This window comes from Pseudorhizobium flavum, assembly GCF_044142885.1.
GTDB classification, from domain to species: Bacteria; Pseudomonadota; Alphaproteobacteria; order Rhizobiales; family Rhizobiaceae; genus Neorhizobium; species Neorhizobium flavum.
Genome location: NZ_JBIOKZ010000008.1, coordinates 1 through 112,149 on the forward strand (window position 1 = coordinate 1; position 112,149 = coordinate 112,149).

111 protein-coding genes (1 of these 111 only partly in view) are annotated in these 112,149 nt (G+C 63.4%); 44 read left to right on the top strand and 67 right to left on the bottom strand.

All coding sequences use genetic code 11. From position 1 onward, the window contains the following. From ACEPP2_RS15345 to sugE, 5 genes are all read left to right on the top strand, one after another. Positions 1–1,085: S-(hydroxymethyl)glutathione dehydrogenase/class III alcohol dehydrogenase (locus ACEPP2_RS15345; RefSeq protein WP_395517087.1), on the top strand; the 1,085-nt coding region annotated here is incomplete at its 5' end. After that, positions 1,085–1,540 carry a GNAT family N-acetyltransferase gene (locus ACEPP2_RS15350; protein WP_395517088.1) on the top strand — a complete coding sequence of 152 codons (456 nt, stop codon included), beginning with the start codon at positions 1,085–1,087 and terminating at the stop codon, positions 1,538–1,540. The genes ACEPP2_RS15345 and ACEPP2_RS15350, both read left to right, overlap by 1 nt. Next, positions 1,537–2,001 carry a YaiI/YqxD family protein gene (locus ACEPP2_RS15355; RefSeq protein ID WP_395517089.1) on the top strand — a complete coding sequence of 155 codons (465 nt, stop codon included), beginning with the start codon at positions 1,537–1,539 and terminating at the stop codon, positions 1,999–2,001. Before ACEPP2_RS15350 ends, ACEPP2_RS15355 begins: the two co-directional genes overlap by 4 nt. After that, entirely contained in the window at positions 1,998–2,837 is an 840-nt protein-coding gene (gene fghA, locus ACEPP2_RS15360; RefSeq protein WP_395517090.1) for an S-formylglutathione hydrolase, read from the top strand. Before ACEPP2_RS15355 ends, fghA begins: the two co-directional genes overlap by 4 nt. A gap of 135 nt (positions 2,838–2,972) precedes the next feature. Further along, complete coding sequence (gene sugE, locus ACEPP2_RS15365) at positions 2,973–3,290, top strand: quaternary ammonium compound efflux SMR transporter SugE (RefSeq protein ID WP_152337379.1); 318 nt, start codon at positions 2,973–2,975, stop codon at positions 3,288–3,290. Here sugE and ACEPP2_RS15370 read toward each other — a convergent pair. The 5 genes from ACEPP2_RS15370 to crcB are packed head-to-tail and all read right to left on the bottom strand — an operon-like array spanning position 3,287 to position 6,684. Then, the gene (locus tag ACEPP2_RS15370) at positions 3,287–3,781 is read right to left on the bottom strand and encodes a hypothetical protein (RefSeq protein WP_395517091.1); all 495 of its coding nucleotides are present in this window, start codon (positions 3,779–3,781) and stop codon (positions 3,287–3,289) included. The genes sugE and ACEPP2_RS15370 overlap by 4 nt on opposite strands. A 53-nt stretch (positions 3,782–3,834) precedes the next feature. Further along, complete coding sequence (locus ACEPP2_RS15375; protein ID WP_395517092.1) at positions 3,835–4,623, bottom strand: ATP12 family chaperone protein; 789 nt, start codon at positions 4,621–4,623, stop codon at positions 3,835–3,837. Between the two features lie 8 nt (positions 4,624–4,631). After that, positions 4,632–5,285, bottom strand: a complete 654-nt coding sequence (locus ACEPP2_RS15380) for an HAD family hydrolase (RefSeq protein WP_281977397.1) — start codon at positions 5,283–5,285, stop codon at positions 4,632–4,634. After that, complete coding sequence (locus ACEPP2_RS15385) at positions 5,282–6,271, bottom strand: RluA family pseudouridine synthase (RefSeq protein ID WP_281977396.1); 990 nt, start codon at positions 6,269–6,271, stop codon at positions 5,282–5,284. The genes ACEPP2_RS15380 and ACEPP2_RS15385 overlap by 4 nt, the downstream gene beginning before the upstream one ends. A 35-nt stretch (positions 6,272–6,306) precedes the next feature. Continuing rightward, entirely contained in the window at positions 6,307–6,684 is a 378-nt protein-coding gene (gene crcB / locus ACEPP2_RS15390) for a fluoride efflux transporter CrcB (RefSeq protein WP_395517093.1), read from the bottom strand. A 113-nt stretch (positions 6,685–6,797) separates the two neighbouring features. Here crcB and ACEPP2_RS15395 point away from each other — a divergent pair, with 113 nt between their 5' ends. Further along, positions 6,798–7,070 (top strand): hypothetical protein, encoded by a 273-nt coding sequence (locus ACEPP2_RS15395; protein ID WP_395517094.1) that lies wholly within the window; start codon positions 6,798–6,800, stop codon positions 7,068–7,070. Positions 7,071–7,194: 124 nt separating this feature from the next. Here the strand turns inward: ACEPP2_RS15395 and ACEPP2_RS15400 are convergent, their stop codons facing one another. Genes ACEPP2_RS15400 through ACEPP2_RS15415 form a run of 4 tightly spaced genes read right to left on the bottom strand, consistent with a single transcriptional unit; the run spans position 7,195 to position 11,117 of the window. Further along, the gene (locus tag ACEPP2_RS15400) at positions 7,195–7,776 is read right to left on the bottom strand and encodes an ABC-type transport auxiliary lipoprotein family protein (protein WP_281977393.1); all 582 of its coding nucleotides are present in this window, start codon (positions 7,774–7,776) and stop codon (positions 7,195–7,197) included. Positions 7,777–7,789: 13 nt separating this feature from the next. After that, positions 7,790–9,160: an MlaD family protein gene (locus ACEPP2_RS15405; RefSeq protein WP_395517095.1), complete on the bottom strand. Its 1,371-nt coding sequence runs from the start codon at positions 9,158–9,160 to the stop codon at positions 7,790–7,792. 9 nt (positions 9,161–9,169) lie between these two features. Next, positions 9,170–9,997 (bottom strand): ABC transporter ATP-binding protein, encoded by an 828-nt coding sequence (locus ACEPP2_RS15410; protein ID WP_395517096.1) that lies wholly within the window; start codon positions 9,995–9,997, stop codon positions 9,170–9,172. 10 nt (positions 9,998–10,007) lie between these two features. After that, positions 10,008–11,117 carry an ABC transporter permease gene (locus ACEPP2_RS15415; protein ID WP_395517196.1) on the bottom strand — a complete coding sequence of 370 codons (1,110 nt, stop codon included), beginning with the start codon at positions 11,115–11,117 and terminating at the stop codon, positions 10,008–10,010. Between the two features lie 162 nt (positions 11,118–11,279). On the opposite strand from ACEPP2_RS15415, the gene dgcA reads away from it, so the two are divergent. Continuing rightward, the gene (gene dgcA, locus ACEPP2_RS15420) at positions 11,280–12,260 is read left to right on the top strand and encodes an N-acetyl-D-Glu racemase DgcA (protein ID WP_395517097.1); all 981 of its coding nucleotides are present in this window, start codon (positions 11,280–11,282) and stop codon (positions 12,258–12,260) included. On the opposite strand, the gene ACEPP2_RS15425 is transcribed toward dgcA, so the two are convergent. Both ACEPP2_RS15425 and ACEPP2_RS15430 read right to left on the bottom strand, forming a co-directional pair. Next, positions 12,212–13,414: an MFS transporter gene (locus ACEPP2_RS15425; RefSeq protein ID WP_395517098.1), complete on the bottom strand. Its 1,203-nt coding sequence runs from the start codon at positions 13,412–13,414 to the stop codon at positions 12,212–12,214. The two genes, dgcA and ACEPP2_RS15425, sit on opposite strands and share 49 nt — an antisense overlap. Before the next feature lie 99 nt (positions 13,415–13,513). Next, complete coding sequence (locus ACEPP2_RS15430; RefSeq protein WP_395517099.1) at positions 13,514–14,317, bottom strand: UDP-2,3-diacylglucosamine diphosphatase; 804 nt, start codon at positions 14,315–14,317, stop codon at positions 13,514–13,516. Positions 14,318–14,514: 197 nt separating this feature from the next. Between ACEPP2_RS15430 and ACEPP2_RS15435 the strand changes: the two genes are divergently transcribed. Both ACEPP2_RS15435 and ACEPP2_RS15440 read left to right on the top strand, forming a co-directional pair. Further along, entirely contained in the window at positions 14,515–16,818 is a 2,304-nt protein-coding gene (locus ACEPP2_RS15435; protein ID WP_395517100.1) for an NADP-dependent malic enzyme, read from the top strand. A 74-nt stretch (positions 16,819–16,892) separates the two neighbouring features. Next, positions 16,893–17,570: a hypothetical protein gene (locus ACEPP2_RS15440; RefSeq protein ID WP_395517101.1), complete on the top strand. Its 678-nt coding sequence runs from the start codon at positions 16,893–16,895 to the stop codon at positions 17,568–17,570. A 10-nt stretch (positions 17,571–17,580) separates the two neighbouring features. On the opposite strand, the gene ACEPP2_RS15445 is transcribed toward ACEPP2_RS15440, so the two are convergent. After that, entirely contained in the window at positions 17,581–18,423 is an 843-nt protein-coding gene (locus ACEPP2_RS15445; protein ID WP_395517102.1) for a TolB family protein, read from the bottom strand. Further along, positions 18,424–20,103 (bottom strand): NAD+ synthase, encoded by a 1,680-nt coding sequence (locus ACEPP2_RS15450; protein WP_395517103.1) that lies wholly within the window; start codon positions 20,101–20,103, stop codon positions 18,424–18,426. 155 nt (positions 20,104–20,258) lie between these two features. Between ACEPP2_RS15450 and ACEPP2_RS15455 the strand changes: the two genes are divergently transcribed. Further along, complete coding sequence (locus ACEPP2_RS15455; protein ID WP_395517104.1) at positions 20,259–22,211, top strand: LTA synthase family protein; 1,953 nt, start codon at positions 20,259–20,261, stop codon at positions 22,209–22,211. On the opposite strand, the gene ACEPP2_RS15460 is transcribed toward ACEPP2_RS15455, so the two are convergent. Continuing rightward, complete coding sequence (locus ACEPP2_RS15460) at positions 22,187–22,591, bottom strand: GFA family protein (RefSeq protein ID WP_077546103.1); 405 nt, start codon at positions 22,589–22,591, stop codon at positions 22,187–22,189. The two genes, ACEPP2_RS15455 and ACEPP2_RS15460, sit on opposite strands and share 25 nt — an antisense overlap. Before the next feature lie 137 nt (positions 22,592–22,728). Further along, the gene (locus ACEPP2_RS15465) at positions 22,729–24,795 is read right to left on the bottom strand and encodes an OmpA family protein (protein WP_395517105.1); all 2,067 of its coding nucleotides are present in this window, start codon (positions 24,793–24,795) and stop codon (positions 22,729–22,731) included. Between the two features lie 324 nt (positions 24,796–25,119). Here ACEPP2_RS15465 and ACEPP2_RS15470 point away from each other — a divergent pair, with 324 nt between their 5' ends. The 4 genes from ACEPP2_RS15470 (at position 25,120) to ACEPP2_RS15485 (ending at position 27,992) form a co-directional block, all read left to right on the top strand. Further along, entirely contained in the window at positions 25,120–25,890 is a 771-nt protein-coding gene (locus ACEPP2_RS15470; protein ID WP_395517106.1) for an ABC transporter substrate-binding protein, read from the top strand. Positions 25,891–25,997: 107 nt separating this feature from the next. Further along, positions 25,998–26,780, top strand: coding sequence for an ABC transporter permease (locus ACEPP2_RS15475; protein WP_395517107.1), 783 nt, complete (start codon positions 25,998–26,000; stop codon positions 26,778–26,780). After that, a complete protein-coding gene (locus ACEPP2_RS15480; RefSeq protein ID WP_077546050.1) occupies positions 26,777–27,607 on the top strand; it encodes an ABC transporter permease in 831 nt (276 codons plus the stop codon). Before ACEPP2_RS15475 ends, ACEPP2_RS15480 begins: the two co-directional genes overlap by 4 nt. 118 nt (positions 27,608–27,725) lie before the next feature. Continuing rightward, positions 27,726–27,992: an usg protein gene (locus tag ACEPP2_RS15485; RefSeq protein WP_395517108.1), complete on the top strand. Its 267-nt coding sequence runs from the start codon at positions 27,726–27,728 to the stop codon at positions 27,990–27,992. A gap of 10 nt (positions 27,993–28,002) precedes the next feature. On the opposite strand, the gene ACEPP2_RS15490 is transcribed toward ACEPP2_RS15485, so the two are convergent. Then, complete coding sequence (locus ACEPP2_RS15490; protein WP_395517109.1) at positions 28,003–28,725, bottom strand: DUF2270 domain-containing protein; 723 nt, start codon at positions 28,723–28,725, stop codon at positions 28,003–28,005. 132 nt (positions 28,726–28,857) lie between these two features. Between ACEPP2_RS15490 and ACEPP2_RS15495 the strand changes: the two genes are divergently transcribed. The 5 genes from ACEPP2_RS15495 (at position 28,858) to ACEPP2_RS15515 (ending at position 32,279) form a co-directional block, all read left to right on the top strand. Next, on the top strand, positions 28,858–29,667 hold the full coding sequence (locus ACEPP2_RS15495) for a methyltransferase (protein WP_395517110.1): 810 nt from the start codon (positions 28,858–28,860) through the stop codon (positions 29,665–29,667). A gap of 21 nt (positions 29,668–29,688) precedes the next feature. Continuing rightward, complete coding sequence (locus ACEPP2_RS15500; RefSeq protein WP_395517111.1) at positions 29,689–30,249, top strand: DinB family protein; 561 nt, start codon at positions 29,689–29,691, stop codon at positions 30,247–30,249. 2 nt (positions 30,250–30,251) lie between these two features. After that, positions 30,252–30,662 (top strand): CopD family protein, encoded by a 411-nt coding sequence (locus ACEPP2_RS15505; protein ID WP_395517112.1) that lies wholly within the window; start codon positions 30,252–30,254, stop codon positions 30,660–30,662. Between the two features lie 61 nt (positions 30,663–30,723). Then, on the top strand, positions 30,724–31,593 hold the full coding sequence (locus ACEPP2_RS15510; RefSeq protein ID WP_395517113.1) for an NAD(P)-dependent oxidoreductase: 870 nt from the start codon (positions 30,724–30,726) through the stop codon (positions 31,591–31,593). Then, a complete protein-coding gene (locus tag ACEPP2_RS15515) occupies positions 31,590–32,279 on the top strand; it encodes a DNA alkylation repair protein (RefSeq protein ID WP_395517114.1) in 690 nt (229 codons plus the stop codon). The genes ACEPP2_RS15510 and ACEPP2_RS15515 overlap by 4 nt, the downstream gene beginning before the upstream one ends. A 2-nt stretch (positions 32,280–32,281) precedes the next feature. Here ACEPP2_RS15515 and ACEPP2_RS15520 read toward each other — a convergent pair whose 3' ends face one another. The 3 genes from ACEPP2_RS15520 to ACEPP2_RS15530 all read right to left on the bottom strand — a co-directional run bounded on the left by ACEPP2_RS15520 (position 32,282) and on the right by ACEPP2_RS15530 (position 34,050). Then, a complete protein-coding gene (locus ACEPP2_RS15520; RefSeq protein ID WP_052638297.1) occupies positions 32,282–32,767 on the bottom strand; it encodes an Lrp/AsnC family transcriptional regulator in 486 nt (161 codons plus the stop codon). A 66-nt stretch (positions 32,768–32,833) separates the two neighbouring features. After that, a complete protein-coding gene (locus ACEPP2_RS15525; RefSeq protein WP_395517197.1) occupies positions 32,834–33,502 on the bottom strand; it encodes a uracil-DNA glycosylase family protein in 669 nt (222 codons plus the stop codon). Next, positions 33,484–34,050 carry a thermonuclease family protein gene (locus ACEPP2_RS15530; protein WP_395517115.1) on the bottom strand — a complete coding sequence of 189 codons (567 nt, stop codon included), beginning with the start codon at positions 34,048–34,050 and terminating at the stop codon, positions 33,484–33,486. The genes ACEPP2_RS15525 and ACEPP2_RS15530 overlap by 19 nt, the downstream gene beginning before the upstream one ends. 121 nt (positions 34,051–34,171) lie before the next feature. On the opposite strand from ACEPP2_RS15530, the gene ACEPP2_RS15535 reads away from it, so the two are divergent. After that, positions 34,172–35,707, top strand: a complete 1,536-nt coding sequence (locus ACEPP2_RS15535) for a sensor histidine kinase (protein WP_281977373.1) — start codon at positions 34,172–34,174, stop codon at positions 35,705–35,707. Here ACEPP2_RS15535 and ACEPP2_RS15540 read toward each other — a convergent pair. The 4 genes from ACEPP2_RS15540 to cobT form a co-directional block, all read right to left on the bottom strand. Further along, positions 35,704–36,735: a hypothetical protein gene (locus ACEPP2_RS15540; protein ID WP_395517116.1), complete on the bottom strand. Its 1,032-nt coding sequence runs from the start codon at positions 36,733–36,735 to the stop codon at positions 35,704–35,706. The two genes, ACEPP2_RS15535 and ACEPP2_RS15540, sit on opposite strands and share 4 nt — an antisense overlap. 180 nt (positions 36,736–36,915) lie before the next feature. Next, a complete protein-coding gene (locus ACEPP2_RS15545) occupies positions 36,916–37,419 on the bottom strand; it encodes a DUF3280 domain-containing protein (RefSeq protein WP_395517117.1) in 504 nt (167 codons plus the stop codon). 114 nt (positions 37,420–37,533) lie between these two features. Continuing rightward, complete coding sequence (locus tag ACEPP2_RS15550; protein WP_142587526.1) at positions 37,534–37,926, bottom strand: diacylglycerol kinase; 393 nt, start codon at positions 37,924–37,926, stop codon at positions 37,534–37,536. Between the two features lie 2 nt (positions 37,927–37,928). Continuing rightward, the gene (gene cobT / locus ACEPP2_RS15555) at positions 37,929–38,945 is read right to left on the bottom strand and encodes a nicotinate-nucleotide--dimethylbenzimidazole phosphoribosyltransferase (protein ID WP_077546062.1); all 1,017 of its coding nucleotides are present in this window, start codon (positions 38,943–38,945) and stop codon (positions 37,929–37,931) included. Positions 38,946–39,039: 94 nt separating this feature from the next. Here cobT and ACEPP2_RS15560 point away from each other — a divergent pair, with 94 nt between their 5' ends. The 4 genes from ACEPP2_RS15560 (at position 39,040) to ACEPP2_RS15575 (ending at position 41,019) form a co-directional block, all read left to right on the top strand. Beyond that, positions 39,040–39,822 carry an adenosylcobinamide-GDP ribazoletransferase gene (locus ACEPP2_RS15560; RefSeq protein ID WP_318290362.1) on the top strand — a complete coding sequence of 261 codons (783 nt, stop codon included), beginning with the start codon at positions 39,040–39,042 and terminating at the stop codon, positions 39,820–39,822. 18 nt (positions 39,823–39,840) lie between these two features. Beyond that, positions 39,841–40,059 (top strand): DUF1289 domain-containing protein, encoded by a 219-nt coding sequence (locus ACEPP2_RS15565; protein ID WP_395517198.1) that lies wholly within the window; start codon positions 39,841–39,843, stop codon positions 40,057–40,059. Next, positions 40,056–40,760 (top strand): TIGR02281 family clan AA aspartic protease, encoded by a 705-nt coding sequence (locus tag ACEPP2_RS15570; RefSeq protein ID WP_281977369.1) that lies wholly within the window; start codon positions 40,056–40,058, stop codon positions 40,758–40,760. The genes ACEPP2_RS15565 and ACEPP2_RS15570 overlap by 4 nt, the downstream gene beginning before the upstream one ends. 100 nt (positions 40,761–40,860) lie before the next feature. Next, positions 40,861–41,019, top strand: coding sequence for a hypothetical protein (locus ACEPP2_RS15575; RefSeq protein WP_156157138.1), 159 nt, complete (start codon positions 40,861–40,863; stop codon positions 41,017–41,019). Between the two features lie 5 nt (positions 41,020–41,024). Here the strand turns inward: ACEPP2_RS15575 and ACEPP2_RS15580 are convergent, their stop codons facing one another. Beyond that, positions 41,025–41,999, bottom strand: a complete 975-nt coding sequence (locus ACEPP2_RS15580) for an AraC family transcriptional regulator (RefSeq protein ID WP_281977368.1) — start codon at positions 41,997–41,999, stop codon at positions 41,025–41,027. Positions 42,000–42,073: 74 nt separating this feature from the next. Here ACEPP2_RS15580 and ACEPP2_RS15585 point away from each other — a divergent pair, with 74 nt between their 5' ends. Beyond that, positions 42,074–43,282 carry an MFS transporter gene (locus ACEPP2_RS15585; RefSeq protein ID WP_152340235.1) on the top strand — a complete coding sequence of 403 codons (1,209 nt, stop codon included), beginning with the start codon at positions 42,074–42,076 and terminating at the stop codon, positions 43,280–43,282. Positions 43,283–43,304: 22 nt separating this feature from the next. Here ACEPP2_RS15585 and ACEPP2_RS15590 read toward each other — a convergent pair whose 3' ends face one another. The 7 genes from ACEPP2_RS15590 to ACEPP2_RS15620 all read right to left on the bottom strand — a co-directional run bounded on the left by ACEPP2_RS15590 (position 43,305) and on the right by ACEPP2_RS15620 (position 50,309). Then, positions 43,305–44,066 (bottom strand): ABC transporter permease, encoded by a 762-nt coding sequence (locus ACEPP2_RS15590; RefSeq protein ID WP_142587521.1) that lies wholly within the window; start codon positions 44,064–44,066, stop codon positions 43,305–43,307. Then, on the bottom strand, positions 44,063–44,989 hold the full coding sequence (locus ACEPP2_RS15595; RefSeq protein ID WP_395517118.1) for an ABC transporter ATP-binding protein: 927 nt from the start codon (positions 44,987–44,989) through the stop codon (positions 44,063–44,065). The genes ACEPP2_RS15590 and ACEPP2_RS15595 overlap by 4 nt, the downstream gene beginning before the upstream one ends. A 129-nt stretch (positions 44,990–45,118) precedes the next feature. Further along, positions 45,119–45,940 carry a sulfite exporter TauE/SafE family protein gene (locus ACEPP2_RS15600; protein WP_395517119.1) on the bottom strand — a complete coding sequence of 274 codons (822 nt, stop codon included), beginning with the start codon at positions 45,938–45,940 and terminating at the stop codon, positions 45,119–45,121. A 110-nt stretch (positions 45,941–46,050) separates the two neighbouring features. Further along, entirely contained in the window at positions 46,051–46,374 is a 324-nt protein-coding gene (locus tag ACEPP2_RS15605) for an MmcQ/YjbR family DNA-binding protein (protein ID WP_077546070.1), read from the bottom strand. Positions 46,375–46,385: 11 nt separating this feature from the next. Next, positions 46,386–47,681, bottom strand: a complete 1,296-nt coding sequence (locus ACEPP2_RS15610; protein ID WP_077546071.1) for an extensin-like domain-containing protein — start codon at positions 47,679–47,681, stop codon at positions 46,386–46,388. A 104-nt stretch (positions 47,682–47,785) separates the two neighbouring features. Beyond that, on the bottom strand, positions 47,786–48,364 hold the full coding sequence (locus ACEPP2_RS15615) for an NAD(P)H-dependent oxidoreductase (RefSeq protein ID WP_395517120.1): 579 nt from the start codon (positions 48,362–48,364) through the stop codon (positions 47,786–47,788). Between the two features lie 118 nt (positions 48,365–48,482). Further along, positions 48,483–50,309, bottom strand: a complete 1,827-nt coding sequence (locus ACEPP2_RS15620; RefSeq protein ID WP_395517121.1) for a methyl-accepting chemotaxis protein — start codon at positions 50,307–50,309, stop codon at positions 48,483–48,485. 190 nt (positions 50,310–50,499) lie between these two features. Here ACEPP2_RS15620 and ACEPP2_RS15625 point away from each other — a divergent pair, with 190 nt between their 5' ends. Further along, on the top strand, positions 50,500–50,907 hold the full coding sequence (locus ACEPP2_RS15625) for an acyl-CoA thioesterase (protein WP_052638281.1): 408 nt from the start codon (positions 50,500–50,502) through the stop codon (positions 50,905–50,907). Positions 50,908–50,911: 4 nt separating this feature from the next. Here the strand turns inward: ACEPP2_RS15625 and ACEPP2_RS15630 are convergent, their stop codons facing one another. Then, positions 50,912–52,486: a GMC family oxidoreductase gene (locus ACEPP2_RS15630; RefSeq protein WP_395517122.1), complete on the bottom strand. Its 1,575-nt coding sequence runs from the start codon at positions 52,484–52,486 to the stop codon at positions 50,912–50,914. A 209-nt stretch (positions 52,487–52,695) separates the two neighbouring features. Between ACEPP2_RS15630 and ACEPP2_RS15635 the strand changes: the two genes are divergently transcribed. Beyond that, positions 52,696–54,693, top strand: a complete 1,998-nt coding sequence (locus tag ACEPP2_RS15635) for a putative bifunctional diguanylate cyclase/phosphodiesterase (protein WP_395517123.1) — start codon at positions 52,696–52,698, stop codon at positions 54,691–54,693. On the opposite strand, the gene ACEPP2_RS15640 is transcribed toward ACEPP2_RS15635, so the two are convergent. Then, positions 54,694–56,118 (bottom strand): aminotransferase-like domain-containing protein, encoded by a 1,425-nt coding sequence (locus ACEPP2_RS15640; RefSeq protein WP_198467648.1) that lies wholly within the window; start codon positions 56,116–56,118, stop codon positions 54,694–54,696. It lies immediately after the preceding gene. A gap of 92 nt (positions 56,119–56,210) precedes the next feature. Between ACEPP2_RS15640 and ACEPP2_RS15645 the strand changes: the two genes are divergently transcribed. Further along, positions 56,211–57,074 carry a DMT family transporter gene (locus ACEPP2_RS15645; RefSeq protein WP_077546078.1) on the top strand — a complete coding sequence of 288 codons (864 nt, stop codon included), beginning with the start codon at positions 56,211–56,213 and terminating at the stop codon, positions 57,072–57,074. Between the two features lie 8 nt (positions 57,075–57,082). On the opposite strand, the gene ACEPP2_RS15650 is transcribed toward ACEPP2_RS15645, so the two are convergent. Further along, a complete protein-coding gene (locus ACEPP2_RS15650) occupies positions 57,083–58,480 on the bottom strand; it encodes an aldehyde dehydrogenase family protein (RefSeq protein ID WP_395517124.1) in 1,398 nt (465 codons plus the stop codon). 171 nt (positions 58,481–58,651) lie between these two features. On the opposite strand from ACEPP2_RS15650, the gene ACEPP2_RS15655 reads away from it, so the two are divergent. From ACEPP2_RS15655 to ACEPP2_RS15665, 3 genes are all read left to right on the top strand, one after another. Next, complete coding sequence (locus ACEPP2_RS15655; RefSeq protein ID WP_395517125.1) at positions 58,652–59,284, top strand: hypothetical protein; 633 nt, start codon at positions 58,652–58,654, stop codon at positions 59,282–59,284. 75 nt (positions 59,285–59,359) lie between these two features. Further along, a complete protein-coding gene (locus ACEPP2_RS15660; protein WP_281977352.1) occupies positions 59,360–59,593 on the top strand; it encodes a hypothetical protein in 234 nt (77 codons plus the stop codon). A 259-nt stretch (positions 59,594–59,852) separates the two neighbouring features. Continuing rightward, complete coding sequence (locus ACEPP2_RS15665) at positions 59,853–61,235, top strand: PRC-barrel domain-containing protein (protein ID WP_395517126.1); 1,383 nt, start codon at positions 59,853–59,855, stop codon at positions 61,233–61,235. 102 nt (positions 61,236–61,337) lie between these two features. On the opposite strand, the gene ACEPP2_RS15670 is transcribed toward ACEPP2_RS15665, so the two are convergent. The 3 genes from ACEPP2_RS15670 to greA all read right to left on the bottom strand — a co-directional run bounded on the left by ACEPP2_RS15670 (position 61,338) and on the right by greA (position 64,220). After that, positions 61,338–62,639, bottom strand: a complete 1,302-nt coding sequence (locus tag ACEPP2_RS15670) for a PQQ-dependent sugar dehydrogenase (protein WP_395517127.1) — start codon at positions 62,637–62,639, stop codon at positions 61,338–61,340. Between the two features lie 135 nt (positions 62,640–62,774). Then, on the bottom strand, positions 62,775–63,539 hold the full coding sequence (locus tag ACEPP2_RS15675; protein ID WP_395517128.1) for an AAA family ATPase: 765 nt from the start codon (positions 63,537–63,539) through the stop codon (positions 62,775–62,777). Between the two features lie 189 nt (positions 63,540–63,728). Next, positions 63,729–64,220 (bottom strand): transcription elongation factor GreA, encoded by a 492-nt coding sequence (gene greA, locus ACEPP2_RS15680; protein ID WP_395517129.1) that lies wholly within the window; start codon positions 64,218–64,220, stop codon positions 63,729–63,731. 232 nt (positions 64,221–64,452) lie between these two features. Between greA and ACEPP2_RS15685 the strand changes: the two genes are divergently transcribed. The 7 genes from ACEPP2_RS15685 (at position 64,453) to ACEPP2_RS15715 (ending at position 75,999) form a co-directional block, all read left to right on the top strand. Next, positions 64,453–65,343, top strand: coding sequence for an HNH endonuclease (locus tag ACEPP2_RS15685; RefSeq protein ID WP_395517130.1), 891 nt, complete (start codon positions 64,453–64,455; stop codon positions 65,341–65,343). A 180-nt stretch (positions 65,344–65,523) separates the two neighbouring features. Beyond that, entirely contained in the window at positions 65,524–67,347 is a 1,824-nt protein-coding gene (locus ACEPP2_RS15690; protein WP_077546088.1) for an SLC13 family permease, read from the top strand. Positions 67,348–67,479: 132 nt separating this feature from the next. Continuing rightward, a complete protein-coding gene (locus ACEPP2_RS15695; protein ID WP_395517131.1) occupies positions 67,480–68,688 on the top strand; it encodes an MFS transporter in 1,209 nt (402 codons plus the stop codon). Positions 68,689–68,749: 61 nt separating this feature from the next. After that, the gene (locus ACEPP2_RS15700) at positions 68,750–69,142 is read left to right on the top strand and encodes a GFA family protein (RefSeq protein WP_395517132.1); all 393 of its coding nucleotides are present in this window, start codon (positions 68,750–68,752) and stop codon (positions 69,140–69,142) included. Between the two features lie 98 nt (positions 69,143–69,240). Further along, positions 69,241–72,525 (top strand): excinuclease ABC subunit UvrB, encoded by a 3,285-nt coding sequence (uvrB, locus tag ACEPP2_RS15705; protein WP_395517133.1) that lies wholly within the window; start codon positions 69,241–69,243, stop codon positions 72,523–72,525. Between the two features lie 540 nt (positions 72,526–73,065). Continuing rightward, on the top strand, positions 73,066–74,454 hold the full coding sequence (locus tag ACEPP2_RS15710; protein WP_395517199.1) for a P-loop ATPase, Sll1717 family: 1,389 nt from the start codon (positions 73,066–73,068) through the stop codon (positions 74,452–74,454). A gap of 1,110 nt (positions 74,455–75,564) precedes the next feature. Next, positions 75,565–75,999: a hypothetical protein gene (locus tag ACEPP2_RS15715; RefSeq protein ID WP_395517134.1), complete on the top strand. Its 435-nt coding sequence runs from the start codon at positions 75,565–75,567 to the stop codon at positions 75,997–75,999. Between the two features lie 156 nt (positions 76,000–76,155). On the opposite strand, the gene ACEPP2_RS15720 is transcribed toward ACEPP2_RS15715, so the two are convergent. The 5 genes from ACEPP2_RS15720 to cysG form a co-directional block, all read right to left on the bottom strand. Further along, on the bottom strand, positions 76,156–76,995 hold the full coding sequence (locus ACEPP2_RS15720) for a ferredoxin--NADP reductase (protein ID WP_395517135.1): 840 nt from the start codon (positions 76,993–76,995) through the stop codon (positions 76,156–76,158). 135 nt (positions 76,996–77,130) lie between these two features. After that, positions 77,131–77,637, bottom strand: a complete 507-nt coding sequence (locus ACEPP2_RS15725; protein WP_395517200.1) for a DUF934 domain-containing protein — start codon at positions 77,635–77,637, stop codon at positions 77,131–77,133. An 11-nt stretch (positions 77,638–77,648) separates the two neighbouring features. Then, positions 77,649–79,319 carry a nitrite/sulfite reductase gene (locus tag ACEPP2_RS15730; RefSeq protein ID WP_395517136.1) on the bottom strand — a complete coding sequence of 557 codons (1,671 nt, stop codon included), beginning with the start codon at positions 79,317–79,319 and terminating at the stop codon, positions 77,649–77,651. A 7-nt stretch (positions 79,320–79,326) separates the two neighbouring features. Continuing rightward, positions 79,327–79,641, bottom strand: a complete 315-nt coding sequence (locus ACEPP2_RS15735; protein WP_142587499.1) for a DUF2849 domain-containing protein — start codon at positions 79,639–79,641, stop codon at positions 79,327–79,329. Further along, entirely contained in the window at positions 79,638–81,074 is a 1,437-nt protein-coding gene (cysG, locus tag ACEPP2_RS15740; RefSeq protein WP_077547354.1) for a siroheme synthase CysG, read from the bottom strand. Before cysG ends, ACEPP2_RS15735 begins: the two co-directional genes overlap by 4 nt. 194 nt (positions 81,075–81,268) lie before the next feature. Here cysG and ACEPP2_RS15745 point away from each other — a divergent pair, with 194 nt between their 5' ends. Further along, complete coding sequence (locus tag ACEPP2_RS15745; protein ID WP_077547353.1) at positions 81,269–81,847, top strand: deaminase; 579 nt, start codon at positions 81,269–81,271, stop codon at positions 81,845–81,847. A 24-nt stretch (positions 81,848–81,871) separates the two neighbouring features. Continuing rightward, complete coding sequence (mazG, locus tag ACEPP2_RS15750) at positions 81,872–82,696, top strand: nucleoside triphosphate pyrophosphohydrolase (protein WP_077547352.1); 825 nt, start codon at positions 81,872–81,874, stop codon at positions 82,694–82,696. A gap of 4 nt (positions 82,697–82,700) precedes the next feature. Here the strand turns inward: mazG and ACEPP2_RS15755 are convergent, their stop codons facing one another. Continuing rightward, positions 82,701–83,627, bottom strand: a complete 927-nt coding sequence (locus ACEPP2_RS15755; protein ID WP_395517137.1) for an AraC family transcriptional regulator — start codon at positions 83,625–83,627, stop codon at positions 82,701–82,703. Positions 83,628–83,721: 94 nt separating this feature from the next. On the opposite strand from ACEPP2_RS15755, the gene ACEPP2_RS15760 reads away from it, so the two are divergent. Beyond that, entirely contained in the window at positions 83,722–84,471 is a 750-nt protein-coding gene (locus tag ACEPP2_RS15760) for an SDR family oxidoreductase (RefSeq protein WP_142587496.1), read from the top strand. 32 nt (positions 84,472–84,503) lie between these two features. On the opposite strand, the gene ACEPP2_RS15765 is transcribed toward ACEPP2_RS15760, so the two are convergent. From ACEPP2_RS15765 to dusB, 10 genes are all read right to left on the bottom strand, one after another. Beyond that, positions 84,504–85,091, bottom strand: a complete 588-nt coding sequence (locus ACEPP2_RS15765; RefSeq protein WP_395517138.1) for a YdeI/OmpD-associated family protein — start codon at positions 85,089–85,091, stop codon at positions 84,504–84,506. Positions 85,092–85,160: 69 nt separating this feature from the next. Further along, positions 85,161–86,531 (bottom strand): GTPase HflX, encoded by a 1,371-nt coding sequence (gene hflX / locus ACEPP2_RS15770; RefSeq protein ID WP_395517139.1) that lies wholly within the window; start codon positions 86,529–86,531, stop codon positions 85,161–85,163. Positions 86,532–86,575: 44 nt separating this feature from the next. Next, a complete protein-coding gene (gene hfq / locus ACEPP2_RS15775) occupies positions 86,576–86,818 on the bottom strand; it encodes an RNA chaperone Hfq (RefSeq protein ID WP_037155370.1) in 243 nt (80 codons plus the stop codon). Positions 86,819–86,928: 110 nt separating this feature from the next. Beyond that, positions 86,929–87,792 carry a D-amino-acid transaminase gene (locus tag ACEPP2_RS15780; protein WP_395517140.1) on the bottom strand — a complete coding sequence of 288 codons (864 nt, stop codon included), beginning with the start codon at positions 87,790–87,792 and terminating at the stop codon, positions 86,929–86,931. 23 nt (positions 87,793–87,815) lie between these two features. Beyond that, positions 87,816–89,192 carry a Trk system potassium transporter TrkA gene (trkA, locus tag ACEPP2_RS15785; protein ID WP_142587493.1) on the bottom strand — a complete coding sequence of 459 codons (1,377 nt, stop codon included), beginning with the start codon at positions 89,190–89,192 and terminating at the stop codon, positions 87,816–87,818. Positions 89,193–89,227: 35 nt separating this feature from the next. After that, positions 89,228–90,592: a nitrogen assimilation response regulator NtrX gene (gene ntrX, locus ACEPP2_RS15790; protein WP_395517141.1), complete on the bottom strand. Its 1,365-nt coding sequence runs from the start codon at positions 90,590–90,592 to the stop codon at positions 89,228–89,230. Further along, positions 90,582–92,852 carry a sensor histidine kinase NtrY-like gene (locus ACEPP2_RS15795; RefSeq protein WP_281977334.1) on the bottom strand — a complete coding sequence of 757 codons (2,271 nt, stop codon included), beginning with the start codon at positions 92,850–92,852 and terminating at the stop codon, positions 90,582–90,584. The genes ntrX and ACEPP2_RS15795 overlap by 11 nt, the downstream gene beginning before the upstream one ends. Positions 92,853–93,015: 163 nt before the next feature. Continuing rightward, positions 93,016–94,467 carry a nitrogen regulation protein NR(I) gene (gene ntrC / locus ACEPP2_RS15800; protein ID WP_077547344.1) on the bottom strand — a complete coding sequence of 484 codons (1,452 nt, stop codon included), beginning with the start codon at positions 94,465–94,467 and terminating at the stop codon, positions 93,016–93,018. Next, positions 94,464–95,612: a two-component system sensor histidine kinase NtrB gene (locus ACEPP2_RS15805; protein WP_077547343.1), complete on the bottom strand. Its 1,149-nt coding sequence runs from the start codon at positions 95,610–95,612 to the stop codon at positions 94,464–94,466. The genes ntrC and ACEPP2_RS15805 overlap by 4 nt, the downstream gene beginning before the upstream one ends. After that, positions 95,609–96,607: a tRNA dihydrouridine synthase DusB gene (gene dusB, locus ACEPP2_RS15810; protein ID WP_281977332.1), complete on the bottom strand. Its 999-nt coding sequence runs from the start codon at positions 96,605–96,607 to the stop codon at positions 95,609–95,611. The genes ACEPP2_RS15805 and dusB overlap by 4 nt, the downstream gene beginning before the upstream one ends. Before the next feature lie 176 nt (positions 96,608–96,783). On the opposite strand from dusB, the gene ACEPP2_RS15815 reads away from it, so the two are divergent. Continuing rightward, positions 96,784–97,968: a bifunctional 2-C-methyl-D-erythritol 4-phosphate cytidylyltransferase/2-C-methyl-D-erythritol 2,4-cyclodiphosphate synthase gene (locus ACEPP2_RS15815; RefSeq protein WP_395517142.1), complete on the top strand. Its 1,185-nt coding sequence runs from the start codon at positions 96,784–96,786 to the stop codon at positions 97,966–97,968. After that, positions 97,965–98,468 carry a CinA family protein gene (locus ACEPP2_RS15820; protein ID WP_142587490.1) on the top strand — a complete coding sequence of 168 codons (504 nt, stop codon included), beginning with the start codon at positions 97,965–97,967 and terminating at the stop codon, positions 98,466–98,468. The genes ACEPP2_RS15815 and ACEPP2_RS15820 overlap by 4 nt, the downstream gene beginning before the upstream one ends. Positions 98,469–98,684: 216 nt before the next feature. Here ACEPP2_RS15820 and ACEPP2_RS15825 read toward each other — a convergent pair whose 3' ends face one another. From ACEPP2_RS15825 to kdsA, 13 genes are all read right to left on the bottom strand, one after another. Continuing rightward, positions 98,685–99,851 (bottom strand): cation:proton antiporter, encoded by a 1,167-nt coding sequence (locus tag ACEPP2_RS15825; RefSeq protein ID WP_395517143.1) that lies wholly within the window; start codon positions 99,849–99,851, stop codon positions 98,685–98,687. An 84-nt stretch (positions 99,852–99,935) separates the two neighbouring features. Then, the gene (locus ACEPP2_RS15830) at positions 99,936–100,379 is read right to left on the bottom strand and encodes a type II toxin-antitoxin system RatA family toxin (protein ID WP_395517144.1); all 444 of its coding nucleotides are present in this window, start codon (positions 100,377–100,379) and stop codon (positions 99,936–99,938) included. Between the two features lie 76 nt (positions 100,380–100,455). Next, entirely contained in the window at positions 100,456–101,430 is a 975-nt protein-coding gene (gene lipA / locus ACEPP2_RS15835; protein WP_052638242.1) for a lipoyl synthase, read from the bottom strand. 34 nt (positions 101,431–101,464) lie between these two features. Continuing rightward, a complete protein-coding gene (locus tag ACEPP2_RS15840) occupies positions 101,465–101,713 on the bottom strand; it encodes a GlsB/YeaQ/YmgE family stress response membrane protein (RefSeq protein ID WP_395517145.1) in 249 nt (82 codons plus the stop codon). Between the two features lie 73 nt (positions 101,714–101,786). After that, on the bottom strand, positions 101,787–103,232 hold the full coding sequence (lpdA, locus tag ACEPP2_RS15845; RefSeq protein WP_395517146.1) for a dihydrolipoyl dehydrogenase: 1,446 nt from the start codon (positions 103,230–103,232) through the stop codon (positions 101,787–101,789). Between the two features lie 73 nt (positions 103,233–103,305). Next, a complete protein-coding gene (locus ACEPP2_RS15850) occupies positions 103,306–103,545 on the bottom strand; it encodes a YdcH family protein (RefSeq protein WP_052638239.1) in 240 nt (79 codons plus the stop codon). Positions 103,546–103,642: 97 nt separating this feature from the next. Next, positions 103,643–104,284: an SGNH/GDSL hydrolase family protein gene (locus tag ACEPP2_RS15855; RefSeq protein ID WP_142587485.1), complete on the bottom strand. Its 642-nt coding sequence runs from the start codon at positions 104,282–104,284 to the stop codon at positions 103,643–103,645. A 13-nt stretch (positions 104,285–104,297) separates the two neighbouring features. Then, positions 104,298–105,674 carry a pyruvate dehydrogenase complex dihydrolipoamide acetyltransferase gene (locus ACEPP2_RS15860; RefSeq protein WP_395517147.1) on the bottom strand — a complete coding sequence of 459 codons (1,377 nt, stop codon included), beginning with the start codon at positions 105,672–105,674 and terminating at the stop codon, positions 104,298–104,300. 13 nt (positions 105,675–105,687) lie between these two features. Then, complete coding sequence (locus ACEPP2_RS15865; protein WP_395517148.1) at positions 105,688–107,118, bottom strand: pyruvate dehydrogenase complex E1 component subunit beta; 1,431 nt, start codon at positions 107,116–107,118, stop codon at positions 105,688–105,690. A gap of 19 nt (positions 107,119–107,137) precedes the next feature. Beyond that, complete coding sequence (gene pdhA, locus ACEPP2_RS15870) at positions 107,138–108,184, bottom strand: pyruvate dehydrogenase (acetyl-transferring) E1 component subunit alpha (protein ID WP_077547332.1); 1,047 nt, start codon at positions 108,182–108,184, stop codon at positions 107,138–107,140. A 150-nt stretch (positions 108,185–108,334) separates the two neighbouring features. Beyond that, entirely contained in the window at positions 108,335–108,652 is a 318-nt protein-coding gene (locus tag ACEPP2_RS15875; protein ID WP_077547331.1) for an FtsB family cell division protein, read from the bottom strand. Positions 108,653–108,786: 134 nt separating this feature from the next. After that, complete coding sequence (eno, locus tag ACEPP2_RS15880; RefSeq protein ID WP_142587481.1) at positions 108,787–110,061, bottom strand: phosphopyruvate hydratase; 1,275 nt, start codon at positions 110,059–110,061, stop codon at positions 108,787–108,789. Between the two features lie 95 nt (positions 110,062–110,156). Continuing rightward, positions 110,157–111,005, bottom strand: a complete 849-nt coding sequence (gene kdsA / locus ACEPP2_RS15885) for a 3-deoxy-8-phosphooctulonate synthase (RefSeq protein ID WP_077547329.1) — start codon at positions 111,003–111,005, stop codon at positions 110,157–110,159. A gap of 199 nt (positions 111,006–111,204) precedes the next feature. On the opposite strand from kdsA, the gene lexA reads away from it, so the two are divergent. Beyond that, positions 111,205–111,921, top strand: a complete 717-nt coding sequence (gene lexA / locus ACEPP2_RS15890) for a transcriptional repressor LexA (protein WP_077547328.1) — start codon at positions 111,205–111,207, stop codon at positions 111,919–111,921. Here lexA and ACEPP2_RS15895 read toward each other — a convergent pair. After that, positions 111,902–112,149, bottom strand: the final stretch of a protein-coding gene (locus tag ACEPP2_RS15895; RefSeq protein WP_395517149.1) for a ComEC/Rec2 family competence protein. Its footprint extends 2,245 nt past the window's final position; 248 of the gene's 2,493 nt are visible here — the last part of the coding sequence; the start codon falls outside the window, past its right edge; the stop codon is at positions 111,902–111,904. The genes lexA and ACEPP2_RS15895 overlap by 20 nt on opposite strands.

The window sequence follows — 112,149 nt, forward strand, 5'->3', positions numbered from 1 at the left end:
TGGAGATCATGACGGTTCAGCTCGAGGGGCCTCGGGCGGGCGAGGTGCTGGTGGAGGTGAAGGCGACCGGCATCTGCCATACCGACGACTTCACGCTGTCGGGCGCCGACCCCGAGGGTCTGTTCCCGGCGATCCTCGGTCATGAAGGTGCAGGCATCGTGGTCGATGTCGGCCCGGGCGTCACCTCGGTCAAGAAGGGCGACCACGTCATTCCGCTCTACACCCCCGAATGCCGCGAATGCCCCTCCTGCCTCTCGCGCAAGACGAACCTGTGCACCGCCATCCGCTCCACCCAGGGCCAGGGCGTCATGCCGGACGGCACATCGCGCTTTTCCATCAACGGCGAGAAGCTGCACCACTACATGGGCTGCTCGACCTTCGCCAACTATACGGTCCTGCCGGAGATCGCCGTCGCCAAGGTCAATCCCGACGCTCCCTTCGACAAGATCTGCTATATCGGCTGCGGCGTGACGACCGGCATCGGCGCCGTCATCAACACCGCCAAGGTGGAGATCGGTTCGACCGCGATCGTCTTCGGGCTTGGTGGCATAGGCCTGAACGTCATCCAGGGCCTGCGCCTTGCCGGCGCCGACATGATCATCGGCGTCGACCTCAACAACGACAAGAAGGAGTGGGGCGAGCGCTTCGGCATGACCCATTTCGTCAACCCGAAGGAGGTGGGCGAGGACATCGTCCCTTACCTCGTCAACATGACGAAGCGCGGCGCCGACCAGATCGGCGGTGCCGACTACACCTTTGACTGCACCGGCAATACGAAGGTCATGCGCCAGGCGCTGGAGGCCTCGCATCGCGGCTGGGGCAAGTCGGTCATCATCGGGGTGGCCGGTGCCGGCCAGGAGATCTCCACCCGACCCTTCCAGCTCGTCACCGGCCGTACCTGGATGGGCACGGCCTTCGGTGGCGCGCGCGGGCGCACCGACGTGCCGAAGATCGTCGACTGGTACATGGAGGGCAAGATCGAGATCGACCCGATGATCACCCACACCATGGGACTGGAGGACATCAACAAGGGCTTCGAGCTCATGCATGGCGGACAGAGCATCAGGAGCGTCGTCGTCTATTGATGGAGGGTGCGCCATACCGGGCGGACGTGCGGCGGCTTGAGGAGTTCCCTGCCCTCGAGCTCTACGAGATGCTCAAGCTCCGCGTCGACGTCTTCGTTGTCGAACAGGACTGCGCCTATCCCGAACTCGACGGCAAGGACCGGGAGGCGCTGCATCTTCGGCTGCTCGATGGTCAGCAGCTTCTTGCCTGCGCAAGGCTTTGGCAGCCGCATGGCGCACCGCCGAGGATTGGCCGCGTCGCTGTCTCACCCGCCCATCGGGGAAAGCGTCTCGGCGAAGCCCTGATGCGAGAGGCGATCGCCGAATGCGAGACACGGTTCGCGGACCAGCCGATCGCGATTTCGGCCCAGAGCCACCTGCAGGAATTCTACCGGGGGCTTGGCTTCCTCGTCACCTCCGAGGAATATGTGGAGGACGGCATCCCGCACATCGACATGGAAAGAGCCGCCTCGTGATCTACGTAGATGCCGATGCCTGTCCCGTGAAGCCGGAGATCCTCAAGGTCGCCGAACGCCACGGGCTGAAGGTAACGCTTGTTGCGAATTCCGGTCTTCGCCCTTCGCGCGATCCGATGGTGACTAATGTCATCGTATCGGGCGCCTTCGACGCTGCTGACGACTGGATAGCCGAGCGGGCGGGAAGCGGCGACATCGTGGTTACGGCCGACGTGCCGCTCGCCGGACGCTGCGTCGGCAACGGCGCCCTTGTCACCGGTCCGACGGGCCGCATCTTTGACCAGACGAACATCGGCATGGCGACGGCCATGCGCGATCTCGGCCAGCATCTGAGAGAGACCGGCGAGAGCAAGGGCTACAATGCCGCCTTCAGCCCACGGGATCGATCGCAGTTCCTGGAAACCCTCGACCGGCTCTGCCGCCGTGCCAAGACCCACGCGCCACCTGGAGATCAACCATGAAAGTCATTTCCCAGAACACGGCCTTCGACGGCATGCAGGGCGTCTACGCCCATGAGTCCAACGCGTGCAAATGCGAGATGACCTTCGCGGTCTTCGTGCCACCGCAGGCGATCAGTGAGCCTCGCCCCGTCCTTTGGTACCTGTCCGGCCTCACCTGCACCCATGCCAATGTCATGGAAAAGGGCGAATACCGCCGCCTCGCCTCCGAACTCGGCCTCATCATCGTCTGCCCCGACACCAGCCCGCGCGGCAATGACGTGCCGGACGAACTGACCAACTGGCAGATGGGAAAGGGCGCTGGCTTCTATCTCGACGCCACCGAGAAGCCTTGGGCCGAGCACTACCAGATGTACAGCTACATCACGGAGGAACTGCCCTCTCTGATCAGCCAGCACTTCCGCGCCGACATGAGCCGGCAGGGGATCTTCGGACACTCAATGGGTGGGCACGGAGCGATGACGATCGCGCTCAAGAACCCTGATCGCTTCAAGAGCTGCTCCGCCTTCGCCCCAATCGTGCAACCTTCGACGGCCGACTGGTCCGCCCCGGCGTTCGAAAAATACCTCGGAGCCGACCAGAACGCATGGCGCCGATATGATGCCTGCGCCCTCGTGGAGGATGGTGCCCGCTTTCCGGAGTTCCTGATCGACCAGGGCAAGGCGGACAGTTTCCTGGAGGACGGGCTGCGTCCCTGGCTGTTCGAAGAGGCCATCAAGGGAACGGACATCGTCTTGACGCTGCGCATGCATGAACGCTACGACCACTCCTATTACTTCATTTCGACGTTCATGGAGGATCACCTCACGTGGCACGCAAAGAGGCTGGGCTGTCTCTAGGCATGGCTCCCATGCCGGACGGGCGGTTGCCGCCAGCTGCGAAGGTCACCATATATCGAGCAGGCAGACGACTGCCGCCGGGCCAGCCCGGTCACCTCCGCGGGGACGGCCTCGCTCCTGAAACGGAGTAAGGCAATGGCCTGGACACTTCTGACGCTTGCTGGACTTTTCGAGATCGGCTGGGCGATCGGCCTCAAATATACCGAAGGCTTCACCCGGCCACTCCCCACGCTGCTCACCCTCGCTGCCATGGTGGTGTCGGTGGTGCTCCTTGGACTTGCCATCCGCTCCCTTCCCGTCGGCACCGCCTATGCCGTCTGGACCGGCATCGGGACCGTCGGCACCGTCATCCTCGGCATCGTCCTGTTTGCGGAACCTGCCTCGGCGCTTCGCCTAGGCTGCATCGCCATGATCATTGCAGGAATCGTCGGGCTGAAGGTCGCGTCCGGCTAGGGGGCGGCAAAGAGCGCCGTTGCAAGTGTGACCGGCCCTTCACGGGTCAGGCGAAACTCGCTCGCGATGCGAGCGGCAATCTTCTCCGCCAGCAGCAGTTCAAGGGGTTCACGCCGGAGCGAGAAGACGGACGTGGTGAATGTCCCCTCGGCAATCGTCTCTCCGTTCGCAACCGCGACTGCTTCGACCGTGACTGTCGCCTCGCGCTTTCCGCCAAGCAAGGCCGGGACCGCTTTGTGGTGTTCGACGCGAATCGCTAGGATGGCGCGGGGGAGAACGCGACCGCGCATCGTTGTCAGGATCGCATCGTTCACCAGCCTGTCCGTCTCCGTGACCAGCAACGCCGGCACGTCTTCTCTCGCCGTCACGAAGGCCGCACGCACGTCGTAGAGCAGCGCCTCGCGCTCGGCCGCCGCCGGCTGCAGCCGGAACGACATCAGCAGCGGCAGGGTCACCAGAAGAATGCAGAGCGCAAGTGGGCGGACAGACATGGATCATCCCGGAAAAACTCCGGGGATCATCCGTGGCCGCAGTTAGCGAAGGCTTAAGCCGGCTGCCGAAGGTTCTTGAAGGCTGCTACAGACGCCCTGAATTCTTCGTGGCGCCGCTCGCGGCGCAGACGCGCCTCCGCATCCACGCCCCAGTGCTCTTCCGTCCAGTCCTCGTCGAGATGGGCGAGCGACCAAGCCTCGTCTGCGGAAAGACGACCTTCCGCGAATGCCAATGCAAGGATCGCAGAGCCGGTCAGGGTGGTCACCGTATGGAGACAGGCGAGCTCGATCGGCGAGTCGTACTTTCGCAGCGTGACCGCGAACGCACTGGTCGCTTCGCGTGGCTGCTCCTGCGGCATGACACCCTCGATCAGGATGAAGCGTGCGCCAAGTTGGCTGGCCGCCCAGTCGATCAGCGGATCCCAGCGCTCGCATTGCCGCGCCACCAGCTCCTCCGGAGCATCGGCGCGGTAGCACAGCAGGTCGCTGGCCGAAAAACGCAGGATATCCTCAAAAACCGCCTGCGGATCGAGTGCCACACCGTCAATCGCGGTATTCACCAGTTTCGTGACCGGCATGGTCTGCGGATCGACCGACTCGCCCTGCGCGTCCCATTCGGCCCGCATCAGTTCGGCAAGCCCTGCAGTGGGTGCAGTCAGCGGGTTCTTCGCCGGCGTCCGCACCGGCCGGCCGTCGAGCAGAATCACATAGCCACCCTCCTCCCGGCCGACGGACACCTGCTTGTAGAAGCGCTTCGGCAAGGGCCGCTTCATCTGGATCTGCGCCCGCCGGGTCGGATCCGGATGGCTCGTCCCCTCAAGATCTTTGAACTCGTCTCGCATCAGAAACCTCAGCCGATATGGGCCAGCAACTCGCTCGGGTGGTCAACGACCGCATCCGCTCCGGCGTTCCAGAGATCCTGGACGGACGCATAGCCCCAGGAGACTCCGATTGCCGTGGCACCGGCCGCTTTCGCCATCTGCATGTCGTAGACGGCATCACCGATTACCTTCGTCACGCCCGGCACCATCCCCGTCTCGTCGCAGCATTCCGTCACCATTGCGGGATGCGGCTTCGAGGGGCAGTCGTCTGCCGTTCGAGACACCACGAAGTACTTGCCGAACCCGTGCGTCTCCATGATGAGATCCAGTCCGCGGCGAGACTTGCCCGTGACTGCCCCGATGAGCAGATCGTCTCGCGGCCCGATCTTATCGATCAACTCCCGGATGCCCGGGAACAACGGTTCGCGGAAATCAAGGTCCCGTCGCACCTCGGAAAACAGCGACTTGTAGTAGGCCATCATCGCCACTTCCTCGTCGCCCGCATGCGGGCGCCCCAGCATGCGTGCAATGGCAATATCGAGAGTCAGGCCGATGATCGCCTTCGTCGCCTCCACCTTCGGCTCCGGCTTGTCGAAATGCAGGAAGGTCCGGCGCATCGTCTCGTGGATCAGCGACACGCTGTCGACCAGAGTGCCGTCGCAATCAAAGAGGATGAGTTTCATTCGTCGGCACTCCCGCCGCTCTCCAGGTCGAAGCCGAGCAGGTTCCAGCTCTGGACCATGTGCGGCGGCAGCGGCGCCGTCACCTTCAGGCGGCCACCCGAGGGATGCGGGATGTCGATATGACGGGCATGCAGATGCAGCCGCTTTTGGATACCGCCGGGGAACGGCCAGTTGATGTCGTCATCGAAATATTTCGGATCGCCGATGATCGGGTGCCCGATATGCAGGGCATGGACGCGCAGCTGATGCGTTCTGCCGGTATAGGGCTCCATCTCCAGCCAGGCCATGGTCTGTGCGGCTGTCTCAAGCACGCGATAGAAGGAAACCGCATGGTCGGCGCCGGTCTCCCCGTGCTTGGCAATGCGCATGCGATCGCCGTCCGGCGTCTGCTCCTTGACGAGCCAGGTCGAGATTTTGTCCTCGTGCTTGCGCGGCACGCCCTTCACCAGGGCCCAATACGTCTTCTTGGTGTCGCGTTCGCGAAAGGCCGCCGTCAGCTTCTGTGCCGCCCCGCGCGTGCGGGCAATGACCAGCACGCCGGAGGTGTCACGGTCCAGGCGATGGACGAGCCGCGGCTTCTCACCCTTCGGACTGGTCCAGGCATCCAGCATCTGGTCGATGTGACGCGTGACGCCGGAGCCACCCTGGACCGCCAACCCCGCCGGCTTGTTGAGGACGATCACCTTGTCATCCTCGTGCAACACCATGCGCTGCAACAGCTCGTAGTCGCTGGAATGCTTGAGATCCTTGCCGGCGATGGGGCCGGCCTTCTTCGTATCGACATCCAGCGGCGGGACGCGCACCGTCTGCCCGGGCTGGACACGGGCGTCGGATTTCACCCGCCCCCCATCGACACGCACCTGGCCCGAGCGCAGCAGTTTCTGCAGCGCGCCAAAGCCGAGACCGGGATAATGGACCTTGAACCAACGGTCCAGGCGCATGCCCGCTTCGTCCGCCTCAACGCGGATGTGCTCGATGCCCGCCATGATGTTCTTTCGTTCTTCTTTGGTTTGACCGGTCTTTAGAACATCGACCGACCAAGCGCCAGCCCGCCCATCACCGCCGCCAGCGAGATCCCGACGCTACCGAGGATATAGGCGGCGGCCGCTCCAGTCGCACCGCGCTCGAAAAGTACGAGGGCATCAAGCGAGAAGGCGGAAAAGGTGGTGAAGCCGCCAAGGAAGCCCGTCACGAGCAACAGCCGCATCTCCAAGGAGGCGTCCAGCTTTCGGGCGATCAGTTCGGCCAGAACACCGATGGCAAAGGAGCCCAGCACGTTCACGATCATGGTGCCCCACGGAAACGACGGGCCCAGCAGGCGAATGCTCCAGTGTCCGACCAGGTAGCGGAGAACGGAGCCGGTGGCGCCGCCGGCGGCGACGAGAAGCAGATGCAGCATCAACAGGCGATCCGACAGAAAAACGAACAATGATTAAAACCCTAACGAATTCCTTAACAGGGAACCAAGCCGCCCCCCATTAGATTCTAGGCTGGAGTAGTGGATAAACTCACATGACCCTGGTTGTTTCAGTCTCGGCGAACACGGCGGCTTACGCAGCAGATGCGTTGAAGCCTGCGCGCCGTCTGTCGGCCAAGGACGAGGCCCAGGACGCCAGGGTGATCGCGGATCGGGGAAATTTGCGTGCTAAAACGGGCGATGCAACCATCGACCAACTCATCCCGGCATCCACTGTCGATTTCGATCTGCTTGCTCCCAATTATCGCATGGGTCAGCAGGCAACACTTGCGCAGGTCCAGGCCGCTTATCGCAACCTGGAGGATTGAAACTCCACCTTCAGCACCCGATCGCTCAGTTCAGATACTGGCGCCGCCCCGCAGAACGCCGAGGCGTTGACAGTCGCTGCTTACAGTTGATGCGCCTTGGGCGGTCCACCCGAACGCTCGCCGGTCACATGACGCGTAGCGACCACTCAACGATCTCCGCGCCGACCTTGGCGAAAGCCCGGTCAAGAGCCGCGATGAAGTCGCGGTTTTCCGATCCCGACACCGGCACGCTTCCCGTAAATACCTGTTGAGCCCGTACGGTGCCGTTGCGATCGTTGAGTATCTTCACCGAGATCTCGACCTTCGCCATGTCGGGGCCGCTGGTATCGACTTCGAAGGTGCGGATATCGGTGACGACCTGGTAATCGATGGCAAGGCCCTGCCCCGGCTTGCCGACGCCGCCCAGCCGGCCGCTGTTCTCGAAGGCCTCCACCAGCTTGGACTGGACCATGCGTGGCAGACGATCGCCCCATTGCGACTTCGCAAGATACTGGATTTCTGCCTGGGAGACACGAACCACCACCTGCTCGCTGTCCAGCGATTTCAGCGCCGTCGGCTCCGGAACGAGGATCTGGCGCCCGCGCGCCGCCGGGCCCGTGCTTGCCGGGGTTATCGACAGGTCGAAGGTGTCATTGCTGGCCTTCGATCCACAGCCGGTGGCGAGAAGCGCCACCAGTGGCAGGACCGCCCAATGCTTCCAGGTCATGCGAACTTCGCTCCTATCGACGCGTCCTGCCGTCATATTGCTTCACCGTTTCCCCGCCGAAGATGATCCGCTGCGGGTTCTCGTCGAAATTGCTGATGGTATCGTTCAGGCTGCGGACTGTCCGTCTGGTGTCGTCCACCAGCGTTTGGATATCCCGGAGGCCCGAGGCCGAGAAGCGCTGGAGGTTGTCGGCAATCGGCCCCACCCGCGCATTGATGTTGTCCGCAACGGTGCGGAACGACTCAAGCGTGCGCCGCGCTTCGGTGAACAGCGATTCGGAGTCGTCGCTCGTCAGGAGGCCATCCACCTTGGCGAGGATTCCATCGACGCGGTTCGACGCATTGTTGAGCTTTTGGGCCAGATCGGTGAAATCACCGATCGCCCGATCGATATCCTCCCGGCGGGCGGCGACATCATCGACGATGCCGCGGGCGGACGAGATCGCCGTTCTAGCATCCTCGCTGGCGGCGGTGATGTTGTTGACGGCGGTGCCGATGTTTTGCGTGTCGATCGCCGCCATGAGCTGGTCCGCGCGTTTCAGAACCGATTGGGCATCCTCGGTGGCGCGCTGGAAACCGGACGCGGCTTCCCGGACGCTCCGGGCGATCTCATCCAGATTGTCCGATGCGTCGGCGATATTCCGCGTGGTCCGCTCGGCGTTCGAGACGACCTGATTGACCTTCTCCGCATCGACGGCCCGGACCAGTTCTTCAGCCGCCTCAAGTGTCGAATCCAGCCGCTCGGAAACGCGGTTGAATGTGCCCGAAAGCGTCGACATGCTGCCCAGGAACTCGTCGATTGCACCGGAATTGTTGCTGAGCGAGGCCGTGAATGTCTCGGCGTTTCGGATCGTCTGGGTGAGCGGCCCGCGAGAATCGGCGACGAAGCCCTGGATGTCGCCGATTGCCTGGTTCGCCCGGTCCAGGATCTTATCGGCAGTAGCCAGGAGATTGGTCACGCTCGACTGGTCGGCGATGAGGACGGCCGGACGCTCGGTCTCGATCGCCTTCTGCAGGATGTTCTCCTCGCCCTTGTTGCCGCCTGATAGCTCGATATAGGCAGCCCCCGTGAGGCCCTGCACTTCGAGAACCGCGCGTGTCGAGGGGTAGACCGGCGCGTCGGCGCGGACTTCCGTGAAGGCGATAGAATACTGGGGATCGTCCGGATCGATCGAAAGGTTGCGCACCGAGCCGACCGGGATGCCGTTGAAGCGCACCGGGGAGCCGACCGACAAACCGTTTGCGGATCCGGGAATGCGGATGGCCAATTCGGCCATCGGTCCGCCGCGACCCGACTGCGCCATCCAGTAGACAAATCCGAAGGCGGCGGCGATCACCAGGAGGGTGAAGAACCCGACGATCGCGTAGTTGGCTTTGGTTTCCATGGCCTCAGATCACTTCTTTTCAGGATGCGCGGAAGGCGCGTCCGGTCTCACGACCGAACGGGCACGCTTGCCGCGGAAGTAGGATTGAACCCACGGATCATCGAATGCGAACATGTCCTCCAGCGTCCCTTCCACCAATACCCGCTTCTGTCCGAGGACTGCAATACGGTCGCACACGGAAAAAAGGCTGTCGAGGTCATGGGTTACCATGTAGACGGTGAGGCCGAGCGTATCGCGCAGCCGGGCAATCAGCATATCGAAATCCGCGGCCCCGATCGGGTCGAGGCCCGATGTCGGCTCGTCCAGGAAAACGAGATCAGGATCGAGCGCCAGCGCCCGCGCCAATGCTGCTCTCTTGATCATGCCACCGGAGAGTTCGGACGGATATTTGTCGGCGGCGTCCGGAGCAAGCCCCACCATCTCGATCTTCAGGTAGGCGAGCTCATCCATCAGCGACTGCGGCAGGTCGAGGTACTCGCGCATCGGCAACTGGATGTTTTCCTTGACCGTCAGCGAGGAGAACAGGGCGCCATGCTGGAAAAGCACGCCAAGCCTCGTGTCGAGGGCCATCCGCTGCTGCTCGTCGGCCTTGTCGTAGTCCGTTCCGAGGATTTCTATGCTGCCCGAGCGGCGCGGCAGAAGCCGCAGGACGGTGCGCATCAGTACGGATTTGCCCGTCCCGGAGGCCCCGACAAACCCCAGGATCTCGCCGCGATAGATGTCGAGGTTCAGCTTGTCGAGCACGATGTTGGAGCCGAAGCCGACGGTGACATCGCGGACGGACAGTACCACCTGCCTGCCCTGTAGATCCTGTTGCTGCAAATCCGTTTCCCTCACTCCGCCGCTCCTAGAAGTCGATCGCGGAGTAGAAGATCGCGAAGAAGGCATCCATGACGATCACCGCGAAGATCGACTTCACCACCGACGCGGTGACGTGGCGGCCGAGCGACTCTGCGCTGCCCCCTACCTTCATGCCTTCGACGGCGGCGACGATGCCGATCGCCAGCGCCATGAACGGCGCCTTGATCATGCCGGACGCCACCGAGGTATGGTCGATCGCCTCGTGCAGGCGCGACAGGAAGGTATCGAACGTGATGCCGGAATAGGTGAGCGCGACAACCGCAGCGCCGTACAAAGCAGAGAAATTCGCGATGATCGTCAGCAGCGGCAGCACGATCGTCAGCGCGACCAGGCGGGGGAAGATCAGGACGCCGACCGGGTTGAGCCCGATGACCGTCAGCGCATCGATCTCTTCGCGCATCTTCATCGAGCCGATCTCGGCGGTGATCGCGCTGCCGGAGCGGCCCGCGATCATGATCGCCGTGAGAAGCACGCCGATCTCGCGCAGTTGCAGGATGCCCACAAGGTCGACGACAAAGATCTCGGCACCGAAATAACGCAGCTGGAAGGCGCCCTGCTGCGCGATGATGGCACCGATCAGGAAGGACATCAGCATGATGATCGGCACCGCGCGGACGCCCATGTGGTCGATCTGGTTGACGACAGATGCAGGGGAAACGCCGCCACCGCGGCCAAGCTTCATCTGAGCACCCCGGACCGCTGATCCGAGGATGTGCATGGCGGCTACTGCGTCGCCGGCCAGTTCGCTCACGAGCTTGCCTATCGGCGCGAAGATGCGTTCGAAGAGAGAGGCGCGCGGACCGGGTGATGCAGTTGGCGCCGGAGCCTTTTCAGGCAGGACTGCAATCAGCTCGTCGATCGCACCGTGCGCCCCCGACAGCGAGACCTCGCGTCCCTGCTCCTGCTTGGCACTGATGAGGCGACGGATCAGCCAGGCGCCGGCAGTATCAATCGCCTGTACCTCGGAAACGTCGATATCCACCCTGCCGCGCCCGGAGGACTTCTCGAGCCGCTCGAGCGTGCCGAGCACGTCGGAAATGCTGTGGTTGCGCCAGTCACCCCGCGCGACGAATCGCTCGCCATCAGCCCCGGGCATCGCTTCGGCTGCCATCTCGGCGATGCTGATTTCGAGGGACTGGGGCGGCACTGGCTTCTTTCGTCAATTGGCGCGGCAATGCCGATGACAGGTTGATCAGGTGAGACGAGCGGCAATATAACGTGGCCGTCTGGAAATACCACTTATGGGACGTTCAAAAGCATGCGCCGTAACCTTGAGGCCACAATAGAAGCCTTCCCGATTGCCGGCCTCTTCACGATCTCCCGCGGATCCAAGACCGAAGCCGAGGTCATCACCTGCTCGATCTCAGCCGACGGCTTCTCCGGCCGGGGAGAATGCGTCCCTTACCGGCGCTACGGCGAGACGGTGGAACAGGTCCTCGCTGACGTCCTTGCGGTCAGGCCCGCGATCGCTGCGGGCGCGAACCGGATCGAGATCCAGTCGCTGATGAAGCCTGGCGCGGCGCGCAACGCCGTCGACTGCGCACTTTGGGACCTGGAGGCCAAGCTGACTGGAACCCTGGTCGCCGAAAGGCTCGGCGTCGTGCCGCATCCGATCACGACGGCCTTCACGCTGTCGCTCGCCGAACCGGATGCCATGGCCGCGGCGGCTGCGCAACATGCTCATCGGCCGCTGCTCAAGGTCAAGCTGGGGACGACTGACGACACGTCCAGGATGCGGGCGGTGCGGGAGGCAGCACCAGCAAGCCGCATCATCGTCGATGCCAACGAGGGATGGACGGAGCAGAACCTCGAGGAGCATCTCCACGTCGCCCAGGAGATGCGAATCGACCTGATCGAACAACCCCTGCCGGCGGGGGAAGATGCGTTGCTGGCACGGATCGAAAGGCTGGTACCCATCTGTGCCGACGAGAGCGTCCACGCCACGGCGGACCTTGCCGGTCTTCGCGACCGATACGATGCGGTGAACATCAAGCTCGACAAGACCGGGGGACTGACCGAGGCGCTGCACATGAAGGCGGAAGCCAGGCGGCTCGGTTTTGGGATCATGGTCGGCTGCATGGTCGGCACCTCGCTCGCCATGGCGCCGGCGGCACTCCTGGCGCAGGACGTCGACTATGCCGATCTCGACGGTCCGCTTCTGCTGGCCCGCGACCGGCAACCCGGTCTCGTCTACGAGGGGTCGACGCTCTTTCCGCCGCCCTCGGCACTCTGGGGCTGAAGGCGCGCCGCCAATGCCAGCAGCAACAGGCCGAGCGCGGCGGTCAGGGCCATCGCCGGGTAACTCGCCACTCCGTAACTCCGGTAAAGGGCGCCGGAGAGAAATGTAGCCAATGCGAGGAAGGCGCCATTGTAGAAGAAATAGGTCCCTTGCATCGACGATTCCTGCTCCTCGCGGACGATCTCGACCAGCTTCTGCTGAACACCGATATGCAGGAAGGTGAAGGTGAAGGCGTGCGCCGACTGCAAAAGCAAATACCCCCAGAAACCGAGGGGCATGGGGAAGATCGCCCACCTTGCGACAGCGACAGCACAGCCCAGGCGCATCATGGTCCAGGGCGACAGGTGCCTGGCGATGAAGGCAGACGCAAAGAAGACTCCGATCTCGGCAATCACTGCCGTGCTCCAGAGGATGCCGATCTCCATGCCATCGAAGCCGACCTGCTGCCAGTGGATGGCGCCGAAGGCATAGAACATGGCGTGGCTTGCCTGCGCCACTGAGGCACCGATCATCAGCATGTGCAGGTCGAGCCTTCCCATCGCTCCCAGGCGCCAATTGCGCAGGCCCGCAGAAGGGCGCCGCTTGCGGCCGATCCGGGGAGCAGCAAAGGCGGCCGCGATTGTCATCGCAAAGGCAAGGCAGGCGACGGTCGGAAGGACACCCCCGCCCCAGATGCCGATGAGTTGCCCCATCAGCAGGCTCATGGCGACAAACCCGACCGATCCCCACACCCGCAGAGTCCCATACTGGAATCCCCAGCGCCGCACGCCGCTCACCGCGATCGAATCGACCACCGGGACATAGGCGGCGAAGAAGGCTGCCTGGAGCGCGTAGACGATGAGGACGGGCCAGAACCCGGTGACGGCAAACAGGGCAAGCGCCGTCGTGAAGGAGAGCATGCCTGACCACATCAGTACCTTCGACCGTTCCTGGAGGCGGTCGGCGATGGCCCCGACGATCGGAGCCGTGACAATGCGGACGATCATCGGGATCGCGAGGATCATGCCGATCTCGAACTCGCTGAACTTCAGCGTGTCGAGCCAGACCGGAAAATACGGGAGGATGATGCCGTTGACGCCGATCGGCGCCGCGAATGCTAGCGCGCAGCGCAGTTGGAAGTGCCGAGGCGGCTCGGTCGCAGTGCCAGTGATCACGGGAGCAACAAGGAATCAGGTCCGGGATCACGACCGTAGCACGCGGCCGCGCGCGATCCTGTGGCAGAAAGGCAATGCCCGTTCAGAATGTCGCAAGCGTCAGGCGGCCTTCATGTCGTTGAGGATTTCCGCCGGTACGGGCGAAGGCGCCGGGACGGTATCGAGGCCGTGCCACTGGATCATCTCCATCGTCCCGTCCTGGTGCTCGGCGACGGCCGTACAGCTCTCCACCCAGTCGCCGGTGTTGATGTAATGAATGCCGTCAATGTCCTCCATCACCGCATGATGGATGTGGCCGCAGATCACGCCGTCGACACTGTTACGCCGCGCCTCGTCCGCCACCACCCGCTGGAACTCGCCGATGAAGTTCACGGCCTGCTTGACCTGCAGCTTTGCCCAGGCAGAGAAGGACCAGTAAGGCATGCCGAGCCGCCGGCGGATCGCGGACAGACCGATGTTGATGACGATCGCCGCATCATAGGCCCAGTCACCGAGATGGGCGAGAAGCCGCGCATTGCGGACCACCACGTCGAACTCGTCGCCATGCAGCACCAGGTAGCGCTTTCCATCGCCCGCCTCGTGGATCAAACGCTCGGCAACCTCGATGCCGCCGAAATGGCTGCCGGGGAAGTCGCGCAGGAACTCGTCGTGATTGCCGGGGATATAGACGATGCGCGTTCCCTTGCGGGCCTTGCGGAGCAGCTTCTGCACCACATCGTTGCACCCCTGCGGCCAGTGCCAGCTCCGCTTCAGGCGCCAGCCATCGACAATGTCACCGACCAGGATGATCGTGTCGGCCTCATGGTGGCGAAGGAAGTCGAGGAGCAGATCCGTCCGAGCCGCCTTGGAGCCGAGGTGGACGTCCGAGAGAAAGATGGTGCGGAAATGCCTTGCATTCGCCATCGCGGTCGATGTCCCCTGTCGTTGCGATCCGTGGCTCGCCCCTCAAAACCAGACTCGTGTTTCAGGAACATGACACCTCCCCGCGCCATCCCGCCCTCCTCCCTGCCTGCGGAAATTACTGCTGTTCCGCCGCAATGATTGTTGTAAGGAATGCCTCACAAAGCATTGGACTAAAGACGAATCCGGAGGCGCCAGAGATGCAGGACGACGTAAAGGTGAACGGTACGAGCAAATCAGGCGACCTCGACGAGCAGGCCCTCTTCTTCCACCGTTACCCGCGCCCTGGCAAACTTGAGATCCAGCCGACCAAGCCGCTCGGCAACCAGCGCGACCTGGCGCTCGCCTATTCGCCCGGCGTCGCCGCCCCCTGCCTTGCCATCCGTGACGACCCGAACACCGCAGCCGACTATACGGCCCGAGCCAACCTCGTCGCCGTCATCTCGAACGGAACGGCGGTTCTCGGCCTCGGCAATATCGGCCCACTGGCGTCCAAGCCGGTGATGGAGGGCAAGGCCGTCCTCTTCAAGAAGTTCGCCGGCATCGACGTCTTCGACATCGAGATCGATGCCAACGAGATCGACCGCATGGTCTCGACCATCTCGGCGCTCGAGCCGACCTTCGGCGGCATCAACCTCGAGGACATCAAGTCGCCGGAGTGTTTCGAGGTCGAACGCCAGCTTCGCGAGAAGATGAACATCCCGGTCTTCCACGATGACCAGCATGGCACGGCGATCATCGTCGCCGCGGCCATCCTGAACGGCCTGGAACTTGCCGGCAAGAACATCGCTGAGGTGAAGATCGTCGCCTCCGGTGCCGGCGCGGCCGCCCTCGCCTGCCTCAACCTGCTCGTCTCGCTCGGCGCCCGCAAGGAAAACATCTGGGTCCACGACATCGAAGGCCTCGTCTATCTCGGCCGCGAGACGCTGATGGACCAGTGGAAGGCGATCTATTGCCAGGAGAGCGATAAGCGTAGTCTTCACGAAAGCATCGAAGGTGCCGACGTGTTCCTCGGCCTCTCCGCCGCCGGCGTCCTGAAGCCGGAGCTCTTGGCCAAGATGGCCGACAAGCCGCTCATCATGGCACTCGCCAACCCGACCCCGGAGATCATGCCGCAGCTCGCACGGGAAGCACGTCCTGATGCGATGATCTGCACAGGGCGCTCGGATTTCCCGAACCAGGTGAACAACGTCATCTGCTTCCCCTATATTTTCAGGGGAGCGCTCGACTGCGGCGCCCGCACCATCAACGAGGAGATGAAGATGGCCGCCGTGCAGGCCATTGCCGCGCTGGCGCGCGAGGAAGTCTCGGACGTCGCGGCCCGCGCCTATAGCGGCGAGACCCCCGTCTTCGGCCCCGACTATCTCATCCCCTCGCCCTTCGACCCGCGTCTCATCCTGCGCATCGCGCCGGCCGTCGCGAAGGCCGCGGCGGAAACGGGCGTGGCCTCGCGGCCGATCCAGGACTTCGACGCCTATCTCGACCAGCTGAACCGCTTCGTGTGGCGCTCCGGTTTCGTCATGAAGCCGATCTTCAGCGCCGCAAAGAGCGCCGAGAAGAACCGCGTCATCTTCGCCGAGGGCGAGGACGAGCGCGTGCTGCGGGCCGCGCAGGTTCTGCTGGAGGATCGGACGGCGCGGCCGATCCTGATCGGTCGCCCGAGCGTCATCGAGGCGCGCCTGAAACGCTTCGGCATCCGCATCCGTCCGAACGTCGATTTCGAGGTCGTTAATCCGGAAGACGATCCGCGCTACCGCGACTATGTCGACGACTACTTCTCTCTCGTGGGCCGCGCGGGGGTCAATCCGGAAGCTGCCCGTACCGTCGTCCGCACCAACACGACCGTGATCGGTGCCCTTGCCGTTCGTCGTGGCGAGGCTGACGCGCTCATCTGCGGTGTCGAAGGTCGCTTCGACAAGCACCTGCGTGACGTCAACCAGATCATCGGCAAACGCACGGGCGTTCATGCCTTCTCGGGCATGAGCCTGCTGATCTCCCAGCGCGGCGCGATCTTCTTCACCGACACCTTCGTCACCTACAATCCGTCCGCCGCGGAGATCGCCGAAATGACGATCCTGGCTGCGCAGGAAATCCGCCGCTTCGGGATTACGCCGAAAGCGGCGCTGATCAGCCATTCCAATTTCGGCTCACGCCATTCCGAAAGTGCGGCGAAGATGCGAGAGGCCCTGGCTCTCCTTCGTGAGCAGGCGCCGGAACTGGAAGTGGATGGCGAGATGCAGGGAGGATCGGCGCTGTCGGAGCCGCTGCGCAAGCGCGCCATGCCGGACAGCACCCTCACCGGTGAAGCCAATCTCCTCGTTTTCCCGAATCTCGATGCGGCCAACATCTCGCTCGGGATCGTCAGGACCATGATGGATGCGCTGCATGTCGGCCCCATCCTCCTCGGCGCCGCCCTGCCCGCGCATATCCTTTCGACATCCGTCACCTCGCGCGGCGTCGTCAACATGGCTGCGCTGGCGGTGGTCGAAGCGTCGCAGGGCTGACGGGCCCCTGTTATGACAATCTCAACCGGCGACGTGGATGATTGCCGGGAGAGATCGCTTCGACAGGAGGAGGCATGTTCCTTCGCCTTACCATCACAGCCGCACTGCTGTTCGTTCCGCTGACGGCGACGGCCGAGACGCCGGATATCTGCCGGACGCTGCAGAGGCGGCTTGCGACGCTGCCGCAAGTGATCGGAAGCACGGCGGAGGTTCGTCGGCACGCTGAGGCGCTGCGCTATCATGATGACGAAATCCGTCACTTGCGGACGGAAATGCGGCGCGCGCGCTGCGGTGGCAGCATCGTTACGTTCGGCCGGCAGAACGACCTCTGCGTCGACCTGGCAGGCGCTCTGCGGGAGATGGAAACGGCGCGGGACGCCATCGCCGCACAGCGCGCGGCGGCTCAACGCATCCTGCGCCCAAGCGGAGAGCGTAACGCCATCCTCGCAGCGCTGCAGGAAAACCGCTGTCAGGCTGACGCAGTCCCGGAGCCGGTCCCCGTTGCCGTTGACCCTGCCCCTTCCATCCGGGACGAGGGAGAAGTCAGACCCTATTCCAGCATCACGACCCTGTCCCCCGACGCCGGACGCACTCCCTCGCCGGCCGCCGAGGCGATCGCGGCGCCCCCGCCCCCCGAGCGGCCCTATGACGCGTCGAAGCCGGTGCGAACGGTAGGCCCGGTGTTTCTTCCCGACGACGATCGGATCGACCTCGCCAATCCCGCAAAGGACGGGGCCCAGCCGAGGCAATGACGCGGGCCACTCAGGCTGACGTGTTGACGGGAAAATAGCGGACATAGGCGAAGGCACTGCCATCCGGCGACCAGTTGGGGGAGTTCATCGTCCCCTGTCCGCCAAAGAGCTCGAACAGGGTTTCGACATTGCCGCCATCGGCATCCATCATCCGGATCCGTACCGGCTTGTCCCGCGGATGGTCGAAAACCTCCGGATCGTAGGAGAGGAAAATGATCCTGTCACCGTCCGGTGACGGATGCGGAAACCAGTCGCCATAGGCGCTCTCGGTGATCCTCTCGGCCGCGCCTCCCTCAGCCGGCACCCGCCAGATTTGCATCAGGCCGCTGCGGCTGGAGTTGAAGTAGATCCAGCGACCATCCAGCGAATAGTCTGGCCCGTCATTGCGCCCTTCGCCGAAGGTCAGCCGGCACTCTTCCCCGCCTTCCATGTCGATCGTGTAGATGTCGAAGAGGTCGTCCCTGATCCCGCAATAGGCGAATCTCCGTCCGTCAGGCGACCAGCCATGCCAGTAGGAGGGAAGGTTTCGTGTCACCAGCCGCGGCTCGCCCCCGGCAGCCGGGAGCACGTAGATAGCCGACTGTCCGAACTCGGCCTTGTCAGAGATTGCGATCAACGAACCGTCCGGGGAGATGCCGTGATCGTTGTTGCACTGTCGGGCGAAGCCCGTGTCGATCAGTTCCGGGCGCAGGTTGCCATCGATCGGCAGCCTGTAGATCAGTCCCTCGCTGTTGAACAGCAGGTAGCGCCCGCAGGGCGACCAGTTCGGCGCTTCGAACAGCGCCTCCGTCTGCCAGACCACACGGCTCTGGCCGGCAGCGAGGTCAAACGTCTCGATGGAGCTGCGAAGCATCTACCGGTCCCGGAAACGGTTGGTGATCGGGTAGCGCCGGTCACGGCCGAAGTTCTTCTTCGTGATCTTCACGCCGGGCGCCGATTGCCGCCGCTTGTATTCCGCCAGGTAGAGCAGGTGCTCCACCCGGTGCACGGTCGCCAGATCATGGCCGCGCCCGACGATCTCCTCCACCGACATTTCCTGCTCCACCAGGCATTCCAGGATATCGTCGAGCACCGGATAGGGTGGCAGGGAATCCTGGTCGGTCTGATTGGGCCGCAATTCCGCTGACGGTGCCTTGGCGATCATGTTCTGCGGGATGACGATACCCGTTGGCCCGAGCACGTTCGGCGGCATGTGCTTGTTGCGCCAGTCGGCGATCGCATAGACCTGCATCTTGTAGAGGTCCTTGATCGGGTTGAAGCCACCGTTCATGTCGCCGTAAAGCGTCGCATAACCGACCGACATTTCCGATTTGTTGCCGGTCGTCACCACCATGGAGCCGAACTTGTTGGAGATTGCCATGAGGATCGTGCCGCGGGTCCGGCTCTGGAGGTTCTCCTCGGTGATCCCCTCGTCCGTTCCCTCGAAGAGTTCCGCGAGCGACGACAGGAAGCCCTCGACCGGCTCGGCGATCGGCACGATGTCATAGCGCGTCCCGAGCGCCTTGGCGCAGTCGGCGGCATCCTTCAGCGACTCGTCGGATGTGTAGCGATAGGGCAGCATGACGCAGCGCACCCGCTCCTCGCCCAGCGCATCGACGGCAATCGCCGCGCAGACGGCAGAATCGATGCCGCCAGAAAGGCCGAGTACCACGGACTTGAAACCGTTCTTGTTGACATAGTCCCGGAAGCCGAGGACGCAGGCGCGATAGTCCGCTTCCTCCTTTTCCGGCAGGCGTGCCATCGGACCGTTCGTACAGCGCCAGCCATCCGGCCCGCCGCGCCAGTCGGTGACGGTGATCGCAGCTTCGAACTGGCTCATCTGGAATGCCAGCGTCCGGTCGGCATTGAACCCGAAGCTCGCACCGTCGAAGACGAGTTCGTCCTGGCCGCCCAGCTGGTTGGCGTAGATCATCGGCAGCCCGGTCTCGATCACCTGCTTCAGCACCACCTGGTGGCGAACGTCCACCTTGCCGCGATAGTAGGGCGAACCGTTCGGTGACAGCAGGATCTCGGCCCCGCTCTCGGCAAGCGTCTCGCAGACACCGAGATCGCCCCAGATATCCTCGCAGATCGGAATGCCGAGGCGGATGCCGCGGAAGTTCACCGGACCCGGCATCTCTCCGGCCACGAATACCCGCTTCTCGTCGAACTCGCCATAGTTCGGCAGGTCGACCTTGTCGCGAACGGCGAGAACCCTGCCCTCGTCCAGCACCGCGATAGAATTATGTCGCCCGCGCTCTCCCTGCCGCGGGAAACCCATGACAACGCCGGGTCCGCCATCGGCCGTGTCCGCAGCCAGCGCCTCGACCGCCTGAAGGCAGGCTTTGAGGAAGGCGGGCTTCAACACCAGGTCTTCCGGCGGGTAGCCGGAGATGAAGAGCTCGGTGAAAATCACGAGGTCGGCGCCCTCGCGCGCGGCTTCGGCCCTTGCCTCGCGTGCCTTTGCAAGGTTCTGGGCCACGTCTCCCACGGTCGGGTTGATCTGGGCGATGGCGATACGCAGGGCGCGAGCTTGGGGATTTTTCTGGGTCATGTGCGAGATCTACCGCAGCCTTGGAAAGCGAGCAACGGCGACGCCCGCCGATCGTTGGCAGACCCCATGCAACCTTGTCGTCTTCAACGGGTTCACCTCCCGTTCATGACAGTTATGTGACGGCTTCATGACAAGACGAAGCATGGAGTACGACTGTGGCCGAAGCCGCCGAGCATGGAGATCTGCCGAAGAAAGATATTGGCCGCGTCTCGCCCGCGGTTCATCATGGCGCGATCATTCTCCTTCTCCTGATGCTGTCTGTCGCGCTTGTGGCAGGAGTCGAATCGCTGGCCGGGCGACCCCTTCACAGGATTCCGCAGTTCCTTTCTTCGATGCCTGGGCTGACGACAGTTTCCGGCATCTTCATGATCGCGCTGGGCCTCGACGTGCTGATGGGTCGCGCCTTTCGTTCCATGCTTCTCATTGCTCCCGCCGCACTCGCGCTCGCCTTCCTCTCCGGCGAAAAGCAGCAATATCTTTCCGATCCGCTCTATCCGTCCGACCTCCTTTTTGCCCGCCAGATCAAGGAACTCCTGCCGGTCATGGCGAGTGCCCAGCCGTTGATGGCAGTTACGCTAGGCCTCGTGACAGTGCTGGTGCTGGCACTCGTTGTTTACTGCGGCTTCTTCGCCTGGAACCGCTTTCCGAAGCTCTCCTCCCGCGCGCGCCTGTTTCGCCTGGTCTTCTCTCTGCCGTTCCTCGTCGGCTTTACGCCCATGATGGAATATACCGACCATTCCTGGCTGCGCGACCGGCTGAAGATCCGGCCGATGATGTGGGACCAGGCTGCAAACTACAGGCATAACGGCTTCCTCGTGGCATTTGCCTTCAATGCGCCCATGTCGAAGGTTTCGGCTCCGAAAGGATATGACGCAGCGGCGATCGCACAGGTGGAGGTTGACCGGGACGTCATTCCCGCCTCCCCGGTGGCAGGCCGGAGCCAGCCTGCGGACGTCATCGTGGTCATGAGCGAATCGCTCTGGGATCCGACGAGGATGCCGGGGGTAGAGTTCATGGCCGATCCGATGCCGACCATTCGCCAAAATCAGGCCGGCAATGTCTTCTCCCCGGAATTTGGCGGGATGACTGCCAATGTCGAGTTCGAGGCACTGACGGGCTTCTCGAACGCCTTCCTCCCCTATGGCAGCATCCCCTACCAGCAATATATCCGCCGCCCGCTTCCGTCGCTTGCGAGGTTCTTCCGCGACAAGGGCTACGAAGCGGTCGCCCTTCACCCCTTCGAGGGCTGGTTCTGGAATCGTGAGAATGTCTACCGGCATCTCGGCTTCGATCGTTTCCTGGCGCAGGACGCGCTTCCGGAGCTGGAAAAGCGCGGCCGCTTCGCGTCCGACGAAGCCCTGATCGACCAGATCATGCGTATCGGTGACGAAAGCGTCGGGCCGCTCTTCCTGTTTGCCGTCACCCTTCAGGGACACGGCCCCTATGAAGCGACACGCTATCCTTCCGAAAATGTCGAACTTGCCAGCACCCTCTCGGCCGCAGCGACGCAGCAGGTGGGCACTTTTGCCGAGGGTGTCCGGGAAGCGGATTCAAGCCTGACACGGCTGATGGAGTGGGCGAAGACGCGGCCACGCGAGACCATCATCGTCCTTTTCGGCGATCATCTTCCGCCGCTCGGGAAAGCCTTCGTCGAAAGCGGCTATATGCAGGATGCCGTCGCCGCCCGACGCGCGCCTCTGCCGGTCATGCTCAAGGAACACGAGACGCCGCTGATCGTCTGGTCGTCGAAGACGGGGCCGAGAAAAGACCTCGGGACGATCAGTCCCGCGCTTCTCCCCCACCAGATCGTAACGTCCGCCGGTCTGAGCGATCCCTTCTACACCGGCTTCCTCGGAAAGATCGCCGCGCACTACTCGGTGATCGACCGCTACATGCTGGTGGATGCCGAGGGTTCGGCTCACCCCGGCTGGCAGGATGGACGGAAGGCAGCACCGCCTCCCCTCCAGGAATACCGGCTGCTGCAACACGACATGATCTTCGGCGACCAATTCTCGCGCGAACGCTTCTTCCCCGGCCTTCAAGGCGAAGAAGCGGAGACGGGCGAGCCCGTGGCCGCCCTGCCTCAGTCGCCCCGGCTGCCGGGATAGCGCGGAAGGCTGTCATCCGGCAGGTCATAGAAATCGGCCTTGTCATCACAGAAGATGTGGCAGCCCATGGTCAGGCTGCTCGGCTGGTCGAAGGCGCCGGCGAGAACAGAGATATCGTCAGCATCATCCTCTTGCCAGAACAATGCCGAGCCGCAGGTCGCGCAAAACCCACGCCGAGCCTGGTTGCTTGCGCGATACCACCGCACGCCGTCTTCTCCGTCGATCCTGATGTTGGTAACCCTCAGCCTGGTGGCCGCGTAGTAGAGGCCGGTCTGGCGTCTACATTGCGAGCAGTGACATGCGGTCACGTCCTCCAGCGGTCCTGTTGTCACGAATGACACCGTCCCGCACAGGCAGCGTCCACTGTTCTTCACCATCATATTCTTCCTCCCTGCGTTGAAGGAGTAGATGACGGCCATCCCGTTCTCAAACGCATTCCGTTGACGGTAAGCATCAGCGAGACGCGAAAATGCCGCCGGATCGCTCCGGCGGCTTTTCAATTCGAGTCACTGTACGCTTACTGGTTGGACGCGACCGGCTTCACCAGCGGCGTGATCCGGCGGATCGTGACGCGGCGGTTCTCCTGCTCGGCAGCCTCGGTCCTGATCTTCAGGTAGCGTTCGCCATAGCCCTGCGTGGTCAGGTTCTCCGGCGGGATGCCGAATGCATCCGTAAGGACCACGGCGACCGAGTCGGCACGCTCATCGGACAGGATGAGATTGCTTTCATCCGACCCGACTGCATCCGTGTGTCCCTCGATGAGGAAGGTCTCGGCCGGGTTGTCGTCGAGGATCTTCTTCATCGCATCGGCGACCTTGCGGAGCGACGTCGCCTGGTTCATCGGGATTTCGGCGCTACCCGTAGCAAACTTGATCGTGTCGAGGTCGATCCGGCGGGCCTTGTCGCGGATACGGGCGGAGTAGCGAACCTCGTCGATCGAATAGACGCGCTCGACGCGCTCTACCGGTGGCAGCTCCAGGAACTCGTAATAGTCCCGGTCCGGATCGCTGGAGGTGTCGATGATGTATTCGCTGACCGGCACAGTCAGGCGCATCGGCGGCAGTTCCCGGCCGGGATCGCGCCACACATACTCCTCTTCCTCATAGAGTTCGGGAGCGTAGTAGAGCACGTATTCCTCGCCATCGATGATGCGCGAACGCTGGACGACGACGCCATAGCTGTTGCGGATCGTCACCACCTGTACGCCGCCGGGACGTTCTACCACTTCACGATAGCGCTCGCCGGGCAGGCGCTCGTAGTAGACTTCGCCTCCGTCCCGATAGAAGCGGCGGGAGTCATCGCTGCGAACGATGGTGCGGTTGTCGATCGAGATGATTACGCGCAGATCGTCGTCGTCACGGTCGCGGCGATCGCGACGGTCCCGGTCGCGCCGACCGTCTCCATCGCGATAGGTCCAGCCATCAATCCGACGATATTCCGGTGCGCTCTCGATCCGTTCGCCCTCAACGGAGGTGATCGCACGCATCTCCACCGTGCCGCGCTGCTGCAGCGGTGCCTGCGCCTCAGCGTCGGAAGTCGGAGCGGCAACCGGCTCCGTCGACTGCGCCTGTACCGGGGCCTGCGCGTCGGCAGCCGGAGCCTCCGTCGTCGTGGTCGTCGTCGTGGTGGTGGTTGTGGTTTCCTTCTGGCTGTCGAGGATGGCAGCACCATTCTCAACCGGCAGCACTACGGTCTCGCCCTCTTCAGCCGCGGACGGATCCTCGGCCAGTTGCTGGGCGCGCTCGACCTGCTCAGGCGTCGTTGCGACCGCAGGCTCGGTAGTCTGGGCAGCCGGGTCAGCGGTCGGAGCTGCTGCCGCATCGGCATCGGTCGTACCCTCCTCGGCTGACGCAGGCGCTTCGCCGGTCGCAGGTGTCTCAGCGCTCGGTGCGGTGGCGTCGGCTGGCTGTTCTTCGGCTGGAGCCTCTTCAGCAGACGGCGCCTCCGCTGGAGCTTCTTCCGTCGGAGCGGCGTCCGTGGCAGGCGCCTCTTCCGCACTCGGAGCCGGCTCAGCAGGCGCCTCTTCCGCCGCAGGGCTTTCGCTCGTAGCCGGCGCGCTTTCTTCCGCCGGAGCTTCCTCGGCTGGCTGCTCTTCGGGCTGCGGCGCTGTCACAGCAGCCGGTGCTTCCTCAGCAGCCGGTGCCTCCGGTTCCGGTGCAGGCGTAGCTTCGGGAGCCTCGGCTTCCGGCTCTGCAGGAGCTTCGGGCTCTGGTGCCGGTTCAGGTGCTGGCTCGGGTTCCGGTTCAGGGGCTACTTCGGGCTCTGGTTCTGGTTCCGGTTCTGGTTCCGGCTGCACTTCAGCCGGTGCTTCCTGTTGTGCCTCCGGCGCAGGTTCCGGCGCGGGCTCTGCAGGTGGCTCCTCTGCTGGAGCTTCCTCGGCAGGCGCCTCCTCCTGAGGCTGTTCCTCTTCCGGTGCCGGGGTTCCGTCGGGCAGGATCAGCCTCTGTTGAACCTTGATGACGTCGCCTTCCGCCTCAGCGCTCAGAGGCGCTTTCAGCATCACGGCACCGGCCGGCTGAATCATCAGCGGCAGCGACACAAGCGGCGCTGCAACGCTGGCGAACAGTCTGGATTTGATGGACATCGAATTCTCCTCGACTTGGGATTGTCGTCCCTTCTTCACGCGTCCTTATGCCGGACGTCGTACGCAATGGTGCGGGCGCTCAACGAGACGTCACGCGTTTTGTTCCCTGAAGCTTGCCCTCACGGGGCTGAACCTCCGGTGAATGGCCATCCGGCGCGCACCAAGCTTCGCCTAACCGTCTGGACGATGGACCTGCACGTAAAATGCCGTTGCAATTCCCGTGCAGCCGGTATCTAAAAATCTGCAGCCGGAGTGAGAACTCCGCTTCTGGTGCGGATAAGAGCAATCCAACAACCGCGCCGGCCGCCAACAGAGAGGATCATCATGCGTATCGCACCACATTTTCTTGCTGCCGCGTCGATTGCAGCATTCGCCCTTGTCGCCGGTTCTGCCTCGGCCCAGGAAAAGATCGTCATCGCGTCCGAGGGAGCCTATCCGCCCTTCAACAGCCTTGAGACCGACGGAACACTGACCGGCTTCGATATCGACATCGCCAAGGCTCTGTGTGAGGAAATGAAGGCGGAGTGCGAACTCGTGACCAATGACTGGGACGGCATGATCCCGGCGCTGCAGGCCAAGAAGTTCGACGCCATCATCGCCTCGATGTCGATCACGCCGGAGAGGCTCCAGCAGGTCGACTTCTCAAAGAAGTACTACAACACCGGGCCCGCGATCGCGGTACCGAAGGACACCGACATCACCGATCTGGAAGGCCTCAAGGGCAAGACGCTCGGCGCCCAGACTTCGACCACCCATGCGAACTACGCCGAAAAGCACATGCCGGACTCCGACCTGAAGCTCTATCCGACGGCTGACGAGTACAAGCTCGACATCCAGAACGGACGGATTGATGCGGTGATCGACGACGTGGTCGTGCTCTCGGAATGGGTGAAGTCCGAGGACGGCGCCTGCTGCAAGATCCTGACGCCGCTGACCCCTGACGTCGAGATCAACGGAGAAGGCGCCGGCATCGCCGTCCGCAAGGGCGATCCGCTGGCCGACAAGTTCACCGCAGCCATCGCCGCCATCCGCGAGAACGGCAAGTACAAGGAAATCAACGACAAGTACTTCGATTTCGACGTCTACGGCGACTGAGGCATTCTCCAACCGTAAAGATCGGCGGATGGGTTGCCCTTCCGCCGATTTTCTTTTTTAACAGAGCAACGATAACAAGCGGCCAAGCCGCAAGGGGAAAGCAGTTTATGAGCGGATGGCTCTCCGCCCTCGCCACGGCGCTGGATCCGCTCTGCGGGCCGGTCGGCATCTTCACGCTCTTGGCTGGCGACGGCCTTGTCAGTTGCGGAGCAATTGGCTGGGGCGACGAGATCGCCTTCGGCGTCAAGGTGACGGTCACTCTCGCGATCGCCACGCTTCCCATTGGACTCCTGCTCGGCTTCCTGATCGCGCTCGCGGCGCAGTCCGAAGACAAGTTGCTGCGCGCCGCAGTCGGCATATACACGACGATCTTCCGCGGCCTCCCCGAACTGCTGACACTCTTCATCGTCTATTACGGCCTGCAATTGCTGATCCAGTCCATCCTCGGCTGGATGGGCATCGAGCAGCGCATCGAGATCAACGCCTTCCTTGCCGGCATGATCGCGCTGGCCGTGGTGTTTTCCTCCTACGCGTCGGAAGTGCTTCTCTCGGCATTCCGCGCCATCCCGAGGGGGCAGTATGAGGCGGGGGACGCGCTCGGCCTGCACCGGTCGAGGACGATGGTGCTGGTGATCCTTCCGCAGCTCATCCGCATCGCCCTGCCGGGCCTCGGCAATCTCTGGATGATCCTCCTGAAGGACACCGCCTATGTCTCGATCATCGGCCTGTCGGATATCGTCCGCCAGACCAGTGTTGCAGCCCGGGTCAGCAAGGAGGCCTTCTTCTTCTATTTCCTGGCTTGCCTGCTCTATCTCGCGCTGGCGATCATCTCCTCCTTTGGCCTCAGCTTCATCGAGCGCTGGTCCCGCCGCGGCGAGGTTCGCCGATGACCTACGCCCAGGAGCTCATTGCCGCGCGCCCGGCGCCGCCAGCCCCCCGCAAGCCTCTTACGGCGACGCGCATTCTTGCCCTCGTGATCCTCGCTCTCTGGGCCGCCCTCGCCCTCGCCATGCTGGCACTGGTGGTGACGGGCTGGGACGAGGCGAAGTTCCTCCGCTACGGCCCACGTTATCTTTCCGGTCTCTGGACGACGGTAACGCTGGTCGGCCAGGCGGTTATTCTCGGCGCCATCCTCTCTCTGCCGCTCGCCTTTGCGCGGATGTCGAACAATCGCGTCATCGGCGCCATCGCCTATTCCTATGTCTATGTCTTCCGCGGCACCCCGCTGCTGGCCCAACTCTTCCTCATCTACTACGGCCTCGGCAGCTTCCGGCCGCAACTGGAAGCCGTCGGCCTCTGGTGGTTCTTCCGCGAGGCCTGGTATTGCGGGCTCCTGTCGCTCACTCTCAACACCGCTGCCTACCAGGCGGAAATCCTGCGCGGCGCAATCGAGAGCGTACCCCGCGGTCAGCATGAAGGAGCGGCGGCACTCGGGCTTTCGAAGAGTGTGGCGCTCCGCAAGATCATCCTGCCGCAGGCGCTGATCGTCGCGCTTCGACCCTACGGGAACGAGATCATCCTGCTGATCAAGGGCTCGGCCGTCGTCGCCATCGTGACGGTCTACGACCTGATGGGAGAGACCCGCTACGCCTTCTCGCGGACGTTCGACTACCAGACCTATCTCTGGGCGGCGATCTTCTATCTCGCCATCGTCGAGACGCTCCGGCACATATGGGCCTGGCTGGAGGCCCGCCTCACCCGTCACCTAAAGCGATAGCTTTCCGGAACTTGCGGGGGCAAAGCTTCTAGCGACGCACCCCTAAAGACTTCGTTAACCGCACCATGTTCCCCTGTGGATGACGCTACTGCGTCGTCAACCAAGAGCGGGAACGAACATGAACGCGGAAATGGAAATGATGCTGAAGGGCTACGGCCTGACGACCGCCCAGATCTTCTATCGCATGCCCGATCATCCTACCCTCCTGCAGAGCTACGTCTGGCAGAACTACGACCTTGCGCCCGACTTCCCGGAGATGAAGGGCTTTCTGAAATTCTGGGAGGAAAAGCTGGATGGCCCGCTGCACTCGGTGCGTTACGTCCATCGGAAGATGATTTCGGCCAGCGAATGGCGCGCGCACCAGGGCGAGTTCATCCTGCATTAGGGCTGCGCGCTCAGACATGCACTTCGCCGTGGGCGAGCTCGCCGTCGTCGGAGGCATGGTGAAGCGATGCGTAGAAGACGAAGGCATAGAAGCAGCCAACGACGGCGATGACGCTCCAGCCGGGAAACGGGCCGAACGCCGCGTTCGCCACCGCATCTCGCCATGAGAAGACCACATCGGTCTCCGTCTCGTCCGGAAGCAGCTTCGGCGTGGAGATCTTCAGCATCCAGGCCAGGAGCAGGATCAGGTACATCCAGCAGTAGTTTCGCCTGATCCGACGAAAGAGCGCGTCTCGGTAGCTGACCAGAAAGCATGGTGTCCGCAGGCTTTTTGCGATCGCCTCCGCCCAATCCGGTTTGAGGTCCGCCTGCGGAAAGAGCGCCTGGGCAAAATAGTGCCGCTCCAGCTTTCTCACCCGCGCCCGGTAGACGTCGAAGAACCGGTAACGCCGCGCTTCGATCAGCAGCAGAAGCGATACCAGCAGCATGCCGAAGAGAACGACGCCATGGTGGGCGGTCGGCGTCGACAGCGATACCGACAGCAGCGCGGCCACGACGGTGATCGCCCAGTTCGTCGTCCGGTCGATACGGTCGCGCCAGCTCGTCATCCGCCCCATCTCGCCGCGATAGTAGTGGATGATCATGTTGGCCTTCTCAGCCGAGGTGATCGGCAGCGAAGGCGCTCGCCGCTCTATGTTCTCCTCCAGGGCCGTCTGGACCGGATTGACTGCCATCGTCCTTCTCCCGCTCGCGCCACCTGCGAGCCGTTCCGAAGGAATGAACGATCCTGCTGCGGTCTGCGTTCCGCAGCGATTGCCAAAGGGGCCCATCACGCCTAAAGCGGGCGGCAACGACGGAGAAAGCCGATGAAGAAGATCGACGAGGAAGCGCTGGCCGAAGCCTATAACCGGGCCCTTGCGCTGGAAAAGGCCGGCGACGTCGAAGCGGCCGTCGCCGCCTACCAGGAGGTTCTTGCCATTGATCCGGAAGACCACGGCGGGGCCGCCGTACGCATTGCCGCACTCGGCCGCGGCGAGGCTCCGCCGAAGGCTCCCGACGCCTACGTGGAGACGCTCTTCGACCAACATGCCGAAAGCTTCGAGGAGATTCTCGTTGAGCAGCTCGGCTATGCGGTCCCTGTCCTTGTTCGCCAGCGCCTCCAGGAACTCAACCTCGGCCCCTTCAAGCACATGCTCGACCTCGGCTGCGGCACTGGCCTGACCGGCGGAACGCTGCGCGACATGGTGGACGATATTACCGGCATCGACATCTCGGAGAACATGGTCGAGATCGCCCACGAGAAGGATCTCTACGAAACGCTCTATGTCGCCGAGGTGGAGGATTTTCTCGAAGACAATGACGACGAGCCCTTCGACCTGATCACCGCGACCGATGTCCTGCCCTATCTGGGCGCGCTCGAGCCGCTTTTCTTCGGCGCTGCCGAAAACATGGTGCCCGGCGGCATCTTCATCTTCTCGTCAGAAACCCTCCCGGCGTCTGACGGGCGAAGCTACATCGTCGGCCCGCACCAGCGCTTCCTGCATTCCGAGGCGTATATCCGGACACGTCTGGCCGAAACCGGATTCGATCTCGTCGAGATTACCGAGATCAATGTCCGGATGCAGGACGGACAACCCAGCCCGGGCCATCTGGTCATCGCCAGGCTCAGAGGATAGGGTCTCCGCCGGGAGGACCCCATGACGCCACAGCGCTACCTTCTCGCCCAGGCCTACAACAATGCCTGGGCCAATCACCGGCTGTTGAACGCCTGCCGGATGCTGTCACCGGAGGAACTCGCCGCACCGCGGACGGGCTTCTTTCCCTCCATCATCCACACGCTCAACCACATTCTCACGGTCGACTGGCTCTACATCAGCGCGCTGGAAGGCCAGTGTGTTGGGGCCGCCGCCTTCGATCCGGAGATTCCCTTCCCCCGCATCCTCGACCTCGAACGCGAGCAGCGGGCCGCCGATCGCAGGCTGATTGACCACTGCCGCCAGCTCGACCGCGATACGCTCGCAGCCGAGGTGCTTATTCCGCGGGAAAGCCATGTCCAGGTAGAGCGGACGGACCGCATCCTGCTGCACCTCTTCCAGCACCAGATCCATCACCGGGGCCAGGTGCATGCCATGCTGTCGGGCACTTCGGTCCGGCCGCCCCAGCTCGACGAATTCTTTCCCGCCGATCCGGCCGAACAGGCATTGCGCCGGCAGGATTTTGCCGAACTCGGCTTCACCGAAGACCTCATCTGGAATTGACCATGCTCTATTTCGTCCTCAAGTCACTCCATATCATCTCCGACATCGTCTGGGTCGGCGGGATGCTGGTCAACGCCTTCGTCATCGCCATGGTACCGCCGACGATCCGGACCGGCGTCATCGCCGCCGTCCGCCCGTTCGACCGCAGGATCACGACGGTTGCCGAGGGCGGTGCATGGCTCTTCGGCATCATCATGGCCATCTGGTACGGCTGGTACGCGACAGGCTGGTTCGGCTTCAAGTTCCTCATCGTCGTGATGCTGTCGGCACTGCACGGCATGCAGGCGGCCTGGCTGCGGCGTATGGAAGCCGATCCGCATCTCGATCCCCCTGCCTTCGTGCGGGTGGGGATGCCGATCGTGCTCGTGTCCGTCGTCGCGATCGTGCTTCTGGCCGTCGTCAAGCCGTTCTAGCCATTGAGGCTCTGCGGGGTTTCCGCTACGTCTCAAGGATCAACCAGTTGAGGAGGACGACATGGCGAAGGTGGCATTCATCGGTCTGGGCGTAATGGGTTTCCCGATGGCCGGGCATCTCAAGGAAAAGGGCGGCCACGACGTCACTGTCTACAACCGCACCGCTGCCAAGGCCGAGGAATGGGCGAAGAAACATGGTGGACGCTCGGCCGCCACCCCCGCCGAAGCCGCCAAGGATGCCGACTTCGTCTTCACCTGCGTCGGCAATGATGATGACCTTCGCTCCGTCACGCTCGGAGATACCGGCGCCATTGCCGGCATGAAGGCTGGCGCCATTCTGATCGATAACACCACTGCCAGCGCCGAAGTCGCCCGCGAGCTTGCCGATTCTGCCAAGGCCAAGGGCGTCGACTTCATCGACGCCCCCGTCTCCGGCGGCCAGGCAGGCGCGGAGAATGGCGTCCTCACGGTCATGTGTGGCGGCGACCAGGCCGTCTTCGATCGTGCCAAGCCGGTGATTGAGGCCTATGCCCGAATGGTCGGACTGATGGGGCCGGTCGGGGCCGGCCAGCTCACCAAGATGATCAACCAGATCTGCATTGCCGGGCTCGTCCAGGGTCTTGCGGAGGGGATCCACTTCGGCAAGAAGGCCGGCCTGGACATCGAGAAGGTCGTCGACGTCATCTCCAAGGGCGCGGCGGGCTCCTGGCAGATGGAGAACCGGCACAAGACAATGAATCAGGGCAAGTACGACTTCGGTTTTGCCGTCGACTGGATGCGCAAGGACCTCGGCATCGTCCTCGCGGAAGCGCGTCGCAACGGCGCCAAGCTACCGGTCACCGCCCTCGTCGACCAGTTCTACGGCGACGTCCAGTCCATGGGCGGAAACCGCTGGGACACGTCGTCGCTTCTCGCGCGTCTGGAAAAATGACCCTCACGCCATCCTCATCCGCCGAGGAGATCGTTGCGCATCTGAAATCGCTGCGCAACGAGGCCAATATTGCCGGCATGGCCCGCTACGGGATCGACACCTCGACAGCGCTCGGGATCACGACCCCGCAGATGCAGACAGTCGGCCGGCAGGTGAAACGAAACCACGAACGTGCTCTCGAGCTCTGGCGGACTGGTCTGCGCGACGCCCGAATGGCTGCAATCCTCACCGCCGACCCTGCCCGGCTGACGAAGGAAGACGCATGGGCCTGGGCAGCCGACTTCAATTCCTGGGAAATCGTCGACACTGCGGCCGACCTCTTCACGCAGACGACGTTCTGGCGGGAACTGATTCCCGAGTTCGCCGCGGACAGTCGCGAATATGTACGTCGGACCGCCTTCGCGATGATCGCTGGCGCGACCGTACATAACAAGCAGGAGCCGGACGACACTCTGCTCGCCTATCTGCCGCTGATCGAGGCATACGCGACAGACCCGCGCAACTTCGTCAAGAAGGCCGTGAACTGGGCCCTGCGCAATATCGGCAAGCGCAACCGCGCCTGTCATGCTCCGGCACTCGCCGTGGCGGAAAAGCTCTCCGCCGGCAACGACAGGACCGCTCGCTGGATCGGCAAGGATGCGGTGCGGGAGTTGACGAGCGAGAAGATCCTCGCCCGCCTGAAATAGGATCAGTCGTCGCCTGACTTCTGATCGAGGATCATGTAGTCGAGCGGCAGTTCGGTCGTGTACTTGATCTGCTCCATCGCAAAGGCGGAGGACACGTCACGGATTTCGATGCGGGCGATCAGGCGCTTGTAGAAGGCGTCATAGGCGGCGATATCCGGCACTACCACGCGCAGCAGATAGTCGACGTCGCCGCTCATGCGGTAGAACTCGACGACCTCGGGAAAATCCACGACGACTTCCGAGAAGCGCTTCAGCCACTCGATCGAATGGCTCGCCGTGCGGATCGAGACGAAGACGGTGACTTTCGTGTTGACCTTGACGGGATCGAGCAGCGCCACGCGGCGGCGGATCACGCCCTCCTCCTCCATCCGCTGGATGCGGCGCCAGCATGGCGTGGTGGACAGGCCCACCTTCTTGGCAAGATCCGCGACGGCGAGCGTCGAGTCTTCCTGAAGGATACGGAGGATTTTGCGGTCAAGGCGGTCCATTACACGGTCCTTCGAAATGCTTTTCTCCTGCATGGGTCCTTTTAGCACGAACAGGCGTAATTTGTTTTAACGTATCAGTCTATCCACATCCTGCTTCAATACCGGCAGGACATCGGCCTCAAACCATGGATTACGCCTCAGCCAGCCGGTATTGCGCCAGCTCGGATGCGGGAGCGGCAGGATGCGCGGTGCCTGGTTCACAAAGTAATATTCCCGCCAATCGCGGACCGTTTCCGTCATGTCCTTCTTCCGCCTCGCTCCCAGGTGCCAGGCCTGGGCGTACTGGCCGATCGTCAGGATCAGTTCGATCTGGGGCATTGCGTCCATTACCGGCTGCCGCCACAGCGGCGCGCATTCGCGGCGCGGCGGCAGGTCGCTTCCTTTGTCATCATATCCCGGAAAGCAGAAACCCATGGGCACGATCGCGAAGCGATCCGGGTCGTAGAACTCCTCCCTGCCGACCCCGAGCCAGGACCGCAAACGGTCCCCCGATGCATCGTTGAAGGGAAGGCCGCTTTCATGAACCCTCAGACCGGGCGCCTGACCGGCGATCAGGATGCGCGCTGTCCGAGAGAGAACCGCGACCGGTCGAGGCTCATGCGGCAGGCAATGTTGAGGGCCTCGGGCTGGCGCATCACGGCAGAGCCGGCAGATGCGGATGGCGGCCCGCAGGCTGTCAAGGCCGTCACCCTGCCCGGAAGCGGCCAACTGCTCCGTCAGTTCAGCCCCAGCCATCCCTTCAGCCATGCGAGGATACCCTCTGCCGCGCTCGGATCATCCATCACCCCATGTCGTACCCGCCAGTCGCGCGGGCGCTCGAACTCTCCGGCCCAGACGCCCTCGCCCTTTTCCTGCGCCTGCGCTTCCTCGGAAGCGTAGTTGCCGGACGCCACCGCCAGGCCCAGAGCCACCATGCGGGCGTTGATATCAAGCTCGCCGTCGCGGCAGGCCACCAGAAGCCGATCATAGCGGTCACGCTCGGACCCGCTGCACATGACGGAGGCGGCAGAAGTAAGGCGCTCGAGGGCAGCCCTTGCCTCCTCGCCGCAGCGCCAGTCTCTGCCCCGGCGATCCGTGCAGGTCTGCCGGACCTCCGGTGCATCGAGCCCGTGCAGGCGCAAGCGCTCGGCGCCAACGGCCAATGTATCGCCATCTATCGCGACGAATGGGCCTCCGATCGAGACGGCCGAGCTGTCTTCCAGCCGCGCGGCGACAAGTGCGCCCAGGAATACCAGCGCGAGCAGAAGCCCGGCATCCCTCAGCTTCCGGTAAATCCGCGTCACGATCCCGCCCCAATCAACAACAGACCCTTCAGGAAAATGGCAAACAAAACCTTGCCCGGCAGTATCTTCTTAAGGTTTCCCGCCTAGGGTCTCAACCATCGGGGACATCTATCCAGTGGTCATGAGTAACGGCGCAAGCGCCTCGGCGGACAAGAACATCGTCGACCTGTCTCGCAGCCACCGCAACAAGGCGGTGTCAAAGACCGTCCGCGCGACCCGTGAACGTTTACAGTCGACGGGGCGCAATGCGTCCGCCTTCGACCGCGACGTGCTCGCCATGCACGTCAATACGGTCCTGCAAGGCGCGCTGGTCACACCCTTCTTCGTCGCCATCGTGACCGCCGTCGGGCTCTACATCAACCCGACCGCCAACCTCTTCGGCTGGGCGCTGCTGGCGCTCAGCGTCCATGCCATCAACATCCTGATTGCGCGGCGCGCGAGCCGGATCGAGATCACCGCGGCCGATACCGCAAAATGGCATCGCCGTCTGCTGATCGGCCAGATCCTCATCGGCGTCGGCTGGGCGGTGTTCGCCTTGCAGGATTGCGCGAGCTGCTCCGGCGACGGCTACTACTTCTACCAGGGGATGGCCCTTCTCGTCGCCATCTCGATCAGCGCGATGAACAGCGTCATGCTCCGCCAGGGCGTCCTGTTCGGCTTTCTGCCGCTGGTGGGAACCCTGCTGGTCACCGCGTTCCTGTCGCGCCATCCGCTGGACATCGGCATGACGGCCATGGCGGCGATCGCCGTCGTCTTCTTCCACTACATCTCCCAGCGGCAATATCGCTCGAACCTGACCCTGATGTCCTACCAGTCGGAGAAGGACGACCTGATCGCCGAGCTGGAAGTGGCCAAGTCGATGTCGGACGAAGCCCGCCGCCGCGCCGAGGACGCCAATCTGGCCAAGTCCCGCTTCCTCGCCACCATGTCACACGAGTTGCGCACGCCGCTCAACGCGATTCTCGGCTTTTCCGAGGTGATGAATTCCGAACTTCTGGGCCCCCTCTCCAATCCGACCTACCGCGAATATGCCGCCGACATCCACCGGTCGGGCGAACATCTCCTCAACCTGATCAACGAAATCCTCGACCTCTCGCGCATCGAGGCGGGTCGCTACGAACTCAACGAGGAAGCGCTCTCGCTGCTCGACATCGCCGAGGACTGCATCGGCATGGTGCAGCTGCGGGCCAGCACGAAGAGCATCGTCATCCACGAGCAGTTCGAGCCCACGCTGCCGCAGATATGGGCGGACGAGAAGGCCATCCGCCAGGTCGTCCTCAACCTTTTGTCCAATGCGGTGAAGTTCACCACGCAGGGTGGCGAGATCACAGTGAAGGTGGGCTGGACGGCGGGCGGCGGGCAGTATGTTGCGGTCAAGGACAATGGTCCCGGCATACCCGAGGAGGAAATCCCAGTCGTCCTCTCCGCCTTCGGGCAGGGCTCCATCGCCATCAAGAGCGCCGAGCAGGGAACTGGCCTCGGCCTGCCGATCGTCCAGGCGATCCTTGCCAAGCACGACGGCCAATTCGTGTTGCGCTCGAAGCTGCGCGAGGGAACGGAGGCCATCGCCATCCTCCCGGCCACCCGTATCCTGCAGAGCCTGCCGGCGGTGGAGGACACCGCTCCGGTGGAGCGACGGCGAAAAAGCTTCGCCTAGCCCCCACTGCGGATAATCCGCAGGAACTCCTTGTCGCCAGCAAAGTCCTTGAGGTCATTGTCCTTGGCACGCTCCCGCGTAAGTTCTGCAAGATAACGCTTATATTGCGGATCCCGGGCCACAGCCCGTCTGCTTGCATCGAGGACGGCCTGGCGTATCTCGTCTTTCTCCTCCTCGGAGCCCGTCTCCTTGATGGCCGAAAACCATTGCCCATGGGCCGCCGCCATGATGAACCAGTAGCTCGCCATCTCAGAGGCATGCGTGTCCTTGAGCTTTCGACCGACCGCCACGACCTCCCGGTAGCCATTCTCTTCATAGAGGAGGGCCGACAACACCTGCATTGTCTGTTCGAAGGTTAGTCTTTCGCTATCGGCGATCGCGCGCAGATGTGAGCTTCTCCGCTTTGTGGCAAGTCGCTCGGCGATACGCTTGATCTCACCGCTGTCTTCCGAATTTTCCTCGTCGCCCACGTAACTCATCAGCTTCTCGACATGGAGGAAGAGCGGAGAAAGCTGCAGACGGGTGTACAGGTAGAGGAAGATGAACCCCGACACGAAACCGACAACGAGGATGAAGGGTCCTGCCATGGCTATGGTCGCTGACGGTCCCTGTGCTTTGAGAAAACTGGTGAACGACCGCATCCCCTCGCCGATCGAGGTCAGTTGGCTCAAGCCCACACCCACGATCATCGTCGTGAGCCATTCCGAGATGCGTTCTAGGTTGGTGTTGGAACCCATCAATCGACTGGGAACACTGGATCTGGAGCCCACTCCGGTTGTGCCTACTGAGAGTACCCTCGGCACTGAGAAGAGAAAACCCAGTCCCGCTCCGGCGGCAGCCGCCGCCATGAGAATGAGGCCACCCACCCCGATGGATGCCAACACTTGGCCAGTCAATTGAGACAGGACCAGGAACAGTCCCGTAAAAGCTGCTCCCAAAAGCCCGATCATCGCAAGGATCTGGGCACGCTGCTCGCGCTGCCGTGTTTCGCGGCTGTAGACCGATAGATCGTGAAATAGTTCCCGCATGCCGTGCCCCTCCAGTTGCGGCCACACACCACCACAACCTAAAAGAGCGCGCGTGTCAATGTGCACGCCAGAATAGGCCGCCCCTCTGCGGTCAACCTCCTGAAGAACGCGGTGATATGCAGGTCCGCTGACTTCGAAGGCTGTGACCGCCCGTGGACCGCGGGAGGTTCGGCCCTGCCGCTACTTCAGGATGCGGTTCTTCATCAGCCATTTCGCTGTGCGGGGCCAGGCATGGTTGGCACCCATTCGCAGGTCCGTGAAGCCAACAGCCACCGGCTTGCCCGTGTGGACACCGAGGACCCGGATGAACATGGTGTGCTCGGTGCGGTTGACCCGCGTCACCACACCGAGAACTGCCAGCGACGCTCCATGGCTGCGGGCAATCCCAGCCTCACAGCCTCCGCAATGTCGCAGTGGTTCGGTAGCCGGAGCAGTCGCCGAGTCCGCCGGATTGGTCACAAGCGTATAGCGCCCCGTCTCCGCGAACATGTCCCGTGCGACCTTGGCAGCTTCTGCCAGATAGCGCCTGTCATAGTCGTCCGGCGGCACGATCCCTGCACCGGCGCTCTTGTCTTCCAGTTCGAAAGGGAAGACCTCAACCGGGACAGGCTCCGCCTGCTGGGCCTGCACCGGCGCGATACCGCAGCAGAAGAGCAATGCAGCGACGAACGAATGGCGTGGCATCGGACAATCCTGCTTCGTCAGATCGAAGCGGCATGGTGAAGGCTATCGGCATTTTATCGACAGCGATTCTCGCACATTTCTCGGCGTCGTGGCGATCACGAATTCGGGAAACCGCTACCCGACCAGCCTGTCATACAGGCACCACAGCACAAACAGGCCGTTCACGCACAAGAGGCAGAAGACGGCGAACGAACCCAGGTCCTTTGCGTGCCGGCCAACCGTGGAAATCTCTGGCGAGATCCGGTCGACGAGCTCCTCGATCGCCGTATTCAACGCCTCGACGCAGAAGAGAAGCAGCATCAGGACAACGAAGATCAGGTATTGATAGGGTTCTGCGCCGATGAAGACGAACAGCAGCAGCCCGAGGGCGAAGGCCACGACCTCGGTTCGAAACGCCTCTTCGCCCCACAGCCGCACCAGTCCCTGCAGCGAGTAGCGCGTTGCCGCCAGCACGCGGCGAGGCCCGCTCGCCTTGCGGATCCCACTTTCCTGCGGCGCCTTTTCCAAGGTCAGTTCCCCGCGCTCACGCCCGCCTGGGCAAAGGTCGCCATTCCGGAATGGCAGGCGGCCGCAGACTTGACGATGCCTGCGGCAAGGGCTGCCCCGGTACCCTCGCCGAGCCGCATGCCGAGCGCCAGCAGTGGTGTCTTCCCGAGCTTCTCCACCGCCTTCAGATGGCCCGGTTCAGCCGAGACATGGCCGATCAGGCAGTGATCAAGGGCGGAGGGATTGGCCGCCTTCAGGATGGACGCCGCCGCCGTCACGACATAGCCGTCGAGCAGCACCGGTATCTTCTCGATGCGCGCCGCCAGGATCGCGCCCGCGATGGCGGCGATCTCCCGCCCGCCCAGCCGCCGCAGAACCTCGAGCGGATCCTTGAGATGATCCTTGTGGAACTCCACGGCCGTCTTCACCGCCTGGATCTTCCGCTCCATCTGGACGCCGTGCGAACCGGTCCCCGGCCCCACCCAATCCTCCGCCTCTCCACCGTAGAGGGCGAGGTTGATGGCGGCCGCGATCGTCGTGTTGCCGATCCCCATTTCGCCGATGCACAGGAGGTCGGTTCCTCCCGCGATCGCTTCCATCCCGAAGGCCATGGTGGCGGCACAGTCGCGCTCCGAAAGTGCGGCCTCGCAGGTGATGTCGCCCGTGGGATAGTCGAGCGCCAGGTCGAAGATCTTTAGTCCGAGATCATGGGTAACGCAGATCTGGTTGATCGCCGCGCCGCCCGCGGCAAAGTTTTCGACCATCTGCTGTGTCACCGAGGGCGGGAACGGCGTGATCCCATGTTTCGTGACGCCATGGTTCCCGGCGAAGATCGCCACCAGCGGACGTGTCACCGCCGGGGGACGTCCCGTCCAAGCCGCCAACCACATAGCGATTTCTTCCAGCCGGCCGAGCGAACCCGGCGGCTTCGTCAGTTGCGCATCCCGCTCGCGTGCAGCGACCAGCGCCCGCGAATCAGGGCCGGGCAGGTTCTGCAGGAGGGTGCGGAAGTCGTCGAATGGCAGGCCGCTCACGCTCATCGGGATGCTTTCTCTCGTCCTTGGCCGGTCGCTTGTGTTTTGCCGGCAAATCACGCTTTGTTGCTCTCATAGTCGCGCAGGCACGGAGGGACAACTGCCAAAGGTGACGGAATTCCTCGACGACCTCGCGCGTTCGGTCGGCTTTCTCGGACGATTGCCGGTTCCCTCGCGCTTTTTCGTAGGGCACGACGGGTCGTTAAGCCGCGCGGTGCGTGCCTTTCCCTCTGCAGGCCTGGTGATCGCCACCCCGCCCGCGCTGCTGCTCGCCTTGCTGCTGCACCTCGACGCCGACCCGCTCCTGTCGTCGCTGGTCGCACTTGCGGTGCTGACCGTCCTCACCGGCGCACTGCACGAGGACGGTCTTGCCGATGCAGCGGACGGTTTTGGCGGTGGCCGTGATCGCGAGCATATCCTCTCGATCATGAAGGATAGCCGCAACGGAAGCTATGGCGTCATCGCTCTGATCCTGTCCTTCGCGCTTCGTGCGGCAGCACTCTCCGCGCTCGCCGGTCCGGCAGCCAGCCTCCCCGCATTCGCACTGGTCGCCTCGGCGGCGCTCAGCCGGGCGCTGATGGTCGGGCACTGGCACGCTTTGCCGGCCGCCCGCAGCAATGGGGTCGCGGCAGGCGCCGGCAGGCCGGCTTCGGCTGCCCGCAACGTTGCGCTCGGAAGTGCCGCCATCGCCGGCCTCGTGCTCCTGTGGCCGGTCGCAGGCTTCCTGCCCTTCATCTTCGCTGGCGGCCTCTCGGCGCTGGCGGCAATGAGCGTCACACGATTGGCCGCCCGCAGGATCGGCGGTCATACGGGCGATACGATCGGCGCCACGCAGCAAGCTTGCGAGATCGTGTTCCTGGTCTCCCTTGCGCTCGTGGCGTGAACCGCAGATATGAAGAACATGATTTCACCCTGCATCCTCGTCTGCTCCATCGACGAAACCTCCGGCAACTGCATCGGCTGCGGGCGCACCGGCGACGAGATCGCTCGCTGGACAAGCTTCACCGACGCGGAACGCCGCGCCCTGATGGATGCCCTGCCCGCCCGGCTAAAGCGCGCAGGGCTGGACGGAGGCACCGGGCAAGTCCAGCGACCGGCACGGGAGCGGGCTGCCTCGTGAACGGCCTCACCTTCGTCCTCCTCGTCCTTGGCGCGGGTCTTGCCCTTCTCGTCTTCAACCACGACAGCGGTCAGACCTTCGGTATCGCAAACGAGGACTTTGGGCAGATGATCTATCTCCTGCCGATCGCGGGCCTTCTCTCGGTCGGCATCCTTGCGGGCAACCGCGGCGGCTTGACCCAAATTCTTCGCTATATCGCGGTGTGGCTGGTGATCATCCTCGCCCTCGTCGCAGCCTATATCTACAGGTACGATCTGCAACAGGTCGGCGCCCGGCTCTCAGCCGGGCTCATCCCGGGCAGCGCCGTCGAGGTCACAACGGCACAGGGCGTCACGGAAGTGATTATCCACCGCGGCATTCGCGGGCATTTCCACACGTCCGCGAGCGTGAACGGGCAAGCGGTGTCGATGCTTGTCGATACCGGTGCCAGTGCCGTTGTTCTTTCGTTCGAGGACGCCGAACGCATCGGCCTTGAACCTCAGCGCCTCGCCTATACCGTCACCGTCTCCACCGCAAACGGGCGCGCGACGGCAGCACCGGTCCGCCTCGAGGAAGTCGCCATCGGGCCGATCCTGCGTCGCGATGTCCGGGCCATGGTGGCCGAGGAGGGACGGTTGGACCAGAGTCTCCTCGGGATGACATTCCTGTCGACGCTCGGCTCGATCCAGATGCAGACCGACGAGCTGCGGCTGCGCGACTGATCCGGCTTACGCACGCGCTAGCACCGGCGGCGCCCAGGGACAGACCAGGTGCGTCAGAACGTCCTTTTGTCAATTTTGGCAGGTGGATTATAAGCTAAGCATGTCCAGCAAGCTTCTCATCCCCCTCCTCGCCGTCATCGCCATCGCGCTCATCGCCTTCGGCGCCGTGACCATCGGTCTAGCCCCGGCAATCACCATGGTGGCTCTTGCCTCGATGCTGATCGTCTTCGTGTTCCTGGTCCGCGTCAGCATGCTCTGAGGCGGTCACTCGGCCGCCGCCATCCGTGTGGTGGTGGTCGCCCGATAGGCGCTGGGCGGTGCGCCGATGATGCGCTTGAAGGCCCGGCTGAACGAAGCCTCGGCATCATATCCAAGACGCTGCGCCGCCACCGATACCCGCATCCCCTGGCTCAGCCACTGGCGCGCCTGATGCATCCGGACGCGAGCGACGTAGCGGGCCGGGGTCTCGCCCACGACCCGAGAAAAGCGTTCGGCAAAACCCGACCGCGACGCGCCCATGAGCCTGGCGAGATCCGCCACGCTCCAGTCCCGCTCCGGCTGCAGGTGGATCGCCGCCAGTACGCGACCGATCTCCGGATTGCGCACCGCCGCGAGCCAGCCGGTCGACTCGCCGCAGCCATGCTCGACCCAGGTACGGATGAGCGTTGCCGTCAGCACGTCGGCGAGCCGCGCAAGGATGCCGCCTGCCCCCACGCGGTCCATCTCCACTTCCCGGCCCATCGCATCCAGCAGGTGCGGGATCGCCGGTTCGCTTCCTGCCAGATCGCTCGTCATCATCACGTCCGGCATGAGTTGCAGAAGCGGATGAAGCCGGTCGACGTTGAACCGCATGGACCCGACCAGCAGCAGCGTGCCGCCCGGAGCATTCGGGCACTGCACGTCGTAGATGCCTTGGCAGACTTCCCGGCGGATGAGCTTGTCGTAGGGAGCCGGAGGAACTTCCTTGCCGCTCGCCATCACATGCGCCCCGCCCCGCGGCAGCAGAACCGCATCGCCGGCAGATAGCGTCAGCCACTCGCCAGAAGGCGTCTGTAGCAAGGCGCGCCCGGAGGCAAGGAAGTGGAAGCGCGCCTCGTCCTGTGCCGGAAAGGCAGTGGCCCAGGGCTCGCAGGGACGGCAGCGGCCGTATTCGACGCCGTCGAGGCGCAGGCCACGCAGCAGATCGCTCAGCGGATCGCCGGATGCAGCCACAGCAGATTTGGACGAACGGTCAAGCATGTCGGATTTTCTAGCATAGAAACGACAGGAGGTCACCCATATCTGTTGAGCCTCCAACAACGCAGGAACCGATCATGACCGACTGCACTCTTGATCCCTCCCATGCCTTATGCGGCACCCGCGGCGATGCCGCCTGGGCTGCCGTCGTCTCCCTGTCACTTGGCGTCTTCGGCCTTGTCACCGCCGAATTTCTCCCCGTCAGCCTGCTGACCCCGATCTCCCAGGATCTTGCCATCACGCCCGGCACGGCCGGCCAGACGATCACGGCGACGGCCGTAATCGGTGCCATCGCCGGTCCGGGCGTGGTGATCGGCACCAGAAACCTTGACCGCCGCTGGGTCCTGCTCACGCTCACCACCCTGCTCGTCGTCTCCAGCACGCTTGCGGCGCTCGCAAGCAGCCTGCCGATGCTGCTCGTCGCACGCCTCCTGCTCGGGATCGGCCTCGGTGGCTTCTGGGCCATGTCCGCCGCACTCGCCATGCGGCTCGTACCGGAGCATCTGATGCCCCGCGCCATGGCGATCGTTTTCACCGGCGTCTCCGTCGCGACCGTCTGTGCGGCACCCCTTGGCGCCTGGATCGGTGCGACCCTTGGCTGGCGCGCGGCCTTCGCGCTTTCGGCGGGCGTCGGCGTCGTAGCCCTCCTAGTCCAGGCCTTCACGGTCCCGTCGCTGCCGCCGCGGGGCAGTGCGAGCCTTGCAACGATGGTTTCGCTGCTCGGCCGCCCGCGGGTCCGGGTCGGGCTGATCGTGACGCTGATCATCGTCGCGGGGCATTTCGCCGGCTTCACCTATGTTCGTCCTTACCTGGAGCAGATCCCCCGCTTCAGCGTCGAGATGATCTCGCTGGTCCTCCTCGCCTATGGCGTTGCCGGCTTCTTCGGAAACCTCCTCGGCGGCGCGATCGCCAGCCGCAGCACGACCGGCTCCGTCGCCTTGGGTGCCGGGCTGGTGGCGCTCTCGGCATTGCTGATGCTCTGGGCGGGCGGGCTGCCGCTGGTATCATGGGCGGCAATCGTGCTGTGGGGCCTCGCCTTCGGCATCCTGCCCGTCAGCATTCAGACCCATGTCACCCGGGCGGCGTCCGATGAGGCCGAAAGCGTCGGCGCGATGCTGCTCACCACCTTCCAGGTCGCCATCTCGTCCGGAGCCGTCCTGGGTGGCCTGCTGGTCGATAGCCAAGGGCCCCTCGGCGTCGTGACCTTCGTCGGCATCGCCTGCGCCCTCGGCTCCGTCGTGATGCTGGCGCGTGGCGGACGACAGGCCGCGCTGCAGCAGAACTGACCCTGCCCCGCCGGCTGCGAGATCAGTTTCGCAGCCGGTAGCCCGTGCGGAATATCCAGGCGACCAGCGCCAGGCAAACCACCAGGAACAGGGCGATCATGCCAAGGCTGATCAACGGATTGACGTCGGCGATTTCGTAGAAGCTCCAGCGGAAACCACTGACCAGATAGAGAACCGGGTTCAAGTGGCTGACCGCCTGCCAGAACGGCGACAGCATTTCCACCGAATAAAAGGTTCCGCCCAGGAAGGTCAGCGGCGGCACAACCAGCATAGGCATGATGTTGAGCTGCTCGAAATTCTTCGCCCAGATGCCGACGATGAAGCCGGCAAGGCTGAAGGTAACCGCCGTCAGCACCAGGAAGACCAGCATCATGACGGGATGGGCGATCGAGATGTCGACGAAGAAGGAGGCCGTCGCCAGGATGATCAGGCCGATGATCAGGCCCTTGCTCGCCGCCGCCCCCACGTAGCCCAGCAGGATTTCCGTCATCGCGATCGGCGAGGACAGGATCTCGTAGATCGTACCAGTGAACTTCGGGAAGTAGATACCGATCGAGCCGTTGGAGATGCACTGGGTCAAGAGCGACAGCATGATCAGGCCCGGCGTGATGAAGGCGCCGTAGGAGACGCCGTCGATCTGCTCGATCCGGGACCCGATCGCGGCACCGAAGACAACGAAGTAGAGCGATGTCGTCAGCACGGGGGAGATGACGCTCTGCATCAACGTGCGCCGCATGCGCGCCATCTCGAATAGATAGATGGATTTGACCGCTTCGAAGTTCATGCTCTCTGCCCCACCAGTTCGACGAAGATGTCCTCGAGCGAACTCTGCCGCGTCGAGAGGTCCCGGAACTCAATCCCTTGTGCCGCCAGCGAGCCGAGCAGCGTGCCGATTCGTCCCTGCTCCGCCTCCCCCTGATATTCGTAGATCAGGGCGCCGCCGTCCTCGGCGAGCGCCAGGTTGTAGGACGCAAGCACCGGCGGCAGCGCGCCAAGCGGCGCGGCGAGTTCGAGCCGCAATTCCTTGCGTCCGAGCTTCCGCATCAGGGCCGTCTTGTCCTCCACCAGCAGGAGTTCCCCGTGGTTGATGACGCCCACCCGGTCCGCGATCTCCTCCGCCTCCTCGATGTAGTGCGTGGTGAGGATGACGGTGACACCACCTTTGCGAAGCCGCTCCACCACCTGCCACATCTCGCGCCTCAGGTTGACGTCTACGCCGGCAGTCGGCTCGTCCAGGAACAAGATTTCCGGCTCGTGCGCCAGCGCCTTGGCGATCAGCACGCGGCGCTTCATGCCGCCGGAAAGCTCCCTCAGCATGTTGTCCTTCTTGTCCCACAGGGAGAGGTCCTTCAGGATCGTCTCCATCCGGCCCGGATCCGCCTTCTTGCCGTGCAATCCCCGCGAGAACGACACGGTGTTCCAGACGGTTTCGAACATGTCCGTCGTGAGTTCCTGCGGCACGAGACCGATCATCGCCCGGGTCTGCCGAAAATCACGCACCACGTCATGTCCGCCGACGAGCACCTGGCCGCCGCTGGGATTGACGAGGCCGCAGACGATCGAGATCAGCGTCGTCTTTCCCGCGCCGTTCGGGCCGAGAAGTGCCAGGATCTCGCCCTTCTCGATCTCGAGGTCGACGCCCTTCAGCGCCTGAAACCCGTTGCCATAGGTCTTGGCAAGTTTACGAATAGAAACAATGGGAGCCATGGGAAGGTCTTTTTGAAATCTGTTTCCGGGAAGTGGCGCCAATATAGGCGTCACGCGCGCCGAGACCATCCCCAACAGAAGAACATTGCGTTCGCGCTGCCGCACCAATCCCGCAGGAGACTGGAGAGTTCAAGCAACGATCGTTGCGAAGAACTGCAGCGACACCAGGATCAGGAAAATTCCGAAGCCGATCTCGAGCTGTCGCTTCGACATGGCATGCGCCAGTTGCGCCCCGAGCGGCGCAAGCGACAGGGTGATCGGAATCAGCAGGGCGACGGCGATCCAGTTTATGTAGCCCGTCGAGAATGGCGGCAGGCCATCGAGCCCCCAGCCGCCCCAGACATAGCCGACGAGGCCCGGGATCGAAATGAGCACACCAATACCCGCCGACGTCGCGACCGCCTGGTGGATCGGCCGTCCGTAGAGCGTCATGAATGTGTTGTTGAGGACGCCGCCGCCGATACCCATCAACCCCGAAAGAATTCCGATTCCCGTACCCACGAGGAAACGGGCCGGATTTCCCGGCAGACCGTTGCCGAGCTGCCAAGTTGCCCGGTTGAAGATCATCCGGAATGCGAGCGCCAAGGCGATCAGCGCGAAGATCACGCGCAATTCCACGCTGGAGGCCTTGGCCGCGACATAGGCTGCGATGAGCGTGCCGAGCGGGACAGCGATGACCCAGCCCTTCAGCAGTTCGGTGTCGACCGCCCCGCGTTTGCGATGGGACATGAAGGAGCGCACGGAGGTGGGGACAATGATCGCAAGCGATGTCCCGAGTGCAAGCTGCATCCGGACCTCTTCCGGAACGCCCAGGAGCCCGAAGACGTGGAAGAAGATCGGTACCAGGATCGCACCGCCGCCGATCCCGAACATGCCCGCAAGCAAGCCCGCCAAAGCGCCCGCGGCGGCCAGCGCGACGGCGAAGGGAAGAAGTTCGGCAACAGGGTGCATGGGGTACCATGGATGACGGCTAGGCCGGTGGAGGTCTGGGAGGCACTTCTGGCACCAACTCGGTTGTCAGACAAGTGCCCAGGTCGTCACTGCCTGCCCCCCTGGCTCCGTCATCTGTGCCGTCGCTTCGGGAGCGCATGGCGCCAGGCCGTCTCCAGCGCATCCTTCAGGTCCACTTCCGTCATCGGCTCAAGCAGACCTTGCGTCCACCCCTGCTTTCCCCAGGCATTCGGTACCGGAGAAAACACGGTTGGCAGCAACATGCACTTGAATGCCTGTTCGTCGGGCAGGAACCTGAAGTTCGCGGATAATCCGTCTGGGGCGAGTGTCGCGTAGTTTCGAGCAACCCGGAACGCGATGCGGTCGAAATGCGGCCTCTCGGTCGTGCCATCGAGGGAGAGAGCGATCCGCCGCAGTGTCTCCCCGTTCGCCATGACGCCTCCCGTCAGTCGCAGTACTTCGATCCGGACTTGCGGGACCGGAGATCGAAGTGGAAGTGGTTCCAGTGCTCCTTGTTGCTGCCAGGCCCCAGCACCGTATGGAAGTACTTGCAGCTGTCGTCGCGGACCGTGTTGAGCAATCCCCGCTCGCGGAAGGCGAAGATGTTCTTTTTGCGCACGTCGATCTTCTTGCCGTTCTTCAGAACGAACTTGCCGAGATCGATCGCATTGCCGCGCGCGTGCTCCGACATCGGGTTGCGCTTCTGGCGGCTGTTGTTCATGCGCCGGCAGGAGTAGCCGCCCATGGACTCGATGGTCTTGACGCCGGAAAGATAGCGATAGCGCGACGACGGTGCCAACTCGAACTTCACCCATTTGGCGAGCGCCAGCGTCGTCTGGCAGTTGAGCTTCGTCGCCGGCTTCAGGGCGATATTGCCCGAAAACCCGCTGAGCAGCACGGGATGCTCGATGCCGCAGCTCGGGCCGTCACTGATGCGGGGGATGTCACGGAACTGCACCCCGAGGCGGCGCAGCTCGGCGCGGCAACTGACCTCCGATTGCGGCATAACCGCCCGCGGTCGGATCGGCTCGCGCTCTGCCATCGGATTGCCGGGCGCAAGCATGGCGACCTGCTGCGGCTCTTCGGGCGGCAGCCGGGTCGGAGCGACGACAGGCGATTGATCACCCCAGACGAGCGCCTGATTCCGCGGCTGCTGGATGCCGGCGCCCTGCCGCTTCGGCGGGACGGAGATGATCTGATCATCCGGAGGGGCCAGGAAGCCTGGAGGTGCACCGAGGCTGACGGGATTGTCGGTTCCTATCCCGTCGACCACCGGCTGCGCGGTGGCACCTTCTGCAATCATCTGGTCCTGCTCCTGTGCAAGACCCACCACCTGCGGCTCACCACCACCGACGAAACCGAACTGGGCGTCCATGTTGACGCCTTCCTCGGGAACTGCGACGGGACCGCCTGCCGACTGCAGCCCGAGCGCTTCGTCGCTGTCGATCATCGGCAGTGACGAAGACTGCGCCGCGGGTGCCTGCTGGATGGGATAGGACTGCGCCCTGGCATCGGCTGCGTAAGGCTCGCCATATCCGCCGCTCACCTGCGACACCGGCGCGACCGGCGCCTGGTAGGGCTGCCGGGCACTCGTTGGCTCCGACATCGGGCCGATCGAGCTCACCCGCGTCTCGCCATCGATACTCGCCGGCGGCATGAGCCCCTCGGCCGAGCAGCTCACCAGCATCGTCGTGATCATCAGCGAGGCAAGAACCTGCCGAGAAAGGGAAGCGTACGCCATACCAATCGCTGCTCTCGGTGCCGAAATGGCACGTTCGACAAATTTACGACGATGCGGTAAACGAAGGCTTGAGAGAAAATGACCATATCAGGGCATCACCGGGGCTACCTGGCCATTCTCCCGAGCCGTAGCATCTCGTCCAGCCAGGATCCGCCGTCGAAGCGTTTGGAGCCAACCATGCCGATCAGCGTCGAGCGTATGGGTGCGATCCCCACGAACCGGAGGATGCCGATCTTCATCGCTTTGAGGCTATGGCTGCCATAGTAGAGCCGGTAGACAAACGCCGGCATCCCCATGGTGATGACGATCCGCGCCGACTTGCCGCGAAGCAGGCCGCTCCTCAGCGGCGACCCACCGAGATCATAGGCGAAGCCCGGGCGCGCAACCTGGTCGAAGAATGCCTTGAGGAGGGCTGGCATCTCGCCGAGCCAGAGCGGGAAGACGAATACGATGTGGTCGGCGGCCCTGATCAGATCCTGCGCCTCGCTGATTGCCGGCCCGACCACGCCCTTTTCCTGCTCCTTCTGCGACGTCAGGAAGGGTATGTCCATGCGCGCGAGCTCTAGCCGCGAAACGTCATGGCCGCCGTCTTGCGCGCCTTCGGCATAGGCATCCGCCAACGCATGGCAGAGGTGGCGCTCGGCGCCATCCGGATGGGCCTGGATGATCAGGATCTTCGCCATCACCGTCTCCTTTGTCGCAGGAGAGCCTAGCAGAGACGGGACGGTCGCCATTGAGCGGCATCAAAAAAGCCCGCCGGCGTTTTCCCCGGCGGGCTCAGATGTTCTCGAATCCGAGCGGTCAGGCTGCGCGCGTCGCCTGGCCCGAGCCGTAGCCGCCGTGGCCGTTCTCCAGGCGGAAGGCGGAGAGCAGACTTTGCAGGTGCAGGCTCTGTTCGGCAAGCGTCTGGCTGGCAGCGGTCGTCTCCTCGACCATGGCGGCGTTCTGCTGCGTCATCTGGTCCATGTTGTTGACCGAGGAGTTGATTTCCTGCAACGCAGTTGCCTGCTCGCGGGACGCCGTCGCGATCGTCTCCACATGGGAATTGACCCGCTCGACCAGTTGCGCGATCTCGACCAGGGCATCGCCGGTGGAGCGAACGAGCGAGACGCCGTTTTCGACTTCGCGCGCCGAATTGCTGATCAGCGTCTTGATCTCCTTCGCCGCGTTCGCGGAACGCTGCGCTAGTTCCCGCACTTCCTGGGCGACGACGGCAAACCCACGGCCGGCCTCACCAGCGCGGGCCGCCTCGACACCGGCATTCAGCGCCAGCAGGTTCGTCTGGAACGCGATCTCGTCGATGACCGAGATGATCTGGTTGATGCGGCTGGACGAATCCTCGATCCGGCCCATTGCATCGACTGCGTTGCGGACGATCTCGCCGGAGCGGCCGGCGCTGTCCTTGGTTTCGGCGACCATGGTGCGAGCCTCGTTGGCGCGCTCCGAAGCCGTCTTGACCGTCGCGGTGATCTCGTCGAGAGCCGCTGCGGTTTCCTCCAGGGAAGCTGCCTGCTGCTCGGTGCGACGCGACAGGTTGTTCGTCGCACCGCTGATGTCGGACGCGCTGTCGCGGACGACATGGCTCGTCTCGGTGATCGCCTGAACGGTCTGGCGCAGCGAGCTCACCGCCTGATTGAAGTCCTCGCGTATCGTCGCGTAGTCGGCACCGAGGTCGGCGACGCTGACCGAAAGATCGCCCTTCGCCAGCTCCGAAAGGGCACGGCCGAGTTCGGCCATGGCGCGGGCCTGCCGCTCGGAGGCGGAGGCGAGCGCCCGCTCGTTGGTGGAGCGTTCCTCGGACAGGGCACGTTGCTGTTCGCTCTCGCGAGCCTGGAGGGCGAGCCGCTCCTCGACCGCATCGCGCAGGACGACCAGCGCACGGGCCATGCTTCCGATTTCGTTCTTCTGCTGGATGTGGGGAACGGTCACATTCGCCTCCCCGTCAGCGATATGCTGAAGCACGCCCTGAACCTGACCCAGCGGGCCGGTGACGCTGCGAATGACGTAGAAGGCGCCGGCGATCAGAACTACGGCGCAGACCGAGAAGATCATGGCGTAGGTGATGAGGTTCTCCTGGAACATCGCGTGCAGGTCGTCGACGTAGACCCCGGTGCCGACGATCCAGCCCCAGGGTTCAAACCCGATGACGTGCGAATACTTCTCGACCGGCTCCTCGAGGCCAGGCTTCGGCCAGTAGTAGTCGACGAAGCCATGGCCGCTCGCCTTGACCGTGTTGACGAACTCGACGAACAGGTGCTTACCGTTCGGGTCCTTGTTCTGCGACAGGTCCGCGCCGTTCAGCTTGGCATTGATCGGATGCATGACCATGAAGGGCCGCATGTCGTTGATCCAGAAGTAACCGCTGCCGTCGCCGTAGCGCATGGCACCGATCGCCTCCATGGCGCCCGCCTGTGCCTGCTCGCGGGTCATCGCGCCGGAGCTCTCCATCGCGTGGTACTGCTTGAGCATACTCATCGCGATGTCGTTCATATAGGCAAGACCTGCCTTGCGCTCCCTCTCCATCGACGAATAGCTCTGGAACAGACTGAACGTGAGCGCGCCAGCCAGGATCGCGAGAGAAAGCGCGATGAGACAGTACATGCGCGCAGAAATGGTAAGACGCTGCATAGAGACCCCCTTTGTAACTTGTTGTCACAATATCTAGCCCCTAAAGGTTACTGGCCCGTGAAAGCGCTAATTCACGCCTGACGCGAGTTAGATGCAACTTAAGTCTAGTCATGCACGCAGCATGTCATTCTCGTACCAGTGCTGGTATGCACCGCATTGACGACTGTTGTACGCTCGAAAAGGACTTCCCATGAACCACGGCTCCCGCCCCACCGGCGAACTCACTCTGCGGACCCTGGCAATGCCCGCCGATGCCAACGCCGCGGGCGACATCTTCGGCGGTTGGGTGATGTCGCAGATGGACCTTGCGAGTGGAATCAGGGCAGCCGAGCGCGCCCGCGGCCGCGTGGTCACCGCGGCGGTCAAGGAAATGGCATTCCAGTTGCCGGTGAAGATCGGTGACACCCTGAATGTCTACACTGAAATTACCCGCGTCGGCCGCAGCTCGATCACGCTTCAGGTCGAGGCTTGGGCGCATCGGGCCCGCCACCGCATACTGGAGAAGGTCACCGCAGGCACCTTCATCATGGTGGCGCTGGATGAGAGCGGACACCCCGTTCCGGTGCCGCCCGAGGAAGAGCAGCCAGCCGCCAACTGAGGGATCAGTTTCGCCGCATCATACCCGCCAGGTTCTCGGCGATCATCATTACCGGTGCGTTCGTGTTCCCGGCGATGAGCGTCGGCATGACCGATGCATCAGCGACGCGCAGCCCCTCCACGCCCCTGACCCGCAATTGCGGATCGACCACCGAACCGTCGTCCCTTCCCATGCGGCAGGTGCCGACCGGATGGTAGATCGTTTCCGCGCGCCCGCGGATGAACGCAAGCAATTCATCGTCCGACTGGATCTCCTCGCCCGGCAGCACCTCGGCGCGGCGGTACGGAGCGAATGCGGGCGCCGCCAACACTTGGCGGGCGATCTTCAGGCCTGCCAGCAGCGTCCCGGCATCGTCCGGATGAGAGAGATAGCTGGCTTCGATCGCAGCGGCAGCCGCCGGATCGGGAGAGGCAAGCCGGATGCGGCCGCGGCTCTTCGGCAGAAGATCGCATACATGCAGGGTGAAGCCGTAGCCGAAGGAGACCTGCCGGCCATGGTCGCGCATATAGGCCGGAATGAAATGGAACTGCAGGTTCGGCCGGTCACGGGACGGATCGCTGCGCACGAAGCCGCCACCTTCGGCGACATTGCTTGTCAGTTCCCCCTCTCCCCGGCGATAAGCACGCCAGGCTTTCCAAAGCCGCGGCAGGCCGCCGAGGCTGAGACCGATCGCATCGCGGCCGTTTGCACTCGCCATTGCCGTGATGTCGAGATGGTCCTGCAGGTTCTCGCCCACCGCCGGCAGGTGATGGACAATCTCTATTCCGATACCGGCCAGGTCATTGCCATTGCCGATGCCGGAGAGCATGAGCAGCTGCGGCGAGTTGATGGCACCGCCACAGAGGATCACCTCGCCGCCGGCTTTCAGTCTCAGCACTTCGTGGGCCAGCGAGACACCGATGGCGCGCCGGTGCTGGATCACGACCCTCTGCACCTGCGCCCCGGTGCGAAGTTCGAGGTTTGGCCTGTGGCTGATCGGTTCAAGGAAGGCCCGTGCGGAACTGAACCGCCGGCCGTCGCGCTGGGTGACCTGGTAGAGGCCGAAGCCCTCCTGGCTCGCTCCGTTAAAATCGGCGTTGCGGGGATATCCGAGCTGCACGCCCGCCTCGACGAAGGCGCGGCTGAGCGGATTGACGTGTCGCAAGTCGCTGACGCAGAGTTCGCCTTCGGTGCCGTGGTGGTCGTCGGTGATCGACGCATTGCGCTCCATCTGGAGAAACAGCCGGCGCACACTCTCCCATCCCCACTCGTCGCCAGCAAGCTTCGCCCACCCCTCGTAATCTTGCGGGTGGCCGCGCATGTAGATCATCGCATTGATGGAGCTCGAACCGCCCAGCGTGCGCCCGCGCGGCCAGTAGAGCCGCCGCCCTCCAAGTTCCGCTTCCGGTTCGGTCGAGTAGCCCCAGTTGATCGAGCGAATACGGGCTAGCCCTGCGAGGCCGAGAGGCATGTGGATGAACGGGCTCGTATCGGGAGGTCCTGCCTCGATGAGGCAGATGCGCCTGTCCGGATCCCGGGACAGGCGGTTGGCGAGCACGCAGCCGGCCGAGCCCGCACCCACGATGATGTAGTCGTACATTCCCTCGCCCCTCCCGGCGTCCGCACCACCGCATTGGTAGCAGGCTCGTCACCGGCCGGCCACGGCGAAGAGCGGTTTCCCACGGGCGCTGCGAGAAACGCCGGTGACTGCATCCCTCAGATGCTTCGCATCGTCTCGTCTCCGTTAAACGTAAATTATCGTCAGTGGGCTACTGTTTCCGAGCTGAAAGCTGTTACGGGGGCAGGTGAATGCTGGAATCGCAGGAAGCGGGCGGAAGCGCCACAACCATCGCGTCCGAAATCCGCATCGCACAGGCCCGTGCCGTTCTTCACTCCCTGACGATCTCCATCTGGGCGAACAGCTTCATCGCACTGACGACGGCCGCCATCCTGTGGCTTCACCAGCCATCCGATGCATTGATCTATTGGCTATCGGCTATCTGCGGACTGAACCTCGCACGTGTCTTTGCATCCGTGATCATCCATCGCAATGACGGAGCAGTTCGTCACACCGAGCTTACCCTTCGGTTCCTGAGCGGCGCAGCCTTCGTCAGCGGATGTCTCTGGGCCTTCGTTCCCTTCCTTGGACTTGCAGTCGAAGGGGACCGGGCGCATGCCTACGTCATCTTCATCATTGCCGGCATCTGCGCCGGCTCGATCATCCAGAGCACCGCCTATTCCAGGGTCGCCATCCTGTTCGGCGCGCCGCAGATGCTTGCCGCAGTCACATCGCTGCTGATGACCGGCTCGTTGATCGCCGTCGTGGTGTCGGTCGACGTTCTCTTGCTGATGGTGATGATGTTCCGCAGCAGCCTTATCAGCGAGAAGAACTTCATCGCCAGCCACGGCGACCGCCTGAAGGCAGTGTCGCTGGCGCGCTCGCTGTCGAAGGCCAACGCGGAGATCCGGTCCACGAACCAGCAACTGGAGATACTCGCGAGCCGCGACGCGCTGACCGGCCTTGGCAATCGTGCCGCCTTCAACCTCGGTCTCGCCGAGGTTCTGGATCGCAGTCGGCGCGACGACAGCCCGGTGGCGCTGATGATCATCGACCTAGACGGCTTCAAGTCCATCAACGACACGATGGGACACTCCGTCGGCGACGCCGTGCTGGTGGAACTTGCGCGGCGGCTTCAGGAGACGGCCAGTGACCGAGAACTCGTGGTCCGCCTTGGGGGTGACGAGTTCGCCGTCGTACTGGAGGGACCGGACGCATTTGCGCGAGCCCGTGCGGCGGCGACAGGCTTCATGGCCCGTGTTGCCGAGACAATCGTGGTGGACGATCGCGAGGTCACGACCGGCACCAGCATCGGGCTCGCACTCTTCCCCGATCATGCCCGCCTGCCGCACGAACTCTTCGCCTGTGCCGATATCGCGCTCTATGCCGCCAAGGACCAGGGCCGTCGGCGCGTCTGCATCTTCGACCCGGAGATGAAGCGGCAGCTTGACCGCCAGCGGCAGCTGGAAATCGATGTCCAGGCGGCGCTCGCGGCTGGGGAGATCAAGGTCTTCTTCCAGCCGCAGGTCGGCCTCGCCGATGGCAGCGTCACCGGTTTCGAAGCACTTATCCGCTGGACCCATCCCTCGCTCGGCCCGGTGGCGCCACCGGAGATCGTCCGTGCCGCGCGCTCTGCCCATGCTTCCGAGGCCCTCACGCGGCATGTTGCCATGGCCTCTGCAAAGCTCGTGGGCGATCTGCCGTCGATGGGCCTTGCCGGCCTCTCAGTCGCTATCAACGTGTCGCCGGGCGAATTTTCCGCCTATTCGCTCTCCAGTACATTGCGCGAGGTCGTCGAACTCTTCGGCATCGACCCGTCATGCTTCGAGGTCGAGATCACCGAGGAGGCCATGCTCGATACGGTCGCCGCCGGCGCCGAACTCGGGCGTCTCGAGCAGATGGGTTTCCGCATCGCCGTCGACGATTTCGGCATGGGCCACTCCTCGCTCGCCTACCTGATGGACCTGAAGGTCGACCGACTGAAGATCGACCGCAATTTCGTCAGCGGCATTGCGCAGAGCCGCCCGAACCAGGCCCTTGTCTCGGCACTGGTCGGCATGGGCCATGCGCTGTCGATCGACATCGTGGTCGAAGGGGTCGAGACGGCGGAGGATGCCGAGGTCCTGCGCATGCTTGGCTGCCGCTTCGGCCAGGGCTACCTGTATGGCCGCCCCATGCCGCAGGATACGCTCCGGACCTGGATAGACAGCCATGCCGGCAACGCCCGGTCCATTACCGCGGAAGCCTGATCAGACCGTCGCAGCGGCTATTGCTCGCTTCAGCACCGCAAAGACGCGCTCATCCGCACACTGCGCCACATTGAAGCGCATGAAGGCGGCACAGGATTGCGAGACGCTGAACACGTTGCCAGGCGCCAGTACCACATCCTCCGCCAGTGCCCGCCGCGCGAACTCTGCGCCATCTAGTCCGTCAGGCAGCTGGCACCACAGGAAAATGCCGCCTCGCGGCTCGATCCACGGGCGGATTTCGAGCGCCCGAAGCCTTGACGCCACGTCTCCCCTGGCACGCGCCAGCCGGTCGCGGAGTCCATTCAGATGGCGCCGGTAGCTGCCGTCGCGCAGGATCGCGTGGACCAGATCGGCGGAAACCGGATTGCCACCGAAGGTCGTCGCAATCTTCAGATCTGAAAGACGCTCGATCCATTCCGGTCGCGCGGCAATGTAGCCGCAGCGCGCCGCTGCCGTCAGCGTCTTCGAGAAGCTGCCGATCTGGATCACCCGGTCGAGACCGTCGAGCGCGGCCAGCCGCGGCGCGGGTTCCTCGCAGAAATCGCCGAAGATGTCGTCCTCGATGATCGTCAGCCCCGCCTCCCCCGACAGCGAAAGCAGCCGGTGCGCGGTCGCCGGTGAGAGCATGGCACCGGTGGGGTTGTGAAGGCCGGAATTGGTGATGTAGAGCCGCGGACGATGCTCGCCGAGTGCCGCCGCGAATGCCGTCAGGTCGGGCCCCGACGGCGTCCATGGCACGCCGACGATCTTGACCCGATGGGCGCGCAGCAGGGCCAGGAAGTTGAAGTAGCACGGATCGTCGACCAGAACCGTGTCGCCTGGTTCGACGAGCAGCCGGCAAAGCATGTCGATTGCCTGCGTGCCGCTTTCCGTCAGCAGGATCTGGTCCGCCGGCGCCACCACGCCGTGCTCGCTCATCCTCAGCGACAGAAGCCGGCGCAGCGACGGATGCCCCAGCGGCGTGCCGTAGTCCACCAGATGGCCGGCCTCTGCGCGCGCGAACCGGCGCAGCGCCTTGCGCAGCTCCGCCTCCGGCATCCAGGACGCAGGCAGCCAGCCGCAGCCGGGCTTCAGCACGTCGCCTCCCGCCTCCAGTGACTGCCTGGAGACCCAGAAGGGATCCACCGCCCGCTCCAGGCGCGGACCGATCTCGGCCAGCGCAAGCGGCTGCGGCACCCGGGTCACATAGAATCCCGAACCCGGCCGCGACTGGATGAGTCCCTCGGCCACCAGCCGCTCATAGGCCTCCACGACCGTGGAGGTGGAAACGCCCATGGTTCGTGCGAAGCTGCGGATCGACGGCAACCTTGCGCCCGGAGACAGCGCCCGCGCCGAAATGCGCTGGCGGATCGCCGCGACCACCCGCGCCGTCTGTCCCCCGTTTGCCGTCGAGGAAACATCCATCCGTACTGCCTCTTGCACCATTACAGTTTGTGCGAACTGTAATGCACTGTCGCTTCAAACGCCATCCACGACGTCCTAGCCTCCAACATCACGGAAACGGAAGGAACAACAGCATGGACAGGACGACGAGCGGCTGGATCAACGGGTTCCTGGGCGTCGTAATCTTCAGCGGCTCGCTGCCGGCAACGCGGGTCGCGGTGGCGGATTTCCACCCGCTCTTCCTCACGGGTGCCCGCGCCGCAATCGCCGGTCTCCTCGCAATTCTCCTGCTTGCCGCCTTCGGCGAAAAGCGGCCGGTGCGGACCGACCTCCTGCCGCTGGCGGTCGTGGCGCTCGGCGTCGTCGTCGGCTTTCCGCTGTTGACGGCCCTGGCGCTGGAACATGTCACCGCCGCGCACTCGATCGTCTTCGTCGGCCTCCTGCCGCTGGCTACCGCCCTCTTCGGCGTTTTTCGCGCTGGCGAGCGGCCGAAGCCGGCTTTCTGGCTGTTCTCCTGCCTCGGCAGCGCGCTGGTAGCAGGCTTTGCGCTGAAGGATGGGCTGACCACGTCAACGACCGGCGACATGCTGATGCTGGCGGCCATCCTCGCCTGCGGGCTGGGCTACGCAGAAGGCGCCCGCCTCTCCCGCCGGCTCGGGGGCTGGCAGGTGATCTCCTGGGCGCTCGTCCTGTCGCTGCCGGTGATGGTGGCGCTGGCGGTTGCCACCGTGCCGCCGACGCTGGAAACGACCGGCGGCCCCGCCTGGCTCGGCCTCGCCTATGTGTCCGTCTTCAGCATGCTGGTCGGCTTCGTGTTCTGGTATCGCGGTCTCGCACTCGGTGGCATCGCCGGGGTCGGACAGTTGCAACTGCTGCAGCCCTTCCTGGGGCTGGCGCTTGCGGCCACCCTGCTCGGTGAAGCCGTGAGCCCGGCGATGCTGGCGATAACGCTCGCCGTCATCCTCTGCGTGGCCGGCGCGAAACGATTTGCCCGCTGAACAGGCCGCTATCCGAGGAAACGCTTTGCGATGCGGATCAGCCGCTCGACGCGCGGCCGATAGGGCGGAAAGAGCATCGGCACCGCCGACCAGCGCTCCTTGAGGATCGGCTTGACGTGGCTGAAGGCCTGAAAGCCGAAATACCCGTGTGCCGCGCCGATGCCGGAATTGTTGACGCCGCCGAACGGCAGACCCGCATGGCTGTAGTGCATGGTGGTAAGGTTGACGCCGACGCCGCCGGAAGAGGTGTGGGCGACGATCTCCTCTGCGAAAGCCGCATCCTTCTCGAAGATGTAGAGAGCCAGCGGCTTCGGCCGCGCGTTGATGCGGTTAATCACCTCGTCCAGCCCGTCATAGGCCATGATCGGCAGAACCGGGCCGAAGATCTCCTCGCGGTCGATGTCCATCTGCGGCGTGATCGCCTCGATCAGCGTCGGCGCAAGATAGGTGCCCTCCGCTTCGCCGCCGAAGCTGATCCGGGCACCCTTGTCCGTTGCATCCTGAAGCAGGCCGCGAAGGCGCTCGGCGTGGTGAGCGTTGACGATGCGGGCATAATCGCGGCTCGCCTGCGGATCCGCGCCATAGGCATGGCGGATCGCTGCCCGCAACGCCTCTGAAAAGCGTGCCTCGATGCTGCGATGGACGAAGACGTGGTCGGGAGCGATGCAGGTCTGGCCGGCATTGACGAATTTGCCGAAGGCGATCCACCGCGCAGCCTTGTCGAGATCGGCACCCGGCCCGACGATGGTCGGCGACTTGCCACCGAGCTCCAACGTCACCGAAGAGAGATGGCGAGCTGCCGCCGCCATGACGATCTTGCCGACCTCTGGACTGCCGGTGAAGAAGATATGGTCGAAGGGCTGGTCGAGAAGTTGCTGCGAAACCTCCCGGCCGCCCTGGACCACAGCGACGAGATCGGGCGGAAAGGTCTCCTCGATGATGTCGGCGATCACCTGCGAGGTGGCGGGCGTCATCTCCGACGGTTTGACCACCGCACTGTTGCCTGCCGCCAGCGCAGAGACGAGCGGCCCAAGCGCCAGGTTGAACGGATAGTTCCACGGCGCGATGATCAGGCAGAGCCCGCGCGGCTCCGGACGGATGCGGGCAGAGGTGCCGAGGGTGGCAAGTGTCGGCGCAACGCGCCGTTCCCGCATCCACCGCTTCAGGTGCCGCATCGTATGGCGGATTTCCTGCAGCACCGGCAGGATCTCGGTCAGGATGACCTCGGGCTCCGGCTTGCCGAAATCCCGACGGAGGGCCTCGACGATATCCCGCTCGCGCCGCTCGATGGTCTGGCGCAGATGGGCAAGGGCTCCCTTCCGCTCCTCCAGCCCGAAGCGCAGCCGCCGTTCCGCAACTGCCGCCTTCTGCCGCGTGACGGTCGCTTCGATCCTGTCGCCGTCCATTCGCCCTCCTTGCCGTGAACAAGGTCCACCGCCGCACCCGCTTCTTCCTGAAGGTGGTAACCGAGCTTGGGCCAGGCCTCAATCGCTGGCGAGTCGATTTTGATCGGCCGGAATTGGTGCCGGCCGCGCATCCATTGACGCCAGCTCTCCCGATCGCCACATGCTGCCGCGATGGCGAAGAGCAAGAAAACCACGGACATCCCGACACTCACCGAAACCTGGAGCCTGCCGGCGGCAGCAACCTTCGGGTCGCTCGTTCGGGCCAAGGGCATCCTTCTGGAAATCCGCGCGGGGTTGCCGACGGCGGTGCGCAAGTCTCTCGACTACACCGTCGCAACCCTGACGCTCTCCATGCCCGAGGACGCCGAGGCGGAATTCCGCCACACCGCCGCCAGCGTGTCGAAAGCCCTCGAATCCATCGAGGACCTGCCGGTTATCCCCCGCGAGATCCAGGATATCTTGTCGATCTCCACCACCGAACGCCACCGCTGGCTGGAGGACGGACGGCTCAAAAGTGCCGGCACGCGCACCGTCAAGCTTCGCGGCCGCGCTCGCCAGATCACCTTCCATGTCTTCGACCCGAAGCTCGTCAAGGACCTGCTCGACCATGGCACGGTGGACGAATGGCGCGAGCACGACAAGGCAGCGGCGGCCGAAAACCGGCGACGTGCTGCCTTCAAGGCAAAGCTCGCCCGCTCGCTGAAGAAGAACAAGTCTAGCCCGAAAACCGCAGGCAGTGCTTCAAGCGAATCACCGCCGCTCGCCGGATGGGACGATTTCGACCTCGACGGCCTCCTCCGCTGAAACGCCGTCCCGGTATGGCAAAGCTGAAAATCATGCTAAGCGCCCGCCACACGACACACCAACAGGAGTATCCCGGTGAGCGAACTGACCGTGGCCAAGGCCACCGACCGTATCTACCAGTCGCTGGCGGCCGACAATGCCGATCTCGACACCCATATCGCCAGCCTCAAGGCAGCCCTCGCTCGCGAAGGCCAGAAGGAAGCCGTCTTCGATCCCGCTAGGCTCGCCCAGAACAACCGTTCCGGCCGCAAGCTGATGCAGGCCTATTTCCGCCAGCGCGGCGTGACGGTGACGTTCAAGAGCGCATAGAACCGGCGGCTCCGACGGCTGGAACCCCGCCCTGTGCGGAACGGGCGCGGCGCGGCCGCTCCCCGTCCCTGCCCTGCTGCTCAGCAGCAGCAAAACGCCAACCCATTGATGTTGCTGTTGAAGAAGAAGGCAAAATTACGGCTTTTTCTGGAACTGTCGCCCGCGCTCCGACTTAGGAGGGTGTGCGTACGGCGAGGACAGCACGTCCCCGACACCCCGGCGCATGGAGAACCAATCATGAGATAGAGAGGTAACATCCATGAAGATGATCTATGTTGCTGCCCTTATGGCAGGTACCGCACTCGTTCCGGCGAACGCGCTCGCACAACAGACGCCGGCGACCTCCAACAATCAGAACAACAGCGCAGTCCAATCCTTGCGCCCCGATGCCGCCGCGACCCGCGTCCAGGCGCATATCCAGCGGGCCCTGCAGGCGCTTGACAATAACGATATCCAGGCTGCACGCCAAGCCGTCCAGGAAGCTCGTCGCCAGCTGAACCAGCAGGCACAGAACCGTCCCGAGGGCACGCGCAGCAATTCCGTCGCGCAGATCCGCCAGCCGCTGCAGGAAGCCGAGCAGGCCTTGGCCCAGCAGAATTCGCAGCAGGCCGAAGAAGCACTTGGCCGGGTGGAAGAGCAGATGGCGAACATGGACCGCCAGCGCCGGAATGCCACGGGCGAAGCCGACGTGGTCGTCGAGGATCAGGCGTCGATCCGCGTTGATGTTCCGGAGCCGGACGTCACCGTGCAGCAGGCCAATCCGCGCGTGTCCGTCCAGCAGCAGCAGCCGGAGATCACCGTGCACCAGCCCGCACCGACGGTGACCGTCAACATTCCGCAGCCGCAGATCACCGTGCGCATGCCTGAGCCCGACGTGCAGGTGAGCCAGTCGCAGCCGGAAGTCCAGGTCGAGCAGGGCGAGCCCCAGGTGCAGGTCAGCGAAAGCCAGCCGCAGGTTCGCAGGCAGGGCAACCAGGAGCAGGAGCAGGCCAATGTCCAGCTTCAGCGCTCCGGCGAGCCGGTGGTGCAGATGCAGCGTTCCGAGCAGGAGCCGGAAATCCGCTACACCGCCGAGGAAGCGCAGGTTCGCGTGAACCGTGCCGAAGGCGAGCCGGAAGTTCGGTTCGAGCAGGGCGAACGGCAGACGGCCGGCAACCAGAACCGCCAGGCCGCCGGAGAGCGTCAGGCCACCAACCAGAATCGCCAGGCCACGGACGAGCGCCAGGCCCGTAACGAGGACGGCGAAGAGGTGGACCGGCAGAACACCGCAGCGATTTCAGAGGGCAGCGCCCGGGACGACGCAAATTCCGCTGTCGCGGCCGGATCTTCCCGCGAGGTCTCGCTGACCGTCGCCAACATCAAGGACTATGACATCGTCGGCGCCAACGGCAACGAGCTCGGCGACATCGAAGAGGTAGTGAACGTCGACAACCGCCTTTACGCGGTCGTCACCTCCGGGGGCTTCCTGGGCCTCGGTGAAAACCGCGCGGCCGTTCCGCTCTCGGCGCTCCACGTCACCGACCAGGAAACGCTCGAGGCGCCGAATGTCACCGAGCGCCAGATCGAGGGCATGGAGAACTTCCAGAGCGACCGTTATCAGGCGCTTCCCGATGACCATCCGGTCACGCTCGGCGCACGCTGATTGCCGACAATCCGGCTCATTGGAGGCGGCGGGTGTTCCCGCCGCCTTTTTTTGCTGTGGTCGGGCGGCGAGTGCTACGGACGCGCCTGACCGATCGCCGTGTCACGCCCCGGTGACGCGCCAGATGACGTCGCCGACATCATCGGCCATCAGCACCGCGCCATCGGCGGCAAGCGCCACGCCGACCGGGCGGCCATAGGAATGCTTCTCGTCCGGCGACAGGAAGCCGGTGAGAATGTCGCGCGGCATGCCGACCGGCCTGCCGTTCTCGAAGGCGACGAAGGCGAGCTTGTAGCCGGAAAGCTTGGAGCGGTTCCACGAGCCGTGCTGGCCGATCGCCATGCCGGCCGGAAAGCCCGGCAGCGTTCCCTCCGGCAGCCAGCAGAGCCCGAGCGAGGCCGTATGGCCGCCGAGCGCATAATCCGGCTGCAGCGCCGAGGCGACCTTGGCGGCATCCTGCGGCACCCGGTCGTCCACCACCCGGTCCCAGTAGCAGAAGGGCCAGCCGTAGAAGCCGCCGTCGACGACCGAGGTCAGGTAGTCCGGCGGCGTCTCGTCGCCCAGCCCGTCGCGCTCGTTGACCACCGTCCAGAGCATCTCCCGCGACGGCTCCCAGGCCATGCCGACCGGATTGCGAAGGCCGCCCGCGAAGACGCGCGACTGCCCGGAGGCGATGTCGTATTCGTGGATGCAGGCGCGGTTTTCCTCCACCGCCATGCCGTGCTCGGCGATGTTGCTGAGCGACCCCACCGCCACATAGAGCTTGCTCTTGTCCTTGCTGGCAATCAGGTTGCGCGTCCAGTGGCCGCCCGGAACGAGGTCCATCAGCTTGCGGCCCGGCTGGGTGATCCTCGTCGCGCCGGGCTCGTAGGGATAGGCGAGCAGCGCATCGCTCGCCCCGACATAGAGCGTGTCGCCGACCAGCGCGATGCCGAAGGGCTGGCGCACGTTTTCGAGATAGGCATGGCTCTCCTCCGCCACGCCGTCGCCGTCGGCGTCGCGCAGCAGCGTCACCCGGTTAGGACTATCGCCGGCTGCCCGCGCCCGCTTCATCGTCGCCGTCATGGCATGGTCGAAGAGGCTGCCGGGCTTTTCCGGCTCGCTCATCGATTCGGCCACCAGCACGTCGCCATTCGGCAGCACATGCATGTTGCGCGGATGCACGAGCCCGCGCGCAAAGGCATTGACCTTCAGCCCTGGCGCTGCGGTCGGCTTATGATCGCCCTCCCAGCCCTTCGCGGTCGGCATCTTCAGGGTCGGCAGCTTGCCTTGCGGCTTGGCCTCCGGAATGGCCGGCGCGGTGCCATAGACCGGCGCGCGCTCGCCATCGCGGGAATGACGGACGGCAACGGTGACATCGCCCACAAGGGCAACAAGACGGGCTAACAGGGAAGGCTCGGCCATGAGACGCCTCGAACAAACAGGAAAAAGGGAAAGCTGGACGCTAAAGCCTTTGCACCGGAAGCACCAGAGGCGGATCGGGATATTTCACAAGGGAGCCGCGCCGACCAAACACCCCGGCCCCCCCCTCGCCCGCCATCATATCTCGTCCCGCAAGGCGCGGTCGACGAAGTCCTCCGGGTCGCTGGTGAAATCCTGGTAGAGCCGGAAGTGCCGCGTCTGGCGAAGCTCCGTTTCCATGAGGCCTCCGCGGGTGATTTCCAGAAGCCGCGCGCCCGGCACCGCCATGAGGATCGGCGAATGCGTCGCCATGATGATCTGGGCGCTGGCCGTCTCCTGGATCTGGTGGAGAAGGCGCAAGAGTTCCAGCTGGCGTTTCGGCGAAAGCGCGCTTTCCGGCTCGTCGAGGAAATAGATGCCCTGCCGGCTCATGCGCTCCTCGAAGAAGCGCACGAAGCCCTCGCCATGGCTCCAGGAGAGAAAATCCGGCGGTGCCGCATGGGCGTCGCGGGCGGCCTCGTCGAGGAAGCGGGCGACCGAGAAGAAGGATTCGGCGCGGAAGAACCAGCCCGCCGTCACCTTGGGCAGCCAGGCCGCCCTGAGCGCAGAGGCCAGCAGCGCGCCGCTCCGGTCCACCGCGCGGGAGTGGTCGAGAGGCCTGTAGCCCTTGCCGCCGCCCGCCTCGTCATAGCCGCAGAGCGCGGCCACCGCCTCGATCAGCGTCGATTTGCCCGTGCCGTTCTCCCCCACGATGATCGTCACGGGGGTTACGAAATCGAGGGAAAAATCCCCGTCGAGCCAGGGAAGGTTGAACGGATAGTCGCCGCCGAGGCTTGCATCCTCGCGCACCGAAAGGCGCTTCAGATAGGGCGCCGGCAGGTTCGTCAATCTGGTCTTCCGCATCGCAGCCCGCCAATCTCCAGAACCCTTCGTGACAGGAGCAATACGGCCGATCAAGGGCCGGCGTCCCCGAAGGCGGGTCGAGGATGGCGGATCGGCAGGTCGGCGCGTCTGCCGCTTCGGACCTTGCGGCACGATCCGTTCAGGATCGGGAGATCCCCAGCCCTCGCACCGCCGGGCTCCGCGCAAGGCTCACCGGTCGCAGGAAATCGCAACGAGCTCCAGTGCCTGCTCCGCGACCGAAACGACGTCCCCCACCCGCTTGCCCATCAGCTGCCGGGCGACGGGAGACACATGGGAAATCGTGCCCGCCTTGGGATCGGCCTCATCCTCGCCGACGATCCGGTAGCGCTGGACCCGCCCGTCCTCCCGCGAAAAGGTCACCGTGCTGCCGAAGGCCACGACCTCCGACGCCAACGGCTCGGGCACGACCTGCGCCGAACGCACACGCTCGGTGAAATAGCGCAGATCCCGCAAGGGCCCCGCCGCCTGCCGCCGCCGCTCGTTGACGTCCTCGATGGCGCTTGCCGCCCCATAAGCCTCCCGCGCCTCCTCCAGCTGCCGCTTCAAAGCCTCCAGCCCCGCCTCCGTCACGAGGTTCGGATGCGGCGAGACAGGACGATCCGGCAACAACGTCTCCGCCGCCGTTTCCGCATTCTCTTCCTTGACGAAGGCAACGCTCATGGTGGGGGGGCTCCTTGCCTGACGGATTGCGCTTTAACCGGATATAGGCCGAAGGCTGCAACTCCTCCAGCTTTGGGTGTGGCTCGCATGAAACAGCTGAGGTGGAATAACTTCACCCCGCCCGCAAGTGTTTGGGGGTGCCCATCAAATGTCGCCCGGTTCGCTTTAGCCTCTTTTCCAGATACAGATCGAGAGGTACTCCTAAGAGCGGGACAGTTCGTATGGTGAGGGAATGGCGAAGGGAATCTTCTACCACAAAGTCGACAGCACTTATGACGACGTCACGGGCATCCGCTATCACTTCCCTAAGACTTATTTTTCTCGTGTTCGGCAGACGGTTGGGGACTGGGTAATTTACTATGGTCCACTCCCTCGGATGCGCAGCAGATACTATTCCGGCCTGGCGCGGGTCTCATCAGTTAAACCGGATCCACGTAGAGATGACCACTTCTACGCTCATCTTGAAGACTATTTGGACTTCGATGCGCCTGTAGATTACGTGGCCGGCGGTGGGTTCGAGAGGAAGCTCGTCGGACCAGATCTATCCATTAATCCCGGGCGCAGCGTACAAGCCGTTCGTATCATCGAAGAGGAGGAATTCGCCTCCATCGTCGCGGCAGGCCTTGGACAGGAAGACGAATGGCCCGCTCGTTTGGAAAGCCAGACAATCCTCCACTTTGAAGAGGCGCCACAGTCCTCCTATGATGTAGGTGATTTCGAGCGACCCATACTGCTGCAGACAATCAGCCGTCCCTTCCGCGACGCCAAGTTCCGACAACATATCCGTACCGTCTACGATCGCACCTGTGCGTTTACCGGTTTGCGTCTCATCAACGGCGGCGGTCGCCCTGAAGTGGAAGCCGCACATATCATCCCGGTGGAACGCGGCGGAAATGACTCGGTGCAGAATGGTATCGCCTTGTCCGGGACAGTTCACTGGATGGTCGATCGAGGCCTACTTTCTATGGGGGATGACTACAAAATCATCTGCTCACGCCATCTCAATGAGGACGTGACGCATCTATTGACGAAGGATCTCGTCGCTCGCGTACCCACCGAACTCCGATATCGACCTCATCCTCGATACCTTAGTTGGCATCGGGAGAATGTTTTCAAGCAGTAGCGGTTGAACTGGTCGGTGAAGTAGCGGGCCTCCCGCAACAAGCGACGCTTTTCCATCGGGAGTTCCTCGCCCCTCTGTCATTGCACCAGTGCAACCCTCAACCTGCTCGAGATCCATCGTAACTCCTCCCCAAGCTCCGGCAGCCTTGGGATTTCGCACCGTTTACGATAGATCTCCCCCATGCCTGACCTCGCAATCGTTCTTTTCCTGCTCGTTTTAGCCATCATCATGTTCGCGCTCGGGCGTCCCCGGATGGATGCCGTTGCGCTGATCATGGTGGTCGCCCTGCCCCTGACCGGCGTGATCGGCATTGATGATGCGCTGGCCGGCTTCGCCGACCCCAACATCGTGCTGATCGGCGCCCTGTTCGTGGTCGGCGAGGCGCTCGTCCGGACGGGGATCGCACAGCGCCTGGGCGATTGGCTGGTGCGCAAGGCAGGACGCAGCGAGGCCCGGCTGATCGTGCTTCTGATGGTCGTGGTCGCCGGCATCGGATCGTTCATGAGTTCGACGGGCGTGGTAGCGATCTTCATCCCGATCGTGCTGCGGATCGCGCGCAATGCATCAATACCTGCCGGACGATTGATGATGCCGCTCTCGGTCGCAGCACTCCTGAGCGGCATGATGACCCTCGTCGCCACAGCGCCGAACCTCGTCGTCCATGGTGAACTTGTTCGCAACGGGTTTGAAGGCTTCGGCTTCTTCGCCTTCACGCCGTTCGGTATGCCCCTGCTTGCACTGGCCATCGTCTATATGTTGATTGCCAAGCGGTTCCTCGGTCGAGACGCGGCGCCGACCGAACCGGTGAAGCGCCCGACACTTGGCCACTTAGCCAAGGCCTACCGGCTGGAAGGCAGGGAGCACAGGCTGGTCGTGCGGCCGAGTTCTCCGCTTGTCAGCGACCGCCTGAGCGCATTCGATCTTCGGGGGAGCGAAGGCATCAATATCATCGCGATCGAGCGCGCCACCCGCTTCGGGCGGCAATTGATGCGGCCAAAGGCCGAGAGCCGTATCGAAGTCGGCGACGTGATGCTGATCGACGCCCGGTCGCCGGATCTCGATATGGACGCGTTGGCCGAACGGTATGGGCTTGCCCGGCTCGCGCTCGGAAATGCCTATTTTGGTGACCGTTCACAGGAGATTGGAATGGCCGAACTGCTCGTGTCGCCAGACTCGAGCCTCGTTGGCAAGACAGTCGTGGACGGGCGTTTCCGCAGTTTGACGGATCTTGTCGCGCTCGGTATCCGCCGAGGCCGGGAGGCGATTGACACGCCTGTAACCGACGTCGTCCTCCAGACCGGCGACACGATATTGGTGATCGGTCCCTGGCGAGCGATCGCTCGCGTGCCGCAACGTGCCGAGCGGCTGATCCTGCTCAACGCACCGATAGAGATGGAGGATGTGGCGCCAGCATCCGACCGCGCTCCCCATGCCGCGGTTATTCTGCTCGCGACAGTCGCGCTCATGGCGTCCGGCATCGTCCCCAACGTCGTCGCGGCCTTGCTCGGCTGCCTGTTGTTCGGCCTGTTTGGCTGCATCAACATGAATGCCGCCTATCGCTCCGTCCACTGGCAAACGCTCATACTGATCGTCGGCATGCTGCCCTTTTCCATTGCGCTTCAACGGACGGGCGGGATCGATATCGTCGCCCAATGGCTGCTGGCCATGGTGGGCGGGGCCCCGCCGCGTGTCGTACTGGCAACGCTTTTTGTCCTGACCGCGGTGCTGGGGCTCTTCATCTCCAATACGGCAACTGCGGTGCTCATGGCCCCGGTTGCGATAGCGCTTGCCGGCGCGCTCGACGTCTCGCCCTATCCACTCGCCATGACGGTTGCCCTGGCTGCCTCTGCGGCCTTCATGACGCCGGTCTCATCACCGGTGAACACGCTGGTGGTGGGGCCGGGCAACTACCGGTTTGGTGACTTCGTCAAGATCGGCGTGCCGTTTGCGATGGTCGCGCTGGTGGTCACGGTCCTGCTCGTGCCGCTCCTGCTGCCGTTCTGATGCAGGATCCTTTCGGTTCACTTGGCCAGTATCGCTGTATCTGCCACCCCCTGTCGGAATCCCCTCTCCCCATCCGTCCTTGCCTCATATAACCTCGCCGGCGCCACCGCCGGCCTTGTACGGGAGAGGGTCATGGCAAGTGCATATCGTTGGGTAATTGTCGCCGCCGGCGGGCTGATGGGCTGCGTGGCGGCGGGCACCATGTTTTCGCTGGCGATCTTCCTGGAACCGGTGGCGAGCGAGACCGGCTGGTCGCGCGGCGGCATTTCCACCGCCATGACGCTGAACTTCCTGGTCATGGGCGTCGGCGGCTTCCTCTGGGGCTCGCTCACCGACCGCTTTGGCGCCCGGATCGTCGTGCTGATCGGGTCGGTCCTGCTCGGCCTGGCGCTGGTGCTGGCAAGCCGCGCCGAAAGCCTGCTCGCCTTCCAGCTCGCCTATGGCACGCTGCTGGGGCTTGCCGCCAGCGCCTTCTTCGCGCCGATGATCGCCGCCGTGATGACCTGGTTTACCGAGCAGCGCGGGCTTGCCGTCTCGCTCGTCTCCGCCGGCATGGGCATGGCGCCGATGACCGTCTCGCCGCTCGCCCGCCATCTCATCTCCGCCACTGACTGGCGCACTGCCATGCTCGTGATCGGCGTCGGCGCCTGGGCGATCCTGCTGCCGACCGCGCTCCTGATCCGCCGCCCGCCGGCGCTGTCCGAAGGGGAACAGGCGGAGGCCGTCGAGGCCCGCCGCCAGCCGCTGTCGCGCCTGCTTCTGACCCCGCAGTTCCTCGTGCTCGGCTTTACCTTCTTTGCCTGCTGTGCCGCCCATTCCGGCCCGATCTTCCACATGGTGAGCTATGCCATGCTCTGCGGCATCGCTCCCATGGCCGCCGTCAGCATCTACAGCGTCGAGGGCTTGGCCGGGCTCGGCGGCCGCGTGCTCTTCGGCGTGCTCGCCGACCGGATCGGCGTCAAGCCGGTGCTGGTCACGGGCCTCCTCGTCCAGGCGGCGGTGATCTCCGCCTATCTCGCCGCCGACGATCTCACGAGCTTCTACACGCTGGCGGTGATTTTCGGTGGCACCTATGGCGGCGTCATGCCGCTTTATGCCGTGCTGGCGCGGGAATATTTCGGGCCGCATGTGGTGGGCACCGTCTTCGGCGCGGCCACCATGCTCTCCTCCGTCGGCATGGCCTTCGGCCCGCTCGCGGGCGGCTGGGCCTTCGATGCCTTCGCCAGCTACCAGTGGCTGTTCATCGGCTCCGCCCTCGTCGGCCTCGGCGCGGTCCTCATTGCGCTCGCCTTCCCGCCGCTGCCGAACAAGGACCCGCAACCGGCCGGCGCCGTCGCCTGAGAAAACTTGCCGCCGCCGGGCCATCGCCCTAGCCTCCCGTCACGATAAGAAGGAGCGCATCATGGACGACGTCACCGGCGGCTGCCTCTGCGGCCAGGTCCGCCTCACCGCCCGCGGCAAGCCTTGGCGCACCGGCCTCTGCCACTGCCTCGACTGCCGCAAGCATCACGGCGCCCTGTTCAACGCCTCGGCGATCTTCCCCGCCGAGGCCGTGACGATCGAGGGCGAGACATCCGAATACCGCGGCCGGCATTTCTGCCCCCGCTGCGGTTCCTCGGTCTTCGGCGTCAGCGAGGACGAGATCGAGGTGGCGCTCGGCGCGCTCGATGCGCCCGACCAGTTCACCCCCAGCTACGAGCTCTGGACCGTCCGCCGCGAGCACTGGCTGCCGCCCTTCCCGCTGAAGCATCACTACGAGCGCGACCGCGAAGGCACCGGCCGCGCGGAAGACTGACGTCACCGGGCGGCGACAGCATTTTCGCGTTTCCCTTTTGTACTCATTTTCCACCGCCGCCCCTTCACTTTCCCCCGGACTCTCGCCATATTCCGGCGATGGCCAGATCCCCCCGCAAGTCCCCGCCCTCGAGCCCGAAAAACGACGGTTTCGAGGAAGCCCCGCAATCCGGTTTCGAAGGCGCGCCGCTCAGCGGCAGCGTGTCGGACTGGGTGAAGCAGATGGAGGCGGAGGCGGAAGCCTCGGGCATCGAGACCCAGCGCGAGATCGCCTCGAAAGCCGGCAAGCACCGCAAGAAGATCGAGATCGCCGCCCGCGAAGCCGCGATCAAGGAGGCGGCCAAGGACAAGCCGAAAACCGCCAAGCACACCACCGCCTCCAAAACCGCCCGCGGCGTCTCCATCGGCGCCTCGTCGGACCCGGCCACCCGCGCCGCCGCCGGCCTCAACCCGGTCGCCGGGCTGGACGTGAGCCTCGAGGAGGCGAAGTCGCTCGCCCCCGGCGCCGTCACCGCCACGGTGGATGCGCTCGCCAAGCTCATCGAATCCGGCAATCCGCTGTTCAAGGACGGCAAGCTGTGGACGCCGCACCGCCCGGCCCGGCCGGAAAAGTCCGAAGGCGGCATCGCCATCCGCATGGCCTCCGATTACCAGCCCGCCGGCGACCAGCCGACGGCGATCGCCGATCTCGTCGAGGGCATCAACACCGGCGAGCGCAGCCAGGTCCTGCTCGGCGTCACCGGCTCCGGAAAAACCTTCACCATGGCCAAGGTGATCGAGGCGACCCAGCGCCCGGCCGTCATCCTCGCCCCTAACAAGACGCTCGCCGCCCAGCTCTATTCGGAATTCAAGAGCTTCTTCCCGGACAATGCGGTGGAGTATTTCGTTTCCTATTACGACTACTACCAGCCGGAAGCCTACGTGCCGCGCTCCGACACCTATATCGAGAAGGAATCGTCGATCAACGAGCAGATCGACCGGATGCGCCACGCCGCCACCCGCGCCATCCTCGAGCGCGACGACTGCATCATCGTCGCCTCCGTCTCCTGCATCTACGGTATCGGCTCGGTGGAAACCTATACCGCCATGACCTTCCAGATGGCCGTCGGCGACCGGCTCGACCAGCGCCAGCTGCTCGCCGATCTCGTCGCCCAACAGTACAAGCGCCGCGACATGGATTTCCAGCGCGGCTCGTTTCGCGTCCGCGGCGACACGATCGAGATCTTCCCCGCCCACCTGGAAGATGCCGCCTGGCGCATCTCCATGTTCGGCGACGAGATCGACGCGATCACCGAGTTCGACCCGCTCACCGGCCAGAAGACCGGCGACCTGAAGAGCGTCAAGATCTACGCCAACTCGCACTATGTGACGCCGCGCCCGACGCTGAATGCCGCCATCAAGTCGATCAAGGAGGAGCTGAAGCACCGCCTCGCCGAACTCGAGGCCGCCGGCCGCCTGCTGGAAGCCCAGCGGCTGGAGCAGCGCACCCGCTACGACATCGAGATGATGGAGGCGACCGGCTCTTGCGCCGGCATCGAGAACTATTCGCGCTACCTCACCGGCCGCCGCCCCGGCGAGCCGCCGCCGACGCTGTTCGAATACATCCCCGACAACGCCCTGATCTTCATCGACGAGAGCCATGTCACCATCCCGCAGATCGGCGGCATGTATCGCGGCGATTTTCGGCGCAAGGCTACCCTCGCGGAGTACGGCTTCCGCCTGCCCTCCTGCATGGACAACCGGCCGCTGCGCTTCGAGGAATGGGACGCCATGCGGCCGCAGACCGTCGCCGTCTCCGCCACGCCCGGCAACTGGGAGATGGAACAGGCGGGCGGCGTCTTCGCTGAACAGGTCATCCGGCCGACCGGCCTCATCGATCCGCCGGTGGAAGTCCGCCCGGCCAAGAGCCAGGTCGACGACGTGCTCGGCGAGATCCGCGAGACCGCGAGCAAGGGCTACCGCACCCTCTGCACCGTGCTCACCAAGCGCATGGCGGAAGACCTCACCGAATACCTGCACGAACAGGGCGTGCGCGTCCGCTACATGCATTCCGACATCGACACGCTGGAGCGCATCGAGATCATCCGCGATCTGCGCCTCGGCGCCTTCGACGTGCTGGTCGGCATCAACCTGCTGCGCGAGGGTCTCGACATTCCCGAATGCGGCTTCGTCGCCATCCTCGATGCCGACAAGGAAGGTTTTCTCCGCTCCGAAACCTCGCTCATCCAGACCATCGGCCGCGCCGCGCGAAACGTCGACGGCAAGGTCATCCTCTATGCCGACCAGATCACCGGCTCCATGCAGCGGGCGATGGACGAGACCGCGCGCCGCCGCGAAAAGCAGATGGCCTACAACACCGAACACGGCATCACGCCGGAATCGGTGAAGCGCAACATCTCCGACATCCTCGATTCCGTCTACGAGCGCGACCACGTCCGCGCCGATATCTCCGGCGTCTCCGGCAAGGGCTTTGCCGATGGCGGCCACCTCGTCGGCAACAACCTCCAGGCGCATCTCAACGCGCTGGAAAAGGACATGCGCAACGCGGCCGCCGACCTCGACTTCGAAAAAGCCGCCCGCCTCCGCGACGAGATCAAGCGGTTGAAGGCGGTGGAACTGTCGGCAATGGACGATCCGATTGCGAAGGACGAGGCACGGGCGCAGGAACGGGGTGGCAAAGCCGAGAGAAATGGTGGGCCGAGCGGCCGCCGCAGGCCAATCTCCCCCCTTGAGGGGGAGATGTCCGGCAGGACAGAGGGGGGCACCGCACCCTCTGCCCCCGAAGGCTCACCCCCCTCTGCCCCTATCGGGGCATCTCCCCCTCAAGGGGGGAGATCGTCGGAACCCGCCTCCTACTTCGCCAAGCCCACGCTCGACAACATGGGCCCCGGCACCGACATGCCGACACCCCTGTTCCGCAAGAACACCCTCGATGGTGAGGAGCGGTCTGCGCAACAGGGCAATCGATCCAGTGAATCGATTGCAGCGACGAACGCCCGGAGCGAAAGCGAAGGGCAGACCGGAGGCCCGGAGACATCGCTCTTCCGCAAGAACACGCTGGATGAAATGACCGTTGGACGCACGGAAAAGCCGGCGCAAGGCACCTTGCCGACCCGCCCGCCGGAAACGGTCAGCACCAAAAAGCGCTTCTCGCCGCTCCTGGAGGGCCAGCCGGAACGCGGCGAGACACCCACCTCTCGTTCGTCATCCTCGTCCTCGGGTCAGGCCCGAGGATTGACCCGAGGACCCAAGGATGATCCATCCTCGGACTCGATCCGAGGACCCGTCATCCGGGGTAAGGTCGGCGTCGGCAGCTACGAAGATCCCGGCGAGCAGAAGCGCAAGGGGCGGACGAAGGGCAAGACCGGGCGTCCGGGGCGGTAGTTCCGAGACCCTTCTTCCGTTTTACGGGGAGAAGGATGCAGGGGCGCAGTCGAATGAGCCTGCACGCGATATGCGAACGGCAATTTCCCGGACATTTGCTGTCAAGCCAGTATACGCGCTCGATTGCGCCAACTGAGGAACCGGAACCAGAGTCAGGGCATCTCGAGAACCTAGTGCCTTGCCAGAATCCCGACTAACACCCATCGCTTAAGTCGAGGACGTAAAGGTGCTACCGGCGCAACCGGCCATGTGCAAGGTTAGATCCATCTCGAAGATCTGGCGTATACAGTATCGCTCAGCCGCGCCTTACTCACTCATTTACGTACCGGCGCTTCTTGCTCTCGGAAAGAAACCAAAACCCAACTCTGAGAGATCTTGAACCGGCACCAGCACTGGCTATCGACCACCAAGCCCCCCAAGCGACCGTCCAGCACAATACAGATGACTGCCTTGATCTTTGCCTACTGAGTGATAATCGTAACGTATCGGGGGATTTTGATTTATGAACACAAGCTATGATTTGCGATCGATCAACTTTGGATTTGCTCGAGCCGAGACCGAACGGAGGCACCCAGTCTTTTGCGGGAGGGTTATTTCGACGAACAGGGATTAACTAAGAGCGCACTGGAGGGCCCGACATTTTTGTACCTAGGCAATAAAGGTGCCGGCAAAAGTGCGTTGGTTAACCATTTAGATCTCGAATTGCAGAATAGATACAACAGCTTTTCTACTATTTACCAACTAGAAGATTTCAGCTTCCAAAATTTCTCGAAAATAATCCGCGGTGACCAAGAGCCCGAGGCCAAGTTTCCTGATGCTTGGGCTTGGCTACTCCTCATAATTGCATTGGAATCGCTCTCACGGGACGAGGGTGTGTGGCATCCGGATGCCGTGAGTTACAACGAAACCGTCAACAGTCTAAAGCAAATGGGTTTCATGCCCAACAGTTCATTGAGACACATTGCGAATATCACGTCCAGGAAAACATTCAAGCTTACGATACCTTATGTCTTCGAGAGCAGCGAAGATTTCGCCAGCATTGACAAGGTGAACGATATTCCCATGTTCGTCCACAATATGAAGAGAATAATTTGCAGCTGCAGGACAGATTCTAACCACATAATAATGCTAGACGGCCTGGATGACATCCTGACCACCAGATCAGTTCAGTACAATAGCCTTGGCTCCCTTGTTTTCGAAGTCGACAGGCTAAATGATCTATTAAAACAGAATGGGGTAAAGTTAAAATTTATTATAGTTTGCCGAACCGATCTATACGAGCGTATTTCGGGAGCGAACAAAAATAAAATAAGACAGGATAAGTGTAAGTATGTAGACTGGTACCAGAATCCAAGAAATCCAGACCGTTCACTACTACTGGATATGGTCAATAAAAAGACCAATTTTGGGGGAGATTTTTTTCGCGCCTTTTTCGATTTCAAGATATCTGGAACGCCAGCGCCTAAGTACCTTCTCGAGCAGACGAGGCATACACCTCGAGATTTTCTGACCCTGATGCGAAAGATAGCAGAGGTACAGCGCGAAGGAGAGAGATTAAAGCCGAATCTTGTTCTATCCGGCGCACGAATTTATTCGACTGATTATTTCGTTGGAGAGGTCGAGGATGAACTTGAAGGTTATACGAAATCTAGGCCACCAAAGGACTGGATTGAGTTTATTGGGATGTTCGGCAAGCGAAGGATTTCAACACGGGATCTAGAGTTGAAGGCTCGCCACCTAAAGTACGATATCGATGAGATGTACGCGGTTTTACGAGCGCTTTTCGAGTGTAGTGCGATAGGAACGGTGGTTAATTCTGGCAACGGTGAACATTACACGTTCAGATATAGGAACAGAAACTCCAATTTTGTTATCGGAAATGATATATCGATCCATGTAGGTCTACGAAAGGCTCTAAACATCCCGTAGTCAAAATTGATCGCGATACAGCTGAGCTGCATTTGACTACCCAAATATATCTGCCATCGAACACGAAGAGCGCTGCTTCGCAGGTTTCCCTTATCTATTTTCCTTTGTTGTCCCGCCCCCAGACAGAAGCTCCTTAACTGCCTCCTCGTACCCCACCCGCGGATCCGGCTGGCCCTGCATCCCTACGTGGAGGTTTTGCCCAGTCCGTCCCCCACCCCGAAAAAAAATTTCATTCCCCTCCTCCATACCCGTGCCCATGATCCCCCGTCCCGCCGCGGATACATCAGGAGTGTCCTGCCGAGGCGTGGCCGGCGCTGGTGGTGAAGGGACCACGTGAACCTTCACCATCGGGGTCCGCGGAGAATGATCTCCCTCCGGCGACGCTTTTTCGTCATTCCTGTGCTTGTCACAGGCATCCAGCAGCACCGCGTCTGCGGCGCAGGACACATAGACATCCAATGCCCACGAATAGTTCTCTCGCCGTGCAGACGCACGGCGGCTGCGTCCCGGCTCAAGCCCGGGATGACAGAGGCGAACTCGGCACCTTCCTCACACCAAAACCGCATCCCCACCCACCAAATATCGATCACTTAACCCCCTCCGCATCCCCGCCCCCCCAAACCTGTGCCTACACTACCCCCGTCCCGCCGCGGATACACCAGGAGGCGTCCTGGCGAGGCGGGGCCGGCGCTGGTGGTGAAGGGACGACGTGAACCTTCATCATCGGGGTCCGCGGAAAATGGTCTCCCTCCAGCGACACGGGGGAAGCGGGATGGTTTCGGACCGGCCACCTGCTTCCGATGCCCGAAAGAGCGCGCCAGGCGTGCCTGTGCGGCACACAGGGGGGTCGATGAGGATGGTGTCGCCGGACCTCCAGGTCCGACGAGATGCCGGGGCAAGGAGCCTCGGAACCCGGGAAACCGGCGGGCAAACACCTCCCCATTCGACCCTTGCAGAGAGACCGGAGTCGCGGGCACAAACTGCCGAACGGGGCGCTGAGAGGTGCCACATAAACTAACTTTACGAGGCAGCTTTCAGCGCCCCGTCCAACACCTGCTTCGTCCTCGTCGGGAGAGCGAAGCGAAAACCGAGGATCGCCAAGGGGTTACCATGTCCGACACCAAGCCACCTGCCATCGACCCGCTACTCGCCGCCCGCACCGCCGAGGCGCTGGCCCTTCCGCAGCTCGTCTGCCGGCGCCGCGCGTGCCGCCGCAAGAACCGCTGCCTCTGGTGCTTCCGCTCCACCGGCGAGCGCTGCTGCATGAGGAACCTGACGGCCGAGCAGCGCCGGATCTTCGACGTCGTCTATCATGAGGCCAATGCCGCCTGGCATTTTCTCGGCACGGACCCGCATTGGTTCGAGACGCGCGAGGGAGAACGCCGGGCGGGCGACGACCTGGGGATTGCCATTGCCCGAACCGAGCCCGGCAGGTGGCGGAGGGAAAAATGGGACGCCGAGCGGCGGGCGCGGGAGAAGCGGCTGGCGCAGTTCGACAGGGAGCGGACGTCGGGGAAAGACGGGTCGGAAGGGGCGAGAGGATGAGGCGCCGCCCCCCGGCCATTTGCTTCGGGCGTTCGACGCGGAAAGAGCGCGAGCATGACGCAACGCCCCCTGGCCCTTCGCTTTGGGCTCAGGGCGTTCGGCGCTCAAAACGCTCCACTGGAGCGTTTTGCCGGGCGCGTCGCGCCCGGACGCGCCTCACCCCACAAACGCCCGTTCGATCACGAATTCTGCCGGCTGGCTGTTGGCGCCTTCGGTGAGGCCGGCGGCCTCGAGCAGCGCCTTGGTGTCCTTCAGCATCTCGGTCGAGCCGCAGATCATGCCGCGGTCGGTGGCCGGGTCGAGCGGCGGCACGCCGAGATCGGTGAACAGCTTGCCGCTCTCGATCAGGTCGGTGATGCGGCCCTGGTTCGGATAGGAGGGGTCGCGGGTGACGGTCGGGTAGTGCTTCAGCTTGATCCCGACGATCTCCGAGAGGAATTCGTGGTTGCGGATCTCCTCCATCAGGTCGAAGCCGTATTTCAGCTCCGCCACCTCGCGGCAGGTATGGGTGAGGATCACCTCGTCGAACTTCTCGTAGGTCTCCGGATCGCGGATCAGGCTCGCGAACGGCGCGATGCCGGTGCCGGTGGAGAACATGTAGAGCCGCTTGCCCGGCGTCAGCGCGTCGAGCACCAGCGTGCCGGTCGGCTTCTTGCGCATCAGCACCGTGTCGCCGGGCTTGATCTTCTGCAGGTGCGAGGTGAGCGGCCCGTCCGGCACCTTGATGGAGAAGAATTCCAGTTCCTCGTCCCAGGCGGGGCTGGCGATCGAATAGGCGCGGTAGATCGGCTTGTCGCCGACCATGAGGCCGATCATCGCGAATTCGCCGGAGCGGAAGCGGAAGCCGGCCGGGCGCGTCATGCGGAAGCGGAACAGGAAGTCCGTATAGTGCTCCACCGCCAGCACCGTCTCGGCATAGACATTGTCCGGAATGCCGGCCCGCTTGTTCTCGGTCCCGGGGGCAACGAAGTCTTCCGTCTTGGCTGGAGCGTTCATGCGGCGTCCGTTTCGCTTGTCGTCTGGTGGGCTGGGGAGCGAAATATACCATCCGCCCCGCGAATTGAAGGCACCCGCGTGCTTATGCCGCGGCGCGCCCGGAAAATATGTGCCGGAAAATCCGCTTTCAACCGGTCAGCCGGTGGAGCAGCGGCGCCAGCTGTAGCCGGGGCCATCCGCTGCCGGTCGCGCGGCGGGCTGGTAGTGGACGGGAATGGCCGGCAGCCGGCCTTCCGCCAGCCGTCGCAGCGCCGTCTCGTTGGTGACGGCAAAGCTGTCGATCCCGACCCGCAGCATCAGCGGGATCTGGTCGATCAGCACGTCGCCCACCGCCCGCAGCTCATTTTGATAACCCAGCCGTTCCCGCAGCAGCGAGGCATGCGAAAATGCCCGGCCGTCGTTGAATGCGGGGAACTCCACGGCCACGATCGCCAGCCGGTCGAGATAAGGCTGGAGCCGGTGCACATCGTCGGCAGGCCTGATCAGCACGCCGAGGCCGACGTCGTTGCTGGCTTCCGCCTTCTCGATCAGCTGGTCGAGGGACAAGAGCGGCGTCTGCTCGCCCGTCGCGGGGTGTTCTTCGGTCTCGACCACCCATGGGTCGTTTTCGACGAAGCCGGTTTCCTTCCAGATCCTTGTCATCATCCGCCCCTTCAAGCCGCTTCCGCCGTCGAACCGTAGAGCGCATCCTTGAACGGCTGCGGCCCGACGCGGCGATAGGCTTCGAGGAAGGTCTCCTCCTTCGACAGGCGAAGCCCGAGATAGGTGTCGACGATGGTCTCCACCGCATCGGTCACCTTGGCCGGCTCGAAGCCGCGGCCGATGATCTCGCCGATCGAGGTGTTCTCGTCGCCGGAACCGCCGAGCGTGATCTGGTAGAGCTCGGCACCCTTCTTCTCCACGCCCAGAAGGCCGATATGCCCGACATGGTGATGGCCGCAGGCGTTGATGCAGCCGGAGATCTTGATCTTCAGCTCGCCGATCTCCGCCTGCCGCTCCGGTGATCCGAAGCGGGTCGAAATCTCCTGCGCCACCGGAATCGAGCGTGCATTCGCCAGCGCGCAGTAGTCGAGCCCCGGACAGGCGATGATGTCGGTGATCAGCCCGGCATTGGCCGTCGCCAGTCCCTGGGCGACGAGGGCGCGGTAGACCGGCTCGAGATCCGCCAACGCCACATGCGGCAGGATGACGTTCTGCTCGTGGCTGATGCGGATCTCGTCGAAGGCATATTCCTCGGCGATTTCGGCGATCGCATCCATCTGCTCGTGGCTCGCATCGCCTGGAATGCCGCCGATCGGCTTCAGCGAGATCGTCACCATGCCGTAATCGGGATGCTTGTGCGGCTCGACGTTCTGTTCCACCCAGCGCGCGAAATCCGGATCCTGCTTCTTCCAGCCGGCGATCTGCCCCCAGCCCTCCGGCCGCTCCGGCAGGGAGGGAGGCGCGAAGTAGCGGGTGATGGCGTCAATATCGGCCTGCGGCAGCGTCAGCTCGGTGCCCTTCAGGTGCGAGAACTCCTCCTCCACGCGCCGCGTCATCTCCTCCACGCCGATCTCGTGGACGAGGATCTTGATGCGCGCCTTGAACTTGTTGTCGCGCCGGCCGAAGAGGTTGTACACGCGCACGATCGCGGTGGTGTAGGTCAACAGATCCTCTTCCGGCAGGAAGTCGCGGATCTTCTTGGCCACCAGCGGCGTACGCCCCTGCCCGCCGCCGACATAGACGGCAAAGCCGAGCGCGCCCTTGTCGTTCTTCTTCAGGTGCAGGCCGATGTCGTGGACCTGTATCGCCGCCCGGTCGCGCTCGGCCCCGGTGACGGCGATCTTGAACTTGCGCGGCAGGTAGGAGAATTCCGGGTGGACCGAAGACCACTGGCGCAGGATCTCGGCATAGGGCCGCGGATCGGCCACCTCGTCGGCGGCGGCGCCGGCAAAGTGGTCTGCGGTGACGTTGCGGATGCAGTTGCCGGAGGTCTGCAGCGCATGCATCTCGACCGTCGCCAGCTCGTCGAGAATGGCCGGCGTGTCCGACAGCTTCGGCCAGTTGAACTGGAGGTTCTGCCGCGTGGTGAAGTGCCCGTAGCCCCGGTCATACGTGCGCGCCACATGCGCCAGCATGCGCATCTGCCTGGCGTTCAGCGTGCCGTAGGGAATGGCGATCCGCAGCATGTAGGCATGCAGCTGCAGGTAGACGCCGTTCATCAGGCGCAGAGGCTTGAACGCGTCCTCCGTCAGTTCCCCGGAGAGGCGGCGGTTGACCTGGTCGCGGAACTGCTCGACGCGGCTCTTGACGAAGGCGTGGTCGAATTCGTCGTAACGATACATGATATCCTCAGACTGCGATGAAGGCCGCATCGGCCGGGCGGTAGCCCGCGGCGTATTCCATGGTGGGGCCGGCAGCACGGATGCGCTCGCGCAGCCGGATCGGCCAAAGCTTGCCAGCGACTTCCTGCACGTCGATGACATTGACGTCGACGACGCGGTTGGCGGCGAAGTCCCGCTTGCCGATCGCTTCCAGCGAGGCGACGGCCTCGGCATGGCGGGCGACCAGCGCGTCCTGCAGGTTTTCCACCCAATGGCCGTTGGCATCCAGCCATACGGCGATGCCGTCCGTCAGCCTGTTTGCGGTGAGGACCTTGTCCGTCATGCTTCACTTCCCATCCTGGCGCGAGCCGTCGCAGTCCATGCGGACAGGGGCTCGGATCTTTGAAAATTCGCACCGGCGACAGCCTCGCCGATGATGACCATGACCGGACCGGCGAGATCGTCCCTCGCCTCGAGATCCGGAAGTTCCTTCAGGACCCCGTGGAAAAGACGGCGATCGGTGCGGCTGGCATTTTCCACCACGGCCACGGTCGTGTCTGGCGACAGGCCGGCTTCCACCAGCCGGCCGGCCACGGAGGCGGCAACCGAGCGGCCCATGTAGACGGCGATGGTGGCGCCGGACACAGCGAGCCTTGCCCAGTCTGGCATTACGTCGCCGGTGAGGTCGTGGCCGGTCGTAAAGATGAGCGAGGAGGCGACACCCCGTAGCGTCAGCGGCAGATCGAAATCGGCGGCTGCGGCAAAGGCGGAGGTGATGCCCGGCACGATCTCGTAAGAGATGCCGGCCTCGCGGAGAGCAGCCATCTCCTCCCCTGCCCGGCCGTAGACCAGCGGATCGCCCGACTTGAGGCGCACCACGCGCTTGCCATCCTGCCCCAGCCGCACCAGCAGACGATTGATCTCGCCTTGCGACTTGGAATGACAGTTCTTGCGCTTCCCAACGGACAGGCGCTCCGCATCACGGCGGCCCATGTCGACGATTGCTTGGGGGACGAGAGCGTCATAGACGATCACATCGGCTTCCATCAGCACGCGCTGGGCGCGCAGCGTGAGCAGATCCTCGGCACCGGGGCCGGCACCCACGAGCCAGACATGGCCTTCGGCCCGGCCCGAGGTGGAAAGCAGGGCATTGGCAGAGCGGCGGGCGCCGGAGACGTCACCTGCATCAACGCTGTCTGCGACAGCGCCGGTGAAGAAGCGGCGCCAGAAGATGCGACGCGATACCCCCTTGGGGATCAACCGTTCGACGGAATCCCGGTAATCAACGGCAAGGGAAGCGAGCCGGCCGAGCGACGGCGAAAGCATCTGGTCGACGCGGGCGCGGATCATCTGCGCCAGCACCGGACCTGCTCCTTCCGTGCCGATCGCGACGGCAACCGGCGCACGGTTGACGAGGGCCGGGGTGAGGAAGTCACAAAATTCCGGCTGGTCGACCGCATTGGCCGGAATCCTCGCGGCGCGGGCAGCCGTGACAATGGCCTGATCCTGCTGCTCGTCGCCGGTCGCAGCGAAGACGAGAGCGGCACCGTCCACCTGGTCAGCCGCGAAAGAAGCGGCGATGACGTCAAGCTTGTTTGCTGCCAGATAGTCCCGGTAATCGGGTTCCGGATCCTCGGCATAGGCGACGATGTGTGCATCCGTGTTGCGCAGCAGCCGGACCTTGGCGAACGCCTCGTCGCCATTGCCGAAGACTGCAACGGTCCTACCGCTGACGCGGAAGAATGCCGGGAATGTTGTCAAACGGGTGGTGGACATGACGACCTTTTCGAGCTTGGCTGCACAATATCACCCATCGCACCTTGAGACAGAAGAAACCGATATGCGAGTTGCACGGCGTGCGAACATTTCTGTTCTCGCTCGCCTGCCATCTTGAGTAAAAGCCACCGATACCCGCAGGCGCCGGCGGTGATTCCGCATCCGTCCGGCGGCCCGTCCCTAAGGAAGAAGCCATGTCCCTTGTTGCCCGCCTCCTCGACGTCATGGAGAATGACATCCTGCCGCTGACGGAGGCCGGCGTGGCGGCCGGCAACAAGGTGTTCGGCGCGGCGATCCTACGCAAGTCCGACCTGTCGCTGGTGCTCGCCGAGACCAACAACGAGATGGAGAACCCGCTCTGGCACGGCGAGGTGCATGCGCTGAAGCGCTTCTACGAACTGGACGCAAAGCCTGACACCAAGGACCTGATCTTCCTCTCCACCCACGAACCCTGCACCATGTGCATGTCGGCGATCACTTGGGCGGGCTTCGACAATTTCTACTATTTCTTCAGCCACGAGGATTCGCGCGACGCCTTCGCCATTCCGCATGACCTGAAGATCCTGAACGAAGTCTTCGGCCTTCCACCAGGCGGCTACCGGCGGCAGAACGCCTTCTGGCATTCACATGCGATCGCAGACCTCGTGGCGGTGGAGGAAGAGCCAAAACGAACGGCTCTGCTGGAGCAGTCGGCAAGAATCCGCGCGGCCTATGACCGGCTTTCCGGCACCTATCAGGCCGGCAAGTCCGCTAATTCCATCCCGCTCCGCTAAAGTTCGCTGAGGACCATCGACGCCATGGAAGCTTCACGAGACATCTCCCGCCTGATCGACATCATGAAGGCGCTGCGCGATTCGCAAAGCGGCTGCCCCTGGGACATCGTGCAGACCTTCGAGACGATCAAGCCCTATACGATCGAGGAGGCATATGAGGTGGCCGACGCCATCGAGCGTAACGACCTCGACGACCTCTGCGAGGAGTTGGGCGACCTCCTGCTGCAGGTCGTCTACCACGCACAGATGGCCGAGGAGGCCGGTGAGTTCTCCTTCGGCGACGTCGTCCATGCTGTGACCCGCAAGATGATCCGCCGCCACCCGCATGTCTTCGCGATCTCTGACGCTGATACGCCCGGCGCCGTCAAAGTCCAGTGGGATGAGATCAAGACGGAGGAGAAGCGCGAGCGCGCCGAGCGGCGGGCACGGCGTGGGATCCAGGAAGACTTCAAGGCCGGCTATCTCGGCAGCGTGCAGCGCAGCCAGCCGGCGCTGACGGAAGCACTGAAGCTGCAGCAGCGGGCGGCGAAGGTCGGCTTCGACTGGTCGGAGGCAGAGCCAATCCTCGACAAGATCGAGGAGGAGGTTGCCGAGTTGCGCGAGGCGCTCCGCGGCGGACAGAAGGACAAAGTGAAGGACGAACTCGGCGACCTCATCTTCGCGCTGGTCAACATCGGCCGCCACGTCGACGCCGACCCGGAGGATGCGCTGCGCGGCACGAACACGAAGTTCCGGAGTCGGTTCAGGCACATCGAGACGGAACTTCAGAAATCAGGCGAGACGCTCGAAGCGGCGACACTGGAGCGGATGGAAGAGCTCTGGCAGGCGGCGAAGCTGGGAGAGCGATAACGGCTCAAGCGGCTGCGGCGGAAAGGCGGTTGACTGCCGCCTGCTCAGCAAATCGCGAGGGCGGTACGCCGACCAGCCGCGTGAATGCGGTGCTGAACGCGCTGGCGGAGCCGTAGCCGACACGTTCAGCAATCTCCTGCAGTCCCGCCTGCCCTGAGCGCAGCAGGTTCCTCGCCAGCGCCATGCGCCAGGACGTCAGATAATCCATCGGTGCGACACCCACCTTCTGGCGGAAGCGGTTGAAGAATGCGGAGCGGGAAAGGGCTGCCTCCTTTGCCATTTGTTCGACCGTCCAGGGCCTTGCCGGATCCTGGTGCAGGCGCCGGATGGCGAGCGCCAGGCGCGGATCGGCAAGCCCGCGAACGATCCCCTGTGGCGCAGCTTCAGCGGCGGCAGAGCGCAAGGCTTCCACGAGCAGGACTTCGAGCAGGCGCGCAAGGATCATCTCCCGCGCCGGCCGGTCGGTGCGGGCCTCATCAGTGATCAGTCGGACCAGCATGGACAGGCGTTGTTCGCCGCGGATGTGCAGGAGTTGCGGCAGAAGGGAAACGAGCAAGTTCCTGTCGGGCGAACCGAAGACGAAGTGACCGATCAGCAAGCGGACATCCGCGGTCCCGTGCGGATCCCCGTGCCTCGTCTCTCCCTCCAGCATGGTGATTGTCCACCGGGTCTCCTCGTTCCTGTCGGTGTCCTGCGCGCTGGACATGGTGAAGGCGAAGGCGGCCGGGATCAAGACGAAGTCGCCTTCCTGCAGGGTGATCGGCGGGCGCCCCTGAACCCAGAGGTCCGCGCTTCCTTCCAGAACCACGCAATAGAACGGGTTACCCTGTTCGAGGCGATCGACGCGCCAGCTCCCCGAGCCGCTGACCACCTTTGACATAGGCACGCCGGGTGCAAGGACCCCAACCATTTCGGCGAGCGGATCAGTCATTCGAATACTCTCGATAACGTTTTTGGTACCTATCATTATAGCTAGTCGCGCTTGCGCGGTCCATGATGCTCGGGACACAACCTCGGAGACAGATATGAAAACCATATTGATCACTGGCTGCTCGTCCGGCTTCGGCTTGGAAATCGCAAAGTTCTTCCTCGACAAGGGCTGGCGTGTGGTCGCTACCATGCGCAGGCCGCGAAACGACGTCCTCCCCTCCTCCGGCAATCTCACGGTTCTGGCGCTGGATGTGCGTGATGCCGAGAGCATTTGTGCGGCCTTGGAAGCGGCAGGCCCGATCGACGTGCTCGTCAACAATGCCGGCATCGGCTGGATGAACGTCATAGAAGGCACGCCGATGGAGACCGTGCGGGACCTCTTCGAGACGAACACCTTCGGCACGATGGCGATGACGCAGGCCGTGCTGCCGCAGTTCCGCAAACGCCGGGAGGGCGTCATCATCAATGTGTCCTCGAGCGTGACGCTGAAGCCGCTGCCGCTCCTGTCCGCCTACACCGCGAGCAAGGCGGCCGTGAACGCTTTCACGGAATCGGCCGCACTGGAGCTTGAGCCGTTCAACATCAGGGTCCGGCTGGTGCTGCCGGGACGGGCTCCGGACACGGCTTTCGGCGGAACTGCGCGCAGCCGGCTGCAGGATCAGGGCGGCTTTCCAAGCCCGTATGAAGATTTCGTCAAGCAGATCTTCAGCGCCCGGGAACAGCAAGTGGAGGCGCCAGTCACGCATCCGGCCGATGTGGTGGCGGCGGTTTGGCGGGCGGCCACCGATCCGTTGTCGCCCATGCGCATCGCTGCCGGCGCGGATGCGGTGGCACTAGCCGGATAGCGAAGTCTCTGGCGGTCCGGGGAGAGCCACGGCTATCGGTCGTGCATTCCCTTGCCCGCCAGGATGCGGCTGCGATGCTTTTCGATGCGTGCGCGACGCGTCTGGGACTGCTTGGCCTGGGAGAAATGGAGGACATAGCCGCGCCGGCGGCCGGGAGTGAGGCCTTCGAAGGTAGCTTGCAATTCAGGATCCTCCCCAAGGGCGCAGACAAGTTCCTCCGGATAATCGAGATCATCCTTCGGCATGTCGACCTTGGCACCCGCGCACTCCAGCTCCATGGCCTCGCGAACATAGGCCTTGATCGTCTTCTCCAGTCCGGCAATCTGGGCAGTCCCGGTGAAGCGGAGGATGCGCGAGGACCGGGAATTCTCTCCGGGCGCGATGAGGATTTTCTCAGGGTCCTTCAGGAGGACGCCCTTGAAGAAACCGAGCGTGGCCGCATCCTTGAAACCCCACAGCAGCGCGACATTGCCATCGTCGACGGTGTAGCAGGGGGAGCTCCACTTGAATGTTTCGACAAGCTCGCAGTCCAGGAGGATCTTTCTCAGGGCCAGGAGTTCCTCGCGCCAACGCTCCTGATCGGAGAAGAAGGCATCGATCTTCCGGTCGTCATCGCTCATGGTGCTCCTCCCACCCATGAATAACGTGTTTCAGAATGCAACCGAAGGCGTGGGCGGCACCGCTGCGGACTACCGCTCCCAGTCTTCCTTCTCGGGCTTGGGGCCATTGCCAAGCCGGCGCTCGAGCGCTGCCGCCTGGCTTTCGGAGAGCCGCACGTCGAGCTCGACCGAACCGTCCTCCTGGTCTCGGCGCTCGTCGACGATCGCGTTCTCGTAGACCCAGGAGACGAGCGCCAGCTTGTCTGCCGGTATCGCGACCGTGGTTTCGGTCAGCACGCCGGACAGCCGGCGGGCGATCTCTGCCAGCAGCGCATCGACGCCCTCGCCCGTGATCGCCGACACGGCCATGATGTTATCGCGGCCGCTTGCCCGTTCCGCCATCGCATCATGGGCCTCGGGATCGAGGCGGTCGATCTTGTTCCAGACCTCGATGATCCGGGCCTCCCGCTCCTTCTCGTCGATGCCGAGATCGGACAAGATGCGCATGACGTCTGTAGATTGCGCAGCGTTGTCCGGATCGGACATGTCGCGGACATGCAGGATGAGATCCGCTTCGAGCACTTCTTCAAGCGTGGCGCGGAAGGCTGCAACAAGGTGCGTCGGCAGATCGGAAATGAAGCCGACGGTATCGGACAGGATGACGGTGCGCCCATGCGGCAGCTTCATGCGGCGCAGCGTCGGATCGAGCGTGGCGAACAGCATGTCCTCGGCGAGAACACCGGCACCGGTGATGCGGTTGAAGAGGGTCGATTTTCCGGCGTTCGTGTAGCCGACGAGGGCAACGATCGGATGCGGCACCTTTCGGCGCTTTGCGCGGTGAAGCTGGCGGGTCCGCACCACCTGCTCCAGTTCGCGCTCGAGCTTGACGATGCGCTCCTGGAGCAGCCGCCGGTCGGCCTCGATCTGCGTTTCACCGGGACCACCCATGAAGCCTGCGCCACCGCGCTGCCGCTCAAGGTGGGTCCAGCTGCGGACAAGGCGACCCTTCTGGTAATTCAGATGGGCGAGATCGACCTGCAGCGTGCCCTCCTTGGTGGAGGCGCGGCGGCCGAAGATTTCCAGGATCAGACCGGTCCGGTCGATGACCTTGGCGTTCCATTCTTTTTCGAGATTGCGCTGCTGTACCGGCGTCAGCGGATGGTCGACGATGACAAGGCCGGCGTCGTGCTGGTCGAGCAGCGCCTTGATCTCGCCCATCTTGCCCGTTCCCATAAGAGTGGCCGGGCGAGGCTGGGAGACCTGCACGATCAAACCCTGCACGACTTCGAGGTCGATCGCCCGGGCAAGGCCGATGGCCTCCTCGAGGCGTGCCTCCTCCGACCGCTGGGGTGCGGGTGCAGCCTCAGGCTGTGCTGCACGGGAGGCGCGGGCGTTCTTCAGCACCGGCACGAGCACCACGGCGCGCATGTCGTCCCGGCGACGGTCGGTCTCCGGGATCATCGATTCATTCGAGGTGTCGCGATGTTTAATCAGCTACTGTCCTGTCAGGCCGCGTTTTCTTCGCTCTCGAACATCTGCATCGGCTGGCCGGGCATGATGGTAGAGATCGCGTGCTTATACACGAGTTGCGAATGGCCGTCACGGCGCAGGAGAACGCAGAAATTGTCGAAGGAGGTGACAACGCCGGTCAGCTTCACACCGTTGATAAGAAAAATCGTCAAAGAAATCTTTTGCTTACGGACAGTATTAAGAAACAGGTCCTGCAAGTTCTGAGAACGTTCCGCCATAGCGCCGCTTCTTTCTTTTTTGCCGGCATCCTGCCGGGATGATCTGATCACATTTCAGAGAAATACGGGAAGCGCCCGCGTGCTTCCATCCCCCAATGAAATCCTCGTTATCAAATCGGCGTCTTTTCCGCAATGTGCAAAAAGGCACCACGCAGGGCGGCGGCAACGCTGCCAGGATGACCATTGGCGATGGTCCGCCCGTCGACGGCAACCACCGGAACACACGAGCCCGTCGCCGAGGTGAGGAAGACTTCGCGCGCCGCGAGCATTTCCTCGACCGTGAACTCACGCTCCTCGACGGGGACCGAGAGGCTGGCCGCCACATCGAGCACCGTCGTTCGCGTGACGCCGCGCAGGATCCCGTGCTCGGCCGGACGCGTTACCAGCATGCCATCGGCGCTGACAATCCAGACATTCGAGGAGGCCGCCTCGGTGACCTTGCCGGCGGCATCGACGAATATGGCGTCCTGGGCGCCGGCATCCTTAGCCTGCTGCTTCACCAGGACATTGGGAAGAAGGCCGACCGTCTTGATGTCGACGCGGTCCCAGCGGTTCTCCGGGACGGTGATGACCTTGATGCCCGTCTCGTACCGCGCCCGGGCCGGCTGCGGATCGACGGATTTTGCAGTGATGGTCAGCGTCGGCAAAGTGCCGGCGGCGGGGAAGTAATGGTCGCGACGGGCGACCCCGCGCGTCACCTGCAGGTAGAAGAGACCGTTCCTGACCCGGTTGCGGCGGAGGACCTCCCTGATGACGAGCTTCAGCGGCTCACGCGCCATCGGACTTGCCATGCGCAGTTCGCGGAGAGACCGGTCGAGCCGGTCGAGATGCCGGGTCAGGTCGATGATCAGTCCGTCGCGGACCTCGCAGACCTCGTAGACACCATCTGCGAACTGGAAACCGCGATCCTCGATATGGATGGCGGCGTCTGAGTGGGGAAGGTAGCGGCCGTTGACATAGGCAATTCTGGACATGGGCTAGCCGATCCGATCGATGCTCAGAAATATTGAATGGAGACGCGGAACATCTGCTCGACATTCTTGACTGCCGCCGCGGTGGAGAACAGCACGACGCGATCATGCGCCTTGATCTTCGTGTCGCCGCTTGGGCGGATGACGGTACCGCCGCGATAGATCGCGCCTATGCGGATGCCGTCGGGCAGGTCCAGTTCGCGGAAGGGCTTGCCGACCAGCGGCGACGTCTCGAGTGCCTCGGCCTCGATCACCTCCGCCGAGCCCTGCTGCACGGCGTAGACCGAGCGGATGCGTCCCTTGCGAACATGCTGGAGCACCCGGGAAATGGTGACGGCGCGCGGGTTGATCTGCGCGTCGATGCCGAGGGACTGCGTGACCTTGTTCAGCGAGGAGCTGTTGATCAGCACGAGGTTCGACTTGCAACCGAGTGACTTGGCCATCACCGCACCGAGGATGTTGATCTGATCGCTGTTGGTCAGGCTGACGAAGAGATCCGCGTCCTGGACGTCTGCCTGCTGCAGGATGTTCTGGTCGAGGGCTGAGCCATGCAGGACGACCGCGTTGCGCAATTGCTCGGAAATGGCGGCGGCGCGCTCACGATCGGTCTCGATGATCTTCAGCCTGGTTCTCGGCTGGAGTTGTTCGATTGTGCGTGCGACATAGTGGCCGATGTTGCCGCCACCGGCGATGATAATGCGGCGCGCTTCCTGTTCCTCATGCCCGAAGAGACCCAGCGTACGGCGCACGTGGTCACGCTGGCAGATGACATAGGCGAGATCTCCCGCTTCCAGTTGGTCCGCCGACCGGCTGACGGCAAGCCTGCCATTGCGGTAGATGCCGACGACCGTCGCCATCAGGTCCGGGAACAGCTGGCTCAACTGCTGTAGCGGCGTGTTGAGGACGGGGCAATCCTCCATGCACTCGATTGCCAGCATGGCAATCGAGTCCTCCGCAAACCGGACGATGTCCGTCGCGCCTGGGAAGGAAATCCGCCGCAGCACCATCTTGCCGACCTCGATCTCCGGCGAGATCGTCACATCGATCGACATGTTCTGGCGGCTGAAAAGATTCGAATATTCCGGTGCCAGATAGCTCTGGGCGCGGATTCGGGCAATCTTGGTGGGGACGCTGAACAGAGCCTGGGCCACCTCGCAAGCGACGATATTGACCTCGTCGTAGAGGGTCACGGCGATGATCATGTCCGCCTGCTCGGCGCCGGCCTTCGCCAGAATATCCGGATGCGCCCCGTGCCCGACATAGCCCCGCACATCCAGCGTCTCCGTGATCGCGTTAACCAGCGAGGCGGACGTGTCGATGACGGAGACGTCGTTGTCTTCCTGGGACAGGCGCTCGGCGATGCCGTAGCCGACCTGCCCCGCTCCGCAAATGATGACTTTCATGGGGCTTCTTTCATGGCTGCAGGCCGGAGACTGGCCTAGACGCCGAGAGACTTCAGTTTGCGATGCAGGGCCGACCGTTCCATGCCGACGAATTCCGCCGTCCGCGAGATATTGCCGCCGAAGCGGTTGATCTGCGCGATCAGGTAATCGCGTTCGAACATTTCACGGGCCTCGCGGAGCGGCAAGGTCATGATGTGATGATCGCCTTGGGAGGAAATCTTCGGGAGCATGTCGCCGAGGTCGGTCGGCAGCATGTCGGCCGAGATCACGCTGTCGGGGCTGTCGCCTCGCGCCAGGATCATCAGCCGCTCGATATTGTTGCGGAGCTGACGGATGTTGCCCGGCCAGTCATGGGCCTGCAGCACCGCCATGGCGTCCTCGCCGATTCGGCGGGTGCGAATGCCGGCCTGTTCGGAAATCTGGCGCATGAACATGTCGACCAGGAAGGGGATGTCCTCGCGCCGCTCGGCCAGCGCCGGAACCTTCACCGGCACGACGGCGAGCCTGTGGTAGAGATCCTCGCGGAAGATGCTTTCCGCGATCAGGCTCTCCAGGTTGTAAGCGGTCGACGAGATGATCCGTACGTCCACCTTGACCCGCTTCGAACCGCCGACCCGCTCGAACTGCTGGTCGACGAGGACACGGAGGATCTTGTTCTGCGTCTCGCGCGGCATCTCGCCCACTTCGTCGAGATAAAGGATGCCACGATGTGCCTCCTCCAGGGCGCCGATCTTGCGCTGCTGTCCGGGGCCGCCCTCGGTGCCGAAGAGAGCGACCTCCATCCGGTCCGGCGTAATCGTCGCGGCATTCAGCGCCACGAACGGACCGTTGGCGCGGGACGACTTGCGGTGGATCATCCGGGCGACCAGTTCCTTTCCGGAGCCGGAGGGCCCGAGAATCATGATGCGGCTGTTGGTCGGCGCCACCTTGTCGATGGTCTGGCGAAGCTGCGAGACGGCAACGGAGGTGCCGACGAGTTCCACGGCGTCACCGGTCCGCCGCTTCAACTCGCTGACCTCGCGCTTCAGCTTCGAGTTTTCCAGCGCCCGCTCGGCGATGAGGATCAGCCGGTCTGCCTTGAACGGCTTTTCGATGAAATCGAAGGCGCCGCGCTTGATCGCCGAGACGGCGGTCTCGATGTTGCCGTGACCGGAAATCATCACGACGGGCAGGTCAGGATGCCGGTTCTTGATCTCGTCGAGCAGGGCGAGGCCGTCGAGCTTGGAGCCCTGCATCCAGATGTCGAGAAAGACAAGCCGTGGCACCCGATCGGAGATGGCGGCCAGCGCGCTGTCGCTGTCATGCGCCGTCCGGGTTTCGTGCCCCTCGTCGGAAAGGATCCCGGAGACGATCTCGCGAATGTCCAACTCGTCGTCCACGACCAGAATATCAGACGCCATATGCGAGTTCCCTATCAGTTTCAGTTCCGGTCCCGCCCGCTACCATGTGCGGCAGCAGGACCCTGATCATGGCACCGCGGCCATGATCAAACTCAGGGGGCGCATCATGCAGTTCAATCTGCCCCCCATGCTCCTCGATGATCTTCTTGACGATGGCCAGCCCAAGGCCCGTGCCCTTTTCGCGCATCGTCATGTACGGCTCCAGAATCTGGTGCCGGTTCTCCGCCGGAAGCCCGCTGCCATTGTCGATGATGTCGACAACGAAAGTATCGCGGGCCGGTTCGTAGTTCGCCCTGACCCAGACCTTCCGCCCGTCGCGCTCCTGATCGCCCGGCACGGCCTCAATGGCTTCCACCGCATTCTTGACGAGGTTGCCGAAGGCCTGGCCGAGCATCCGCGCGTCGAACATTCCGACCAGGGGCTCGTCGCCCAGCTCCCGCAGGAACTCCACGTGGGTGGTACCCATTTCCCTCAGGAAGACCGCATCGCGCAGGATGTCGCGCAGATCCGTCTGCTCCTTCGCCGGCTTCGGCATCCGAGCAAAGGAGGAAAACTCGTCCACCATGCGTCCGATGTCCCCCACCTGGCGCACGATCGTGTCCGTGCACTGGTCGAAGACCGCCCGGTCATCGTCGGCGATCTGCTTGCCGTAGCGGCGCTTCAAGCGCTCGGCCGAAAGCTGGATGGGCGTCAGCGGGTTCTTGATCTCATGAGCGATGCGACGCGCGACATCCGCCCAGGCAGTCGACCGCTGGGCGATGACGAGGTCGGTAATGTCGTCGAGGGTAATCACATAGGAATCGCGAGAGGTGCTCTGCTCTTCCCGCGTAACCTGGACGCTCAGCGTCCGCTCCTTGCCGCCCCGCATCAGGTTGACCTGCTTGCGGAAGTCGTTACGGGCGCGGGAGGCAGCCTCCGAGAGGACGCTGTCGATCTCCGGCACGACTTCGGAGAGATTGCGCCCGATCAACCGCTCGGCCGACAGACCCAGGAACGCCTCAGCGGACGGATTGACGATGGTGATCCGCCGGTCGTCCTCGACGCCAATGACGGCAGCGGTCACGCCCGAGAGAACCGCCTCAATGAATCGCCGCCGGTCGTCCACCTCATCCTTTGCCTCGAGGATCTCGTCGCGCTGGCTGCGAATCTCGGAAATCATCTTGTTGAAGGTGCGCGACAGGCTACCGACATCGCCATCGGCCGCCCGGACCGGGACGACTACGTTCAAGTCTCCCGTGGCGACGCTGTCGGCTGCGCTGATCAGAAGGCGGATGGGACGAACGATCCGGTCGGCAACGGCAATGGCCGTCCATATGGCGGCCAGGAGGACGATCAATGCGAATCCCAGATAGACGATCGCAAAGGCGAATTGCAATGATGCCCGGCCGGCCTCCATGGCCTGATATTCGGCCGTATTGTCCTCCATCAGACGCATCGCGGCCATGACCTTCGGATCAACAGCGCGGATGGTGTAGAGGAATGTTCCGGGAAACGCATCCAGCTTGATGATGGCGCCGACGAGATTGGTCACGCCAGGCGGGATCAGCGTCGGCTGCCCTGCGGCCGCCTTTTCCAAAGCGTCCTTGGGTATGGCCGGGAGCGGGCGCTCCGTCGAGATGTCGGCCTGGGCGATCGCCGCCCCGTCCTCTCGAACGAGGAAGGCGCCCAGGAGCCCCCTGCCCCGTGCCTGGCGGGTCATCAGATCGACGAAGCCGGTGCGGTCCAGGTAGAAGGTGGCGCGATTGCGCTCGAGGTCATTGGCCATCGATACCGTCTGGCCCTGCAGGTAGCTCGCATTCTCCATCATGTAGGCCTGCGCCACATCGGTGGAGGACCGGACGATGGATTGCGTGCGTATGGAGAACCAGCGGTCAAGGCCCGCGCTCAGCGTGATGCTCGCGAACAGTGCCACAAGCACCGCAGGCGTGATTGCCACGATCGAGAAAAGCGCAACGACACGGATGTGAAGACGCGCGGCCGCCCGTCCCCTGTTGCGCGCTCTCAGCAGCCGGCTGAGCTCGCGACCAATGAGATAGAGAAGCCCGACAACGAAGATGCCGTTGAGGACGGCGGAGGCGATGACCACCGGCGTGGTGGGCGCGATCGGCGTGAGTCCGAGCAGGACGAAGAGCGTGAGGATAGCGCAGAGAAGCGCCCCTCCGGCAAGCAGGAGGCCCGGCAATGCGAAGGATGCGCGACGGTCCTGGGCTTCAAGATCCGATCCGGCTTCTTCCGCGGGCGAAAAGACGCCCTCGACCATTGCTAAACTCCTTGCGCGTGCGAGATCAGTTCGCTGCCGTCAGCGCCGCACCCGACTTCCTGTCTACCCGCGAGCGCAATGCCCGCATCGGCGAGATTCGTTGCCAATAAGCAACGCATTGTGGCGAAAGTGCAACGGAAACCCGTGGAGAGTCAATCAGGGTTCATGCACTGCGCGCGCTGCGATAGACGGAGACGCCAAGCTCCCTGATCTTCTTGCGCAAGGTGTTCCGGTTGAGCCCGAGCAGATCGGCTGCCTTTATCTGGTTGCCGCGGGTGGCGGTCAGTGCCGCGAGGATCAGCGGGTACTCCATCTCCCGCAGTACGCGCTCGTAGAGGCCAGGCGGCGGCAGGCTGTCGCCGAAGCTGGCGAAATAGGAGCGCATGTTCTCCTCCACAGCCTGCGAGATTGACAGGGCTTCGCCGCGCGGTCCGAGCTTTTCGATCGGGCTGTCGGGCGTATCCGAGCGTAATTCGGCGTCGATGATCTCGCGGGTGATGACGTCCTGCGGGTAGAGCGCCATCAGCCGGCGCATCAGGTTTTCAAGTTCGCGAACGTTGCCAGGCCAGGCGTAGGCCTTCATCGCATCGAGCGCCTCGCTGTCGAACCGCTTGACGTCCAGCCCCTCCTTTTCGCCCATCTGCATGAAGTGGCGGACCAGGTCGGGAATGTCCTCCGCCCGGTCGCGCAGGGGCGGCAGGCGCAGCGGGACGACGTTCAGTCGGTAATAGAGATCTTCGCGGAAGAGGCCCTGATTGATGAGCTGCTTCAGGTCCTTGTTGGTCGCGGCGACGATGCGGACATCGGTGCGGATCGGAGTGCGGCCGCCGACCGTCGTATACTCGCCCTGCTGCAGGACGCGCAGGAGACGCGTCTGCGCGTCCATCGGCATGTCGCCGATTTCGTCGAGGAAGAGCGTGCCGCCCTCGGCCTGCTCGAAGCGGCCGGTCGAGCGCGCCTGCGCGCCGGTGAAGGCGCCCTTCTCATGACCGAAGAGTTCGGACTCGATCAGGTCACGCGGGATGGCGGCCATGTTGATCGCCACGAAGGGGCCGTTGCGGCGCTTGCCGTAGTCATGCAGCGCCCGGGCGACGAGTTCCTTGCCGGTGCCTGATTCGCCGGTGATCATCAGCGTCAGATCCGTCTGCATGAGACGGGCAAGGACCCGGTAGATCTCCTGCATGGCGGCGGAACGTCCGACCAGCGGCATGCCATCCTGCGTGTCATCCTCGAGACGGGCCGGCTTCTTCTTCGGCTCGGCCAGTGCGCGGCCAATGATGGCGATCAGTTCGGTGAGGTCGAAGGGCTTGGGCAGATAATCGTAAGCCCCCTTCTCCGACGCCTTGATGGCCGTCATGAAGGTGTTCTGCGCGCTCATGACCAGCACCGGCAGGTCGGGACGCGCCTTCTTGATGCGCGGCAGCAGGTCGAAGGCATTCTCGTCCGGCATGACCACGTCCGTCACCACGAGATCCCCCTCGCCCGCCGAGACCCAGCGCCAGAGGGTTGCGGCATTGGAGGTGATACGGACATCGTAGCCCGCACGCGTCAGCGCCTGGTTGAGTACGGTGCGGATGGCCGCGTCGTCATCGGCGACAAGGATGGTGGCAGTCATTGGGCTTTTCCTGTCATTCTATGGGCAGCACCTTGCTCCAGCGCACTCTCCTCCTTGTGCATCGGCATCAGGACACGGAACACGGTCCGGCGAGCCTGGCTGTCGCACTCGACGATGCCGCCATGGGCGCCGATGATCTTGGCCACCAGCGCCAGACCAAGGCCGGAGCCGTTGGTTTTTGTGGTGATGAAAGGGTCGAAGAGGTCCGGCAGCAGGTCGGCAGGAACACCGGGACCATTGTCGATCACGCAGAATTCCAGCGGCAGAGAGATCTTCTCCCGCGACCCGGCGACGGAAAGCCGGATGCCGGGACGGTAGGCCGTGGTCAGCATGATCTCGCCGTCGGCTTGGTCCCCGATGGCCTCGGCGGCGTTCTTCACCAGGTTGAGGAAGACCTGCACCAGCTGGTCGCGGTTGGCGTGGACCGGCGGCAGCGAGGGATCATAGTTCTCCGAAAACCTGATGTGACGGCCGAAGCCCGCCTGGGCAACCGCCTTCACGTGGTCGAGAACCGAATGGATGTTGATGGGCTGCCGGTCGACCGGCCGCTCATCGGAAAAGACCTCCATGCGGTCGACGAGCGACACGATGCGGTCCGTTTCGTCACAAATCAGCCTGGTCAGCGCCCGATCTTCGCTTTCGACCGAGGTCTCGAGCAATTGTGCTGCCCCACGGATGCCCGAGAGCGGGTTCTTGATCTCGTGCGCCAACATCGAGGCGAGGCCGGTCACTGAACGGGCAGCGGCGCGATGGGTCAGCTGCCTGTCGATCTTGTCGGCCATGGAGCGTTCCTGGAAGACGACGACGACCGAACCGGGCTCGCTGACGACCGGAGCCACATAGAGGTCGACCAGCTTTTCCTGACCGAGCCGCGGCGACGACAGGTCGACCCGGTATTCGTTCACAGGCGCCTTGCGCTCCCGAACCTGGTCGATCAACGCCAGGAGCGGGCTGCCGAACGGAATGAGCGTGGCGATGTCATGGCGGGCGAGTTGCGCGGCACTGGCTCCGAAGAAGGATTCGGCCTCCCAGTTCGCGAAGGCGACATGCCCGGCAGGATCCACGAGGATCACCGGGTTCTGAACGGAATTGAGGACGGCGAGCGCCAGCGCATTGTCCCCCGACGGCGGCTGGGGCTTGTTCATGCGGCCTCCCTCGCAGCCAGCTCTGGCTGGAGCTGCAGCGCCTGCATCATTTTCTGCATGACATCCTCTGGATCGGTGGATCGGAAGATCGCTGCCTTGTCCTCGACGGGAAGCGACGTCGCCAACCGGTCGATATACCAGCCAAGGTGCTTGCGGGCGTGCCGCAGCCCGGCTTCCCGGCCGTAGAAGGCAAGCATCTCCTCGTAGTGCTCGGCGACAATCTCCCTCTGCTCCCTGCAAGAGGGAGACGGGTGGCCGGCGATTGCTCCGACATGCCACGGCCTTCCCTGGGCGCCACGGCCCATCATGACGGCATCGGCACCGGACGCAGCGAGGATCTCCCGCGCATCCGCGGGAGATTGGACGTCGCCATTGGCGATCAACGGTATGGAAATCGCCTCGCGCACCGCGCGAATCGCGTTCCAGTCCGCCCTGCCTTCGTAGAACTGCATGCGGGTTCGACCGTGTATCGTAACGAGCCTGACGCCGGCCTCCTCCGCCTGACGGGCGATCTGCGGGGCGTTGATCGAGTTCTCGTCCCAACCAAGCCGCATCTTCAGGGTGACCGGCACATCCACCGCCTTCACCGTCGCCTCGATCAGCGAAAGGGCCAGCACGGGATCGCGCATCAGAGCCGAGCCGGAAAGGCCGCCGGTTACTTTCTTGGCGGGACAACCCATGTTGATGTCGATGATGTCCGCCCCGTTGTCGGCGGCGATACGGGCGGCCTCGGCCATCCAGTGCGGCTCACGACCGGCAAGCTGGACCATGTGCGGACCAAGTCCGGCGCGCTTCAGGCGGGCCCAGGATTCACCGCGGGACATGGCAAGCTCACGGCTGGCGATCATCTCGGTGACGACCAGTCCGGCGCCCCATCGCCAGGCGATCTCGCGAAACGGCAGGTCGGTCACCCCGGACATTGGCGCCAGAACCACGCGGTTCCTGAGGGTGACGGGTCCGATGCTGAAGGGAGTGGCAAGATGCGGAACAGGCAAATGACAATCTTTCGGGCACGCAGTATTACTGCATCATTTTTAGCCACTCTCTTCGCCTTCCACAAGAGCAATCGTGCGGAAAGAAGAACGGGTCGGGCGGCTGGCAAAACGCCTTGTGAGTCTATAGTCATCCCCTGTCAATCGAATGTGTCAGTTGAGCGTGAGCCGCCCTCATCATGGATATCGGGATCGTCATCGTCGCAGCCGGACGTGGGGAACGGGCAGGATCTGCAGAGGGACCGAAGCAGTATCGCAGGATCGGCGGCAGCGCCGTGATCGCGCACACGCTGAAGGCCTTCCTCGACTGGTCGAAGGCCGGACCGATCGTCGTCGTCATCCATCCGGATGACAAGCTCCTGTTCGAGGAGGCCGTCAGTGGCCTCGCCACGGAACGCGTGTCGACGGTTACAGGAGGCGCGACGCGCCAGCAGTCAGTCCTTGCCGGCCTGCAGGCGGTCGCGGCGCTGGACGCGACGCATGTTATGATCCATGACGGCGCCCGGCCCTTCGTCGACCGGGTGCTTCTTGATCGCATCGCTGCCCGGCTGGAGGCGGGCGACGAGGCCGTGCTGCCTGCCCTTCCGGTCACTGATACGCTCAAGCGGGGCACGCAAGGGCGCGTGATCGAGACCATTTCGCGGGAGGAACTTTATGCGGCCCAGACCCCGCAGAGCTTCCGGTTGGCGACGATACTGGAGGCACATGAGAGGGCGGCCGCTCAGTCCCGTGTCGACTTCACGGACGACTGCGCCATCGCCGAGTGGGCGGCGGTTGCGGTTGCGATCGTGGAAGGCTCTCCGGACAATGTGAAACTGACAGTAAGGCGGGACATCACCATGGCGGACGAGAGACTTTCGGCGGCGGCACTTCCGGACGTGCGGACCGGGAACGGCTATGACGTGCACCAGTTGGAGCCGGGAGACGGGGTCACGCTGTGTGGCGTCTTCATCCCACACGACCAGAGGCTGAAGGGACATTCGGATGCCGATGTTGGGCTCCATGCGCTGACCGATGCGCTGCTGGCGACCTGCGGCGCCGGTGACATCGGCGATCATTTCCCGCCCTCGGACCCCCAGTGGAAGGGTGCGCCGTCGAAAATCTTCCTGGCGCGCGCCGCGGAGATCGTTCGCGAGAACGGCGGCACCATCATGAATGCCGACGTCTCCCTGATCGCCGAGGCGCCGAAGATCGGCCCGCACCGACAGACGATGCGCGAATCCATGGCTGAGATACTGGGAATTGCCACCGAGCGCTGCTCGGTGAAGGCCACCACGAACGAGCAGATCGGCTTTGTCGGTCGACGCGAGGGCATCGCCGCCATCGCGACGGCAACAGTCGTGTATTCCGGACGCGGGTCATGAGTCTCTTCCCCGCGGATATCGAACGGGCGGCGAGCCAGGTCATCGCTCTTTACCGCGAACATCAGCAGATGCTGTCCACGGCCGAATCCTGCACGGGCGGGTTGATTGCCGGCGCCCTGACGGAGATTTCCGGGTCGTCTGCCGTCGTCGACCGCGGCTTCGTAACCTATACCAACGAGGCAAAGGTGGACCTGCTTGGCGTGTCGGAGAAAAGCCTTGCGGCCTACGGCGCGGTTTCGCGCGAAGTCGCGCTGCAGATGGCGCATGGTGCCCTCTACCGGTCCCGCGCCAGCGCGGCGGTTGCCGTCACGGGGATTGCCGGCCCGAACGGTGGGTCGGCTGAGAAGCCGGTGGGTCTCGTGCATCTTGCCGTCCAGACGCGAGCCGGAATTCTGATCCATCGGGAAATGCGCTACGGGTCGATCGGCCGCAGTGAGGTGCGGCTCGCGACGGTGCGGACCGCACTGGAGATGCTGCTGGAGGCGGCCGAAACCAGATGATGGCGAGCGCATCGAATGTTGGCCACTGCCGCAGTCTTCGCCTCCCTCCGGGATCGTCAAGCTAGTTTTCTGAGATCGCCTCCGAAGCGGGCCCCTGCAAACCGGGCGGCGGCACACCCGTGGCATCAGGATCCCTCCCTCGGCTACGGTCGAGCAGCCGCATGACCGGGGTTACCGTCAAGCCGTGCAGGAGGACGGACAGCAGCACCACCAGACCTACGATGGCCAGAGACGCTCACCGTCTTCAACGGGCATATGGTTGAGGCCATAGGCAAGGTAGTAGAACGAACCGACGCCACGGATGCCGAAGAAGGAGATGGTCAGTTTTTCTCTCCAGGCGGCGTCCAGCCCGATGAGGCCGATCAATCCGCCCAGCGGCCTTATGACGATCAGGATGAGAACTGCCGCGACGATATCGGCGAAGCGAAGCGGCGCGAGCAGGCCGGTCACCAATGCACCACCAAAAAGCAACAGCAGGATCATCATCGCCAGGCGCTCGACCTGCTCCGTGACGTCGTGCATCTCCCGATGAAAGTCGTGCTCGCGATGAGCATGGCGAAGCGTGAGGGCGGTCACGAAGACGGCGAGGAAGCCATAACACTCGATGATTTCGGTGAGGCCATAGGAGACGAAGGTCGCGGCGATTGCAATCAGGCCGTCTCCCGTCTGTGCGAGCTTGGTATCAGCGGGGATCCTGAAGGTGAGCCAGCCGAAGATGCGGCCGACCAACCAGCCGCCGACGATGCCGGCACCAACCTCCCAGAGAACGCTGTGAAGTATCCACTTCTCCAGCCAGGGTTCACCGTTGGCAGCGTAGACACTCAGCGCGATTGCAAGGTTCACGAACGGGAAGGCCAGGCCGTCGTTCAGCCCCGCCTCTGATGTGAGCCCGAACCGTACCTCATCTTCCTCCCCGGTCTTTGGAGGGCCGACCTGAACGTCGGCGGCGAGAACAGGATCAGTCGGCGCCAGACTCGCGCCGAGAAGCAAGGCAATTGCCCATGGCAGGCCGAGCCCCCACACCCCCAGAACCGTGATGGCTGCAATGCTCATGGGCATTGTGATTGCCAGCAGACGCCAGGTCACGCTCCATCGCCGCCAACTGAAGACGCGGTCGAGCTTCAGGCCGGCGCCCATCAGTGCGATGATCACCACGAATTCAGTAAAGCGCTCCGTAAATTCAGGATAGGTCAGAGGCAGTGGCTCATCGGAGACCGCCGGGCTCATAAACAATGCTGCACCCAAAGCAATGCAGACGATAGGCAATGACAAAGGGAGGCGCTTGAGCGCCAATGGCAACCAGGCGACGAGCGCTATGAGGAAGCCCAGTCCCGTCAGAACCAGGATATAGGGATCAGGTGACCACTCGCTGAGATCTAGCATCGCCCCTCAACGGGCGTGAACCGTTTTTGATCCAGAGGTTCCAGCGCTGCTCCAGATTTGAGTGTGTCGCCGGCTGTTTTCGATTCAGCCGTACACCTGGTCCGCCCTCGCCTCGAAGGCTTCGGCGAACATGCGGAAGGCGCGGTCAAACATCGAGCCCATCACAGCGCCCAAGATCCGGCTCTTGAATTCGTAGTCGATGAAGAAGTGCACCTTGCAACCCTCGCCGGCTGGTTCGAACCGCCAGCGGTTGTCCAGGTAACGAAACGGGCCCTCAATATACTTCACGTCGATCGCCAGTTCGTCAGGATTGAGCAGGACCTGCGTCGTGAAGGTCTCGCGTATCGCCTTGTAGCCGACAGTCATGTCGGCAATCAGCAGCGTCTTGCCATCGCGCTCCTTGCGGGACCGGACCGTCAGCGCCTCGCAAAGCGGAAGGAATTCCGGGTATTTCTCCACATCGGCCACCAGATCATACATCTGCTTGGGCGAATGCTTGACGGGGCGATGAGTCTCGAACTTGGGCATGGTGGAGAGCTAATGCCGGGAGCAGGGGATGGCAAGAGCCGGGACGGGAGCCGTCCCGGCCAAGTTGACGCGGCAGCTATTCCGCGGCGGCCAGAAGCTTCCGCTCGCGGGCCGCCTTCAGACGGGCAAAGTCGTCGCCGGCGTGATGGGAAGAGCGGGTCAGCGGACTGGACGAGACCATCAAGAAGCCCTTGGTATAGGCGATGGTCTCGTAGGACTTGAATTCTTCCGGGGTGACGAAGCGCTCGACCTTGTGGTGCTTGCGGGTGGGCTGCAGATACTGACCGATGGTGAGGAAGTCGACGTCTGCGGTTCGCAGGTCATCCATCAGTTGCAGTACCTCGTTCCGCTCCTCGCCGAGGCCAACCATGATGCCGGACTTGGTGAACATGGTGGGATCGAGTTCCTTCACCCGCTGCAGCAGACGAACGGAATGGAAATAGCGGGCGCCGGGGCGAACCGTCAGGTAATTACCCGGCACCGTTTCCAGGTTGTGGTTGAAGACGTCCGGCTTGGCGGCGACGACGCGTTCCAGCGCGCCTGGCTTCTTGAGGAAGTCCGGCGTCAGGATCTCGATCGTGGTCAGCGGCGATGCCGCGCGAATCGCCCAGATCACCTTCTCGAAGTGCTCGGCGCCGCCGTCGTCGAGGTCGTCGCGATCAACGGAGGTGATGACCACGTGGGAGAGCCCCATCTGGCGTACGGCTTTGGCGACATTCTCCGGCTCGTCCAGGTCGAGCGCATTGGGGCGGCCCGTTGTGACGTTGCAGAAGGCACAGGCGCGGGTGCAGATCTCGCCCATGATCATGAAGGTGGCGTGCTTCTTGTCCCAGCACTCGCCGATATTCGGGCAGCCGGCCTCCTCGCAGACGGTGACGAGCTTGTTTTCCTTCACGATCGACCGGGTTTCGGCATAGCCCTTGGAAACAGGCGCCTTGACCCGGATCCATTCCGGCTTGCGCAAGACTTCAGTGTCCGGACGATGCGCCTTTTCCGGATGGCGGACGCGCTTGAGATCTTCCGCAGCGGTCCTGTCGAGAATGGTTACCATCAGTTACCTGCCTTTGCCGCGTCAGCGGCTCCCGTTACCAACGGGCGATTTTTGCAAGGAATAACAGAACGCAGGAGCCGATGAAACCTGTCACCAGGAAACCCAGCCATCCGTCTGCAACATGGATGTCGGCGCCTTCGAAGACGGCGTTGGCAACGATGGCACCAACGATGCCGATGAAGATGTTCATGAACAGGCCATAGCGCAGGTCCATGAACTTGCCGGCAAGCCAGCCGGCCAGCCCGCCGATGATGATGGCCGCAAACCAGCCTACGCCTTCCATTGCCGTTCCTCCGATCGAGACTTCACATGTGGGAGATGCCGGCCCCTGGAACAAGCCGGCATCGATTGCAGGATCAGGCGTTCAGGGCCCGGCCATAGGCATCCAGCACGCTTTCCTTCATAGTTTCCGAAATGGTCGGATGCGGGAAGATCGTGTGCATCAGGTCTTCTTCCGTCGTTTCGAGGTTCATCGCGACGACGAAACCCTGGATGAGTTCGGTCACTTCCGCGCCGACCATATGGGCGCCGAGGAGTTCGCCGGTCTTCTTGTCGAAGATCGTCTTGACGAGACCCTGGTCTTCGCCGAGCGCGATCGCCTTGCCGTTGGCGACGAAGGGGAAGCGGCCGACGCGGACGTCCCTGCCCTGCTCCTTCGCCTTGGCTTCCGTCAGACCGACGGAGGCGACCTGCGGGTTGCAATAGGTGCAGCCCGGGATCTTCCCCTTGTCCATCGGATGAACATTCGGCAGGCCGGCAATCTTCTCGATGCAGATGACGGCCTCGTGCTCGGCCTTGTGGGCGAGCAGCGGCGGGCCGGCGACATCGCCGATTGCATAGATGCCGGGGATATTGGTCTTGCCGTACCCGTCGATCGCGATGAAGCCGCGGTCCGTCTTGACCCCGACCGCTTCCAGACCAAGGCCCTCGATATTGGCCTGGACACCGACGGCCGAGATCATCCGGTCAGCCGTGATCGCTTGAGTCTTGCCGTCCTTCAATTCGATGGTGGCGGTGACGGAGTTGGCGCCCTTCTCGACCTTGGCGACCTTGGCCTCGAGCAGGATCTTCATGCCCTGGCGCTCGAACTGCTTCTTCGCCAGTGCGGAGATCTCCGCATCTTCCACCGGCATGACCTGCTTCATGATCTCGACGACGGTGACGTCGGCGCCCATGGTGCGGTAGAAGCTGGCAAACTCGATGCCGATCGCGCCAGAGCCCATGACGAGCAGCGACTTCGGCATTTCCTCCGGCTTCATGGCCTCGAAATAGGTCCAGATGAGCTTGCCATCCGGCTCGATACCGGGCAGCGCACGCGGCCGCGCGCCGGTCGCGACGATGATGTGCTTGGCGGAATAGGTGCCCTCGCCCAGGGTGTTCTTCGGCACGGGGCCCTGCGGCTGGACGATGGGCTTGGAGATCTTGCCGACGACCACCTCGCCCGGCTTGGTGATCTTCGCCTCGCCCCAGATGATGTCGACCTTGTTCTTCTTGAACAGGAAGCCGACGCCGTTGTTCATGCGATGGGCGATGCCGCGGGAGCGGGCGACGATCGCCTTGATGTCTGGCTTGATCGAGCCTTCGAGCGTCAGGCCGTAGTCCTTCGCATGGCTGGCGCTGTGCATGACGTCAGCGGTGCGGAGCAGCGCCTTGGTGGGGATGCAGCCCCAGTTCGAGCAGATGCCGGCTAGGTGCTCGCGTTCGACGACCGCAACCTTCATGCCGAGCTGTGCCGCACGGATCGCGGCGATGTAGCCGCCGGGGCCGGAGCCGATGATGATGACGTCATAAGCGTTGGACACGGGCCTTCATCTCCTTGTCTGTCGGAACAGGCCCGGCTTTCGCCGAGCCTTCCGGGGGATGAAGCACCAGGCGTCACGCCTTGGCCAGCATCCCGTAAATCTCATCCTTCAGAACCATCCGGCGCTTGCGCATGTCTTCCATATGCGCATCGCCGACCGGCTCCACTTCCGTTTCAGCCCGATGAATCGCACGATTGACGTCGCGATAATTCTCGAGCAGACCGGCAAAATGCTCATTGCTGACCTTCAGCGAATGGATCTTGTCGGCGTATTCCGGAAATTCGTCGTGAATTTCGTGAGGCGTGTTCGACATGGCTCGGTCTCCTCTTTGTCCATCAATCGATGAAACCAGCCATATCCGTCGCACCTGCTTTCTCTTTGATCGTAGTCAATTCCGTCACCAAAGAGCGTCAAATTCCCAACATCATCCGTACGATAGGTTCGAGCCCCCTGCCGAGGGCCCGGGTATTGTTTGCGTTCAGATGGACACCGTCGAGTGGCGTCGTCTCGGCAACTGAGGCCGCATCATAGAACCCGCAGCCCAGTTCATCCGCGAGGTCGCGATAAAGCGATGCGAGCATGGCCGACTGCTCGACGCCGCCGGCAAACATGGCGGCGAAAACGGGATCAGCCGTCTCGCGAAGCGGCGGCGGCGCGACGATGAGGATGTCCGGCACTTCGTAATCAAAGGACCATTCGTGATTTCGGACCAGCGCCACCAGCCGCTGCATGCCCTGACGCGCCGCAATCGCTGTGCCGGCAATCACCGGCTTCATGTCGTTGGTGCCGAGCATGAGGATGACGAGATCGAGCGGCATGTGGCTGTGCAACACCGTCGGCAGGCTCTTCACGCCGTTGCGCTCGCAATCTGCCAGGTGATCGTCGTAACCGGTGGTGCGGCCGTTCAAGCCTTCCGCAATGACATTGACCTCTGAACCGAGGGCCGCCTGCAGCACGCTTGGCCAGCGGTCCTCGAAGAGGTGACGACCCGGACCTTCCGGATCGTAACCCCAGGTGAGCGAGTCACCGTAGCAGAGGACGGTCTTTGCCATCGGCTCTTCCGCGTCAGACGAGCATCGCCATCGGGTTTTCGACATAGCGCTTGAAGGCAGAGGCGAGCTCCGCGCCGAGCGCACCATCGATGACCCGATGATCGAAGGCGAAGGTTGCGGTCATGACCGTGCCGATCTTGATCTCGCCGTTCCTGACGACCGGCTTCTCGACGCCGGCGCCGATCGAGACGATCGAAGCCTGCGGCAGGTTGACGATCGAGGTGAAGCTGGAGACGCCGAACATGCCAAGATTGGAGACGGACGTCGTGCCGCCCTGATACTCCTCAGGCTTCAGCTTCTTGTCGCGCGCCCGCTTGGCGAGATCCTTCACCTCGTTGGAGATGGCAGACAGCGTCTTCTGCTCGGCATTGCGGACGATCGGTGTGATCAGGCCGTCGGGAATGGCAACGGCCACGCCGACATCGGCTTGCTTGTGCAGCACGCGTGCCGTCGAGGTCCAGGAGGCATTCGCCATCGGCACGTCGCGCAGCGCGAGCGCCATCGCCTTGATGATGAAGTCGTTGACCGAGAGCTTGAAGGCCGGAACCTCGCCCTTCTCCGTCTTCTTCACCGGAGCCGAGGCGTTGATCTCGGCGCGCAGCTTCATCAGGGCGTCGAGCTCGCAGTCCATCGACACGGTGTAGGAGGGAACGGTCTGCGTCGATTCCGTCAGGCGTGACGCAATCGTCTTGCGCATCCCGTCATGCGGCAGGAGTTCGTAGGAGCCTTCGGCAAAGAGCTTGAGGACCGCATCGTCCGATGGGCCCTTGGCCGTGGCCGGGGTAGCCGCCTGAGGTGCGGCGGCAGCGGCAGCCGGGGCGGCCTTCGCCGTACCGGAGGCCGCAGCCTTCTCGACATCCGCCTTGACCACGCGGCCATGCGGGCCTGAGCCGGAAACGGCCGACAGATCGAGACCGGCTTCCCTCGCGAGGCGGCGCGCCAGCGGCGAGGCGAAGATGCGTTCGCCGGAGGCAGCCTTCGGCGCAGGTGTAGAGGCAGCGGGCGCCGCATGTGCTACCGGCTGCTCCGCCTGGGGCTTGGCAGCTTCCGCTTTCGGCGCTTCCGCCTTGGCTTCGGCCGGAGCGGCGGCAGGCTTTGGTGCGTCCGCCGACGCGCCACCGGCGGCAGCGGCGTCCTTCACATTCTCGCCTTCGCCGGCGAGGATTGCGATCAGGGCGTTGACCTTGACCGCCTCGGTGCCGGCCGGGACGACGATCTTCGCCACCGTGCCTTCATCCACGGCTTCCACTTCCATGGTCGCCTTGTCGGTCTCGATTTCAGCAATCACGTCGCCGGGGGCAACCTTGTCGCCCTCCTTGACCAGCCACTTGGCAAGACTGCCCTCTTCCATCGTGGGAGAAAGGGCGGGCATGGTGATGTTGATCGGCATCGGACGCCTCCCCTTACTTGTAGCAGACGGTCTTCACCGCCTGGACGACCTCGCCGACATTCGGCAGGGCCAGCTTCTCGAGGTTGGCCGCGTAAGGCATCGGCACGTCCTTGCCGGCGATCGTCAGGATCGGCGCATCGAGATAGTCGAAGGCCTGCTGCATGACGCGGGTGGCGATTTCCGTGCCCACCGAGTTCTGCGGATAGCCTTCCTCGACGGTGACCAGACGGCCGGTCTTCTTGACCGATTCGATGACGGTCGGCAGGTCCATCGGGCGCAGGGTGCGCAAGTCGATGAGCTCGACGTCGATCCCTTCCTTCTCCAGTTCGGCGACCGCCTTCGTGGCATAGGTCATGCCGATGCCGAAGGAAACGATCGTGGCGTCCTTGCCTTGCTTGTGAATGCGTGCCTTGCCGATCGGCAGCACGAAGTCATCCAGCTTCGGCACGTCGAAGGACTGGCCGTAGAGGATCTCGTTTTCCAGGAAGATCACCGGGTTCGGATCCCGGATGGCCGCTTTCAGCAGGCCCTTCGCATCGGCCGCCGTGTAGGGCATGACCACCTTCAGGCCGGGAATGCTGGAATACCAGGCCGCGTAGTCCTGGCTGTGCTGGGCCGCCACGCGGGCAGCAGCACCGTTCGGGCCGCGGAACACCATCGGGGCGCCCATCTGGCCGCCGGACATGTAAAGGGTCTTGGCGGCCGAGTTGATGATCTGGTCAATCGCCTGCATGGCGAAGTTGAAGGTCATGAACTCGACGATCGGGCGAAGACCGGCCATGGCCGCACCGACCCCGACGCCGGCAAAGCCGTGCTCGGTGATCGGGGTGTCGACGACACGGCGGGGTCCGAATTCCTGCAGCAGGCCCTGGGTCACCTTGTAGGCGCCCTGGTATTCGGCAACTTCCTCGCCCATGACGAAGACGGTCTCGTCGCGGCGCATTTCCTCGGCCATGGCGTCACGCAGTGCTTCGCGGACGGTGGTGGAGACCATCTCGGTGCCTTCCGGAATATCCGGATCGGCAGCGACGTCGACCTTCGGCTGTGCCGGGACCTTGCTATCGGCTGACGAGGCAGGCTCGTCCTTGGCTTCGCGGGCCTTGCCGCCTGCAGCATCCGAGGTCGCGGCCGGCTTATCAGCATCGGCCTTCGCCGCTTCCGGCTGGGCGGGCTTTTCCGCCGAAATGGAATCAGCGTTCTCGCCTTCCTGCAGCAGCACGGCGATCGGCGTGTTGACCTTCACGTTTTCGGTGCCGGCCTCGACCAGCAGCTTGCCGATCACGCCTTCATCCACGGCTTCCACTTCCATGGTCGCCTTGTCGGTCTCGATTTCAGCAATGACGTCACCGGACGCGACCGTGTCGCCTTCCTTCTTCAGCCACTTGCTGAGCGTGCCCTCTTCCATGGTCGGAGAAAGGGCGGGCATGAGGATATCGATTGGCATTCTAGTGTCCCTCCCCGTCTCAGAGCAGAATGTCGGTGTAGAGCTCGGAGGTATCCGGCTCCGGATCGTTCTGGGCAAAGTCGGCGGAGTCGGAGACGACGTCGCGGACGTCCTTGTCGATCGTCTTCAACTGATCTTCCGAGGCCCAGCCCTTGTCCAGCAGGCGGTTCTTGACCTGCTCGATCGGATCGTGTTCCGAACGCATCTTCTGCACTTCGTCCTTGGAGCGGTACTTCGCCGGGTCGGACATGGAGTGGCCGCGATAGCGGTAGGTGAGCATTTCCAAGATGATCGGGCCCTTGCCGGAGCGGCAGTAGGAGACCGCTTCGTCGGCAGCAGCCTTGACGGCGCGGACATCCATCCCGTCTACCTGGTATCCCGGAATGCCGAAGGAGGCGCCGCGCTGGGAGAAATCGGTCTGCGCGGAGGCGCGCGAGACGGAGGTGCCCATGGCGTAGCGGTTGTTCTCGATCACGTAGACGATCGGCAGCTTCCACAGGTTGGCCATGTTGAAGCTCTCATAGACCTGGCCCTGGTTGGCTGCGCCATCACCGAAATAGGCAGTCGAGACACTGTCATTGCCGCGATACTTGTTGGCAAACGCAAGACCCGTGCCGAGGGAGACCTGGGCACCGACAATGCCGTGGCCGCCGTAGAAGTGCTTTTCCTTGGAGAACATGTGCATGGAGCCGCCCTTCCCCTTGGAATAGCCGCCCCGACGTCCCGTCAGCTCTGCCATGACGCCCCGCGCACTCATGCCGGTCGCCAGCATGTGGCCGTGGTCACGATAGCCGGTGATGACCTGGTCGCCTTCCTTGAGCGCCATCTGCATCCCGACGACGACCGCTTCCTGGCCAATATAGAGGTGACAGAAGCCGCCGATGAAGCCCATGCCATAGAGCTGGCCGGCCTTCTCCTCAAACCGCCTGATCAGCAGCATGTCACGGTAAGCCTGGAGCTCCTGCTCCTTGTCGAACTCGGCGATGGTACCGCCGGTGAAGTCTTTTCTTGCAGGCTTTGCCGCGGATTTGCGGCCGGATACAGACGCGGTTTTTCTCGGCGCCATTCATCCCTCCCTCATGTGCTGCAGGTCTTGTTCAGGCCGTTACCATAGGGAAGAAAAGGCACCCCAGCAATGCCATAAATGCATGGCTCGCATTCCGTACAACCCGCTGATAATACAATATTAATTCAGATTAACCGAAATCTGGTTAACCTAGAAATAGTTGTTAAAGATCACGATTTCGTCCTCGCGCGCGACGTTCAACTGGTAACGCGCGATCTCGTCCAGCATGTCTTTTTCCAGCGAACCGTCACTGAGGAGCTGCACCTGACGCTCAAGAGCCTGCCGCTTCTCGGTCAGTCGCGCAAGTTCCGCCAAGCGATCGAGCCGCTGCCGCTCGAAGTTTTCGGTAGCAATGAGCCCGAGCTCGCCGTTGACCGAATGATACCCGAAATACGAAAGGAAGGCGACGGTTATGAGCGGGAGCACGAATCGACCGAGTTTTCTTTCCTTATGGTGCTTGGTCCACATGCCCCGCGACATCCTCGAAACGCATTACGATGTGTCAAATTCGCAGAACTTGCTTAAGCAATCGTTGACCGCCCGAAACGCAGAAAGCCCGGCGAACCGGGCTTTCCTTGCGAACTTAATGTTTGCCTGATGAATCAGGCCTTGAGAATGGACCTGCCGGCATAGACTGCCTGCGGCCCCAGCATTTCCTCGATGCGGATCAGCTGGTTGTACTTGGCAAGCCGGTCCGAACGCGAGAGCGATCCGGTCTTGATCTGCCCGCAATTGGTGGCGACCGCCAGATCGGCGATCGTCGAATCCTCGGTTTCGCCCGAGCGGTGCGACATGACCGCGGTATAGGCGGCCTTGTGTGCGGTCTCTACGGCATCCAGCGTTTCGGTCAGAGAGCCGATCTGGTTGACCTTGACGAGGATGGAGTTGGCGACACCCATCTTGATGCCGTCGCGCAGGCGCGCGGAGTTCGTGACGAAAAGATCGTCGCCAACGAGCTGGCACTTGGAGCCGACGAGATCGGTGAGCGACTTCCAGCCATCCCAGTCGTCCTCGGCCATGCCGTCCTCGATGGAGATGATCGGATACTTTCCGACGAGTTCCGCCAGGTATTCGGCCATGGCACCGGGTTCCAACGTGCGGCCCTCGCCTTCCATGGCGTACTTGCCGTCCTTGAAGAATTCGGTCGAGGCGCAATCCAGTGCGAGGCATACATCGTCACCGGGCTTGTAGCCGGCCTTTTCCACCGAGCGCATGATGAAGTCGAGGGCTTCCGGTGCGCTCTTCAGGCCGGGGGCAAAGCCACCTTCGTCGCCGACATTGGTGTTGTGGCCCTGGGAGGCGAGTTCCTTCTTCAGGACGTGGAAGACTTCCGCACCGATACGAACCGCATCGCGAAGGCTCTCCGCGCCAACCGGCATGATCATGAATTCCTGGAAGTCGATCGGATTGTCGGCATGGGCGCCGCCGTTGATGATGTTCATCATCGGTACCGGCAGGACGTGTGCGCCGGCGCCCCCGACATAGCGGTAGAGCGGCAGGCCGGAGGAATCAGCTGCTGCCTTGGCGACGGCGAGCGAGACGCCCAGGATGGCATTGGCGCCGAGGCGCGACTTGTTGGGTGTGCCATCGAGTGCGATCAAAGTCTTGTCGATGTGGATCTGGCTTTCGGCATCGAAGCCGCCAATGGCATCGAAGATCTCGGTATTGACCGCCTCGACCGCCTTCTCAACGCCCTTGCCACCATAGCGCTTGCCGCCATCGCGCAGTTCCACCGCCTCGTGGGCCCCGGTGGAAGCACCCGAGGGGACAGCCGCGCGGCCCATGCTGCCATCCTCCAGGTAGACATCGACCTCCACAGTCGGATTGCCGCGGCTGTCGAGGATTTCGCGTGCGATGATATCGGTAATGGCGGTCATGATCTCTCCCTGAGGTAAACCCAATGCCCTGCGGTCATCGACAATGTCTCTTAATCGATGACAGGCGAATTACAATCCGGCTCCCGCTGCGGCGCCTAGGCGGCCTTGGCCACGGCATCGAAGGCCAGAAGCTTTTCCAGGAGCCGTCGCATGTCCTTCAGATGAACCATGTTGGGGCCATCGGAGGGCGCATTGTCCGGGTCCTCGTGCGTCTCGATGAACAGGCCGGCAACGCCGACAGCGACGGCTGCGCGGGCGAGCGTCTCGACGAACTCACGCTGGCCACCGGATGAACCGCCCTGCCCGCCGGGCTGCTGCACGGAATGCGTTGCATCGAAGACCACCGGCGAGCCCATCGCGGCCATGATCGGCAGCGAACGCATGTCGGAGACGAGCGTATTGTAGCCGAAGGAGGCGCCACGCTCGCAGAGAAGCACGTTCGGATTGCCGCTTGCCGTGAATTTAGCCTGGACGTTCTTCATGTCCCAGGGCGCTAGGAACTGGCCCTTCTTAACGTTGATGGCGCGACCGGTCTTCGCGGCGGCGATCAGCAGATCGGTCTGGCGGCAAAGGAAGGCGGGTATCTGCAGGATATCGACCGTGGGCGCGACCAGTGCGCACTGTTCTTCCGTGTGAATGTCGGTGAGAACCGGGAAGCCGAATTCCCTCTTGAGGTCGGCAAAGATTTCCATCGCGCTGTCCAGGCCGATGCCGCGCTTACCCGACAACGATGTCCGGTTCGCCTTGTCGAAGGAGGACTTGTAGACAAGGCCGATCCCGAGCTCGGCGCAGAGCTCCTTGAGCCTTCCGGCGATCATGAAGGCGTGGTCGCGGCTTTCCATCTGGCAGGGGCCGGCAATCAGCGAGAAGCGAGCCTGCTGGGAGAACAACACGCGGCCCTGGCCTTCACCCACGAAAACTTCGGGATTGGGCTTAATGTCCATGGCGGCACTCCTTTCAAGCGGCATCTGCTCCGTCGCGGGGACCCGGCTGCGGCGGACGCGATGTCCATAACAGCAACCACCGCCTCTGTCACGGAGCCAAGGCATAAGCACGCCGACGCAGCTGGAACTTTAGCCTTGCGGAACACACCCGGAACATATATGGTCTGTTCCGTATTTGTTTCATCGTCAGGGAACCCGGATGCTCACGCGCAAACAGCAGGAACTGCTTCTTTTCATTCACGAGAGGATGAAGGAGTCGGGCGTGCCTCCGTCCTTCGACGAAATGAAGGATGCGCTCGACCTGGCGTCGAAGTCGGGCATTCACCGGCTGATCACTGCGCTCGAGGAGCGCGGCTTCATCCGCCGGCTGCCCAATCGGGCGCGGGCACTTGAGGTCATAAAGCTGCCGGAAGCCTACAGCACCAGCCTGCAGCCGCGCCGCGGCTTCTCGCCGAGCGTCATCGAGGGCAGCCTCGGCAAGCAGAAGCCCGCGCCGGCCCCCTCGCCGATCGCCGCAAGCAACGAGAACGCAAGCACGAGCGTGCCGGTCATGGGACGTATCGCGGCGGGCGTGCCGATCTCGGCGATCCAGAACAATACGCACGACATTGCGGTTCCTGTCGAAATGCTTGGCGCCGGCGAGCACTATGCACTGGAGGTCAAGGGCGACTCGATGATCGAGGCGGGGATCCTGGATGGGGATACGGTCATCATCCGCAACGGCCAGACGGCCAGCCCCGGAGACATTGTCGTGGCTCTCGTCGATGACGAGGAGGCAACGCTGAAGCGGTTCCGCCGCCGCGGTGCCTCGATCGCGCTGGAGGCTGCCAACCCGGCCTATGAGACTCGCATCCTTCCCGCCGATCGGGTGAAGGTTCAGGGAAAGCTCGTCGGCCTCATCCGCCGCTACCACTGATCATTCGCAGCAGCGCTAAGGGAAGCGTTTCATCGAAGCTGTCATTTCGCCAGTCATAGAGACGGTGGCTGGTCCATGGACGGCGGGTTCCGGCACTTGCCGCGTTGACCCGCCACAGGGACGGGTGGGGACTGCCGTTCAGATAGATTTCGATCGCGCCAGTCTTTCTCAGGCTTGCGGCGTTCAGCAGCACGGCACCCGAGCGACATTCGTCGAACCGCGCGCGAG

Bases quoted from the DNA above. Each gene is read 5' to 3' on its own strand.
- dgcA (WP_395517097.1), top strand. From the start codon at position 11,280: ATGCGCCGTAACCTTGAGGCCACAATAGAAGCCTTCCCGATTGCCGGC.
- ntrX (WP_395517141.1), bottom strand. From the start codon at position 90,592: ATGGCGTCTGATATTCTGGTCGTGGACGACGAGTTGGACATTCGCGAG.
- ACEPP2_RS15795 (WP_281977334.1), bottom strand. From the start codon at position 92,852: ATGGTCGAGGGCGTCTTTTCGCCCGCGGAAGAAGCCGGATCGGATCTT.
- ACEPP2_RS15575 (WP_156157138.1), top strand. From the start codon at position 40,861: ATGTCCAGCAAGCTTCTCATCCCCCTCCTCGCCGTCATCGCCATCGCG.
- ACEPP2_RS15515 (WP_395517114.1), top strand. From the start codon at position 31,590: ATGACCCTCACGCCATCCTCATCCGCCGAGGAGATCGTTGCGCATCTG.
- ACEPP2_RS15525 (WP_395517197.1), bottom strand. From the start codon at position 33,502: ATGGCTGGGGCTGAACTGACGGAGCAGTTGGCCGCTTCCGGGCAGGGT.
- hfq (WP_037155370.1), bottom strand. From the start codon at position 86,818: ATGGCGGAACGTTCTCAGAACTTGCAGGACCTGTTTCTTAATACTGTC.
- ACEPP2_RS15435 (WP_395517100.1), top strand. From the start codon at position 14,515: ATGCAGGACGACGTAAAGGTGAACGGTACGAGCAAATCAGGCGACCTC.
- ACEPP2_RS15450 (WP_395517103.1), bottom strand. From the start codon at position 20,103: ATGACCCAGAAAAATCCCCAAGCTCGCGCCCTGCGTATCGCCATCGCC.
- ACEPP2_RS15415 (WP_395517196.1), bottom strand. From the start codon at position 11,117: ATGCCCGGGGCTGATGGCGAGCGATTCGTCGCGCGGGGTGACTGGCGC.
- ACEPP2_RS15865 (WP_395517148.1), bottom strand. From the start codon at position 107,118: ATGCCAATCGATATCCTCATGCCCGCCCTTTCTCCGACCATGGAAGAG.
- ACEPP2_RS15490 (WP_395517109.1), bottom strand. From the start codon at position 28,725: ATGGCAGTCAATCCGGTCCAGACGGCCCTGGAGGAGAACATAGAGCGG.
- ACEPP2_RS15615 (WP_395517120.1), bottom strand. From the start codon at position 48,364: ATGGCGAAGATCCTGATCATCCAGGCCCATCCGGATGGCGCCGAGCGC.
- ACEPP2_RS15670 (WP_395517127.1), bottom strand. From the start codon at position 62,639: ATGGCCGAGCCTTCCCTGTTAGCCCGTCTTGTTGCCCTTGTGGGCGAT.
- ACEPP2_RS15480 (WP_077546050.1), top strand. From the start codon at position 26,777: ATGACCTACGCCCAGGAGCTCATTGCCGCGCGCCCGGCGCCGCCAGCC.
- sugE (WP_152337379.1), top strand. From the start codon at position 2,973: ATGGCCTGGACACTTCTGACGCTTGCTGGACTTTTCGAGATCGGCTGG.
- ACEPP2_RS15805 (WP_077547343.1), bottom strand. From the start codon at position 95,612: ATGAACAAGCCCCAGCCGCCGTCGGGGGACAATGCGCTGGCGCTCGCC.
- uvrB (WP_395517133.1), top strand. From the start codon at position 69,241: ATGGCCAGATCCCCCCGCAAGTCCCCGCCCTCGAGCCCGAAAAACGAC.
- ACEPP2_RS15730 (WP_395517136.1), bottom strand. From the start codon at position 79,319: ATGTATCGTTACGACGAATTCGACCACGCCTTCGTCAAGAGCCGCGTC.
- ACEPP2_RS15675 (WP_395517128.1), bottom strand. From the start codon at position 63,539: ATGCGGAAGACCAGATTGACGAACCTGCCGGCGCCCTATCTGAAGCGC.
- kdsA (WP_077547329.1), bottom strand. From the start codon at position 111,005: ATGGACATTAAGCCCAATCCCGAAGTTTTCGTGGGTGAAGGCCAGGGC.
- ACEPP2_RS15620 (WP_395517121.1), bottom strand. From the start codon at position 50,309: ATGCAGCGTCTTACCATTTCTGCGCGCATGTACTGTCTCATCGCGCTT.
- ACEPP2_RS15630 (WP_395517122.1), bottom strand. From the start codon at position 52,486: ATGTACGACTACATCATCGTGGGTGCGGGCTCGGCCGGCTGCGTGCTC.
- ACEPP2_RS15700 (WP_395517132.1), top strand. From the start codon at position 68,750: ATGGACGACGTCACCGGCGGCTGCCTCTGCGGCCAGGTCCGCCTCACC.
- ACEPP2_RS15725 (WP_395517200.1), bottom strand. From the start codon at position 77,637: ATGACAAGGATCTGGAAGGAAACCGGCTTCGTCGAAAACGACCCATGG.
- ACEPP2_RS15635 (WP_395517123.1), top strand. From the start codon at position 52,696: ATGCTGGAATCGCAGGAAGCGGGCGGAAGCGCCACAACCATCGCGTCC.
- ACEPP2_RS15685 (WP_395517130.1), top strand. From the start codon at position 64,453: ATGGCGAAGGGAATCTTCTACCACAAAGTCGACAGCACTTATGACGAC.
- ACEPP2_RS15875 (WP_077547331.1), bottom strand. From the start codon at position 108,652: ATGTGGACCAAGCACCATAAGGAAAGAAAACTCGGTCGATTCGTGCTC.
- ACEPP2_RS15385 (WP_281977396.1), bottom strand. From the start codon at position 6,271: ATGGCGGGCATCGAGCACATCCGCGTTGAGGCGGACGAAGCGGGCATG.
- lexA (WP_077547328.1), top strand. From the start codon at position 111,205: ATGCTCACGCGCAAACAGCAGGAACTGCTTCTTTTCATTCACGAGAGG.
- ACEPP2_RS15505 (WP_395517112.1), top strand. From the start codon at position 30,252: ATGCTCTATTTCGTCCTCAAGTCACTCCATATCATCTCCGACATCGTC.
- ACEPP2_RS15400 (WP_281977393.1), bottom strand. From the start codon at position 7,776: ATGACCTGGAAGCATTGGGCGGTCCTGCCACTGGTGGCGCTTCTCGCC.
- hflX (WP_395517139.1), bottom strand. From the start codon at position 86,531: ATGATCCCGGAGACCGACCGTCGCCGGGACGACATGCGCGCCGTGGTG.
- ACEPP2_RS15430 (WP_395517099.1), bottom strand. From the start codon at position 14,317: ATGGCGAATGCAAGGCATTTCCGCACCATCTTTCTCTCGGACGTCCAC.
- ACEPP2_RS15830 (WP_395517144.1), bottom strand. From the start codon at position 100,379: ATGCCCAAGTTCGAGACTCATCGCCCCGTCAAGCATTCGCCCAAGCAG.
- pdhA (WP_077547332.1), bottom strand. From the start codon at position 108,184: ATGGCGCCGAGAAAAACCGCGTCTGTATCCGGCCGCAAATCCGCGGCA.
- ACEPP2_RS15640 (WP_198467648.1), bottom strand. From the start codon at position 56,118: ATGGTGCAAGAGGCAGTACGGATGGATGTTTCCTCGACGGCAAACGGG.
- ACEPP2_RS15855 (WP_142587485.1), bottom strand. From the start codon at position 104,284: ATGGCAAAGACCGTCCTCTGCTACGGTGACTCGCTCACCTGGGGTTAC.
- ACEPP2_RS15590 (WP_142587521.1), bottom strand. From the start codon at position 44,066: ATGAACTTCGAAGCGGTCAAATCCATCTATCTATTCGAGATGGCGCGC.
- ACEPP2_RS15720 (WP_395517135.1), bottom strand. From the start codon at position 76,995: ATGAACGCTCCAGCCAAGACGGAAGACTTCGTTGCCCCCGGGACCGAG.
- ACEPP2_RS15500 (WP_395517111.1), top strand. From the start codon at position 29,689: ATGACGCCACAGCGCTACCTTCTCGCCCAGGCCTACAACAATGCCTGG.
- mazG (WP_077547352.1), top strand. From the start codon at position 81,872: ATGGAAGCTTCACGAGACATCTCCCGCCTGATCGACATCATGAAGGCG.
- ACEPP2_RS15850 (WP_052638239.1), bottom strand. From the start codon at position 103,545: ATGTCGAACACGCCTCACGAAATTCACGACGAATTTCCGGAATACGCC.
- ACEPP2_RS15545 (WP_395517117.1), bottom strand. From the start codon at position 37,419: ATGCCACGCCATTCGTTCGTCGCTGCATTGCTCTTCTGCTGCGGTATC.
- crcB (WP_395517093.1), bottom strand. From the start codon at position 6,684: ATGCTGCATCTGCTTCTCGTCGCCGCCGGCGGCGCCACCGGCTCCGTT.
- ACEPP2_RS15370 (WP_395517091.1), bottom strand. From the start codon at position 3,781: ATGTCTGTCCGCCCACTTGCGCTCTGCATTCTTCTGGTGACCCTGCCG.
- ACEPP2_RS15520 (WP_052638297.1), bottom strand. From the start codon at position 32,767: ATGGACCGCCTTGACCGCAAAATCCTCCGTATCCTTCAGGAAGACTCG.
- ACEPP2_RS15645 (WP_077546078.1), top strand. From the start codon at position 56,211: ATGGACAGGACGACGAGCGGCTGGATCAACGGGTTCCTGGGCGTCGTA.
- trkA (WP_142587493.1), bottom strand. From the start codon at position 89,192: ATGAAAGTCATCATTTGCGGAGCGGGGCAGGTCGGCTACGGCATCGCC.
- ACEPP2_RS15465 (WP_395517105.1), bottom strand. From the start codon at position 24,795: ATGTCCATCAAATCCAGACTGTTCGCCAGCGTTGCAGCGCCGCTTGTG.
- ACEPP2_RS15755 (WP_395517137.1), bottom strand. From the start codon at position 83,627: ATGACTGATCCGCTCGCCGAAATGGTTGGGGTCCTTGCACCCGGCGTG.
- ACEPP2_RS15445 (WP_395517102.1), bottom strand. From the start codon at position 18,423: ATGCTTCGCAGCTCCATCGAGACGTTTGACCTCGCTGCCGGCCAGAGC.
- ACEPP2_RS15735 (WP_142587499.1), bottom strand. From the start codon at position 79,641: ATGACGGACAAGGTCCTCACCGCAAACAGGCTGACGGACGGCATCGCC.
- ACEPP2_RS15485 (WP_395517108.1), top strand. From the start codon at position 27,726: ATGAACGCGGAAATGGAAATGATGCTGAAGGGCTACGGCCTGACGACC.
- ACEPP2_RS15815 (WP_395517142.1), top strand. From the start codon at position 96,784: ATGGATATCGGGATCGTCATCGTCGCAGCCGGACGTGGGGAACGGGCA.
- ACEPP2_RS15760 (WP_142587496.1), top strand. From the start codon at position 83,722: ATGAAAACCATATTGATCACTGGCTGCTCGTCCGGCTTCGGCTTGGAA.
- ACEPP2_RS15610 (WP_077546071.1), bottom strand. From the start codon at position 47,681: ATGGCGTACGCTTCCCTTTCTCGGCAGGTTCTTGCCTCGCTGATGATC.
- cobT (WP_077546062.1), bottom strand. From the start codon at position 38,945: ATGAGCGTGAGCGGCCTGCCATTCGACGACTTCCGCACCCTCCTGCAG.
- ACEPP2_RS15695 (WP_395517131.1), top strand. From the start codon at position 67,480: ATGGCAAGTGCATATCGTTGGGTAATTGTCGCCGCCGGCGGGCTGATG.
- lipA (WP_052638242.1), bottom strand. From the start codon at position 101,430: ATGGTAACCATTCTCGACAGGACCGCTGCGGAAGATCTCAAGCGCGTC.
- ACEPP2_RS15535 (WP_281977373.1), top strand. From the start codon at position 34,172: ATGAGTAACGGCGCAAGCGCCTCGGCGGACAAGAACATCGTCGACCTG.
- ACEPP2_RS15600 (WP_395517119.1), bottom strand. From the start codon at position 45,940: ATGCACCCTGTTGCCGAACTTCTTCCCTTCGCCGTCGCGCTGGCCGCC.
- ACEPP2_RS15440 (WP_395517101.1), top strand. From the start codon at position 16,893: ATGTTCCTTCGCCTTACCATCACAGCCGCACTGCTGTTCGTTCCGCTG.
- ACEPP2_RS15350 (WP_395517088.1), top strand. From the start codon at position 1,085: ATGGAGGGTGCGCCATACCGGGCGGACGTGCGGCGGCTTGAGGAGTTC.
- ACEPP2_RS15745 (WP_077547353.1), top strand. From the start codon at position 81,269: ATGTCCCTTGTTGCCCGCCTCCTCGACGTCATGGAGAATGACATCCTG.
- ACEPP2_RS15820 (WP_142587490.1), top strand. From the start codon at position 97,965: ATGAGTCTCTTCCCCGCGGATATCGAACGGGCGGCGAGCCAGGTCATC.
- ACEPP2_RS15380 (WP_281977397.1), bottom strand. From the start codon at position 5,285: ATGAAACTCATCCTCTTTGATTGCGACGGCACTCTGGTCGACAGCGTG.
- ACEPP2_RS15495 (WP_395517110.1), top strand. From the start codon at position 28,858: ATGAAGAAGATCGACGAGGAAGCGCTGGCCGAAGCCTATAACCGGGCC.
- ACEPP2_RS15460 (WP_077546103.1), bottom strand. From the start codon at position 22,591: ATGATGGTGAAGAACAGTGGACGCTGCCTGTGCGGGACGGTGTCATTC.
- ACEPP2_RS15780 (WP_395517140.1), bottom strand. From the start codon at position 87,792: ATGTCCAGAATTGCCTATGTCAACGGCCGCTACCTTCCCCACTCAGAC.
- ACEPP2_RS15475 (WP_395517107.1), top strand. From the start codon at position 25,998: ATGAGCGGATGGCTCTCCGCCCTCGCCACGGCGCTGGATCCGCTCTGC.
- ACEPP2_RS15715 (WP_395517134.1), top strand. From the start codon at position 75,565: ATGTCCGACACCAAGCCACCTGCCATCGACCCGCTACTCGCCGCCCGC.
- ACEPP2_RS15665 (WP_395517126.1), top strand. From the start codon at position 59,853: ATGAAGATGATCTATGTTGCTGCCCTTATGGCAGGTACCGCACTCGTT.
- cysG (WP_077547354.1), bottom strand. From the start codon at position 81,074: ATGTCCACCACCCGTTTGACAACATTCCCGGCATTCTTCCGCGTCAGC.
- ACEPP2_RS15655 (WP_395517125.1), top strand. From the start codon at position 58,652: ATGGCGAAGAGCAAGAAAACCACGGACATCCCGACACTCACCGAAACC.
- ACEPP2_RS15395 (WP_395517094.1), top strand. From the start codon at position 6,798: ATGACCCTGGTTGTTTCAGTCTCGGCGAACACGGCGGCTTACGCAGCA.
- ACEPP2_RS15470 (WP_395517106.1), top strand. From the start codon at position 25,120: ATGCGTATCGCACCACATTTTCTTGCTGCCGCGTCGATTGCAGCATTC.
- eno (WP_142587481.1), bottom strand. From the start codon at position 110,061: ATGACCGCCATTACCGATATCATCGCACGCGAAATCCTCGACAGCCGC.
- ntrC (WP_077547344.1), bottom strand. From the start codon at position 94,467: ATGACTGCCACCATCCTTGTCGCCGATGACGACGCGGCCATCCGCACC.
- ACEPP2_RS15540 (WP_395517116.1), bottom strand. From the start codon at position 36,735: ATGCGGGAACTATTTCACGATCTATCGGTCTACAGCCGCGAAACACGG.
- ACEPP2_RS15860 (WP_395517147.1), bottom strand. From the start codon at position 105,674: ATGCCGATCAACATCACCATGCCCGCCCTTTCTCCCACGATGGAAGAG.
- ACEPP2_RS15565 (WP_395517198.1), top strand. From the start codon at position 39,841: ATGATTTCACCCTGCATCCTCGTCTGCTCCATCGACGAAACCTCCGGC.
- ACEPP2_RS15690 (WP_077546088.1), top strand. From the start codon at position 65,524: ATGCCTGACCTCGCAATCGTTCTTTTCCTGCTCGTTTTAGCCATCATC.
- ACEPP2_RS15625 (WP_052638281.1), top strand. From the start codon at position 50,500: ATGAACCACGGCTCCCGCCCCACCGGCGAACTCACTCTGCGGACCCTG.
- ACEPP2_RS15650 (WP_395517124.1), bottom strand. From the start codon at position 58,480: ATGGACGGCGACAGGATCGAAGCGACCGTCACGCGGCAGAAGGCGGCA.
- ACEPP2_RS15375 (WP_395517092.1), bottom strand. From the start codon at position 4,623: ATGCGAGACGAGTTCAAAGATCTTGAGGGGACGAGCCATCCGGATCCG.
- ACEPP2_RS15580 (WP_281977368.1), bottom strand. From the start codon at position 41,999: ATGCTTGACCGTTCGTCCAAATCTGCTGTGGCTGCATCCGGCGATCCG.
- ACEPP2_RS15840 (WP_395517145.1), bottom strand. From the start codon at position 101,713: ATGGAAGGCGTAGGCTGGTTTGCGGCCATCATCATCGGCGGGCTGGCC.
- ACEPP2_RS15765 (WP_395517138.1), bottom strand. From the start codon at position 85,091: ATGAGCGATGACGACCGGAAGATCGATGCCTTCTTCTCCGATCAGGAG.
- ACEPP2_RS15510 (WP_395517113.1), top strand. From the start codon at position 30,724: ATGGCGAAGGTGGCATTCATCGGTCTGGGCGTAATGGGTTTCCCGATG.
- ACEPP2_RS15405 (WP_395517095.1), bottom strand. From the start codon at position 9,160: ATGGAAACCAAAGCCAACTACGCGATCGTCGGGTTCTTCACCCTCCTG.
- ACEPP2_RS15825 (WP_395517143.1), bottom strand. From the start codon at position 99,851: ATGCTAGATCTCAGCGAGTGGTCACCTGATCCCTATATCCTGGTTCTG.
- ACEPP2_RS15605 (WP_077546070.1), bottom strand. From the start codon at position 46,374: ATGGCGAACGGGGAGACACTGCGGCGGATCGCTCTCTCCCTCGATGGC.
- ACEPP2_RS15595 (WP_395517118.1), bottom strand. From the start codon at position 44,989: ATGGCTCCCATTGTTTCTATTCGTAAACTTGCCAAGACCTATGGCAAC.
- greA (WP_395517129.1), bottom strand. From the start codon at position 64,220: ATGAGCGTTGCCTTCGTCAAGGAAGAGAATGCGGAAACGGCGGCGGAG.
- ACEPP2_RS15585 (WP_152340235.1), top strand. From the start codon at position 42,074: ATGACCGACTGCACTCTTGATCCCTCCCATGCCTTATGCGGCACCCGC.
- fghA (WP_395517090.1), top strand. From the start codon at position 1,998: ATGAAAGTCATTTCCCAGAACACGGCCTTCGACGGCATGCAGGGCGTC.